General features: G+C 41.1%; 97 protein-coding genes and 3 tRNA genes (2 of these 100 cut by a window edge). 51 read left to right on the top strand and 49 right to left on the bottom strand.

Translation table 11 applies throughout. From position 1 onward, the window contains the following. Window positions 1–3,906, bottom strand: partial view of a T9SS type B sorting domain-containing protein gene (locus Q0058_RS09405; protein ID WP_298223226.1) — the 5' portion only. The gene continues 1,218 nt to the left of window position 1, outside the view; only the first 3,906 of its 5,124 coding nucleotides appear in the window; the start codon lies at window positions 3,904–3,906; its stop codon lies off the left edge, out of view. Between the two features lie 150 nt (window positions 3,907–4,056). Further along, a complete protein-coding gene (locus Q0058_RS09400; protein WP_298223224.1) occupies window positions 4,057–6,033 on the bottom strand; it encodes a dehydrogenase E1 component subunit alpha/beta in 1,977 nt (658 codons plus the stop codon). Between the two features lie 178 nt (window positions 6,034–6,211). Between Q0058_RS09400 and Q0058_RS09395 the strand changes: the two genes are divergently transcribed. The 9 genes from Q0058_RS09395 to Q0058_RS09355 all read left to right on the top strand — a co-directional run bounded on the left by Q0058_RS09395 (window position 6,212) and on the right by Q0058_RS09355 (window position 12,694). Continuing rightward, window positions 6,212–7,162: a 2-oxoglutarate and iron-dependent oxygenase domain-containing protein gene (locus Q0058_RS09395; RefSeq protein WP_298223222.1), complete on the top strand. Its 951-nt coding sequence runs from the start codon at window positions 6,212–6,214 to the stop codon at window positions 7,160–7,162. Window positions 7,163–7,288: 126 nt separating this feature from the next. Beyond that, on the top strand, window positions 7,289–7,678 hold the full coding sequence (locus Q0058_RS09390; RefSeq protein ID WP_298223221.1) for a GxxExxY protein: 390 nt from the start codon (window positions 7,289–7,291) through the stop codon (window positions 7,676–7,678). Window positions 7,679–7,725: 47 nt separating this feature from the next. Further along, the gene (locus Q0058_RS09385; protein ID WP_298223219.1) at window positions 7,726–8,055 is read left to right on the top strand and encodes a translation initiation factor; all 330 of its coding nucleotides are present in this window, start codon (window positions 7,726–7,728) and stop codon (window positions 8,053–8,055) included. Between the two features lie 91 nt (window positions 8,056–8,146). Then, the gene (locus Q0058_RS09380) at window positions 8,147–9,016 is read left to right on the top strand and encodes a nucleoside phosphorylase (protein ID WP_298223217.1); all 870 of its coding nucleotides are present in this window, start codon (window positions 8,147–8,149) and stop codon (window positions 9,014–9,016) included. 112 nt (window positions 9,017–9,128) lie between these two features. Next, the gene (locus Q0058_RS09375; protein ID WP_298223215.1) at window positions 9,129–9,647 is read left to right on the top strand and encodes a GNAT family N-acetyltransferase; all 519 of its coding nucleotides are present in this window, start codon (window positions 9,129–9,131) and stop codon (window positions 9,645–9,647) included. A 3-nt stretch (window positions 9,648–9,650) separates the two neighbouring features. Further along, window positions 9,651–10,502, top strand: a complete 852-nt coding sequence (locus tag Q0058_RS09370) for a substrate-binding domain-containing protein (RefSeq protein WP_298223213.1) — start codon at window positions 9,651–9,653, stop codon at window positions 10,500–10,502. 19 nt (window positions 10,503–10,521) lie between these two features. Beyond that, on the top strand, window positions 10,522–11,454 hold the full coding sequence (locus Q0058_RS09365) for a transglutaminase (protein ID WP_298223211.1): 933 nt from the start codon (window positions 10,522–10,524) through the stop codon (window positions 11,452–11,454). 64 nt (window positions 11,455–11,518) lie between these two features. Continuing rightward, a complete protein-coding gene (locus tag Q0058_RS09360) occupies window positions 11,519–12,094 on the top strand; it encodes a DUF3575 domain-containing protein (RefSeq protein WP_298223210.1) in 576 nt (191 codons plus the stop codon). A 9-nt stretch (window positions 12,095–12,103) separates the two neighbouring features. Then, window positions 12,104–12,694: a hypothetical protein gene (locus tag Q0058_RS09355; RefSeq protein ID WP_298223208.1), complete on the top strand. Its 591-nt coding sequence runs from the start codon at window positions 12,104–12,106 to the stop codon at window positions 12,692–12,694. Here the strand turns inward: Q0058_RS09355 and Q0058_RS09350 are convergent. Beyond that, complete coding sequence (locus tag Q0058_RS09350) at window positions 12,689–13,357, bottom strand: uracil-DNA glycosylase (protein WP_298223206.1); 669 nt, start codon at window positions 13,355–13,357, stop codon at window positions 12,689–12,691. The two genes, Q0058_RS09355 and Q0058_RS09350, sit on opposite strands and share 6 nt — an antisense overlap. Window positions 13,358–13,466: 109 nt before the next feature. On the opposite strand from Q0058_RS09350, the gene Q0058_RS09345 reads away from it, so the two are divergent. The 3 genes from Q0058_RS09345 (at window position 13,467) to Q0058_RS09335 (ending at window position 16,258) form a co-directional block, all read left to right on the top strand. Beyond that, a complete protein-coding gene (locus Q0058_RS09345; RefSeq protein ID WP_298223204.1) occupies window positions 13,467–15,638 on the top strand; it encodes a DNA mismatch repair protein MutS in 2,172 nt (723 codons plus the stop codon). A 1-nt stretch (window position 15,639) separates the two neighbouring features. Then, entirely contained in the window at window positions 15,640–16,056 is a 417-nt protein-coding gene (locus Q0058_RS09340; RefSeq protein ID WP_298223202.1) for a thiol-disulfide oxidoreductase DCC family protein, read from the top strand. A gap of 76 nt (window positions 16,057–16,132) precedes the next feature. Then, complete coding sequence (locus Q0058_RS09335; RefSeq protein WP_298223200.1) at window positions 16,133–16,258, top strand: hypothetical protein; 126 nt, start codon at window positions 16,133–16,135, stop codon at window positions 16,256–16,258. Window positions 16,259–16,306: 48 nt separating this feature from the next. Here Q0058_RS09335 and Q0058_RS09330 read toward each other — a convergent pair whose 3' ends face one another. The 4 genes from Q0058_RS09330 to aroC form a co-directional block, all read right to left on the bottom strand. Further along, window positions 16,307–17,401: a T9SS type A sorting domain-containing protein gene (locus Q0058_RS09330; RefSeq protein ID WP_298223198.1), complete on the bottom strand. Its 1,095-nt coding sequence runs from the start codon at window positions 17,399–17,401 to the stop codon at window positions 16,307–16,309. A gap of 31 nt (window positions 17,402–17,432) precedes the next feature. Beyond that, complete coding sequence (locus tag Q0058_RS09325) at window positions 17,433–17,849, bottom strand: DUF1801 domain-containing protein (RefSeq protein WP_298223196.1); 417 nt, start codon at window positions 17,847–17,849, stop codon at window positions 17,433–17,435. An 18-nt stretch (window positions 17,850–17,867) separates the two neighbouring features. Next, on the bottom strand, window positions 17,868–19,115 hold the full coding sequence (locus Q0058_RS09320) for a cation:dicarboxylase symporter family transporter (RefSeq protein WP_298223194.1): 1,248 nt from the start codon (window positions 19,113–19,115) through the stop codon (window positions 17,868–17,870). A 138-nt stretch (window positions 19,116–19,253) separates the two neighbouring features. Further along, window positions 19,254–20,324, bottom strand: a complete 1,071-nt coding sequence (gene aroC / locus Q0058_RS09315; RefSeq protein WP_298223192.1) for a chorismate synthase — start codon at window positions 20,322–20,324, stop codon at window positions 19,254–19,256. 192 nt (window positions 20,325–20,516) lie between these two features. On the opposite strand from aroC, the gene Q0058_RS09310 reads away from it, so the two are divergent. Both Q0058_RS09310 and Q0058_RS09305 read left to right on the top strand, forming a co-directional pair. Next, a complete protein-coding gene (locus Q0058_RS09310; RefSeq protein WP_298223190.1) occupies window positions 20,517–21,359 on the top strand; it encodes a UDP-2,3-diacylglucosamine diphosphatase in 843 nt (280 codons plus the stop codon). A gap of 87 nt (window positions 21,360–21,446) precedes the next feature. Further along, on the top strand, window positions 21,447–21,929 hold the full coding sequence (locus tag Q0058_RS09305; protein WP_298223188.1) for a hypothetical protein: 483 nt from the start codon (window positions 21,447–21,449) through the stop codon (window positions 21,927–21,929). 85 nt (window positions 21,930–22,014) lie between these two features. Here the strand turns inward: Q0058_RS09305 and Q0058_RS09300 are convergent, their stop codons facing one another. The 12 genes from Q0058_RS09300 to Q0058_RS09245 form a co-directional block, all read right to left on the bottom strand. Further along, a complete protein-coding gene (locus Q0058_RS09300) occupies window positions 22,015–22,446 on the bottom strand; it encodes a protease complex subunit PrcB family protein (RefSeq protein WP_298223186.1) in 432 nt (143 codons plus the stop codon). A gap of 26 nt (window positions 22,447–22,472) precedes the next feature. Beyond that, window positions 22,473–23,606, bottom strand: coding sequence for an N-acetyl-alpha-D-glucosaminyl L-malate synthase BshA (bshA, locus tag Q0058_RS09295; RefSeq protein WP_298223184.1), 1,134 nt, complete (start codon window positions 23,604–23,606; stop codon window positions 22,473–22,475). Window positions 23,607–23,682: 76 nt separating this feature from the next. After that, the gene (locus Q0058_RS09290; RefSeq protein ID WP_298223182.1) at window positions 23,683–24,105 is read right to left on the bottom strand and encodes an EamA family transporter; all 423 of its coding nucleotides are present in this window, start codon (window positions 24,103–24,105) and stop codon (window positions 23,683–23,685) included. A 77-nt stretch (window positions 24,106–24,182) separates the two neighbouring features. Further along, window positions 24,183–25,505, bottom strand: a complete 1,323-nt coding sequence (locus Q0058_RS09285) for a thioredoxin family protein (RefSeq protein ID WP_298223180.1) — start codon at window positions 25,503–25,505, stop codon at window positions 24,183–24,185. A gap of 83 nt (window positions 25,506–25,588) precedes the next feature. Next, complete coding sequence (locus Q0058_RS09280; protein WP_298223178.1) at window positions 25,589–27,283, bottom strand: FISUMP domain-containing protein; 1,695 nt, start codon at window positions 27,281–27,283, stop codon at window positions 25,589–25,591. A gap of 79 nt (window positions 27,284–27,362) precedes the next feature. Then, on the bottom strand, window positions 27,363–30,341 hold the full coding sequence (locus Q0058_RS09275; protein WP_298223176.1) for a glycoside hydrolase family 3 N-terminal domain-containing protein: 2,979 nt from the start codon (window positions 30,339–30,341) through the stop codon (window positions 27,363–27,365). 14 nt (window positions 30,342–30,355) lie between these two features. Continuing rightward, complete coding sequence (locus Q0058_RS09270; protein ID WP_298223174.1) at window positions 30,356–30,838, bottom strand: ABC transporter ATPase; 483 nt, start codon at window positions 30,836–30,838, stop codon at window positions 30,356–30,358. A gap of 73 nt (window positions 30,839–30,911) precedes the next feature. After that, window positions 30,912–31,700 carry a (Fe-S)-binding protein gene (locus tag Q0058_RS09265; protein ID WP_298223171.1) on the bottom strand — a complete coding sequence of 263 codons (789 nt, stop codon included), beginning with the start codon at window positions 31,698–31,700 and terminating at the stop codon, window positions 30,912–30,914. An 87-nt stretch (window positions 31,701–31,787) separates the two neighbouring features. After that, window positions 31,788–32,234 (bottom strand): phosphoheptose isomerase, encoded by a 447-nt coding sequence (locus Q0058_RS09260; protein ID WP_298223169.1) that lies wholly within the window; start codon window positions 32,232–32,234, stop codon window positions 31,788–31,790. Between the two features lie 90 nt (window positions 32,235–32,324). Next, the gene (locus Q0058_RS09255; RefSeq protein WP_298223601.1) at window positions 32,325–33,659 is read right to left on the bottom strand and encodes a (Fe-S)-binding protein; all 1,335 of its coding nucleotides are present in this window, start codon (window positions 33,657–33,659) and stop codon (window positions 32,325–32,327) included. Window positions 33,660–33,671: 12 nt separating this feature from the next. Then, the gene (locus Q0058_RS09250; RefSeq protein WP_298223167.1) at window positions 33,672–34,628 is read right to left on the bottom strand and encodes an MlaD family protein; all 957 of its coding nucleotides are present in this window, start codon (window positions 34,626–34,628) and stop codon (window positions 33,672–33,674) included. Window positions 34,629–34,677: 49 nt separating this feature from the next. Next, window positions 34,678–35,835, bottom strand: coding sequence for an N-acetylmuramoyl-L-alanine amidase (locus Q0058_RS09245; protein WP_298223145.1), 1,158 nt, complete (start codon window positions 35,833–35,835; stop codon window positions 34,678–34,680). 86 nt (window positions 35,836–35,921) lie between these two features. Here Q0058_RS09245 and Q0058_RS09240 point away from each other — a divergent pair, with 86 nt between their 5' ends. Genes Q0058_RS09240 through Q0058_RS09230 form a run of 3 tightly spaced genes read left to right on the top strand, consistent with a single transcriptional unit; the run spans window position 35,922 to window position 39,770 of the window. Then, the gene (locus tag Q0058_RS09240) at window positions 35,922–38,648 is read left to right on the top strand and encodes a putative LPS assembly protein LptD (RefSeq protein WP_298223143.1); all 2,727 of its coding nucleotides are present in this window, start codon (window positions 35,922–35,924) and stop codon (window positions 38,646–38,648) included. Between the two features lie 49 nt (window positions 38,649–38,697). Beyond that, window positions 38,698–39,381, top strand: a complete 684-nt coding sequence (locus tag Q0058_RS09235) for a T9SS type A sorting domain-containing protein (RefSeq protein ID WP_298223141.1) — start codon at window positions 38,698–38,700, stop codon at window positions 39,379–39,381. Window positions 39,382–39,389: 8 nt separating this feature from the next. Further along, window positions 39,390–39,770 (top strand): RidA family protein, encoded by a 381-nt coding sequence (locus Q0058_RS09230; RefSeq protein ID WP_298223140.1) that lies wholly within the window; start codon window positions 39,390–39,392, stop codon window positions 39,768–39,770. Here Q0058_RS09230 and Q0058_RS09225 read toward each other — a convergent pair. The 5 genes from Q0058_RS09225 to Q0058_RS09205 all read right to left on the bottom strand — a co-directional run bounded on the left by Q0058_RS09225 (window position 39,751) and on the right by Q0058_RS09205 (window position 47,919). Further along, window positions 39,751–40,125 (bottom strand): methylglyoxal synthase, encoded by a 375-nt coding sequence (locus tag Q0058_RS09225; protein ID WP_298223138.1) that lies wholly within the window; start codon window positions 40,123–40,125, stop codon window positions 39,751–39,753. The genes Q0058_RS09230 and Q0058_RS09225 overlap by 20 nt on opposite strands. 2 nt (window positions 40,126–40,127) lie before the next feature. Then, window positions 40,128–40,979 (bottom strand): BadF/BadG/BcrA/BcrD ATPase family protein, encoded by an 852-nt coding sequence (locus tag Q0058_RS09220; RefSeq protein ID WP_298223136.1) that lies wholly within the window; start codon window positions 40,977–40,979, stop codon window positions 40,128–40,130. Window positions 40,980–41,202: 223 nt separating this feature from the next. Then, on the bottom strand, window positions 41,203–42,213 hold the full coding sequence (gene gap / locus Q0058_RS09215; protein ID WP_298223134.1) for a type I glyceraldehyde-3-phosphate dehydrogenase: 1,011 nt from the start codon (window positions 42,211–42,213) through the stop codon (window positions 41,203–41,205). Window positions 42,214–42,333: 120 nt separating this feature from the next. After that, window positions 42,334–43,320 carry a 6-phosphofructokinase gene (pfkA, locus tag Q0058_RS09210; RefSeq protein WP_298223132.1) on the bottom strand — a complete coding sequence of 329 codons (987 nt, stop codon included), beginning with the start codon at window positions 43,318–43,320 and terminating at the stop codon, window positions 42,334–42,336. Between the two features lie 156 nt (window positions 43,321–43,476). Next, the gene (locus Q0058_RS09205; RefSeq protein WP_366869728.1) at window positions 43,477–47,919 is read right to left on the bottom strand and encodes a translocation/assembly module TamB domain-containing protein; all 4,443 of its coding nucleotides are present in this window, start codon (window positions 47,917–47,919) and stop codon (window positions 43,477–43,479) included. Between the two features lie 212 nt (window positions 47,920–48,131). Between Q0058_RS09205 and tsaD the strand changes: the two genes are divergently transcribed. Genes tsaD through Q0058_RS09170 form a run of 7 tightly spaced genes read left to right on the top strand, consistent with a single transcriptional unit; the run spans window position 48,132 to window position 55,194 of the window. Continuing rightward, window positions 48,132–49,154 carry a tRNA (adenosine(37)-N6)-threonylcarbamoyltransferase complex transferase subunit TsaD gene (tsaD, locus tag Q0058_RS09200; RefSeq protein ID WP_298223131.1) on the top strand — a complete coding sequence of 341 codons (1,023 nt, stop codon included), beginning with the start codon at window positions 48,132–48,134 and terminating at the stop codon, window positions 49,152–49,154. Between the two features lie 2 nt (window positions 49,155–49,156). Further along, window positions 49,157–49,867 (top strand): 16S rRNA (uracil(1498)-N(3))-methyltransferase, encoded by a 711-nt coding sequence (locus tag Q0058_RS09195; protein WP_298223129.1) that lies wholly within the window; start codon window positions 49,157–49,159, stop codon window positions 49,865–49,867. A gap of 44 nt (window positions 49,868–49,911) precedes the next feature. Next, window positions 49,912–51,678 (top strand): T9SS type A sorting domain-containing protein, encoded by a 1,767-nt coding sequence (locus tag Q0058_RS09190; protein WP_298223127.1) that lies wholly within the window; start codon window positions 49,912–49,914, stop codon window positions 51,676–51,678. Window positions 51,679–51,692: 14 nt separating this feature from the next. Further along, window positions 51,693–52,331: a DUF4159 domain-containing protein gene (locus Q0058_RS09185; protein ID WP_298223125.1), complete on the top strand. Its 639-nt coding sequence runs from the start codon at window positions 51,693–51,695 to the stop codon at window positions 52,329–52,331. Between the two features lie 10 nt (window positions 52,332–52,341). Further along, window positions 52,342–53,430 (top strand): AI-2E family transporter, encoded by a 1,089-nt coding sequence (locus tag Q0058_RS09180; protein ID WP_298223123.1) that lies wholly within the window; start codon window positions 52,342–52,344, stop codon window positions 53,428–53,430. Between the two features lie 2 nt (window positions 53,431–53,432). Further along, window positions 53,433–54,617, top strand: coding sequence for an RsmD family RNA methyltransferase (locus Q0058_RS09175; protein ID WP_298223121.1), 1,185 nt, complete (start codon window positions 53,433–53,435; stop codon window positions 54,615–54,617). Window position 54,618: 1 nt separating this feature from the next. Next, window positions 54,619–55,194 (top strand): hypothetical protein, encoded by a 576-nt coding sequence (locus Q0058_RS09170; protein ID WP_298223119.1) that lies wholly within the window; start codon window positions 54,619–54,621, stop codon window positions 55,192–55,194. Here the strand turns inward: Q0058_RS09170 and Q0058_RS09165 are convergent. Further along, window positions 55,191–55,895, bottom strand: a complete 705-nt coding sequence (locus Q0058_RS09165) for a M15 family metallopeptidase (protein WP_298223117.1) — start codon at window positions 55,893–55,895, stop codon at window positions 55,191–55,193. The genes Q0058_RS09170 and Q0058_RS09165 overlap by 4 nt on opposite strands. Before the next feature lie 298 nt (window positions 55,896–56,193). On the opposite strand from Q0058_RS09165, the gene Q0058_RS09160 reads away from it, so the two are divergent. Beyond that, entirely contained in the window at window positions 56,194–58,599 is a 2,406-nt protein-coding gene (locus tag Q0058_RS09160; protein ID WP_298223116.1) for a DUF4397 domain-containing protein, read from the top strand. A gap of 313 nt (window positions 58,600–58,912) precedes the next feature. Here Q0058_RS09160 and Q0058_RS09155 read toward each other — a convergent pair. From Q0058_RS09155 to Q0058_RS09145, 3 genes are all read right to left on the bottom strand, one after another. After that, a tRNA-Arg gene (locus Q0058_RS09155) sits at window positions 58,913–58,986 on the bottom strand. 197 nt (window positions 58,987–59,183) lie between these two features. Further along, window positions 59,184–59,258: transfer RNA gene (locus Q0058_RS09150), tRNA-Pro, on the bottom strand. A gap of 10 nt (window positions 59,259–59,268) precedes the next feature. Next, window positions 59,269–59,355 (bottom strand) — tRNA-Ser (locus tag Q0058_RS09145). A gap of 300 nt (window positions 59,356–59,655) precedes the next feature. Between Q0058_RS09145 and Q0058_RS09140 the strand changes: the two genes are divergently transcribed. Continuing rightward, window positions 59,656–60,834, top strand: a complete 1,179-nt coding sequence (locus Q0058_RS09140) for an acetyl-CoA C-acyltransferase (protein ID WP_298223114.1) — start codon at window positions 59,656–59,658, stop codon at window positions 60,832–60,834. A gap of 171 nt (window positions 60,835–61,005) precedes the next feature. Beyond that, window positions 61,006–61,767, top strand: a complete 762-nt coding sequence (locus tag Q0058_RS09135; protein ID WP_298223112.1) for a C40 family peptidase — start codon at window positions 61,006–61,008, stop codon at window positions 61,765–61,767. Between the two features lie 54 nt (window positions 61,768–61,821). Here the strand turns inward: Q0058_RS09135 and Q0058_RS09130 are convergent, their stop codons facing one another. Then, window positions 61,822–63,105 (bottom strand): tetratricopeptide repeat protein, encoded by a 1,284-nt coding sequence (locus Q0058_RS09130; RefSeq protein ID WP_298223110.1) that lies wholly within the window; start codon window positions 63,103–63,105, stop codon window positions 61,822–61,824. 19 nt (window positions 63,106–63,124) lie between these two features. Beyond that, a complete protein-coding gene (gene gyrA, locus Q0058_RS09125; protein WP_298223108.1) occupies window positions 63,125–65,749 on the bottom strand; it encodes a DNA gyrase subunit A in 2,625 nt (874 codons plus the stop codon). Window positions 65,750–66,010: 261 nt separating this feature from the next. Between gyrA and Q0058_RS09120 the strand changes: the two genes are divergently transcribed. The 4 genes from Q0058_RS09120 (at window position 66,011) to Q0058_RS09105 (ending at window position 71,400) form a co-directional block, all read left to right on the top strand. After that, entirely contained in the window at window positions 66,011–68,554 is a 2,544-nt protein-coding gene (locus tag Q0058_RS09120; protein WP_298223106.1) for an ATP-dependent Clp protease ATP-binding subunit, read from the top strand. A gap of 77 nt (window positions 68,555–68,631) precedes the next feature. After that, window positions 68,632–70,008, top strand: coding sequence for a 30S ribosomal protein S6--L-glutamate ligase (gene rimK / locus Q0058_RS09115; protein ID WP_298223105.1), 1,377 nt, complete (start codon window positions 68,632–68,634; stop codon window positions 70,006–70,008). Window positions 70,009–70,048: 40 nt separating this feature from the next. Then, window positions 70,049–70,864 carry a class I SAM-dependent methyltransferase gene (locus tag Q0058_RS09110; protein WP_298223103.1) on the top strand — a complete coding sequence of 272 codons (816 nt, stop codon included), beginning with the start codon at window positions 70,049–70,051 and terminating at the stop codon, window positions 70,862–70,864. Continuing rightward, the gene (locus Q0058_RS09105; protein ID WP_298223101.1) at window positions 70,864–71,400 is read left to right on the top strand and encodes a YetF domain-containing protein; all 537 of its coding nucleotides are present in this window, start codon (window positions 70,864–70,866) and stop codon (window positions 71,398–71,400) included. The genes Q0058_RS09110 and Q0058_RS09105 overlap by 1 nt, the downstream gene beginning before the upstream one ends. On the opposite strand, the gene hutH is transcribed toward Q0058_RS09105, so the two are convergent. After that, window positions 71,401–72,909 carry a histidine ammonia-lyase gene (hutH, locus tag Q0058_RS09100; protein ID WP_298223099.1) on the bottom strand — a complete coding sequence of 503 codons (1,509 nt, stop codon included), beginning with the start codon at window positions 72,907–72,909 and terminating at the stop codon, window positions 71,401–71,403. A gap of 414 nt (window positions 72,910–73,323) precedes the next feature. On the opposite strand from hutH, the gene thrA reads away from it, so the two are divergent. The 3 genes from thrA to thrC all read left to right on the top strand — a co-directional run bounded on the left by thrA (window position 73,324) and on the right by thrC (window position 78,205). After that, the gene (gene thrA, locus Q0058_RS09095; RefSeq protein WP_298223097.1) at window positions 73,324–75,771 is read left to right on the top strand and encodes a bifunctional aspartate kinase/homoserine dehydrogenase I; all 2,448 of its coding nucleotides are present in this window, start codon (window positions 73,324–73,326) and stop codon (window positions 75,769–75,771) included. 158 nt (window positions 75,772–75,929) lie between these two features. Beyond that, entirely contained in the window at window positions 75,930–76,847 is a 918-nt protein-coding gene (locus Q0058_RS09090; protein ID WP_298223095.1) for a homoserine kinase, read from the top strand. A 62-nt stretch (window positions 76,848–76,909) separates the two neighbouring features. After that, on the top strand, window positions 76,910–78,205 hold the full coding sequence (gene thrC, locus Q0058_RS09085) for a threonine synthase (RefSeq protein WP_298223597.1): 1,296 nt from the start codon (window positions 76,910–76,912) through the stop codon (window positions 78,203–78,205). On the opposite strand, the gene Q0058_RS09080 is transcribed toward thrC, so the two are convergent. Beyond that, window positions 78,191–79,042 carry an NAD(P)H-hydrate dehydratase gene (locus Q0058_RS09080; RefSeq protein WP_298223093.1) on the bottom strand — a complete coding sequence of 284 codons (852 nt, stop codon included), beginning with the start codon at window positions 79,040–79,042 and terminating at the stop codon, window positions 78,191–78,193. The two genes, thrC and Q0058_RS09080, sit on opposite strands and share 15 nt — an antisense overlap. Window positions 79,043–79,271: 229 nt before the next feature. Here Q0058_RS09080 and gcvT point away from each other — a divergent pair, with 229 nt between their 5' ends. Both gcvT and Q0058_RS09070 read left to right on the top strand, forming a co-directional pair. Next, complete coding sequence (gcvT, locus tag Q0058_RS09075) at window positions 79,272–80,354, top strand: glycine cleavage system aminomethyltransferase GcvT (RefSeq protein WP_298223091.1); 1,083 nt, start codon at window positions 79,272–79,274, stop codon at window positions 80,352–80,354. Window positions 80,355–80,519: 165 nt separating this feature from the next. Next, window positions 80,520–81,230 carry a YebC/PmpR family DNA-binding transcriptional regulator gene (locus Q0058_RS09070; protein ID WP_298223087.1) on the top strand — a complete coding sequence of 237 codons (711 nt, stop codon included), beginning with the start codon at window positions 80,520–80,522 and terminating at the stop codon, window positions 81,228–81,230. Between the two features lie 175 nt (window positions 81,231–81,405). Here Q0058_RS09070 and Q0058_RS09065 read toward each other — a convergent pair whose 3' ends face one another. Next, window positions 81,406–82,446, bottom strand: coding sequence for a cysteine synthase family protein (locus tag Q0058_RS09065; RefSeq protein ID WP_298223085.1), 1,041 nt, complete (start codon window positions 82,444–82,446; stop codon window positions 81,406–81,408). Window positions 82,447–82,523: 77 nt separating this feature from the next. After that, complete coding sequence (locus tag Q0058_RS09060; protein ID WP_298223083.1) at window positions 82,524–84,659, bottom strand: S9 family peptidase; 2,136 nt, start codon at window positions 84,657–84,659, stop codon at window positions 82,524–82,526. A gap of 69 nt (window positions 84,660–84,728) precedes the next feature. Here Q0058_RS09060 and Q0058_RS09055 point away from each other — a divergent pair, with 69 nt between their 5' ends. Then, on the top strand, window positions 84,729–85,055 hold the full coding sequence (locus Q0058_RS09055) for a YbaB/EbfC family nucleoid-associated protein (protein ID WP_298223081.1): 327 nt from the start codon (window positions 84,729–84,731) through the stop codon (window positions 85,053–85,055). Here the strand turns inward: Q0058_RS09055 and Q0058_RS09050 are convergent, their stop codons facing one another. Next, on the bottom strand, window positions 85,056–86,081 hold the full coding sequence (locus Q0058_RS09050; protein ID WP_298223079.1) for a GntG family PLP-dependent aldolase: 1,026 nt from the start codon (window positions 86,079–86,081) through the stop codon (window positions 85,056–85,058). Window positions 86,082–86,244: 163 nt separating this feature from the next. Here Q0058_RS09050 and prfB point away from each other — a divergent pair. The 3 genes from prfB to lpxD all read left to right on the top strand — a co-directional run bounded on the left by prfB (window position 86,245) and on the right by lpxD (window position 89,016). After that, window positions 86,245–87,343 (top strand): peptide chain release factor 2 gene (gene prfB / locus Q0058_RS09045; protein ID WP_298223077.1). Its coding sequence is split into 2 segments (ribosomal slippage): window positions 86,245–86,307 and window positions 86,309–87,343, totalling 1,098 coding nucleotides; the frame shifts between segments, so codons are not numbered across the junction. Between the two features lie 23 nt (window positions 87,344–87,366). Continuing rightward, complete coding sequence (locus tag Q0058_RS09040; RefSeq protein ID WP_298223075.1) at window positions 87,367–87,909, top strand: DUF1697 domain-containing protein; 543 nt, start codon at window positions 87,367–87,369, stop codon at window positions 87,907–87,909. 120 nt (window positions 87,910–88,029) lie between these two features. Beyond that, the gene (gene lpxD, locus Q0058_RS09035; RefSeq protein ID WP_298223073.1) at window positions 88,030–89,016 is read left to right on the top strand and encodes a UDP-3-O-(3-hydroxymyristoyl)glucosamine N-acyltransferase; all 987 of its coding nucleotides are present in this window, start codon (window positions 88,030–88,032) and stop codon (window positions 89,014–89,016) included. A gap of 153 nt (window positions 89,017–89,169) precedes the next feature. Here the strand turns inward: lpxD and Q0058_RS09030 are convergent, their stop codons facing one another. Then, window positions 89,170–90,501 carry an inorganic phosphate transporter gene (locus Q0058_RS09030; protein ID WP_298223071.1) on the bottom strand — a complete coding sequence of 444 codons (1,332 nt, stop codon included), beginning with the start codon at window positions 90,499–90,501 and terminating at the stop codon, window positions 89,170–89,172. A gap of 24 nt (window positions 90,502–90,525) precedes the next feature. After that, complete coding sequence (locus tag Q0058_RS09025) at window positions 90,526–91,167, bottom strand: DUF47 family protein (protein ID WP_298223070.1); 642 nt, start codon at window positions 91,165–91,167, stop codon at window positions 90,526–90,528. Window positions 91,168–91,351: 184 nt separating this feature from the next. On the opposite strand from Q0058_RS09025, the gene Q0058_RS09020 reads away from it, so the two are divergent. From Q0058_RS09020 to Q0058_RS08995, 6 genes are all read left to right on the top strand, one after another. Beyond that, on the top strand, window positions 91,352–92,980 hold the full coding sequence (locus Q0058_RS09020) for a carboxyl transferase domain-containing protein (protein WP_298223069.1): 1,629 nt from the start codon (window positions 91,352–91,354) through the stop codon (window positions 92,978–92,980). A 23-nt stretch (window positions 92,981–93,003) separates the two neighbouring features. Further along, the gene (locus Q0058_RS09015; protein ID WP_298223068.1) at window positions 93,004–93,783 is read left to right on the top strand and encodes an AraC family transcriptional regulator; all 780 of its coding nucleotides are present in this window, start codon (window positions 93,004–93,006) and stop codon (window positions 93,781–93,783) included. Between the two features lie 68 nt (window positions 93,784–93,851). Further along, the gene (locus Q0058_RS09010; protein WP_298223067.1) at window positions 93,852–94,172 is read left to right on the top strand and encodes a cytochrome c; all 321 of its coding nucleotides are present in this window, start codon (window positions 93,852–93,854) and stop codon (window positions 94,170–94,172) included. Between the two features lie 12 nt (window positions 94,173–94,184). Beyond that, window positions 94,185–94,679, top strand: coding sequence for an anthrone oxygenase family protein (locus tag Q0058_RS09005; RefSeq protein WP_298223066.1), 495 nt, complete (start codon window positions 94,185–94,187; stop codon window positions 94,677–94,679). Between the two features lie 93 nt (window positions 94,680–94,772). Next, window positions 94,773–96,404, top strand: coding sequence for a M1 family metallopeptidase (locus tag Q0058_RS09000; RefSeq protein WP_298223065.1), 1,632 nt, complete (start codon window positions 94,773–94,775; stop codon window positions 96,402–96,404). Window positions 96,405–96,483: 79 nt separating this feature from the next. Next, window positions 96,484–96,909: a DoxX family protein gene (locus Q0058_RS08995; RefSeq protein WP_298223064.1), complete on the top strand. Its 426-nt coding sequence runs from the start codon at window positions 96,484–96,486 to the stop codon at window positions 96,907–96,909. A gap of 72 nt (window positions 96,910–96,981) precedes the next feature. Here the strand turns inward: Q0058_RS08995 and Q0058_RS08990 are convergent, their stop codons facing one another. The 6 genes from Q0058_RS08990 to Q0058_RS08965 form a co-directional block, all read right to left on the bottom strand. Further along, window positions 96,982–98,175 carry a DUF3570 domain-containing protein gene (locus Q0058_RS08990; RefSeq protein WP_298223063.1) on the bottom strand — a complete coding sequence of 398 codons (1,194 nt, stop codon included), beginning with the start codon at window positions 98,173–98,175 and terminating at the stop codon, window positions 96,982–96,984. Window positions 98,176–98,196: 21 nt separating this feature from the next. Beyond that, window positions 98,197–98,418 (bottom strand): DUF4266 domain-containing protein, encoded by a 222-nt coding sequence (locus Q0058_RS08985; protein ID WP_298223062.1) that lies wholly within the window; start codon window positions 98,416–98,418, stop codon window positions 98,197–98,199. Next, entirely contained in the window at window positions 98,415–99,362 is a 948-nt protein-coding gene (locus Q0058_RS08980; RefSeq protein ID WP_298223061.1) for an FAD:protein FMN transferase, read from the bottom strand. Before Q0058_RS08980 ends, Q0058_RS08985 begins: the two co-directional genes overlap by 4 nt. Further along, window positions 99,349–99,780: a thioredoxin family protein gene (locus tag Q0058_RS08975; protein WP_298223060.1), complete on the bottom strand. Its 432-nt coding sequence runs from the start codon at window positions 99,778–99,780 to the stop codon at window positions 99,349–99,351. Before Q0058_RS08975 ends, Q0058_RS08980 begins: the two co-directional genes overlap by 14 nt. Before the next feature lie 88 nt (window positions 99,781–99,868). Next, the gene (locus Q0058_RS08970; protein ID WP_298223058.1) at window positions 99,869–100,915 is read right to left on the bottom strand and encodes an AMP-binding protein; all 1,047 of its coding nucleotides are present in this window, start codon (window positions 100,913–100,915) and stop codon (window positions 99,869–99,871) included. After that, window positions 100,908–101,846 (bottom strand): CPBP family intramembrane glutamic endopeptidase, encoded by a 939-nt coding sequence (locus Q0058_RS08965; protein ID WP_298223056.1) that lies wholly within the window; start codon window positions 101,844–101,846, stop codon window positions 100,908–100,910. The genes Q0058_RS08970 and Q0058_RS08965 overlap by 8 nt, the downstream gene beginning before the upstream one ends. A 72-nt stretch (window positions 101,847–101,918) precedes the next feature. Between Q0058_RS08965 and arsC the strand changes: the two genes are divergently transcribed. Continuing rightward, window positions 101,919–102,260: an arsenate reductase (glutaredoxin) gene (gene arsC / locus Q0058_RS08960; protein WP_298223054.1), complete on the top strand. Its 342-nt coding sequence runs from the start codon at window positions 101,919–101,921 to the stop codon at window positions 102,258–102,260. Window positions 102,261–102,329: 69 nt separating this feature from the next. Beyond that, complete coding sequence (locus Q0058_RS08955) at window positions 102,330–104,792, top strand: outer membrane beta-barrel family protein (protein ID WP_298223053.1); 2,463 nt, start codon at window positions 102,330–102,332, stop codon at window positions 104,790–104,792. 50 nt (window positions 104,793–104,842) lie between these two features. On the opposite strand, the gene Q0058_RS08950 is transcribed toward Q0058_RS08955, so the two are convergent. Then, window positions 104,843–105,007, bottom strand: coding sequence for a hypothetical protein (locus Q0058_RS08950; protein WP_298223051.1), 165 nt, complete (start codon window positions 105,005–105,007; stop codon window positions 104,843–104,845). Between the two features lie 319 nt (window positions 105,008–105,326). Between Q0058_RS08950 and fumC the strand changes: the two genes are divergently transcribed. Further along, the gene (gene fumC, locus Q0058_RS08945; RefSeq protein WP_298223049.1) at window positions 105,327–106,724 is read left to right on the top strand and encodes a class II fumarate hydratase; all 1,398 of its coding nucleotides are present in this window, start codon (window positions 105,327–105,329) and stop codon (window positions 106,722–106,724) included. Window positions 106,725–106,900: 176 nt separating this feature from the next. After that, window positions 106,901–107,617: a hypothetical protein gene (locus Q0058_RS08940; RefSeq protein WP_298223048.1), complete on the top strand. Its 717-nt coding sequence runs from the start codon at window positions 106,901–106,903 to the stop codon at window positions 107,615–107,617. 53 nt (window positions 107,618–107,670) lie between these two features. Here Q0058_RS08940 and Q0058_RS08935 read toward each other — a convergent pair whose 3' ends face one another. Beyond that, window positions 107,671–111,096, bottom strand: a complete 3,426-nt coding sequence (locus Q0058_RS08935; RefSeq protein WP_298223046.1) for a methylmalonyl-CoA mutase family protein — start codon at window positions 111,094–111,096, stop codon at window positions 107,671–107,673. A gap of 239 nt (window positions 111,097–111,335) precedes the next feature. On the opposite strand from Q0058_RS08935, the gene Q0058_RS08930 reads away from it, so the two are divergent. Beyond that, the gene (locus Q0058_RS08930) at window positions 111,336–112,058 is read left to right on the top strand and encodes a DUF4197 domain-containing protein (protein ID WP_298223044.1); all 723 of its coding nucleotides are present in this window, start codon (window positions 111,336–111,338) and stop codon (window positions 112,056–112,058) included. A 221-nt stretch (window positions 112,059–112,279) separates the two neighbouring features. On the opposite strand, the gene Q0058_RS08925 is transcribed toward Q0058_RS08930, so the two are convergent. The 4 genes from Q0058_RS08925 to prfA all read right to left on the bottom strand — a co-directional run. After that, the gene (locus tag Q0058_RS08925) at window positions 112,280–113,065 is read right to left on the bottom strand and encodes an alpha/beta hydrolase (protein ID WP_298223042.1); all 786 of its coding nucleotides are present in this window, start codon (window positions 113,063–113,065) and stop codon (window positions 112,280–112,282) included. Window positions 113,066–113,102: 37 nt separating this feature from the next. Beyond that, window positions 113,103–113,897 carry an ABC transporter substrate-binding protein gene (locus Q0058_RS08920; protein WP_298223040.1) on the bottom strand — a complete coding sequence of 265 codons (795 nt, stop codon included), beginning with the start codon at window positions 113,895–113,897 and terminating at the stop codon, window positions 113,103–113,105. A 40-nt stretch (window positions 113,898–113,937) separates the two neighbouring features. Continuing rightward, complete coding sequence (gene pyrF, locus Q0058_RS08915) at window positions 113,938–114,756, bottom strand: orotidine-5'-phosphate decarboxylase (protein ID WP_298223038.1); 819 nt, start codon at window positions 114,754–114,756, stop codon at window positions 113,938–113,940. Between the two features lie 204 nt (window positions 114,757–114,960). After that, window positions 114,961–115,343: the 3' end of a peptide chain release factor 1 gene (prfA, locus tag Q0058_RS08910; protein ID WP_298223036.1), read on the bottom strand. Its footprint extends 691 nt past the window's final position; the window shows 383 of its 1,074 coding nt (coding positions 692–1,074); its start codon lies off the right edge, out of view; it ends in the stop codon at window positions 114,961–114,963.

Genomic DNA, 115,343 nt, shown 5'->3' with positions numbered 1-115,343 from the left:
TCCGGTAATTGCATTATCAGAACTTGCAGGCAAAGTTGGCGGTATAGATCCCTGACACAAATTTCCTAATCCGGCAGCAAATAAAGGAACGATTCTCTGTTTGATGTTGATGGTTAACTTCGCAATGGTAGCACATGAACTGCCCGTGGGTGTAAATGTGTATTCCGTATCGGAGGTATTGTTTAAAGCAGGACTCCAGGTTCCGGTAATTCCGTTATTTGATGTCAGCGGTAATGCAGGGATAGTATTTCCTTCACAAACTGCTGGTACGGGATTGAAAGTCGGAACGATATTAGGATTGACATTCACACTTCTTGTGACGCTAGTACTTGCGCAACCTCCCGCTCCGGGTAAAGTATATTCCATGTTTGCCGAACCACCTGAGACGCCAGTAATGACTCCTGTAGATGAGATTACAGTCGCAACAGCCGGATTTTGTGAGGTCCAAGAGCCACCTGAAACACTCGATCCAAAGGTAGTTGTACCACCGACACAAATTGTCTGTCCTCCGTTTAAGATTCCCGGACTTAATGGCGCCGAAACAGTGACATTTATGGTAGCCGCCGGACTTGCAGGACAGCCACCGGTTCCGTTGACAATGTAACTTATGACAGCAGCTCCTGCAGTAACTCCTGTAATGACACCAGCATTTGAAACTGTGGCTATTCCTGGCGCATTACTAGTCCAAGTACCTCCGGGTATTGTCGAAACGTAAGTTGTTGTTGAACTAATACAGATATTTGTGGTGCCACCACTCAGAACGCCAGGGCTGGGAATCGCTGATACCGTAACAGTTCTATCCACAAACACTGCAGCACAACCACCTGTTCCGGATATGGTATATCTTATGGTAGCTATACCTGCTGCCACGCCAGTTATAACTCCCGACGCGTTTACAGTCGCAAAAGCAGGTTGTTGCGATGTCCAAGTTCCGCCTGAAACCGTTGGTATAAACGTAACGGTATCGCCTACACAAATCGCTTGATTGCCACTTAAAGTCCCGGCAATTGGAGGATTACTAACCGTTACTGTAAATGGAGAACTACTCACAGCACTGCAGCCACCGGTTCCCGCCACGTTATAAGTGATATCAACTGCACCACTGACAACGCCGGTTACTGCACCAGAAGTATTTACGGTAGCTGTGGATGAATTTGAAGAACTCCACGTACCTCCTGCAGAACCCGTTGTCGCAAGTGTTGCTGTTCCTCCGACACAAATAGCAGAAGTTCCGCTGATGGTTCCCGCAACGGGTGGATTCGCTACTGCTATGGCTTTCGTAACTGGATCAGCGCAAGGAAATAAAACCGGATCAGGAGTAAACACATAATTATTACCTGCTGTATTACTGACAATAGCGGGCGACCAAGTTCCGCTGATTCCGTTGTTAGAAGTCGTAGGCAAAGTTGGAACCGACGAACCAGTACATATCGATGTTGGAAGCGTAAATGTTGGTGTGGTTCTGCTGATGCAATTATTACAAGTAAAACTTATAGGAAATTGCGATGCAATACATGGATATCCCAGAGCGTTGGTAAGTGTTATCGTAGCACTTTGGCCTGGCAATACACCAAATACTTCGAGCGATGAATTTCGGGTTGTACCACTGACCGGCGCACCTCCATTAATACTGTAAGTATAATAATAATTTTCAGGAGGATTCGGAGGTATGTTGTCCCAATTAAAAAGAACTGAAGTAGCAGGATTAGTAGTGATATTCGAACCATCACAATTGATGACAAGCGGCGCATTGTAGGAATTAATCCAGACATTAATTCGCGCACGTGGACTTTCACAAGTACCTACCGTTTGGCTTACCCACCACGAAAGCAACATATCTACTGCAGTTGATGGCGTAGGCGGACCTGGCAGTGCTGTTGTCGTCGTAGCTGAAGCATACCAATTCAGCGTTGCACCTGCTAATGGTGTAGCTGTAAGCGGTACTGCCGGACTTCCATTACAATAATACACAGGCTGAACTACAGTTGGTACCGGCGTTCCTCCACTTGTAGTAATCGTAACCGTTACAGGTTTTACAACTGTGCAAGTTCCAAGAGTACTTCTGATATAATAGATGCCACTCGTTGAAATAGTGGCCGCGGCAAGCGCTGTTATTTGATTGGTCGTAGCGGCAGCATCTGTCCAATAGGTTATGGTTGCGGCAGCTGTACTTCCAGCCGCTATAGCTGAAGTCAGATTCACTGTAGTCGGAGCACAAACTGTTGCAGGTTGCGTGATGTTTAATACTAAAGTGTTATTGATTGTAACCGTAACTGATTTTGGAGGAAGCACACAAGTGTTGATTCTGGAAAAAACAATATCATCTAAAGCAAAATCATTCCCGTTGGGTTGTACTTCTCGGTCGTAAAAACAAATCTGCGCGGTAGTAACGCCTGCGCCTGCTGTCCATGAATAAGAATGTTGGTCCCAGGATAATGGTGCGTTGGGTGCCATTATTGATGGTCCTTGTGAAACGCCGTTGATCGTCACTTCAATCTTAGCCGGAAAAGGATTAACTAAAGCTAAAGATTGAATCCAATATTTTAACGAGTAGGTTTGTCCGGGAACAACTGGAACTGTCTGACACCAAACTTTATCATTCCCTCCGTTTGATGTGGAACCATCCACCACCATCATCTTTCCGGTTCCGGGAGCAGTAAGATTCGTATGGTCAGTAGCAGCTGCGAAACCAACTTCCCAAGTATTGGCTACATTCACAACGCCATATGCTTTTTGCGCATTGGTTGGGTTATTAGGATTGTAATAAGTATAATCACTTGTAAAACCGACATTCCCTAAGGGAAAATCTCCGTTATAAATTAAATTATCTGGCGTTACTGTAGTCGAATTAACGGTATAAGTAGCCGTTCCAGTCGGAGTAACTGTAGGGTTTGAACCTGTAGGAACCGTTTCTGTATTGGGTGAAACACTCCAAGTATAAGTACTACCGCCACTAACAGTCAATGCTACAGATTCTCCAATGCAAATGGTTGGATTGGCCGGCGTTAGTGTAAGCCCTGTAGGTGTAGGAAAATTGATTCCTGTTTTGGTAACGGTCGTACCGGCTCCGGCATTGTCAGTTACTGCTAAAGTATATGATCCAGGGGTTACTAGTGGTGCTAATCCTGTAAAAAATCCATTGGTATTCGTAGTTGCGGGAAATGAAGGGCCTGATAAGGTGTAACTGTAAGGCGGGGTGCCTCCTATTCCATAGGCAAAGATGGTTCCGTCGTTGGCGTTGATACAAGTCAGGTTGGTCAGTGAATAGGTTGATGACAATGGTGCCGGAGCAGCAGTGAGTGAAATATCATCCAAAGCGAAATCATTTCCGGTGCTAGAAGTCTGGCGGTCATAAATCCAAATCTGGGCATATCCTGAAGTCGCTACCCAAGTATAGGTAACCGGTGTCCATGTGCAAATTGCCGTCGGACATGTAGCACTTCCTGTTGTTGGAAGAATATCAACATTATTGATTTTTACTTGAATAATCGCTGAATTAGAGGGCGCATTGGTTGTTGAAATCGATTGAATCCAATAACTAAATGTATAAGTAACCCCTGGAGTCACTGGAATACCACCACCACCACCGGTAGAAGTCAAAGCTTCCCATACCTTATCGTTGTTGGGACCGGAAGTCGCTCCATCTACAACCATCATCTTGTTTCCGGTAGCACTATGATCTACGCAGGCATTGCTAAAATTCATATTGATAGGCCCCGGATTGCTAACTATAGCATAATCCCTCGCTCCGCTGTTGGAAGACACTAAGTTGTAATTGGTCTGAAAACCGTTACCTGCACCACCGCTTTCAAAATCGCCATTGGTGATCAGATTTTGTGAATAACCCGCGACAGCCGTCAATGCTGCAACAAATAAAAAAAGAGACTTTGTAATCTTATGAATCATCGGTAGGTTTTTATATAAAAAAATCGTGGTACAAGATAGTAATTATCAGGAAAACGGTAAAAATATCAAGGCTTAAAAATACAAAAATATAGCATAAAAAAAAAGAGCATCCTGTTGAGATACTCTTTTGAATTCTTTTTATTTTTTGACTTAATACTTTAGCAATTTCAACAAGGCAATTTCAAAGCGCTCTTTCGGTAAATATTGATCTTCCAGTGCTTTGGTAAACGGAATCGGACTGTCTAAACTCGCGACTCTTTTGACCGGGCCATCAAGATATTCAAAACAATCTTCCATGATCATTGCTGAAATGTCGCTGGCAATTCCGCCAAACATACTGTCTTCCTGCAAAATAATCGCTTTGTTGGTCTTTTTGACCGAAGCATAAACGGTTTCCTTGTCTAAAGGTTGTAAAGTTCTGAGGTCAATCAGATCGGCAGAAATTTCAGGATTTTTCTCCAATACTTCCAAAGCCCAATGCACAGCTGCTCCAAAAGCAATGATCGTGATGTCATTACCTTCTTTTAGTAAAGAAGCTTTTCCGAAAGGCAAAGTGTAATAATCTTTAGGAACATCTTGATAAACGCTGCGATACAATTGCTTGTGTTCAAAAAACAAAACCGGATTCGGATCATTTATCGCTGTAGCCAAAAGTCCTTTGGCATCATACGGAAATGCTGGGTAAACCACTTTCAATCCTGGAGTTTTGGTAAACCAAGCTTCATTGGTCTGCGAATGAAACGGTCCCGCCTGAGTGCCACCACCACAAGGCATCCGTACTACTACATCGGCATTTTCTTGCCAGCGGTAATGGACTTTCGCGAGATAATTCACAATCGGATTGAATCCTGTAGAAACAAAATCAGCAAATTGCATTTCTACAATCGCTTTATAGCCGTTGATGGACAATCCCATTCCTGCAGAAACTACTGCACTTTCGCAAATTGGCGTATTAATCACACGTGACTTGCCGAATTGTTCTACAAAACCATCGGTGATTTTAAAAGCACCGCCATATTCTGCTATGTCTTGTCCCATGATTACTAAATTGTCGTGACGTTCGAAAGACTGTTTCAATCCTTGCGAAATCGCATCTACAAATCTAATGTTCTCTATTTCATGAGACGGAGTAACTTCTTCAAAATCATAAGGTTTGTATACATCGTTCAATTCTTCATCGTAGTCAGCCTCAATCTCTGCTTCCGCGTTGGCAATGACCAGATTGTCATCGATTTCTTTTTTGATGTCGTTGCGCCATTCTTCATCTTGAGTCGGCGTCATGATGTTCTGTTTGATCAGGTATCTTCTGTAAGTTTCAACAGGATCTTTCTCTGCCCACAGATCCATGAGTTCTTGCGGAACATATTTGGTGCCACTCGCTTCTTCGTGTCCACGCATTCTGAAGGTTTTGAATTCCAATAGAACCGGACGTGGATTGACTTTCATCGAATCTACAATTTCAGAAAGTTCAATATAGACTTCAAGAATATTATTCCCATCAATAATGTGGCTTTCCATTCCGTAACCAATGCCTTTGTCAGCAAGGTTTTCACAACGATATTGTTCATTGGTCGGCGTGGATAATCCGTAGCCATTGTTTTCTATTACAAACAAAACCGGTAAATCCCAAACCGATGCTATATTCAAAGCTTCGTGGAAATCACCTTCACTGGTAGCTCCTTCGCCAGTAAAAACCGCAGTGACTTTACCGTTTTTTTTGAGTTTGTTCGCTAAGGCAATCCCATCGGCAACGCCTAATTGCGGGCCCAAATGCGAGATCATCCCGATAATCTTATATTCCTGCGTTCCGAAATGGAAACTGCGATCACGGCCTTTGGTAAAGCCACTCGCCTTGCCTTGCCATTGTGAAAATAATCGGTATAACGGAATGTCTCTGCCTGTAAAAACACCTAAGTTGCGGTGCATCGGCAAAATGTATTCGTCTTGGTCTAACACTGCGGTAACGCCAACCGAAATCGCCTCCTGTCCGATGCCTGAAAACCATTTGGATACTTTTCCCTGACGGATCAGGATCAGCATTTTTTCCTCGATGAGGCGTGGCTTGAGCAATCTTTTATATAAATCGAGTAATGTTTCGTCGCTTAAATGTCTTCTTTCAAAATTCATTATCAAGTATCGGTTGTATTAAAACTGCTCAAAAGTATAAAAAAATAACAGGATGACCGTGAAATGTATTTTTTTTTTGGAATGTTGATAACTTTTAAAATTTGTTTTTAAAATTATTATTTACATTTGTTGTTATAAGGGTTCGCAACCTTTTAGTTATTAACAAAAACTTTTTAGTATGCAAAACATTCCAAGTGTGGACTTGCGTGATTTCCTTTCGGGTGACCCGGAACGTAAACAAAAATTTGTAAATGAAATCGGTAGTGCTTTTGAAGATATTGGCTTTGTGGCACTCAAAGGTCATTTTTTAGATGACCAGTTGGTAGAGGAATTGTACGGCGAAATCAGAAATTTCTTCGCTTTGCCTTTAGAAACCAAATATAGTTATGAAATCCCCGGCATCGGCGGACAAAGAGGTTATGTCTCTTTTGGTAAAGAACACGCCAAAGGCAGAAAAGAAGGCGATTTGAAAGAATTTTGGCATTTCGGTCAATACGTTGACAAAAATTCCAAATACGCTTCCGAATACCCCGATAATGTGGAAGTGAAAGAATTGCCACGTTTCAATGCCGCCGGAAAAGAAGCCTATAAAATGCTTGAGAAAACCGGTATTTATGTATTACGCGCTTTGGCTTTGCATTTGGGTCTTGATGAATTTTATTTCGACCAATACGGTTATGAAGGAAATTCAATCCTGAGACCAATCCATTATCCTCCGATTACTTCCGAGCCCGAAAACGCGATTCGCGCCGCAGCTCACGGAGACATCAATTTGATTACCTTACTAATGGGTGCTCAAGGAAAAGGATTGCAGGTTCAAAACCACAATGGCGACTGGATTGATGCTGTTGCAGAACCCGATCAATTGGTGATCAATGTAGGCGATATGTTATCGCGTCACACGAACAACAAACTCAAGTCAACGATTCACCAGGTAGTCAATCCGCCGAGGGAATTGTGGGGCACTTCAAGATATTCGATTCCGTTTTTCATGCACCCGGTCAGCGACATGCGTCTGGATTGCCTTGAAAGCTGTATCGATGCCGAGAATCCAAAATTATACGATGATATTTCCGCAGGGGAATTCCTCAACGAACGCCTCGTAGATTTAGGACTAATTAAGAAATAAAACCCAATTTTTATATGCAACAAAGACATTGAGTTCGCTTGATGTCTTTGTTTTTTTAATGGAACGCGGATGACTCCGATCAAACGGATTTTCGCGAATTTATACACGCCAATTAAATTTTATACAATGGAAACTTTTGAATTGCTTCATAAGGATTTGACAAGCGATGTTTTGAAATTGTTTTATGAAGTTTATAATGAATTAGGTTATGGTTTTCTTGAAAGGGTTTATCAGAATGCTTTATGCCATGAACTTAAATCCAATCATTTTGAAGTTGAAGTTCAAAAAAGAATTAAAGTCGGTTACAAAGGAATTGAAGTTGGGGAATACTTTGCCGATATCGTTGTCAATGACACTTTAATTTTAGAACTAAAATCAATAGAATCCATCTCAAAAGAACATCATGCCCAACTCATTAACTATCTAAAAGCAACAGATTATGAAGTCGGACTACTTCTAAATTTTGGAAAGAAGCCCGAATTCATTAGAAAAGTATTCGAAAACCATAAAAAATAAATCAGCGAAAATCAGCGCGATCAGCGTATTCCGCGTCCCATAAAACCATGGATTTACAAGACCAACTCAAAAACCTTTTCCCCGATCACGTTCCCGCCAACGAACCCGAACTTCCAACCGAAGACAAAACACTCTGGATTCAAGCCGAACCCATGATCTGCAAATTCGAGAAACGAAAAGGAAAACCCACTACCATCATCGAAGGCTACACTGGAACTGACGAAGATTTTAAACTATTAGCCAAAGAACTCAAAACCAAACTCAGCGTGGGCGGCACCTTCAAAGACGATTCCATCATTATTCAAGGTGATTACCGTGATAAGATTATGGAAATGCTTAAGAACAAAGGCTTCAAAGTCAAACGTGTCGGTGGATAATTAACAATTGATAATTGATAATTAAATTCGTCGTACTTTTATCGCCTTAAATTAAAATAACATTGCGCTCTTTGCTGTAAAAAAAATAAAAATGATACAATCCTCAGAATTAATACTCAACCCCGACGGCAGCGTCTACCATTTAAACCTTAAACCGGAACACATCGCACACGACATTATTTTCGTAGGCGACCAAAACCGCGTGGAGAAAATCACACAATTCTTTGACAACGTAGAATTCTCGACCCAAAAAAGAGAATTCAAAACGCAAACCGGAACCTACAAAGGCAAACGTTTGACCGTCATGTCCACCGGAATCGGACCGGACAACATTGACATCGTGATGAACGAACTCGACGCTTTAGTCAATATAGATATAAACACCAGAAAACCAAAAGAAAACTTGACTTCGTTAAACATCATCCGCATCGGAACTTCAGGTTCTTTGCAAGCCGACATTCCCGTCGATAGTTTCGTGATGTCCACGTTCGGGCTCGGCTTAGACAATATGCTCCGCTCCTACCTGATTGACGAAATCTCCGATAAAAATATAGAAGACGCTTTCATCGCACACACGAATTGGGATGCCAAAAAAGGAAGACCTTACGTAATCGCGTGCAGTGAGAAACTCGAAAAAATCATCGAAAGTCCGCAAATGCACAAAGGAATCACCGCCACCGCCGGAGGATTTTACGGACCACAAGGCCGCGTGTTGCGCCTCAACATCCAGGACGAAAACCTTAATGGAAAGATGGACAATTTCAAAACCAATGGCACCAGAATCACGAACCTCGAAATGGAAACCGGCGCCATCTACGGCTTAGGAAAACTGCTCGGGCACCAGTGTCTGTCGCTCAATGCCATCATTGCGAACCGCGCTACCGGAACGTTCAGCGAAGATCCATACAAGGCTGTCGATGCGTTGATTGCTTACACTTTAGATAAGTTAGCGAGTAATTAGTAGCTAATTCCCGCTATTCACTAAATCTTTTATGCCGAACGCCGGCACAAAAGGATATCGTTACTATCGGGGCTAGGGCAATTCGTAAATCACAAACCTTAATTTCAGCATCATGTCTTTTGTACTCGAAACCGAACGACTTCTCATGCGGGAATTCCGCGCTTCAGACAACGAAGCGTTGTTCGCCATGGATACTAATCCGAACGTGCACCGTTACTTAGGAAACCAACCGCTCATCAAAATCGAAGAATGCGATGCCTATATCAAAAGCATCCAAAAGCAATATCTCGAAAACGGCATCGGACGTTATGTAGTGATCTTAAAAGAAACCCAGGAAATCATCGGTTGGGCCGGACTGAAACTGATCACCGAACCCGAAAACAACCACGTCAATTTCTATGACATCGGTTACCGTTTCGCTGAAGCGTATTGGGGAAAAGGTTACGGTTATGAAGCCGCTAAAGCTTGGCTGGACTACGGTTTCAACGAAATGAAAATTCCAGCCGTGTATGCGTCCGCTCATATTGATAATGTCGGTTCCAACAAAATCCTCCAGAAAATCGGCTTAAAACAAAACGGCCAATACCTGCATTACAATATGTTGTGCAACTGGTACGAACTCAAACCTTAAGAAATGACAACACTAAAGATAGCCGGCGTTCCCGAACATTTCAATTTGCCTTGGCACTTGTGTATCGAGAATAACGAATTCGAAAACGAAAACATCAACCTCGAATGGACCGACGTTCCTGAAGGAACCGGAAAGCTCTGCCAAATGCTGCGCTCCGGGGAAACGGATATCGCCGTGATCTTAACCGAAGGCATCGTTAAGGATATCGTCGCGGGAAATCCATCTAAGATCGTTCAGGTTTATGTCGAATCGCCTTTATTGTGGGGCATTCACGTTGCGGCAAAATCAAAATTCCAAACCATTGCTGATTTAGAAAATACCAAAGTTGCTATTTCCAGATTGGGTTCGGGTTCGCAACTCATGGCTTATGTCAACGCGCACCAACAAGGCTGGAACACCGAAAACCTCCAGTTTGAAATCGTCAATACCATCGATGGCGCCGTCGAAGCTTTGACCAACGGAACTGCCGATTATTTCATGTGGGAACATTTCATGACCAAACCGCTCGTCGACAAAGGAATCTTCAGAAACCTCGGAGATTGCCCGACGCCTTGGCCCTGTTTCGTGATTGCAGTACGTGATGTGATTCTCGAAAAGCATCCCCAAGCGATTCAGAAAATCCTCGAAATCATCAACCAAACCACCTCCGAATTTAAAGACATTCCGAGCATCGACAATACTTTAGCTTCGCGTTACCATCAAAAAAAAGAAGACATTCGTGAATGGTTATCGCTTACGGAATGGTCGCAAAAAACGTTGCAAGCCGATGTGTTAAACAACGTACAAAATCAACTTTCGCAGCTCGCTCTTATCGATAAAAAAGGTACTTTTGCTGAAATTGTTAAAACCTTCTAGTTTTACGTTTTAGGTGGTCATGATAAGAAAATCGATTTATGCTATTCAGAAAATAAAACAGAAACTTCAGGTCAAAAAACCTTGGGACAATGTCATTATTTTTGCGTTGAACGTGCTGGTTGCGATTCCTGTTTTCATCATCATTCACCAAAATCTAATCGATCCTAATTGGTATTTTCAACTCGACAGGATTCTTTTATTCCTACTTATTTTAGCGGTCATTCAACTCGTTTTGCGGTTGATGCGCACCATTATTATTGTCTGTATTGCGTTGTATTTGGTCGCCCTGTTAGTGGGTAGTATTTCCGGAAGATACGGATTCAGCAGCGTTGCCGATGATTATCAGTATATGGTTTATTCGATGAGCGACAGCCCGAATCCGCAGGATATTATTATTTCCAAATTGCTGCCTTTTCCGAATAAGACCAAAATCCTCAATGCGATTGAATTTGAAAATCCGAGAGTGCGTGATTTTGCCCTCATGGCGACCACCAAAGATTTTAAGGATATTCGAGGTTATTCAAATTACAGAACGATTATTCAATGTTTTGCCGTATTCAAGGAAATTAACTCGCGCTGGAATTATGTCAGCGATCCCAAAGGGAAAGATTACATCGCCAAAGCCACAGAATCCTTGCGCTATTTTTCTGGCGATTGCGACGATCATTCCGTGCTCATGGCGGCCTGCATCAAATCCATCGGCGGAACACCAAGGCTTATTCACACCGGCGGTCATATCTATCCTGAAATCCTGATCGGTAACAAAACCGATTTGGAAACGGTCAATTATCTGATTAAAAAAGTCCTTTTTGTAAAGGAAAGCAAAGGCAATAAAATCCATTATCATATTGACGAGCGCGGTCAGATTTGGCTCAACCTCGATTATACGGCGACTTATCCGGGCGGGCCGTTCATGTCAGAGGAAATATTAGGAGCGCTGACACTTTATTAATTTATCGCAGTCCTGAAATCCGATTCTTTTTATATCTTAGCTCAATCATTACAAATTCTTTTTTATGAAGAAACTCATCCTGCTTTTATGGCTCGGTTCCCAATGGATTCATGCGCAAGATACTATTCCAAAATCTCCTTTATTAAGCAAGCGAAATGAAGTGCGCGTTGATGTGCTGGCCTTGGCAACTTCAAGGCTGAATATCACTTACGAACGTTTTCTGAACAAGAATTTCTCCGTCGGTGTGAGCGGTATTTACTCAAACAACAAAAAAAATAAGGACGATTTTGACGAAGGCAATGTGGATTTTTTCTCCAAATATGAACTGATTCCTTTTGTGCGCTACAATTTGTCGCAAGGGGCACGCAGTTTCTATTTTGCAGAAATTTTTGCAGATGCCAATGGCGGTGATTTTAGAGAAATCGTGCTCTTGAGTGATGCTACCAATAATAATTATTACGCCATCGAGAAAAGCAAATACAACGATTTGGGTTTAGGTGCCGCTGTCGGTTATAAATATTACATCAAAGACCAATTCGGGATTGAGTTCCTCGTGGGTTTCGGATCGAATCTGTTCAATAAAGACAAAAGCCCGGACATCTTATCGCGCGTGGGTTTAGGGGTTAGTTATCGATTTTAAATTTTGACTATGAAAACTATACAATATTTCTTTTTCGTCAGTTTGGCAACGATTTTAATGGCTGCTGATTGTTCTAATAAAGACAACGAATTTTATAACGACGTTTTTGTGACGTCCGATAATTTGGTGGTTGTGGCAAGTTCCGATGTTCCTGGTGATCAAACCATTTTTGTGCAAGCGAATATTCCCCGTTTGTTAACGGTTCCTAATATGGCACATCCGTTGGATATCTACAAAACTACTGGCGGAGCTGCAAAACTCAATTTTTCGTACGAATTGGAGCGAGAAATAGATGGAGGCTTTGTTTACATTGACATTGAAAACAATCAAGTTCAGAATATAAAAGGACAATCTGAAACAGGTTCTTTCGTTTTGGCGAAGTCAGTCTACAATACGGTGACGGAATCTTATGAATATCTTGCCGGCATCAAGAATTTACCTGCTGGCAACTACCGCTTGAGTTTCGGCTACAACAGCAACGCCAACAACATTGTGGAAATGCGCTCTGAAAGTGTCGGCAACAACCTCTTTTTGAATTTGAATTCCCCAAACACTACGGATTTGGACGGAACAGGTTATTTCCATTTTACGGTGTTATAGAAACCATTCTATTGGTTTTTTATCAATTGATTCCAGATAAGCATTGGTCTGGCTGAAGTGTTTATTACCGAACCATTTGCCTTGATTGGCGCTCATCGGCGACGGATGTCCTGAAGTCAGCACCAGATGTTTGGTTCTGTCAATTTTCAAACCTTTTTTTTGAGCAAAACTTCCCCATAACAGGAACACGACTTGCTGCTTTTCTTCCGATATTTTCTGGATGACGGCATCAGTAAAAGTCTGCCATGACAAATGCTTATGGCTGTTCGGTTGGTCTTTTCTGACCGTCAACGAGGCATTCAGAAGTAATACGCCTTGCCTTGCCCAATGTTCGAGATTGCCGGAATTCGGGATGAATATCGTATCAAAGTCAGCATTGATTTCCCGAAAAATATTGCGCAACGAAGGTGGAATCGCCACGCCATCATTCACTGAAAAACACAAGCCGTTCGCCTCACCAGTTCCATGATACGGATCTTGTCCGATAATAACAACTTTGAGGTTTTCAAAAGAACACTTTTCAAAAGCGGCAAAAATTAAATCTTTTGGTGGATAGCAAATCGTATTTTGATACTCATTTTCAACCGCTTGCATCAATTCGTGATAATAAGTTTTTTTAATTTCATCCACTAAAACCGTTTGCCAATCTGAAGGAAGTTCCATAGCCGTATTTTCGCGTAAAGTTCGCAAAGTTTTTCGCAAACAGCGCTAAGAAATAATGGTTTTTAACTTTCTGCTTTGTAACTTTGAATCCTTGCAACCGAAAGAGAAAATGATCAGCATTACCGAAAAAACTTTACAGGATTTACAATTCCCGACCGTCTTAGAAACCATTTCTTCGATCTGTAATACGGAAATCGGGAAACAGAAAGCCTTACAAATCATACCGTTTAAAGAAGAAACGATTTTGATGGATGCCTTGCTGCAAACTTCAGAATATTTGGCTTCGTTCCAAAATAACAACGCGATTCCAAACCATGGTTTTGATGCGATCACGAATGAAATCAAATTCCTTGGCATTGAAGACAGTTTTCTCGAAGTCGGCAGTTTCAGGAAAATAGCCACGATGTCGGAAACGACCAATGTATTGTTGCAATTTCTAAAGAAATTTGAAGAATATTACCCAAAGCTGCATGCCAAATCTTCGTCGATTGAACTGACTAAAGCCATTATTAACAGCATTGATAATGTCGTCGATAAGTATGGCGAAATCAAAGACAACGCTTCGCCCGATTTGTTGAATATCCGTCGCAGTATGAATACGGTTCGAGGTAAAGTGAATCAAAGTTTCGGTGCGTCGCTCACGCATTACAATAGTTTGGGTTATCTCGATGAAATCAGGGAAAGCTTTGTGCAGAACCGCCGTGTTTTGGCAGTTTTAGCGATGTACCGACGCAAAGTGAAAGGCTCGATTTTAGGCAGTTCCAAAACGGGAAGCATTGCGTACATCGAACCTGAAACAACCTTGCAATATTCTCGTGAACTCGCCAATCTCGAATACGAAGAAAAGGAAGAAATCACCAGAATATTAAAGCAGTTGACCAATGATATCCGACCTTATTTGCCTTTGCTGATTCAGTATCAGGAGTTTTTAAGCGATATCGATGTGATTGCCGCCAAAGCCAAATACGCACAACGCATCAACGGGATTTTGCCTAAAATCAATGACAAACGAAAGTTGTATTTCCGAGATGCCTTCCATCCTATCCTGCTTTTGAACAACAACCAGAAGAACGAAATCACTTATCCGCAGACTTTTGAACTGCAACAGGAACGTCGCATTATTGTAATTTCCGGACCAAATGCTGGCGGAAAAACCATTTCGTTGAAAACCGTCGGCTTGTTGCAATTGATGCTGCAATCGGGTATGCTGATTCCGGTACACGAACGCAGTGAAACCTTCTTATTCGACAGGATTCTGACTGACATCGGAGATAATCAATCCATTGAAAATCATCTGAGTACTTACAGCTACCGTTTAAAGAACATGAATTATTTCCTCAAGAAATGCAATAAGAAAACGATGTTCCTGATTGATGAATTTGGAACCGGTTCCGATCCTGAACTCGGCGGTGCTTTGGCAGAGATTTTTCTCGAGGAATTCTACCATCGTGAAGCTTTCGGAATCATCACCACGCATTACTCCAACTTAAAAATACTCGCGAATGAATTGCCTTTTGCAACGAATGCGAACATGCTTTTCGATGAGAAATCGCTCGAACCGATTTATAAATTGGTCGTCGGTCAGGCCGGAAGTTCGTTCACGTTTGAAGTCGCGCAGAAGAACGGCATCCCATTCGGGTTGATCAATCGTGCGAAGAAGAAGATTGAAGTGGGCAAAGTCCGTTTTGACAAAACCATTGCGAACCTTCAAAAAGAGCGTTCCAAAATGGAGAAAACCTCGCAAACGCTCAAAGAAGAAGAAACCAAAGCGCGTGAGGAAAGCAAAAAAATGGAATCGATCAATGTCAAGATCAAACAGAAACTCGAAAGCTATCAGGAACTCTACGACAGCAACCAGCGTCTGATTTACATGGGACAAAAGATTGATGATATTGCCGATAAATATTTCAACAACAAGAACAAAAAGGAACTCATCGGCGAATTTTTGAAGATCGTGGAAATCGAAAATTCCAAAAGAAAGAAAGCGACTGTCAAAGAAACCAAAGCCAAAGAAGTCCAGAAAAAGGAAATTATCAAGGAAGTAACCGTTCAGGTCGAGAAAATCAGGACCGAGAAAAAGGAAAAGAAACTCAAAGCCAGTATCATTGTCGAAAAACCAAAACCAGTACTCAAAGTAGGCGATCGCGTGCGCATGTTTGACGGAAAAGCCATCGGAAGCATCGATAAGATTGAGAAAAATAAAGCCGTGGTCAATTACGGCGTCTTTACCTCGACAGTCAGTTTAGAGGTTCTGGAATATGTTGAAACCCCAAAAAAATAATATGTTGGAACTTCCCACAGGCAAGAAAATAATCCTTTTTGATGGCGTTTGCAATTTGTGCGAAGCTTCAGTGCAGTTTGTCATCAAGCATGATACGAAAGACCAGTTCCGCTTTGTTTCATTGCAGTCGGAATTGGGCCAGAAGATTTTAGCGCACATCGGCATCAATGCTAAAAATATAGATTCTGTGGTTTTGTACGAACCCGGAGTAGCCTATTATTACAAATCGAATGCGGCCTTACAGATTGCGAGACATTTGGGCGGCTTTTTTCATTTCGGGACGCTCTTCAAAATCATTCCAACCGGTTTGCGCAATGTTTTATATGATTATGTAGCGGCTAATCGGTATCAATGGTATGGCAAAAAAGAAAGTTGCCTGTTGCCGACGCCGGAATTGAAAGCTAAATTTTTGGAATAAATTGGCGTTATGATATTTATCATGGTTTGTTGCCTGAAGGTATGCTACTTTTAAACATCCTTTTAAACTAAACACTATGAAAACGCTGCCACTCTATTCCTGGGAAAATGGTTCCTTTATTATGATTGTAGTTTTCGGACTCGTGATTGTAGCCATTGTTGGTGCTGTACTCCTGATGATGAATTCCGGAAACAAAAAGTAAAAAAAAAACTCCTCATTACCGAGGAGTTTTTTTGTGATTCAATTTTATCTAGTTTTTGATAAATTTCTGAGCGGTGTTTCCATCTTTTGAAGTGATGTTCATGAGGTATAAGCCTTGAGCCAAATCAGAAACATTCATCTCTGCTTCCGAAACGTTTTCAAAACTTTGATTTTTGACGATTCGTCCGTTGATATCGGTTACTGAAATTGAAGTAATAGCAACAGTTTCATTACCTGAAATCGTTATGAAGTTGTTTGCTGGATTTGGAGCTACTACGAAATCAGTATTTTGAACCAATGTAACTTCATCAACCGCTAACAAAGAATCCGTTGCGCTTGCACGAACAACCAAATTGTCAAACAAACCAACTGCTGCTGCAGTATTCGTGACTGCCGGAGCCGTTGCAGTCGCAGCTGTAGAACCGCTTCTGGAAACAATGGCCACTCTGTTGGGTTCTGTTCCGATCGCAGCGCCTGTAACCTGACCGTTGATGTTAGGTCCTTTCCATTTAACGGCTCCTGTAGTTTTATTAAAACTTACTCCTAAACGAACCCAAGAATCCGCTGGCAAAACTACATTGGTGGCGCCAGTGGCCAAATAAAACAAATAATTTCCAACGGGAGCGGTGGCATTGGTAAAATAAGCAATTCCTGAAATCACTAATGTTTTAGTGTTGAACACAAATCCTCCGAGTACTTTACCTGCCGTTTGGTCATAAATATAAACGCCTTTGGTATTCACACTTGTTCCTGAAGTATTGCCGGTATACAAATCAAATTCTACTTCAACAATATCGCTGCCTGTGTCGCGGAATGACCATTGGTCAGGAAAACCGTCGAGCCAGAAATTCCTTCTGCCTTTATCGCCATTGGTGCCTTCAATCTGGAATACATTACCGTGATCTGCCGTACTGGCAACGATTTGAAAGTTAGCATTCGAGGCATTGGTTCCAGTGGTTGTAGCCAGCGGATCCAAATCATAGTTTGTAGATAAGGTGTAAAAATTATTGGTAGGTGTGGTTCCTGTAATATCAGTACCGATATTTCCCACCGGAAGCCCATCAAAATTTTCTGAAATAATAGTCTGCGATACCATATTTTGGGCGGTAGCGAGCACTATAAAGCTGAGTAAAAGTTTTTTCATATTTTTAGTTTTAAAGATTAATCAATGCAATTTAAGCATATTTTGTTTTAATATGTATCATGGAAGCCGCAATCATTGCTTTTAAAACCTCAGTATCGATGTCTGAAAGTTTTTTGATGTATACGCAGCTTTTTGCAGTGGTATGCTTGCCTAACTTTCCGAGTAGTTCTTCCCTATTTTCAAAGGCTGAAGCAAAATAAAAAGCGATGTTGTTTTTTCTGGGTGAAAATCCGGTCAGTGGCGCATCGCCTTCGCGGCCGCTTTCGTATTTGTAATGATAACTGCCAAAACCTATGATGGCCGGGCCCCACATTTTAGGTTCCAAACCGGTTTGACTTCTGAACAATTCGATGATTTGAAAACAGTCCGAACGTTTGGTCACATCTTCAACAGTATTGATAAAATCCGGAACGCTGTCTTGGGTTTCTTTGGTTTTGTTTTCTGCCATGATTCATGAATTTAAACATTAGTCTTCCTTTTCCCATTTTCCTACTACGGAAGTTGCCAGCGCATTGCCTAAAACATTCGTGGCGCTTCTGAACATATCGCAAAAATGATCGATTGGTAAAATTAAAGCGATGCCTTCAATCGGAATTTTAAACATCCCGCAAGTAGCGGCGACAACAACTAAACTGGCTCTTGGAACGCCTGCAATTCCTTTACTGGTCAACATTAAAACCAAAAGCATCGTCATTTGAGTTCCGAGACTTAAATCGATTCCGTAAGCTTGTGCGATGAAAATGCTCGCGAATGTCATATACATCATACTGCCATCGAGGTTGAACGAATAGCCCAAAGGCAACATAAACGAAACGATTTTATCCTTGATGCCGAAACGTTCGAGTTCTTCGGTGAGTTTAGGAAAAACGGCTTCGCTGCTCGTTGTTCCGAAAGCTATAATTAACGGGCTTACGATATGCTTGAGCAACTTCGACATTCTGGATTTGAGGAAAATGTAACCTATAAGTAAAAGTATAGCCCACAATGAAGTGATGCCCACCAAAAACGACCCGAAGAATTTGGCGTAAGTTAATGCGAGATCACCGAAATCACGAACGGCAAATACACCTGCAATGGCTCCGAAGACACCGACTGGAGCGAACTTCATGACATAGTTGACCATTTTCAAAACGATGTGTGAAGTTTTATCCAAAGCATTCACGACGGGTTTTGCGTTGTCGCCAATGGAAGCTGCAGCCAAGCCGAAGAATATGGAGAAGATTACGATTTGTAAAATCTCGTTGGTGGCCATTGCTTCAACGATACTTTTCGGGATGATATGTTCGACGAAATTCTGCGCAGAGAAACTTTGTGTTTTTTCAGTGACTTCTGAGGCAGTTGCCAAATCGATGTCAGACAGGTTCAAACCTACGCCTGGTTGCAGAATATTGACCCAGAACATTCCAATAAGTAACGAGATGAATGAAGCCGTGAAAAACCAACCCAATGCTTTGCCTCCGATTCTGCCGACGGCTTTGATGTCGCCGAGTTTTGCAATTCCGACCACGAGTGTGGTAAAAACCAATGGCGAAATGATCATCTGCACCAATCGGATGAATACCGTTGCGAGCATTTTAATGTAACCGCTGAATTCCTTGGCGCTGTCTTCTGAACAATTGTTATGGATGATGATGCCAAGAAAGATTCCGACCAACATCGCGATGAGGATTTGAGCCGTAAGGTTTGAAAGGATCGAAGGTTTGTTTTTGGTCATAAGCTTTAGTTTTACCGCGAATGATTAATGTTTACGGGGATTTGTTAGATAATCGATTGCCCTAGCCCTGATGGCAGCGAGCATCCTTTTGTTCTGGGGTTCAGAACAAAAGATAAAGCGGACAGCAGGATCAAGCTTCTAAACATGAGTTTGATAAATCTTATTTAATAAATAAAAATCGGCCAACACCATCGCGGCCATGGCTTCCACAATCGGCACTGCGCGCGGAACGACACACGGATCGTGACGGCCTTTGCCTTGCGTTTCGGAAATATTACCTTGATTATCGAGTGTTTCCTGTTTCTGCATCAACGTGGCGACTGGCTTGAAAGCGACGCGGAAATAAATGTCCATGCCATTGGAAATGCCGCCCTGAATGCCGCCGGACAAATTGGTTTTGGTCGTTCCGTCGGGCCAATATAAATCGTTGTGTTCGCTGCCTTTCATTTTCGAGCCGCAGAATCCGCTGCCGTATTCGAATCCTTTGACCGCGTTGATCGACAACATCGCTTTGCCCAATTCGGCGTGGAGTTTGTCGAAAACGGGTTCGCCCAAACCCAGCGGCACATTTTGGATTACACAAGTAATCGTGCCACCAACGGTATCGCCTTGTTTGCGAATTTCTTTGATGTACTCTTCCATTTTTGTGGCTGTAGCTTCGTCCGGACATCGCACAGCATTGGTTTCGGTTTTGGTGAAATCTAAAGTTTGGTATGGTTTGTCAATGAAAATGTCACCAACCGACGAAACGAAAGCGTTGATTTTGATATCGGGCAACATTTGTTTGGCAATCGCGCCAGCCACTACCCGACTCGCGGTTTCCCTTGCGGAACTTCTGCCGCCGCCACGATAATCACGGATGCCGTATTTCTTTTCGTAAACATAATCGGCGTGGCTCGGACGGTACGAATCTTTGATATGCGAATAATCGTCTGATTTCTGGTTTTGGTTCGGAATGATGAATCCTATTGGGGTTCCGGTGGTTTTGCCTTCGAAGATGCCTGAGAGGAATTGGACTTCGTCGGCTTCCTTACGCTGGGTAACGATGGCGGATTGTCCGGGTTTTCTGCGCGCCATTTCGTTTTGGATGGCTTCAAAATCCAGGTTAATGTTCGGCGGGCAACCGTCAATGATGCCGCCTAAAGCTTCGCCATGCGATTCTCCGAATGTGGTGATTCTGAAAAGTGTTCCGTAGCTATTTCCGGCCATAGATGTTGTTTTAAACAAATGTAAGATTTTAGATGAAAGTTTGGAAACCTTCGAGGCAATTCTTCTCAGGAAATCGACACAAGGTTTAAGTTAATTTAATTTTAAGCCTTAAATGAATGCAGTTTCTTAATATTTTAAAAGTGTTCAATTAATATGCCCTCCTTTCATTTGTAAAACTTCAAATCAAATACTTTGAAAAAGCGAAAAGTAGAACTGGTCGTCATTTCAGACGTGCATTTAGGAACTTTTGGATGTCACGCGAAAGAATTATTGAATTATTTATCGAGCATCAAACCCAAAATTTTAGTGCTCAATGGCGACATCATCGACATCTGGCAATTCAGAAAATCATACTTTCCTAAAATCCATTTGAAAGTCATTCAAAAGATTCTTTCGATGGCGAGTAAAGGAACGAAAGTATACTATATTACGGGAAACCATGACGAACTGTTACGGAAATTCAGCGATACAAAGATGGGAAATTTCTCCATCATTGATAAGTTGGTGCTCGATATCGATGATAAGAAAGCCTGGATTTTTCATGGCGATGTCTTCGATCTTTCGGTTCAGCATTCAAAATGGATTGCAAAATTAGGCGGATTGGGGTATGACTACCTGATTCTTTTGAACCGATTTGTGAATTGGTGCCTCCATAAAATGGGCAAAGAACCTTATTCTTTTTCCAAAAAAATAAAAGGCAGCGTTAAAAAAGCCGTAAAGTATATCTCTGATTTTGAAACTACCGCAACCGATTTGGCTATTGAAAAACAATATGATTATGTGATCTGTGGTCATATTCATGAACCCAGAATTATTGAAAAATCAAATAAGAATGGAACAACGGTTTATTTGAATTCGGGCGATTGGGTAGAAAACCTGACCGCCTTAGAATACAACAGAAAACGCTGGAAACTCTTCAGATATGCGGATTGCAATTATACTGAAGACGAAGAAGATATGTTCGAAATGGAACATTTAATGGGCGAACAATTGATTGCTTCCATAGTATTTTCAAAACAGATTAACTCCTTTTAAGCCCATAATAGTAAGGTATTTTATAACTTTTTTGCAATATTTTACAAGTAATAAAGTTTAAGTTTGCATCAAACAAAATCTACTATTATGAAAAAATTAATTTTTGCAGCAGTCTTGGCCTTAGGTTTCGCATGGAACGGTCAGGCACAGAAAATTTCGGAGAACGCTTTAGGATTGCGATTGGGCGACAATGACGGTTTCGGAGCTGAGGTTTCTTATCAAAGGGCTTTAGGAGGTTCGAACCGATTGGAAGCTGATTTGGGCTGGAGAAACAGTAAGCATGTCGATGCCGTCAAATTGGCTGGTTTATACCAATGGGTATGGAACATTGACGGCGGTTTCAACTGGTATGCAGGCGTCGGTGGCGGTTTGGGATCTTGGCGTTATGATTATAAAGGTGAGAATGACAATGGAACCTTTGCCTTTATAGCCGGTGATATCGGTATTGAATACGATTTTGATATTCCTTTGTTGATTTCGTTGGATTTCCGTCCAGAATTTGGTGGACACGGTTATTATGAAAACAATTACGGTTCTGATATTGCGTTAGGTTTGCGTTATCAGTTCTAAATAAGAATCAATATTTAAAAGAAAAATCCATTAGTTGTTAATGGATTTTTTTTATGGAATAATGTTTTCAAATATTAAATCTGTATTACTGTATGATGATTTCCTTTTTCGAATTGACTTTGAGAATCGAATACGGATAATAGAATACTTCATTTTCGGCAACTCCGGCAATTTTAGGTTCTACATCGCGGACTTTGATGATGATTTTATCAGCGGTTTCTTCTACACTTTTTATGTCAATGGTATAGCCCGGCGTGGTTTTTTCGCCCATGTTTAGAATCACAAAATTGGAAGTTTTGATATCTTCGGCGGTGATTTTGTTTTTTAAAAGCGCATCGTTCTGAAGCATCTTAATTTCCTTGTCTTCCGTCAGAATTTCAAAAAAACGTATGGTAGCGCCCCCGTCTTCCTGTTGCGTCAAAATCTCGTATAATGGTTTAAATTCTGTTGAATAACGCTTTGTTGCACAACCGATTAAACATAAAATTAAAAATATTGAAAATCCTTTTTTAATCATAATAATGATATTTTTCAGCAAGCAAATTAAGCATAAATACTTAAAGCGCGCAGATACAATTCTTCATAAAGTGGCAGGATATTCTGAATATCAAACTGCTTGGCGGTTGTCAATGCTTTGTCTTTGAATTGTTTCAAAGTGGCATCGTCGCGGATTATCTTTAAAGCGTTTTCTGCCATCGCATCAATATCGCCAACATTGCTTAGGTAACCCGAAATCCCATCAAAATTCACTTCAGGCAAACCACCGGAATTGCTCGAAATTACAGGAACGCTTAACGCCATGGCTTCTAAAGCAGCGAGTCCGAAGCTTTCTGTTTCAGAAGGCAACAGGAACAGATCAGAATAACTTAAGATGCGGTCAATCTCATTGCTGTTTCCAAAGAAAATGACTTTGTCCTGAATGCCCAGTTCGTAACACAATCTTTCTGCTTTTTCTTTTTCCGGCCCATCGCCTACCATCATAAGCTTCGCAGGAATTTGTTGTTGAATTTTATTAAATATTTTAATGACATCAGGAATGCGCTTCACTTTGCGGAAATTACTAATGTGCGTAATCACACGTTCGTGTTCTTTTGCGATCACCGAACGATAACATGGGATGCTTTTATCATCAATATTTTTATTAAGTTCAATGAAATTCGGAATCACTTCAATCTCGTTGCTGATCTTGAATAACTTCAAGGTTTCGTCTTTAAGGCTTTGCGATACTGAAGTCACGATGTCCGATTTGTTGATGCTGAAGGTTACGGCCGGTTTATAAAACGGATGATTTCCCACCAAAGTGATATCAGTCCCGTGAAGTGTCGTCACCATTGGGATATCGATACCTTCTTCCTTGAGCATTTGTTTCGCCATGTAACCTGCATAAGCGTGTGGAATCGCATAATGAACATGAAGCAATTCGATTTTATAAAGCTTGACCATATCGACGAGTTTGCTCGACAGTGCCAATTCATAGGGTTGATAATGGAACAACGGATATTCAGGAACGTTGACTTCGTGGTAATGCACATTGGCATTCAACAGCGCCAAACGCACAGGCTGGCTGTAAGTGATGAAATGGATTTCGTGTCCGCGGCGTGCTAATTCGAGACCCAATTCTGTAGCCACTACGCCACTTCCGCCAAAAGTTGGATAACATACAATAGCAATTTTCATAAGCAATAATTAGAGCCACGAATTTAGTGAATAGCGCTACTGTTTTTTGAAAAAATTAAGTTAAATAAATCAGCTTTTATTTCATCGTCAAAATCAAAAGACCGCCTATAATCATCAAACCTCCGAGGGCTATTTTCCAGGTAAAGGTTTCATTCAGGAAAAGAAAAGAAAGTACCAAAGTAACGATGATGCTGCCTTTATCAATCAACGCCACTTCAGAAACGTTTCCCATTTTCATGGCCTTGTAATAAAATATCCATGAAACACTTGTTGTAAAAGCTGATATTCCGAGCATTGCAATATCTTTTTTGGTAAGGTTGGAAAAATCCTTGAGGCTACTGAAGGCAAAAATATTGATCCAAATCAGTATAAAAACAAACGATGTTCTTACGGCATTTCCGGTATCGGCAGCAACATTCTTTAGTCCGGCTTTGGCTACTACTGCGGTCAGTCCTGCAAAGAGCATCGAAATCAGTGCGAAGATTTGGTATTGTTTCATAGCATTCGTTTTTTTTGAATACTATAAATGTAGTAAGGAATATTTAATTATCGATGGCTGATTTGCAAGGGAGGATTTTATGGGTGAATTTCGAACCAAGCATTTATTTGGGCTGCTGAAATCGGTTTCAGTTTAATGACATTATTAGCATCAAGCAGGTACATCGTCGGGCTACCAAAAATGCAATAATCTACGACTGGCTTAGATTCCCATCCTTTAAAATCGCAACTGGAAATCCACGGAAAATCCTTTACGAAATTTTCATAATCAATTTTTTGAGTATCCAGGGAGATGAATACGATTTCAAGGCCATGATCCTTTTTCCACGAATCATAAAATGTCTTGAGCTTGGGCATTTCGTCCACACATTTCGGACACCAGCTGGCGCCAAATACGACCAATTTGTATTGATTCTTGAGATCGTACAACTTTGATTTCTGCCCATTTGAGCATTCAATATTGGGTGCGAGATTGCCATTGGCCATTTTTCTGTATTGTTCGAAAAGCGCTTTATGCTTGTCATCGAGCTGACAGGTTCCGTCGTTAAGCATTCCCAAGGCGAGGTGTTCGGATGCATCGAACAGACTTTTCTTTTCAAAAAGGTTAAACAAATATTCCGCGACTGACTGTTTGACCTCAGGTTTTGATTGGAGGCTTTTGAGAATAAGGTCAGTGCTATGGTTGAGTTGTTCGTATTTTTTTTCACGATTCATGATGACCGTCACGTTGGTTTGCAGCAGTTCGTCATACAAACCGGAATGCATCAACCGTACATCACTAAAATCTAAAGCATTCCATTCTTTTTGAAGTGCAGCGGTGCGTTCGGGATAACGTTTCAGACTCAACTGTAAATCGGCAATCAGCATTTTGACTTTCAGATAATAACTGGCATAGGTTTGATCAGATATTTTTTTCAAATAATCCGGCATGACAAGATTGAGTTGGTCAAGTTCGTTTTTAAAAAAACTCTTTTGAGGCTCAGTAGCATAAAGCGGCACCAAATAAGAAATCCCGTTTTTTTTCTCCTGCGTGTTCTGGTACAACGACAAACCACTATCAAATGTGGCATTTTCGGTGGAGTTGATGAATTTTAAACTTTTGGTGGTACTCAAATCATCCCATTGGATTTCAAAATTCTCGTGGTTCAGAAGCACGATAACCTTTTTTCCTTTGTTGATTTCGACTACCGCCGCACCAACATAATCTGCCGGATAGGTCAATGTGAAATTCCCATTAGCATCGGTGGTGCTTTTATCCAAGGGCAGTTCTTCTAGTGCCGAAAATCCTTTGAGCGTAATGGCTTTATTGGTTGCAGCATTGAAATGACCTTTTAGGGTATATTTCGCCTGAGCCATGGTGACCGAGGTTAAAAAGAGTAAAATGTATTTTAAAGAATTCATCGCTGCAATATGTTTTAAAAAAAATCATAAAAAAACTTCCCGTGATGGAGCGAGAAGTTTCTTTATAAAAATGTTATTGAAATTTAGTTTTTAATGCAGCGAACAGAATAGCCGCCTGCTCTGCCATTTCCTACGTCAGAATACACTCCGTTTGATGTTATCGACACATCAATAGAATCATTCCCATCAATGGTTGATGTCCAGAAGAAAGCGTCAACACCCTGACCTCTGACCATACCCGAATCAAAAGCGCGGTCTCCGGCTAATGGGAGTTTCAAAGCAGAAAGGTAAGCTGAATTGGGTCCTGTTATTGAATAGGCATCGAGTTCCGCTTCGAATTCAGCCTGTGTTGGAAGCCTGTATCCTGCTGGACAAGGGTTATTGATTCCATTGACACCTTGCCATAAATTATCATTTTTGGGGCTTCTCCAATCATAAACACCTACTTCATCTCTTATGAATAGAGCATTACCTGGAGTGTCACTTGAGGAATGTACATCGGTAACGCCATTCACAGCAGTTCCCGCCGGAACACCTTGATTTTCCTCACCGCCAATCCATGTGATACTAGCATGGTCGTCATTACCTCTTCCCCATTGGTATAAACATCCGTAAGCATTAAAATCTTTCGCAGATGTGGCTGCGCGGCTGGCTCCAAGATTCCTGTCCATCCAGATTTTTCCTGTTAATGACGTAACAGTTACCACGGCTGTTGGTTGCGATCCATTGCATATAGCATTTCCACCTGTTGGCCCTGAAGAAGATCCGCCGCCCGTAGTAGTAAATGAGATTTGTGCACCATAAGCAGTTCCTGAATTGTTCGTTGCATAAGCCCTCACAAAATAGGTTGTTCCTGGCGTAAGTCCCGAAAGTGTACTTCCAAAAGAACCAGTTGTTCCCGAAACCGGTAATAAGTTGTCAGTCGTTGTTGGCATATCATGTGTTGCCCAGCATAATCCTCTTGTAGTAATCGCTGAAGAACCTGCAGAAGTTACATTTCCTCCGCTTAGTGCAGAAGTATTTGTTATAGAAGTTACATCGGTTGTCGTGACAACGGGTAAAGTTCCGCTACTATTTCCGGTAGTGGTAAAAGTAATCTGCGCACCATAGCCTGTTCCTCCGCTGTTGGTGGCAAAAGCTCTTACGTAATAGTTTGTATTCGGAGTCAAACCAACAAGCGAACTTGTATAAGTTCCTAAGGTAGCAGCCGTATCTGTAATGACGTTATCGGTTGTTGACGGATTCGGTGTTGTTGCCCAACAGATTCCTCTGGCGGTGAGTGCAGTACCTCCCGCTGCAGTAACCGTTCCACCACTTAACGCACTTGTTTCTGCAATAGCGGCAGCATCTGTAGTAGTGACCGTAGGAAAAGCAACGGGCGTTGTGGTTGTGGTGAAATTAATCTCTTCCCCATAAGCGGTTCCGGCACTATTTGAAGCATAAGCCCTTACATAATATGTTGTTGCTGCGGTGAGTCCTGTGAATGAGCAGGTGAATGTACCCAATGTTCCAGGCTTTGGTATTTTACTATCCGCTGTCGTTGGATTCGGTAATGTAGAATAACAAAGCCCACGAGAAAGAATCGTTCCGTTACCACTTGAAAGCAGATTGCCTCCACAGGTTGCAGTAGTCTGATTGATGATGGTAGCCGGAGTTGTCTGAATACTTGGCAAAACCACGACGTTCGAATCCGGTGAGCTATCATTAGTGGTACACGACAAGACAATAAAATTGGCCAAGGCTAAAAAACAAATACAGGATACAAAATACTTTTTCATAAAAGGGATTTAAATTTTCACAAATGTAATTGATTTTGTGTAAATTAAAATCGTCTTATACCGTAAAATATCTTTCGGTTTATTTAACAATCGATTCGTAAATGACTTTCTGAATGTCTTCGCGGATGTTTTCCTTTGATAAAGTATTAACCGTCGAATCCGGGAATGTCCTGTTCGATAAAAAGATGTATACCAAATCCGTTTCTGGATCGGCCCATGCCATTGTGCCGGTAAATCCGGTATGCCCAAAACTCGTCAGCGAAACACACCCACAAGTTGGGCCGCTGGTTCCGGGAAGTTGCGGTTTGTCGAAACCTATACCGCGTCGGTTGCCTTCGGCGCAGAAATAACAAGTGTTGAAATCCGTGAATGTCTTTTCTGAGAAATACTGACGTGCGCCATAATTCCCTTTTTGAAGATACAATTGCATCATCTTGCCGACATCCATCGCATTCGAGAAAATTCCTGCATGGCCTCCGACACCGCCTTCCATTGCGGCTTCCATATCATGCACGTAACCCTGAATCTGTTGGTGGCGGAAATAAGTGTCGTTTTCAGTCGGCGGAATGCTGTCTTTAGGAAATTTCTGCAAAGGATTGAAAAGCGTGTTGTTCATCCCAAGCGATTTGTAGAATTGTTCCTGCACTAAAACATCGAGCTTTTTCCCGGTCACTTTTTCAAGGTAATCCTTAAGGATGATGAACGTAAAATCGCTGTATTTGTATTCTTTTTTAGGCAGCAATTTACTATCGACGATCATCTTCATAATCGAATCATGATAATCATTGCGCATAAACAAACTATCGGCAACTTGCTTTGAAAACTGTGCATTGGCCACTTTACTGTAATATTTCGGAAGTGGCATTTTCGCGCTGTCTAAAGTGGCTTTGTAAAACGGAATCCACGCCTGAAGTCTTGCATAATGCGACAACAAATCCTTGAACGGAATATCCTGTTTGTCGGAATTGGTGAACATCGGCAGCAATTCCTTCAACGGCGTTTCCATAGTAATTTTTTGCTGGTCGTATTGCTGCATCACATTGGGCAAAGTCGCCACGATTTTCGTAAGTGAAGCGATATCATAAACCGTCGCATTGTTGACTTTGGTTTTATTTTCATAAGTATGGTAACCGAATGATTTCTGATATACGACTTTGCCTTTGCGCGCCACCAAAACTTCAATGCCCGGTGTCATTTTTTTGGTAATAGCGTAATTGGCGAAGTTTTCAATTTTAGTCAAGGTCGCGGAATTCATACCTACGTTTTCAGGAATGGTAAAGCCCAAACGGTTGAGCTTTGCAGTCGATAAACCATCATTGACCCTAAACTGTTCATTGATTGAAACCGGCAATTTCCCTTTGGCATCAATCGCTCCGAAAAGCAATTCCGCCGAAACAATTTGTGCGATATCGCTGTTTTGGTATGAAACTACGACGCCTTCTATTTCATCGAAAGCGGTTACTGGAATTAATGCGTAAGGTTTGGTAAACGCATCCAGAATCACAATATTATTTTTGGAAATTTCGGTGAGCCAGGTCAAATCTTTTTCGCTCATCGCGTGGCTTTTCCAGGCTTTATCCGATTTGTGGAAACCCAGAATGACTTTGGTGAAATGCTGTAGCGTATCTTTGACGCATTCTAAGTCTTCATCCGTAATCTCAGTGACTTCAGTATATTTTTTTAAAGTCGATACGAAAGTGGTGTTGGCATCATCGCCCAATTTGACGTAAGCGATTTTTTCATTTTCAAGATTCGATAAGGGTAAGATTTCATTTTTATTTTTGAGAACCGTCACCGCATTTTCATAAAGTTCGTATTGCAGCGCATCATTTTTAATAGGATTGATGTCGGTGTAAATGTCAGGAATGGCAACTGGTTTAAAGGCATTCAATCCTGTTTTGTATTTGAATTTTAGAATTTTCTTTACCGAATAAGCCAGTCTTTCTTCACTGATCAACGAATCCTGATAAGCCATACAGATTTTTTCTGCAGCCACAGGAACATTTTCAGCACAAAGCAAAATATCGTTTCCGGCTTGGAAGGCTTCAAGGTCGATTTCGCCTGGTTCACGGAAATTCTTTGCGGCTTTCATATTCAACGCATCGGTAAAAATCAAACCTTTGAAACCGAGTTGATTTTTCAAAACATCGGTAATGATATTGTGAGAAACTGACGAAGGAATATTCGGGCGTGGCTCTAAACTCGGCACATTGAGATGCGCGACCATGACCGAAGCCAGACCTTCAGCAAATAGTTTTTTGTAAGGATAGAATTCGATATCATCGAGGCGTTCTTTCGAAAAAGTGATCGTAGGCAAAGCATTATGTGAATCGATTTCAGTATCGCCATGACCGGGAAAATGTTTTCCTGTCGCCAGTAAGCCTTGACTTTGATAGCCTTTCATCAGTGCCAAAGCACTTTCAGCCACGTTTTCTTTGTTCTCGCCAAACGAACGGAAGCCGATAATAGGATTTTTGGGATTGGTGTTGATGTCTAAAACCGGCGCAAAATTGAAGTGAACCCCAATTCTTTTGTTCTGCTCGCCCATTTGGATGCCGATTCGCTCAATCAGTTTTTTGTCCTGAATGGCGCCCAAAGTCATGTTGAACGGGTAACGGTAAGTCGAATCAAGTCGCATGCTTAAACCCCATTCTGCATCAATTCCGATGAGTAATGGTATTCTTGATTTTGATTGGAAACGATTCGTAAGTTTGGCTTGACGCACCGGTCCGCCTTGGAAAAAAATCAATCCGCCGACTTTGTTTTCCTGAATCAGTTTGTCAATGGCTTTGACATGTACGGAATCTTTGTTCGAGTACGCGGAAACCATAAACAACTGGCCAACACGTTCGTCAAAACTCAAAGTATTGTAGATACTATCAACCCATTTTTTTTGGATTTCAGAATCAAAATTATCATCAAAATCATTAACAACAACTTTGGGTTCAGGAATTTTAACTTCAGGTTTCACAACAAGCGGTGCTTTTTTTGTCGCACAACTGACTCCAAATAATAGGAGACTACTCCAGAAGCATATTTTCAAACGGGATTTTTTCATCAATGGATTTCAGGTTAAAAGAAACGGCTGTGCCAGCTTTCTCCGGCGGGAACTTCCCAGCTGTCGTTCCATTCTTCGATGGTGTTCACAAGATTATTGAAAACAATCGTATTTTCGGAAACGGCTTTGTCTTTGGCCATTTTTTTAAATTCGATTAAAGGTTTGTGGGCGATGTGTTCTCCTAATTTGAAAGTCACATTCATCTTATCCAACAAATCGACGGCGTATTTTTGCTCTAAACTTTGGATGAATTCGACAGATTTATCAATCGAGCAACCCGTGGCCATCTGCACTTCCTGATTCACAGCCAGTATGATGAAACGATTGTATTTCAACAAATACGAAGCTTCAAGGCTTGTTCCATGCGCGACCCACGAATCGACAAAGGTTCTCAAGTCGGTTTCGATGGCGGTCCATTCTTCTTCCGTAAATTTTCGGTTCGACTGGTAAATCCAGACTTTGGATTCGGGCGGTAAATTTTCAAAAGGAACGTACATGTAAATTTGGGATTATGAATTTAAAATTTGAATGTCAATCAATAATTATCAATTGTTAATTATCAATTATCAATTAAAGATCATGGGCATTGGCAATCAATTCGGCGATGTCTAATACCTTAACGTCAGCTTCGCGTTCTTTATTTTTGACACCGTCCGTTAACATCGTATTGCAAAACGGACAACCTGCGGCAATAATCTGTGGTTGTGTCTCTAAGGCGTCTTCTGTGCGTTCGATATTGACTTCTTTATTTCCGGGTTCGGCATCTTTAAACATTTGCGCTCCGCCGGCACCACAGCACAAACCGTTGGCTTTGGACCGTTTCATTTCTACGAGTTCGGCATCGAGTTTTTGTATCAGATCTCGTGGCGCTTCATAGATGTTGTTCGCACGACCCAAATAACACGGATCGTGGAATGTTATTTTTTTTCCTTTGAATTGTCCGCCTTCAATAGTCAAACGACCAGAATCCAATAATGATTTCAAGAATTCGGTGTGATGAATCACTTCATATTTCCCACCCAATTCCGGATATTCATTTTTCAAAGTATTGAAGCAATGCGGGCAAGCCGTCACAATTTTTTTAGCTTCATAAGCATTGAGCACTTCAATATTCATCATGGCCTGCATCTGAAACAGGAACTCATTCCCTGCCCTTTTTGCGGGATCGCCGGTACAACTTTCTTCGGTTCCCAATACCGCAAATTCGACGTTAGCGCGATTTAGGATGCGAACAAACGCTTTGGTGATTTTTTTAGCCCTGTCGTCAAAACTTCCGGCACAACCGACCCAAAATAAAACTTCAGGTTGCTTGCCTTGGGCTAACATTTCGGCCATGGTTGGTACGATTAATTGCTCCATAAATTGTTGTTTATGCGGTTATTTGGTTATTCGGTTATTCGAAGAGTCGGTTTACATATAACCAAATCAACAAATAACCAAATCCACCTACTCATGTTTTCCGTCATCGAATACCTGAATCGTGACTTCTTTTTCGATCAGGTCTGTAAATTTTCCTCTGTATCGTGTAGCTTTCACCAAGTGATTGTCAATCCAGTGGTAGTTTCCGCCTCTTGGTTTTCCGAACAATATTCCGTGGTATTTGAAGCCGTGTTTCTTCAACCAGATTTCAGTATATTCACGGTGCGCTTCGGTTCTTGACGTGAAGAAGAAAATCACATGGCCTTCGTCGTACCATTTGTTCAAGGTGACTAATGCATCAGGATAAACATCCGCAGTCAACATTCTTTCAGGCTCTTCGTTGGGAATGTCATCGCAAATCGTTCCGTCAATGTCAATCAAATAATTCTTAATTCCCTCTGGCAAAATCGGACTGATGTGGTGCCCGTTCTCTGAAGCAGCAATCAACTGCTTGTCAATGTCTTCTTTTTTCATTTTCGTTTTGTTTCTAATTTAATTTTTTCAATTTGATTAAAAACACCCTTAAACTCACCTATAAGAGAATTTTTATTTTAAAGCTAATTATTAATTTTCGTTTTTCCAGTTCAAACGGTCTTGCTGGTTGTATTGCCAAGGCGCTCCGTTGTTTTCGATATTGGTCATCATCGCATTCAACGACATCGGCGCGGCACTTTGTTCCATCACTAAATAACGGCGCATGTCCATGATGATTGACAGCGGGCTGATATTGACCGGACATTCTTCGACACAGGCATTACACGAAGTACAGGCCCACAACTCTTCAGGCGTAATGTAATCGTTAAGCAATGCTTTGTTGTCAGGTATAAAAACGCCTTTGTTGGCGTCGATATTTTTTCCTACTTCCTGCAAACGGTCGCGTGTATCCATCATGATTTTACGAGGCGACAGTTTCTTTCCGGTTTGGTTCGCCGGACATGATGAAGTACAACGTCCGCATTCGGTGCAGGTATAAGCGTTGAGCAATTGCACCCAATTCAAATCCTGAACATCGCTCGCTCCGAATTTGCTTGGAACTGCATTTTCATCTACAGCTGGCACAGCGTAAGGATCGGCGTTCGGATCCATCATCAGTTTTACTTCGGCGGTTACCGAGGCAAGATTATCAAATTGGCCTTTTGGGTTCAAATCCGCGTAATAAGTATTCGGGAAAGCCAATAAAATGTGTAAGTGTTTCGAGAAATACAAATAATTCAGGAATACCAAAATTCCGGTGACGTGAATCCACCAGAAAGCGCGTTCCAATAAAGCTACGAGAGCATTGTTCATGCCATCAAATAATGGCGCAAGATATTGCGAAACGGGAAACGATCCGGCTTGAATGTAATGCCCAAAACCACCCGAAACATTCTGTAAGTGATAATCGGCCGCATTCATCAAAAGAAATAAAGACATCAATACGACTTCAAAATATAGGATGTAATTCGCATCGCTTTTCGGCCAGCCTTTAAGATCGGAACTTACGAAACGTTTGAGCTTGATGACGTTTCTTCTCGCAAGAAAAATAATAACTGCGATCAAAACCAACAAAGCCAGGATTTCAAACGAACCAATCAATGCATCGTAGAACATTCCCAGAAATGAAAATACGCGGTGCGTTCCAATCAATCCGTCAATAATGATTTCAAGCACTTCAAGATTGATGATGATAAAACCAGCATAAACAATGATATGTAATACTCCGGCAATCGGGCGCTTCACCATTTTAGATTGCCCTAACGCGATTAAAGCCATATTCGCCCAACGTTCTGAAGAGCGATCTGAACGATTGATGTCTCGGCCTAAATTGATGTTGCGAATGATTTTTTTGACATTCGTTACAAAATATCCGACACCTGCAGCCAGAAGAATCGCGAAGAGTATATTGTCTAAATAGTTCATCATCGAAGAAATTTATTTTTTATCAGCCGTTTCCGCGGGCGCCACGTACGGTTTGTTTTTCTTTCCAAACAGCGAAACATTGACATATCGCGTCGGATTGAGTCGTAAATCTTGAAGCAACAATTCCAATTCTTTTGAAGTTTGAGTAAGGTTGCTGTATAACGCATCATCTTTAAGCAGTTTTCCGGCGGTGCCTTTTCCTGAATTCAGACCAGCCATAATTTCATCGACTCTTTTCAATGTTACTTGTAAATCTTTAGCAGTTTTGCCCAGATTGGCTTGTTTTAACGAATCTGAAACCGAAGCAAAATTCGACGAAACTTTATGAAAATCAGTAACGATGCCCTTGATGTTCGTTTTGTTATCTGCGAGCATTCCGTTGACGCTTTCCGAAGCTTTGTGAAATTGTGCGATGGTTTGCGTGAGTTCCGACAAAGCATCTTTTAAATCCTGTTGCCCTTTTTTATCGAGCACATTGTTGATTCCAGTGATCATTTGGTCAGCACCAATTAAAATCTTATCAAGTTTTACCTGCAAAGGTGCGAGTTTTTCAGCGGCTAAATCGGTAAGCCCTAATTTGATACTGCTTTGCAAATGATCACCAGTGACGGTCATTTCCTGATCTTTAAGATTGGGAATGATCATGATTTGTTTTCCTCCGATAAGTCCGGATTCGTAGATGGTTGCGACACTTGATTTTGAAATCGGGAAATCGGATTTGATTTGCATCTCGACGATTAGTTTTCCAGAACGATCCGAAAATTTGATTTCAGTGACTTTACCGATGACGAGCCCGTTTAGGGTAATCGGAGCCGAAGCACCAAGGCCTTCCACGTTATCGTATTCAGCATAAAGGATTTTATAAGAAGTCAGCAAATCGCGTCCTTTTAAAAAGCTATAGCCCCAAATGAATAACAGAATGGACGCAATAACCAATATGGCAGTTTTAATTTCTCTGGTAATTTTCAAAATCTTGATATTTAGGCAAATTTAAAATAAAATATTTACTTCTTCAGCTTTATTTGAGGGCTTCCTGCACGCTAATTTTTTTTCCGTCCTTGAATGCTATGAGGTATGCTGAAGTATAGCCTCTGGCTTTGGCCTCTTCCAAATATTTCTTTGCAGCTTGGTAATCAGAAGTTTCTCCATAAGTGTATTTGTATAATTGCCCGTCATCAGTAGTAGATTTTACGTTGCTCAATCCTTTAAAGTTTGACGGAATAAGATCGAGTTTTTTATTGGCGGCAGCAATCTGAACTTTAAAAACGACCATCGGAATTTCCGGGTTTGGATTGGGTTGCTCTTTTTCAACAACGGATTCGTTTTTCACGACAGCTGGTGTTTCTTTGACAACAGGTTCCTGAGCCATTTTTTTGGATGGTTTTTCGATGACATCATTGCCGTTGCTTCCGAAATATTCCTTTTTGTAGCTCACGATCGCATTGGCAATAGCTTGCGCTAATTCCTGTTGGCCTTCCTCGGAATCCAGCATGGCGCCTTCTTCAGGGTTTGAGATAAAACCGGTTTCAATCAGTACTCTTGGCATATAAGCTTTGTGTAAAACCATAAATGGCGCTTGTTTCACACCACGGGTTTTTCTGTTGATGCCGCTAAACTGATCCTGAATTTTACTGGCCAGTGAAATACTGTTCTCAAGATATTCTTCTTGCATCAAAGTCAGACCAATCATGGAACTCGGATTGTTGGGGTCAAAACCTTCATATTTTTGTTTGTAATCTTTCTCCAGCGTGATTACGGCATTCTCACTTTTAGCAACGGCCAGATTCGAAGCGTTTTTATTCAAACCCATTACGTAAGTCTCACTTCCGCAGGCCGAAGTATTTTTATTGGCATTACAATGGATCGAAACAAAAATGTGCGCATCTGCTCGGTTGGCGATGCTAGAACGTTCCACCAATTCGATAAAAGTGTCGTTTTTACGTGTATAATTGACATCGATGTTTGGGTTGGCTTCGAGGATTTTCCCTACTTTTAAAACGATGGCTAATGTGATGTTTTTCTCAATATGACCGTGATAAACGGCACCAAAATCATGAGCGCCATGACCGGCATCGAGGGTAACTTTGAATTTTGAATTGGATTGGCTTAAAGCCGAAAAAGAAGAAATAAACGTCAAAAAAAGTAATAAATGTTTGATTTTATGCAATTTACTCATGGTAAGAAATAAAGTTAATTTTTATGAAAACCCTGAGGGTTTAATTTTGATATTTACCTATTTTTGACGAAAAATAATCATTAAGTTTGGCACGTCAAAAATTAAGCCATATTTTTACAAAAATAGCATTAAAACCTTTGCATACAAACTTATTTCATATCGTTTTTTCAGCATTTTTCCTAACAATGGGAATCTCCAAAAATTATGCACAGGAATTAAATAATAAGTCGATAGCCGTACCTGCAAAAAAGAGCATCGACAGCACCACAATCAACATCAATGACCTCTCGAAAATTGGCGATACCATCAAGAATGACAGCGTCAAACCTAAAAAGCCGATCCTTGAAAGCAAGATAAAGTATAAAGCCGAAAAATACGCGAAGATCGACAACAAGAAAAAGCTGATTACACTTTACGATAAAGCCGAATTGTATTATCAGGATATCGAACTCAAAGCCGGCATCATTGTCTTCAATTACGATAAAAGTGAAGTTTATGCGGGAAGGATCAAAGATTCGACAGGCGCTTACATCCAGTATCCCAATTTCAAGCAAGGTTCGAATGTTGTTGAACCCGATTCGATTCGATTCAATTATAAAACGAAAAAGGCATTAATCTGGAATTCAAGAACTGAGCAAGGAGAATTTAAAGTCAAAGCAGAAGTTTCAAAACGCGTCAACGATTCGGTTTACTTTCTCAAAAACGCGCGTTTCACTACTGCCATAGACATTGAAGATCCCGAATATTATTTCAGAACCAGCAGGTTGAAATTCGTACCAGGCAAAAAAGTCGTGACCGGCCTGACCAATATGGTAATCGCCAATGTTCCGACGCCTCTCGCCTTACCGTTCGCCTTTTTTCCCATGACAGAAACGAGTCAATCCGGGCTGATCATACCTACTTTTAATGACAATAATGAACGTGGTTATTCTTTACAAAATGGCGGTTATTATCTCGCGTTGAGTGATTATTATGACTTGGCCATATTAGGTGATTATTACACCAACGGAAGTTATGCCACCCGTTTCGAATCAAGCTACGCACAGCGTTATAAATTCAAAGGTAATTTTAATGTTCGTTTTGAAAACCTAATCAACAGCGAACGGGGTTTTCCGGATTATTCTAAAACGAATATTTATAACATCCAGTGGTCTCATGGACAAGATGGAAAATCGAATCCAAACTCACGTTTTTCGGCATCCGTCAATTTTGGAAGCAGTAAATATTTCAGACAATCCGCAAGCCAAATCAATGTAGGCTCAAACCTGAACAATACTTTGAGTTCGTCGGTTTCCTATTCCAGAACATTCAATACCGTTCCGCAGGTGAACCTTTCGCTGACGGCAACCCATTCGCAAAATACGAATACCGAACAAATCAATATGACTTTGCCGACGCTACAACTAAGTGTTGACCGCGTTTTTCCTTTCGCTCCTAAAGAAGGAATCAAAAAGGGTTTCTTTAAGAACATCAACCTGCAATATAACCTGAGAGGCGAAAACAGGATAGCTACTACCGATTCTCTGTTTTTTAAATCTGAGATGTTTAAGGATGCCAAAGTAGGTTTCCAGCACAGTATTCCATTAAGCACTAACTTCAAAGTCTTCAAATATTTCAGCGCCACCACTTCGATGAATTATGAAGAAGTCTGGTATCTTAAAACCATTCGTAAAAGCTTTGACGCCTTAACCAATCAGGATGTAGTAACTGAAGTTAACAAATTTGACGCTTTCCGCACCTATTCTTTTTCGTCCAGTTTGGGAACTACAATTTATGGTACGTTCAAATTCGGCGACACCAAAAAAATACAAGCTATCCGACATGTGATGCGTCCGTCGGTCTCTTATAGCTACACGCCCAGCTTCAAACAATATTATGATACTTATGCGGCTGACGGGAGCGGGACGATGGTTAAAGAATATACGCGTTTTGAGCAAGGGATTTTTGGTGCACCGGGAAAACAATTATCGAGCAGTGTCGGTTTTAGCCTAAGCAATACTTTTGAAGCCAAAGTGACTGATAAAGACAGTACAAAAACGGAACCTAAAAAAATCATGTTACTCAATAATTTGAATTTCTCGACCAGTTACGATATCACCGCAGACTCTTTGCGTTGGGCGCCTTTGCGTGTCAGCGGCGGTACCGCCTTATTTAATAATAAGATGAATGTCAATTTTGGAATGACACTGAATCCGTATGCGATTGATAATTCCGGGCGTATGTATGAAAAATACAATATCGATAACGGCGGCAGTTTATTCAGAATGACCAGCGCCAACATGACCTTGAATTATTCTTTGTCAAGCCGTGACGGAGAAGAAAATAAGAACAAAAACAAGAACCAACAAGGACTCCGAAATGGTGGACGTGAAGACGATCTTTTCGGAACCAATACCGATTTCAGCGATCGCCGACAGAGCCAGTTTGGGGATGAGGACGCTGAAGATGATGATGGTTTTAAAGGATTCTTCAAAGCTGACCTGCCTTGGGATGTGAATTTTGCCTACCAGCTTACCTATTCTAACATCAAAAGGGAAAAAGAAATTTCGGGCAACTCGCTGATGATGTCGCTCAACACCGAATTGTCAAAAAACTGGAAAGTCGGCGTTTCGTCAGGATATGATTTTGTTCAGGACGGAGTGACTTTTACACAGTTTCGTTTTGAACGCGACCTGATGAGCTGGCGCATGGATTTCAGCTGGACGCCTTTCGGCACAAATGCGTTTTGGAGTTTCTTTATCGGAATCAAATCAAGTGTACTCAGCGATATCAAATGGGAAAAACGAACAGTACCAGACAGGGTTTTACGATAGCTTTCATGTTAAAATATTGCGTAACTTTAGATTCTTAAAATCCAAAGACATGAAGATCATTACAAAAACAATCATAATCTGTAGCCTCATTTTAGGAATAAAAGCCAACGCACAGATGTCGCTCAACACCGTGCTGAGCTGTAATTTTACCTATCAGCCGGTCAGTTCGAATGAAACCAATTTCCTTTTTCAGACTAATTTTTCGTTTGGTTCAGGTAATTGCGACAATACTTTCACCAGCAGTGAAATCACGATTGATGGCGATACGATGCATGTTAAGGGTTTCTATGATATCACCGGAGTATGGCAGGCTTTTTTTTGTTCGGCTAGTAATACAGTTGTCTATAATGCTCCCATTCCCGAAACCGTACGTTATATAAAAATGTCGACAAATGTCATTACTTATAACGATAATCCACCCTATAATTTAATTACAGTGCCAGACGTGTATTACCGGATTATTGATCTCAATAATTTGTCGACCAATGAAGTACTAACTGATGTTAAGATTTCTTTAGCGCCAAATCCTACTGCGGAAGTTTTCCATATTTCGGGCAGTATCAATTTTGAGAAAGCTTTTATTACCAATACGCTTGGACAAATCGTTGCTGGTTTAAATAAGTCGCCAGACAATAACTATTCGATAGGGCAACTTCAAAATGGTTTGTACTATATTGAATTTTACGACCATAACAATCAAAAAACCGGTAGCTCGAAAATCATCAAAAAATAATTTACAAAATGAAAAAAATAATCTATACCGAAAAAGCACCGGCACCTATCGGACCTTATAGCCAGGCAGTTTTTGCCGGAAATATGTTGTATACTTCAGGGCAAGTCGCTTTGAATCCCGTAACGATGGAACTGGTAATCGATAACATCGAAGTCGAAACCAAGCAAGTCATGGAAAACCTCAAAGCTGTTTTGGAAGCCGCAGGATTGACTTTTGAGAACGTCATCAAAACCACCATTTTCCTAACTGACATGGGCGATTTCGCTGAAGTGAATGCGGTGTACGGAAGTTACTTCAACGAAAAAACCGCTCCTGCTAGAGAAACGGTTGAAGTGGCTGGTTTGCCTAAAAACGTCAATATTGAAATTTCTATGGTTGCAATGCTATAGCATTCAATAACAATTGCGCGGTGGCTTCATTAGTCGCCAAAGGAATGTTGTGTACATCGCAAATCCTGATGAGCATATTGATATCAGGTTCGTGCGGATGGCTCGAATTCGGGTCTTTAAAAAATAAGACCATTTTCGTTTTCCCTTCCGCTACTCTTGCCGCAATCTGCGCATCGCCACCCATCGGGCCCGAAAGCATCTTTTTTACTTTAATGCCCACAGCTTCTACTTTGCTTCCCGTAGTTCCGGTTGCGATGAGTTTGATATTCTCGAGTTCCAGCAAGTGTTTGTTCTTGTTGATGAACTGAACCATATCGGCTTTCTTTCCGTCGTGGGCTATGATGGCAATTTCCATGATTATTTGTTCAAAATATGATAAGCGATCAAACCATCAATCGGACGGCGCAATACGTTTCCGATTTTGATGTGGTGTTTGGTCAGTACTTCCTCGAGTTCCTCTTTGAGATAAAAAGCAATCGAGCCTACAAAATGTACCGGAATTTCAGTGCAATTGTCAAACTGTTTGATGTAGTTCTCTACGAAATCTTCCATTTCTGATAAGATGTATTTTCTGCAGAAAGCGCTGTCTTTATGTTTGATCAGAAACTTCGCGAACGTCGCCAAATAAGCATTCGGGTTCGGTTCTTTATATAAATTATTTTTGACGTAATCGGGTTCGATGTTGTATTCTTCCTCGAATTCCTTCGCCAAATCGGAAGGCATTTTATTGAAATAATAACCTCTCAACAAATGACGACCGAAACGGTTTCCTGAACAATCGTCCATCGCGATGTAGCCTAAGGATTGTACTTTCTGGTGCAACACTTTACCATCGAAATAGCTGCAATTGGAACCGGTTCCGAGGATGCACACTATGGCTTCTTCGTCTTTTGGTGTTGTCGCATAAACCGCGGCATAAGTATCTTCATGTACGGTGACGGCGGCTTTGGTGAAATAGTCCTCGAACACTTTGGTCAGGAAATTTTTCATACGATCCGTACCGCAACCCGCGCCGTAGAAAAACAGATGGCTCGCCTTGTCTTTGTTGTGTGAGATGTCGAATTTGTCATCGAGTCGGCTGATGATTTCTTCTTTGGAAAGGACTTCAGGATTGAGCCCGAGGGTTTGTGTGGTGAACAACACTTTGCCGTTGTCGTCAATGGCAATCCAATCGGCTTTGGTGGAACCGCTGTCTACGAGTAATTTCATTTTTTAGAGTTGCTGAGTGCCTGAGTTGCTGAGTGCCTGAGTGCCTGAGTAACTGAGTAACTTGTTTTTAATCTATTCGTTCTGGTTGGTTTAGTGCCCTAGCCCCGATAGCAGTGGAAATCCTTTTGTGACGGTGTTCGGCACAAAAGATTGAACGGATAGCGGGAAGTAGCTCCTAAAAATAAAAGTCCCGCTACGAATAACGGGACTTAAAGATATCATTTTATTTTAATCCCGCAATATGCACGGACAAATCGATGAGTTTGCTGGAATAACCATATTCGTTATCATACCATGAAACGATTTTGAAGAACGTGGAGTTCAGACCGATTCCGGCTTTAGCATCGATGATGGAGGTTCTTGAATCGGATACGAAATCTTGCGAAACGACGTCGTCTTCGGTGTATCCTAAAATGCCTTTCATGCTGGTTTCTGAAGCGTTTTTCAATACTTTCATGATTTCTTCGTAAGTAGTTTCTTTTGCTACTTTTACGGTCATATCGACTACGGAAACGTCAACGGTTGGCACGCGGAAAGACATTCCTGTTAGTTTTCCGTTCAATGAAGGAATTACTTTTCCTACTGCTTTTGCCGCTCCGGTTGAAGATGGAATAATGTTGACGCTTGCAGCACGTCCGCCACGCCAGTCTTTTTTAGAAGGTCCGTCAGCGGTCATTTGTGTAGATGTTGTAGCGTGAACGGTGGTCATTAAAGCTTCTACAATTCCGAAGTTGTCATTGATTACTTTGGCCAAAGGCGCTAAACAGTTCGTAGTACAAGAAGCGTTTGAAACCACTAAATCAGTAGCTTTGGCTTCAGTATGGTTGACACCCATTACAAACATTGGAGCGTCTGCTGATGGTGCTGAAATAACAACTTTTTTCGCTCCGCCATCGATGTGCGCGTGGGCAGTTTCGATAGTGGTGAAAATTCCGGTACATTCTGCTACGACATCAACATCGACTTCTTTGTCATCCCATTTGATGAGTTTTGGATCTCTTTCCGCAGTAACTCTGATGTATTTATCGTTGACGTATAATTTGCCTTCTTTGACTTCCACTTTTCCGTTGAAACGGCCGTGTACTGAATCGTATTTTAATAAGTAAGCCAGGTGATCTACTTCTAATAAATCGTTGATGGCTACTACTTCTACGTTATCTCTGTTGAATGTTTCCCTGAAAACAATTCTACCTATTCTTCCAAAACCGTTGATTCCTAATTTTACTTTTGACATTTTTTTTTTTGCTTTAGGCAATAAGCAGTAAGCAGTATGCTACGTGCAGTATGCCGATTAAATATTTGTTAATTTCTAGTTCTTTTTTTTGCTTAAAGCTTATAGCCTATTGCCTACAGCTTAAGTAGACATGATATCGGAAACACGCAGCAATTCGCGATCGATTTCCGTGTGACCTTTGATGGCTTGTTCTAAAGGCGTTAATATGACTTTGTCGCTGTTGAGCCCGACCATGTAGTTTGATTTTCCTTCGAGCAACGATTCGACGGCTTTCACACCCAATCGGCTAGCCAAAACCCTGTCGAAACAAGAAGGTGCACCACCGCGTTGCATGTGTCCTAAAACGGAAACACGCACGTCGTATTCTGGTAAATTGGCATCGACGTAGTCTTTGAGTTCGAATACGTTTTTCCCAATTTTATCACCTTCGGCAATGACAACAATACTTGAGGATTTTCCGGATGCCTTACTTTTCTTTAAGGAATCGAGTAATCGATCTAATCCGAGATCTTCTTCTGGAATCAGGATTTCTTCAGCTCCTGCTCCAATTCCGGCATTTAATGCAATATGACCCGCATCACGTCCCATAACCTCTACGAAAAACAAACGGTTGTGCGAACTGGCGGTATCCCTGATTTTATCGATGACTTCCACGACGGTGTTGAGCGCGGTATCGTAACCTAAAGTATGGCTGGTTCCGAAAATGTCGTTGTCAATGGTTCCGGGAATTCCCATCACTGGAAAATTGTATTCATTGTTGAAGATTTCCGCACCGGTGAAACTTCCGTCTCCACCAATGACTACTAGAGCATCAACGCCCGCAGCTACTAAATGATCATAGGCTTTTTTGCGGCCTTCCACGGTCATGAATTCTTTCGAGCGCGCTGATTTTAAAATTGTCCCGCCTTTATTGACGATGTTGTTGACACTACGCGGGCCCATTTCTTTGAAGTCGCCTTCAATCATGCCTTGGTAACCTCTGTAGATTCCGATACATTCCACATTATGGTAAGCGCAGGTTCTGACAACCGAACGAATCGCGGCATTCATTCCCGGAGAATCTCCACCTGAAGTCAGCACGCCAATCTTTTTTATGGTTTTAATCATTTTTTTACATTTAAAATGTAAAATTAGCAAACATCTGCTATAAAATGATGAAGCTTTTTATTAGTTTAATGGATTTCGTAAATTTCAAACGATTTCGTTAATAAGTTTTTACCGTTTGAATAATTTTGAAGTGATTTACGGAAAGAAATTCAAAAATTAATCATCATTAGGAACCGCTTCCTGATTGTGTTTTTCAGGTTGCGCTTTCTTTTCCTTTTTGTCCTCTTTCTTATCCACAAATTGGATGTAATCGGGAACCATCTGAGAATCCGGGACTTCCTTCACAGGCTTTGGAACGATTTCTATTTTCTGATTCTTGAAAATCTTTCCGAGCAATTGCTTGAATGTCGTGAAATCGACCTGATACGTCAAACCGATTCCTTGCGTGTAACCAATGCCCTGCCCGATATAATTAATATCATTTTCCTTGTTGAACATGCGAAGGTTCAGCGTTCCATCTTCGTTAACGCGGTATTGCACTTCGACATCACCTACAATCGTTGATTCGCTGACGCCACCGACCGGAACTCCAAATTTCCCGTTGATGCTGATGCGGTCGCTGATTTTGGTGGAAACCGTCAATCCTACACGACCATCGGTTTCACGACCCGGATTTCTGTCAGCCGAAACCAAATCGACACCGACTTGAATCTTGTCTTCATTGTCGTTCAATATCGACCCAAAGATATCGCCTACTTTTTCGTAAAGATTATTTGTAATTGAAGTCTGGTTCAATCCGTCAACACTAAGGAAACTACCTGTGGAAAGCAAAACTAATGCTTGCTTCTGGCGCACATCTTTATCATCAAGTTTGGTCTGGATTTCGGATTTCAGTACGGAACTTACTGTCGGAAAATTGATGTTGAAATCAGGTTGTGGATTGCTCAAATTTCCTTTTAATCCAATGACGACTTCTACATCGACTTTCTTATTGAACGATGGATTTTCTATCAGAACGGCCGGATTTGCAGAAGTTTTATAAACGGCTTCAAGATTCAGATTCGCGCGCATCGGATCGCCTTCCCAAGTCACGGAACCTCCTTTTTTAATGGTAAACAACTTGTTGATGATACCGCCATATTTGAAGTTGTAGGTTCCTTCATAAGCTTGAAAATCGCCCCACATATTAAACTTACCAAGCGTATTGATTTTGAACAGCAACGAACCGAAACCTTTACCTTTCATGCCGTGACCGGAATTCCTGTCGAGAATAATCTCCACTTCGGCGTCGGGCGTAATGTCAAAATTGAATTCGAGTTCCACTCCGTTGTCATTCTTCACTGTTTGTGCAATACCTTTCTTGATGTTGAATTTCTCGTTAGGCGTCGTGAAATGAATGTAATTGCTGTCGCCGGTACTTTCCGCATCGTTGATTGGAATTTTGATGCTTGTGCCCTGCTCCGATTTTCCATCGACTTTAATGAATAGGTTGCTGATTGGTCCGGTGATTGTCGCTTCGCCATCCATGAATGCCGTGCCGAAATAAGCCGCATCTTCGCTGTCTTTGGTGTCGAGCGCGAGCAGTCTTTTAGATTCAAGCCCTAAATCGAGGCGCCATTCTGAGAAATTGTTGTGGCCGATGCTTCCGTAAAGCTTGGCTTTGGTGTTGTATTTCGTATCGATCATGTTGGCGTTCCGGATGATGAATTTCTTTTCCGTGACATCCACAACCGTTTGGTCTTCAACTTTATAATCTACATTTAAGTAAGGAATTCCCAAACCAGCCTGATCTACAAAAAGCCGCCCGTTGATATCCAAATCGTCCACGTCGCCACCAACATTGGCGCGTCCTGAAGCAAATCCACGAATGTTAGAAATGACACCGGCGCCCAACGATCCCAAAACACCCAAATTGAACTTTTCAAAACTAAGATCTAAATCTAAGTTTGTTTTCTTATCTACCACTTCAATGGTTCCCTCGGCTTCAAAAGCAGCCACATTTTCATTCTCTATCGTTGAATTCAGATAGAACTTCTCGAAAGCGGCGTCACCAGTGATATTCAGATTCATCACGCCCAAAGCAATATCGTTGAGCTTAAGATTGTCGATCCTGAGTGATGAAGTCGGTTGGTAGATCGAATTGTTCTGTTTGAGATTGATTTCACCATTAAGACTTCCGGTAGTTTTGAATCGATGGTCCATCCGTGGCAATAATCGTTCTAGCTGCACCTGATTGAAACTCAGATTCAAATCCTTAAACGTTTTGTCTTTAATCACGCCATACAATCGCGCTTGTTGGTTGTCGTGCGAAAGAATAATATCTTCAATGTTGAAGTTCTTGAATTTCTTGTCGAACACGATTTTATTATCATTCGCATCTTTTTCATTCAGATACCAAAGAAAATCGTTGAACTTCAATTCAGATTTCTGAATGCCGACTACGTTTTGCCTTTGCGCGTCGATAGTATGATAAAGATTCAGGCTGTACGCATCTTGCCCGGCATCGCCACCTTTGAATTCGGTGCGCAAAAACAAAGTATCTTGCGTAGTGATGTTGATTAAGCTAAAATCTCGGATTTTATAATGTTTCGTCTTGATGCTGTCCAAAGAAATGTAAGCATTGTAAAGCGGATTCTTATTGTCGATATCCACTTTGATGTTGTCAAAGCCATAATCATAAGCCGAAATATTGGGCGACGAAAAATTGAACTTGAAATCATCGGTATCCGAATCAATGTTGCCTCGGAAGCGCGTGTTAGAGCCGATTTCGATTCCGGGATAAAAGACTTCAACGATTTTGTTGTAGATCGTAAAATCAAACTTGAGGTATTGCCCCTTTTTGACAGGATTCCGGGAATAGTTGGCGTACAAACTTCCCGCGGAATTCTCTAGCATTTTCTTGAGTGAATTGATTTCAAATTTACCAACCACTTTCCCTTGGATGATATCAGGCGATTCGATGGCGATGGTTCTTTCATTATCCGCGTCGAAGCTCGAATGCAGCGTGAAATCCTCAAAATAATAATTGTCTTTGTTGTTGTGGTAGGAAGTTGCCGCGAAATGCACGTCGCCTTTGAGATCATCAAGCGTATTGCCAGAAACGTTGACTTTGATGTCGCCTTTAAAAACTGAAATCGAATCCTTCTTCACGAAATTGAGCTTGTGTAAATTGGCGTAATCGATCTTGGTCTCGAAATTATAAGCGATTTCCTTTTTGCCCAAATTGATCAATCCGTTGAAATCGAGGAATAAATTTGGATCGTTGATGAATACTTTGCCTTCAAAAACGGGATTCTTGAATTTCCCGTCGACGATTACTTTGGTGTATGTATAACCGTTGTATTTCAATTTATAAACATCGCCCGAAAATATCGTATTGAGGTTTTTCTGTTTGAATCCTTTACCATCGACGTCAATGTTCATCGTGACTTTCTCGACATCTTTGCGACCTAGAAAAGCACCGACATTGAATTCCTCAAGAATGATGTTGCCTTTATATTGCGCGTCATCGATATGGTCGATATTGCTCATATCGAGTTTCGACTGGATGTTGCCCAGCGCGGTGGTCATATAAAAATCCGCAACGATTGACTTGACAGTAATTTCTGCTTTACCGCGGATATCAAACTGTCCGATTTTCTTGAGCGAAGTCGGTAATTTCGTGCCCAGCACATTCGGAAGCAGTTTCACCAGATTGTCATAATTCGACGATACTTTCTTAAAAGTTCCGTTCATGTAAAAAAACTGCTGACTGTCGCCGAAAAGGTTTTTAAAATTGACATCGCCCACAATCTGCGTATTCTTGCTGTCGATGAGGCTCATCTTGCGCGCCGTCAAATCGTTGAGCGTTCCGGTGACATGCGCCCGCAAAGTGAAATTCTGGTCCTTCCCCATTTCCTTGTAGAAATAGCGGACATCATTCGATGACAAACTGGCCTTATCGACCTGAATATCAAAATGCACTTTGTTGTTGAAATCGTGAAAATCTTCGCGTTTGTAATGCAGCGCTGCCTTGCCTTTAAACTTTGAGTGACTTGTAATGAAATCAAGATCATCGAGCAGAATGTGCTTTTTAGTGTAGGCGAATTTCGCCATGAGATTCTTGATGTAAAGTCCGCGATGGTCCTGAAATGACATTTTTTCAATGACAGTCGTCACATCCGGACCGTGAATTTTGAAATTGCTGACCATGGCATTTAGCCTTGTGAAATCAACATCTTTAGGCACTTCACGGTTTTCATCGGTCAGAATGAAATGACTTTTTTCAAGATATACTTTTTGGGCTGTAAGCAGGAATTTGTGTGTCGAAGGTTTTCCGTTATCAAACGCAGCTATAAACTTATCAATGTTGGTGTCGCTTTCGCCTTTGTAGGTTTTCATGTTGACAAGCATCTCATTGACGCGGATGTTTCCGAAAATCAAATCACCGGCGGTCATTTTCTTTAAATCCAGAATGTTGGTGTTGATGCGGTTGGCGTAAATCAGGGTGTCTTTATGATGATCGCGAATTAATACTTTTTTGAGCTTCACGACACCAAACGAAGTAATGGCAATCTGGCCAATCTGGATGTCGGTTTTGTATTCCTTGTTAAGCCTTTCGGTAACGTATTGCGCAATCTTGGTTTGCACGACCGGCAACGTTAAAGCAATACCAAGCACTAGTATCAATAGTATTAGTAGCAGTAATAAGCGAAGTATTATTTTCCGAGCTCGTTTTATGAGAATGGGCTTTTATTAAATTTTAAAATCGATTTATTTAACTTATGGAAATCAATTCCATTGCTAAAAAAAGGCTAATTTTGGCAGCGCTGTAAAAATAGAATATTTTTAGGGCATTTGTTCAAATATAAATCAAAAATTTGCTTGTGTTTATGCATCGAAACGATGTTTTTATTTTAGCGATTGAAAGCTCCTGTGACGATACTGCAGCGGCTGTACTCCAAAACGACAAAGTGCTGTCGAATGTTGTGGCAAACCAGCTGATTCACAACGAATATGGCGGCGTAGTTCCGGAATTGGCCTCGCGGGCGCACCAACTGAACATCGTTCCTGTGATTGATGCTGCGCTCAAAAAAGCCAATATCACCAAAGAACACCTGTCGGCCATAGCTTTTACGCAAGGTCCGGGTTTGATGGGTTCGTTGTTGGTAGGAAGTTCGTTTGCCAAATCAATGGCTATTGCGCTGGAGATTCCGCTAATTGCCGTGAATCACATGCAGGCGCACATCCTGGCACATTTCATCGACGAACCGGATTTTGACAAACCAACGTTTCCGTTTCTGGCTTTGACCATTTCCGGCGGGCATACACAAATCGTGAAAGTCAAGGATTATTTCGATATGGAAATCATTGGAGAAACCACTGATGATGCAGTCGGTGAAGCTTTTGACAAAAGCGCTAAAATACTAGGATTACCCTATCCCGGCGGGCCTTTGGTCGACAAATATGCACAACAAGGAAATCCAAAAGCTTTTGCCTTCACGAAACCTAAAGCACCTAATCTTGACTTCAGTTTTTCAGGTTTAAAGACGGCGATTTTGTATTTCATCCAGAAACAAATGGCTGAAAATCCTAAATTTATTGAGGAAAATACTGCTGATATCTGCGCTTCAATCCAGCATACGATCATCGAGATTTTGATGGATAAATTGAAACTTGCTGTTAAGCAAACTGGCATCACGCAAATTGCGATTGGTGGCGGCGTTTCTGCGAATTCAGGAATCAGGACTACATTGAAAGAAGCCGAAACAAAATACGGCTGGAAAACCTACATCCCAAAATTTGAATACACGACTGATAACGCAGCCATGATCGGCATTGTGGGTTATCAGAAATACCTAATCGAGAATTTTGAGACTTCAGCTGTTGTTTCGAAAGCAAGAACCACTTTTTAACCATGCAATTATTCTACAATCCGCAGATCAACGAAACTTCAACTGACTTCACTTTTGACCGTGAAGAAAGCAAACACATCGTTAAAGTACTCAGAAAAAAAGACGGCGATATATTGTTTGTTACTAATGGTTTAGGTTTTTTATTTAAAACTGAAATTGTATTAGCGATTGATACGAAATGTACCGTAAAAATCGTAGGGTTTGAAAAAGCTGATACGCCAAAATTTCGTTTGCACCTTGTTGTGGCTCCGACCAAAATGAACGACCGTTTTGAGTGGTTTTTAGAGAAAGCGACCGAAATCGGGATTTCCGAAATCACGCCAATCATCTGCGATCATTCGGAACGCAAACAAATCAAGATTGACCGTTTTGATAAAATTGTGGCTTCTGCGATGAAACAATCGAATCAGTATTATTTGCCAAAACTCAACGAACCGATTACTTTTAAAGATTTCATCAAAAAACAACACGATGGCACTTTATTCATCGCCCATTGTGAGGAAACCAACAAGAAACTGCTAAAAGATTTGTTGCAACCCAAACAGGATATCACCGTCCTGATTGGCCCGGAAGGTGATTTTTCGAATAAGGAAATCGAACTGGCAATCGACCATAAATTCGTTCCGGTTTCTTTGGGAAATACAAGACTAAGAACAGAAACCGCTGCCATCGTTGCGTGTCACAGCGTTGTTTTTATTAATGAGAATTCGTAAAATAATTGTAATATTACTTTTTCAAACAAGCCATAAAAAAATATATGAAAAAATTATACTTCACCCTTCAGTTATTAGGAATCAGTTTGCTCACTACTGCCCAAACGCCTTTAGCTCAAATTAATATTGAATCACCATCTTTAGCCTGTGGACCGGGCCAATGTATAACTTTGGCAACCAATCACACTACAATCAAAGGTACTTCAGATTATGCGATTGCAGCAGTTCCGTTTAATCCGACATTTCCTTTTTTTGGAGGCACTGTGATTCCGCCTTCAGGTGACGACTATTGGTCTCCAGAATTTGTCTTGCCGTTTTCATTCAATTTTTATGGCAATTGTTACAATTCTGTTTTAATAGGAACAAACGGCTTGATTACTTTTGATTTAACCAATAACCAACCGTTTGGAACTTGCCAATGGGCCTTTACTCAACCAATTCCAAATAGTAATTTTCCGATCCGAAATGCCGTTTATGGCGTCTACCAGGATTCCGATATCAGAACGCCTCCAGTGACCAATCCTGCGTTGCAAAACGTAAATTATTACGTATTGGATACTGGTGTAAATGCTGCACCAAACAGGGTTTTTGTGATCAATTTTAATGAATTGCCACAATACCAATGCAACAATAATGTCGGATATCAAACTTCTCAAATCGTGCTTCATGAAACGACCAATATCATAGATATTCTAGTCAAAAACAGAAGTGTGTGTAGTACATGGAACTCCGGTTCAGGCCTTATTGGAATACAAAATCAAGCAGGAACGCAAGCTTTAACACCTCCGGGAAGAAATACAGGAATCTGGACTGCAACTAATGAACAATGGCGCATTACTCCAAATGGTGCTGATGTGCCTGTTGCTTTTGCATGGTCTGTGAATGGTGTGCCGCTTCCGAGCGAAACTTCAGACACTCTAATAGCTTGTCCGATTGGCAACGAATCATACAGTGTCAGCATGTCCGTCGCCAACTGTAACCCTCCTACAGTGCTACAATCGAACTCCGTTTCTGATTTATTGTTGCCTGATCCGGGATTGGGATTACCTGCCAATTTGAGTGTTTGTACGCAATCTCCATTTGTATATACCGTTAATTTGGAATCCAATACTGTTCTGGTTTTATCAGCAATCCCTAATCCTGAGTATTATGAAATACTTTACTACGAAAACTTGGCTGATGCGGAGAATGGTATGCCAAACTTTATTGCAAATCCGATCATTTACACCTTTACTGAAAATAAAACGATTTACATGAGGATTGAAAGTCTTCTCTATGGTTGCGTTTATATCAAATCCTTTGATATCAGTATCATTCCTGTCGTGACACCACCAACAGGTGCGCCTACCCAAAATTTCACCGCCGGACAGACTTTAGCCGATCTGATTGTCAGCGGCGACAACCTGACTTGGTATGATGCTCCAACAGGAGGTAATATGCTTCCGAGCAACACCTTATTGCAGGACAACACCACTTATTACGCCACTCAAACCGTCAGCGGATGCGAAAGCAACAGAAGCGCTAATTCCAACCGTTTTGCTGTTACTACAAATTTAGTGTTGAGCAACGAATCATTTGATATTAATGCGTTTTCAGTTTATCCTAATCCTGTAGGCGAAAAACTTACCGTGGCAGCGAAAGAGAATATTAAATCTGCCATCGTGTATAATGCAATTGGTCAGGAAATAATTCATTTGAATCCTGCCCAAAAAGAAATACAGATCCTTACAGCTTCATTCAACAATGGCGTTTACTTCTTAAAACTCCATACTGAAAAAGAAAGCCGCACGATAAAAATCATTAAAAACTAAGGAACAAAAACGCTATGAAAAAAAGTTGGATGCTCCTATTATTGATCTACAGTTTTTGCCCTGCACAGGAAATAGCCTTGCTCAAATACAGCGGTGGCGGTGACTGGTATGCGAATCCGACTTCTTTGCCCAACCTGATTAAGTTCAGCAACCAGAACATCAACACCAGAATCAAAATGAAACCCGGTGTTGTAGAACCCAGCAGTCCGGATTTGTTGTCGTATCCGTTTGTGCATATGACCGGACACGGCAATGTGGTTTTCAGCGATTCGGATGTAATTAATCTGCGGAACTACCTCACTTCAGGTGGTTTCCTGCACATTGATGACAATTACGGTATGGACGAATTCATTCGTAAAGAAATCAAAAAAATCATGCCCAATGCAGATTTGGTCGAGCTTCCGGCAAGCCATCCGATATTCCAGAAACCGTATCCGTTTCCGGGCGGGATTCCTAAAATCCACGAGCACGACGGCAAACGGCCTCAGGCTTTCGGGATTTTTGTAGAACAGCGTTTGGTCCTTTTATACACTTACGAAACCGATTTGGGCGATGGTTGGGAAGACGCCGAAGTGCATCACGATCCTGCTGAAGTCCGTTTGAAAGCCTTAAAAATGGGTGCTAATATTTTGAATTATATTTTCAACAATTAATTTAAAACAGATGACCTCAAAAATCATAGCGCACGGAATACTCAGAGCCCTAGGAATTACTGTGGCTATTGCAGTGGCGCTTTACTTGCTGTATGAAGTGCAAACCGTGATTCTTTATTTGATCGTCGCGCTGATATTGACTTTGATTGGAAATCCGATTTTAGACTTTTTAAAGAACCGATTGCGATTCAAGCATACTTTGGCAACAGTATTTACGGTGCTTTTCTTCGTATTGATTATCGTAGGATTCATGTTGTTGTTCATTCCTTTGCTGATCAATCAAGGGCAGAATTTATCGCTTTTGAATACAAGGCAAATAGAGAGCAACATCTTGGCCTTGATGGATCAGGTGACCAAATTTTTGGAAAGCCATCACATTGATGCCAAAGCGATCATCAAAGACCAGAAAACAATTTCAGGCTTCAATATCGATTTTATCCCAGACTTTTTGAACACTTTAGTATCCACCATCAGCAGTTTCGGCATTGGACTCGCTTCGGTTTTGTTCATTACTTTCTTTTTCCTGAAAGACCGCAGGCTGTTTATCAATGGCGCAAAAAAACTGATTCCGGACAGTCACGAAGACCAGATTTTAAATTCTCTTGATAAAATCAATCATTTATTGTCACGCTATTTCATTGGTTTGCTGATCCAATTATTTATCGTATTTGTTTTATACTTAATCGTCTTGCTGATTTTTGGTGTCGATAACGCCATCGTGATCGCATTCCTTTGCGGCGTTCTCAATATTGTGCCTTACATCGGACCTATCATCGCGACAGTTTTAGCGGCGATACTCACGATGATTAATCATTTAGGAAGCGATTTTCAAACCGAAACCTTACCAACTACTATTTATGTCCTGATTGGATTTTGTCTTGTTCAGATCATTGACAATAATCTTTCGCAGCCGCTGATTTTTTCCAAAAGTGTGAGTTCCCATCCGCTCGAAATTTTCCTTGTGATACTCATCGCCGGTTTCCTTTTTGGTATTTTGGGCATGATCATCGCGGTTCCGTTTTATACTATTCTCAAAGTGATTGGCAAAGAGTTTTTCCCTGAAAACATCGTCATTCAATTGCTCACCAAAAACATCTAGTGTTGGATTCTAGATTACTTCAACTGCCTGTTCAAAAATTTATAAAAGACCATGTTGATGCGGTTGTCGTACAATTGGCGTTGCAAAAGAATCCGTTTCCTGAAATCAGCTGGAATCTTCTTCTCGAACAAATTGCCTGCAGACAAAAAGCAAAAGACAAATTGCCAACATGGTTTGCTACAGACGATATTATCTATCCGGCTAAGGTTTCCATGGAACAAACTTCTTCTGAAAAAACAGCAGCTTATAAAGCGTCTTTAATTTCAGGAAATTCTATTATTGATCTGACTGGTGGTTTTGGCGTTGATGATTATTACTTTTCAAAAACTTTCAAAAGTGTCGTTCATTGTGAGATGAATGCAACGTTATCGGAAATCGTAGCGCACAACTATCGAAAACTTAAGGTTGAAAATTGCTCGTTTTTTGTAGGCGACAGTTACGATGTTTTAGAAAAAATCAATGAAAATTTTGACTGGATTTATATCGATCCTTCGCGGAGAAATGACAGCAAAGGTAAAGTATTTATGCTCAAAGATTGTCTGCCGAATGTGGTGGAATTGATGGATTTTTATTTCCAATATTCCAACAACATTTTAATCAAGACCGCTCCTATTCTTGACATTACTGCAGGTTTGAGTGAATTGAACAACGTCAAGAAAATCCATATTGTTGCGATTGAAAATGAAGTCAAGGAATTGCTTTGGGAAATCGTTAAAGGTTACGATGGAACTGTTGAAATCAGTACTGTTAACCTGAAGAAAAACAGTGCTGAATATTTTCTGTTTAGCGTATCCGAAAGTACCGAAAACATCAACTATAGTTTGCCGAAAACCTATTTATACGAACCGAATGCAGCTATCATGAAATCGGGCGGTTTCAATGAAGTTGGTTTTCAATTCAATCTCGAAAAACTGCACCAGCATTCACAACTTTACACTTCCGATATGATTATTGATTTTCCTGGAAGGATTTTTAAAATCGAACAATGTATTCCGTATCAAAAAAGCGAAATGAAAACGTGGCTTGAAAATACCAAATCCAATATCACGACTAGGAATTTCCCAGATACAGTTGAAGAAATTCGTAAAAAATGGAAAATCAAAGAAGGCGGAAACCGCTATTGTTTTTTCACAACCGATATGAATAACCGCAAAATAGTTTTACTTTGCGCCAAAATTGAAAACTAGCATGAAATACCTTTTTTTTAGCATCGTCTTTTTATTTTCGAACCTTATTTTTGCTCAGAAACCGTGTGAATTTACTACAAATGTCACGGATTCTATCGGAAGTTATAAAGCCACGAAAGAATATTTGATGTATGAGAAAAACTTTGCAGGGAATTCGAGTTACGTCTTTTATTCGATGGCTATAGCTGACGGAATGCCCATTTTGAATGTTCAGTTTCTCGAGAAAAGCAATGATTTCATCAAAGCGAAATGCCTCGACAAAACTTCGAGGTTATACATTCAGCTCGATAATAATAAGATTGTGACTTTGGTGCATATTGACCAGGAAAGTTGTGGTTCGATGGTGCGTGATGATCAAGGTAAGAACAACCGCATACTGACCGGATATTTTATGTTCCGCAAAGATGATTATGAAGATCTGAGGATGTCGCCAGTATCATTTGTCCGTGTCAAATATGCCACCGATACGACTGATTTTATCATCCGTAAAGCTTTGAAATCAGAATTGGACGGATCATTGTATGAACCCGACACTTATTTTATGAACTTTCTTCATTGCTACGAAGACAAGAACTAATCACATGTCCATTTGAAATTGGAGAGATTCTCTTTTCTGGCATTTTTTAGGTTGTAATGCCACCATTCGCTATCAAAAATCCTGAAACCGGAACGTGTCATGATTTTACGCAACGTCTTGCGGTTTTCTTTGACTTCTTCCGATAGGTTTTCAAAATCATGGCTTGCTTCAGGGCCAAAAAAATCAAAAGGCGTTCCCATGTCGAGTTCTTTTCCGTTGGCATCAACCAATGACATATCAACCGCTCCGCCTCTATTGTGAATCGAACCTTTCTTAGGATCGGCCACGTAATTAGGATTGGATACGATTTCCCACATCTTCTTCTGAACATCAAGCGGGCGATAGCAATCAAAAAGCATGATTTTATAACCTTTCTTCATGAATTTCTCATTGGCTTTAAGCAGCGCTTTGACCGTTTTATAGCGCAAGTAACAGGCTTCACAATCGTACACTTTGGTTTTTAGGAAATTATCGGCTGTGGCGTATTTCATATTGAATACGAAATCCGCGCTATAATCTTTAAGATTTACGAAGGTTGTATCACTGACAAATTCATCTTTTTGATTGGTGATTGCTTTTTCATTGATTAACGTTTCGCTGACTTCCTGTTTGGTTTCTTTTTGGGATAATGATATTTGACTTATGCATGAAGAACATAAAAAGAAACTGAAGGTGTATGTTATAAAAAATTTGAAATTCATTTTTATGAAGATTAGAAAACAAAGTAACAGAATATTATTGATTAAATAAACTTTGCCTTGCTAAGGTTGGCTTCAGCTCTTCTTTAATAATTGTTTAATAGCAAACCACCCAATTTATTAATAGTAATACTTTCATTTATAATAGAATAGCTTTAAAAATTAGAATTCTGAATATTGCTGCATAGCGTCATTTCATTTGATCATATGACAGTAGTTAAAAAAATATAAAATTTATTATTGTTTAATCTTTTGCTGAAAAGTTTAAACTAATTTTAGACTTCAACTAAAAAACACTATCATGAAAAAAATTACAAACTATCTTAGATTTGGGCTTTTATTACTCTTTAGTAACATTGCTTTTTCGCAGACTGCCCGTGTTCAGGTCATTCACAACTCAGCCGATGCCGCTGCAGAATTTGTTGATGTGTACTTAAATGGTGCGCTGTTGCTTGACAATTTCAAATTCAGAACCGCAACGCCATTTATCGATGCGCCTGCAGGAGATCCTATTCAAATTGACATTGCGCCTAGTAACAGTACTTCGGTGGCTCAAAGTATTTACAACATCGCACCGACGCTCACAGAAGGAGAAACTTATGTAGTCATTGCCAACGGAATTGTAAGTTCAACAGGTTATTCACCTAGTCAGCCTTTTGGATTGTCTGTTTTTGCTCAAGGAAGAGAAAGCGCTTCGAATGTTGCGAACACCGATGTCTTGGTAAATCATGGCTCTACAGATGCGCCAACGGTCGATGTTGTTGAAACCAGTGTTCCGGCAGGAACCATCGTTGATGATATTTCGTTTCCGAACTTCTCTTCAAATTATTTGGAGTTGCCACCAGCCAATTATACCTTGGAAGTTAGAGATGCAACCGGAACGGTAGTCGTAGCAACTTATGCTGCTCCAATAGCGACTTTATCTTTGCAAGGAAAAGCCTTGACAATAGTTGCCAGTGGATTCTTGAATCCAGCAAACAATAGCAACGGGCCAGCCTTTGGATTGTGGGTTGCTTCGGCTTCCGGTGGTGATTTGCTTCCGCTGCCTTTGGTAACTCCAGCTCCAACCGCTCGAGTTCAGGTCATTCACAATTCAGCCGATGCCGCTGCAGCATTTGTTGATGTCTATTTAAATGGTACACTATTGCTTGACAATTTCAAATTCAGAACCGCCACGCCATTTATTGATGCGCCTGCAGGAATTCCTATTCAGATTGACATTGCGCCCAGCACTAGTACTTCGGTGGCTCAAAGTATTTACAACATCGCCCCTACGCTTACCGCTGGAGAAACTTATGTAGTTATTGCCAACGGAATTGTAAGTCCGACAGGTTATACACCAAGCCAACCTTTTGGATTGTCTGTTTTTGCTCAAGGAAGAGAAACTGCTTCGAATGTTGCGAACACCGATGTGTTGGTAAATCATGGCTCTACAGATGCGCCAACGGTTGATGTTGTTGAAACCAGCGTTCCGGCAGGAACTATCGTTGATGATATTTCGTTTCCGGATTTCGCTTCCAACTATTTAGAGCTGCCAACAGCCAATTACACTTTAGATGTCAGAGATGCAACTGGAACGGTAGTCGTAGCAACTTATGCTGCTCCGTTAGCTACTTTATCATTACAAGGCCAAGCTTTGACAGTAGTCGCTAGTGGATTCTTGAATCCAGCAAACAATAGCAACGGGCCAGCCTTTGGATTGTGGGTAGCTTTGGCTTCCGGTGGCGATTTGATTCCGTTGCCTTTGATAACCCCAGCTCCAACCGCTCGAGTTCAGGTCATTCACAACTCAGCCGATGCCGCTGCAGAATTTGTTGATGTGTATTTAAATGGTACGCTGTTGCTTGACGATTTCAAATTCAGAACCGCTACGCCATTTATCGATGCACCGGCGGGAGTTCCTATTCAGATTGACATTGCGCCTAGTGCCAGTACTTCGGTGGCTCAAAGTATTTATAACATCGCACCGACGCTCACAGAAGGAGAAACTTATGTAGTGATTGCAAACGGAATTGTAAGTCCGACAGGTTATTCACCTAGTCAGCCTTTTGGATTGTCTGTTTTTGCTCAAGGAAGAGAAACTGCTTCAAATCCTGCAAACACTGATGTATTGGTAAATCACGGATCCACTGATGCGCCAACGGTTGATGTTGTTGAGACCAACGTTCCGGCGGGAACTATTATTGACGATATTTCGTTTCCTAACTTCTCTTCGAATTATTTAGAGTTGCCAACAGCCGATTACACTTTAGATGTTAGAGATGCTACCGGAACTGTAGTCGTAGCAACTTATGGCGCTCCATTAGCTACTTTGTCCTTACAAGGACAAGCTCTGACAGTGGTGGCCAGTGGTTTTTTAAATCCCGCAAACAATAGCAACGGGCCGGCTTTCGGATTATGGGTGGCTTTGGCTACAGGCGGCGAATTGATTCCGTTGCCTTTGTTACCTTTGGCTATTGAAAACTTTGCTACTTCTAATATTTCCGTTTATCCTAATCCCGCTTCTGAAGAACTTAATATTGCTATTCCATTTTCTTTCAATGCTACTTCAGGAAGAATTACAGATGTTAGCGGAAGAGAAATTTTAAATTTATCAAAGATGACAAACAAAATAGATATTTCTAATCTATCCAATGGGATGTATATTTTAGACATTCTTGTCGACGGCAAACCTTTCCAAAATAAGTTTATTGTCAGCAAAAAATAAATTTAAATAAGACTTGATTGAAAAGGCTGTGATACAAAATCACAGCCTTTTTATTTTAAAGCCAAGTCTAAACAAAAAGCCTTCCCAAAGGGAGGCTTTTTGTAAGCGCAGAAGGATTTACTAAGTACATCAATCATAGTACTAATTTGAAAACCCATAGATAAATTGAAATGAATTTCATCTTATCATAATGTAACGAGAAGGATTCACTGCGTGCATCCATCAAAGCTCCGCTTTGAAAATCAAAACCCGGATAAAAATAAATTGAAAGCTCGCTTTCAATTTATTTTTATCCGGGTTTTCGATTCATTCGTGAGCGCAGAAGGATTCGAACCTTCGACCGCCTGCTTAGAAGGCAGGTGCTCTATCCAGCTGAGCTATGCACCCATTTTTCTTTTAAAACTTAATGGAAAAGTTTATTTTTTATGACAAGATTACTCGCGTGATCCTGTAGTAGGGTCGGTGCTAAACAAATCCCAAAGCCTTGCAGGCTTAGCGGTCTTTTTAAGATTTTTGAAAGCTAGAATGAATCGGCTTTCAAAAATCTTAAAACCCCCTTCCACTGCGCAGAAGGAATTTGTTTGTCGGGGTGGCAGGATTCGAACCTGCGGCCTCCTGCTCCCAAAGCAGGCGCGATAACCGGGCTACGCTACACCCCGAGGCATTGTGCGGAGAGTAAGGGATTCGAACCCTTGGTACAGTTTCCCATACGCATGTTTAGCAAACATGTCCTTTCGGCCACTCAGGCAACTCTCCAAACTTAAAGAACGTGTGATCATTTAAGCGGTTGCAAATGTAACTTTCTATTCTATATTTTACAAATTATTCCGCACGTTTTTTTTGAGGTAAAATTAAAATCGTTAACAATCAAATGTATAGCCTTTTCAAATGATTCATGAAAGGTTAATTTTTTAAAATAAAGAATCTAAATCTATTTTAAAAACGAAATTTTTTAGGGCTTTTCACCACGTTTCGGCATAATAATATCAAAAATGTAATTTACTATTTCTTGAAAATGATTAAATTCGCAACCAAATAAATAAACCATACCTCGTCATGAATAAAAAAGTAGTTATCGTTTCAGCAGCAAGAACTCCGATTGGAAGTTTTATGGGTTCCTTATCAACAGTATCAGCGCCGCATTTGGGTGCCGCTGCCATTAAAGGCGCATTGGCAAAAATCAATCTGGATCCGAATCTGGTCGATGAAGTGATTATGGGTAATGTAGTGCAAGCGGGTGTCGGACAAGCACCAGCGCGTCAAGCTGCTTTATATGCAGGATTGCCTAATACTGTGATTGCTACTACCGTAAACAAAGTTTGTGCTTCAGGAATGAAAGCGGTGATGCAAGGCGCTCAAGCGATTATGTCCGGTGATGCTGAAATCGTAGTGGCTGGCGGTATGGAAAATATGAGCATGATCCCACATTATACGCAATTGAGAAACGGCGTGAAATTCGGACCGACCACTATGGTTGACGGAATGCAACGCGATGGCTTGCAAGACGCTTATGACAATAATGCTATGGGCGTTTCTGCGGACTTATGTGCTGCGGAATATAAAATCACAAGAGAACAACAGGATGCGTTCGCGATTCAATCGTATGAACGTTCAGCAAAAGCCTGGGAAGCCGGAAAATTTGACAACGAAGTCGTTCCTGTTGCCGTGCCTCAACGTCGTGGTGAACCGATTATGATTACTAAAGATGAAGAATACACGAATGTAAAACTCGATAAAATTCCAGCTTTGAGTGCTGTGTTTACGAAAGAAGGAACCGTTACCGCGGCGAATGCTTCAACTATTAATGATGGTGCGGGCGCGGTGATTTTGATGAGTGAAGAAAAAGCCCAAGCTATGGGATTAAAACCATTAGCGACTATAGTAAGTTATGCTGATGCTGCTCAGGAACCTAAATGGTTTACGACAGCTCCGGCAAAAGCTTTACCAAAAGCTTTAGACAAAGCAGGATTGAAATTGAGCGATGTTGATTTCTTTGAATTCAATGAAGCGTTTGCAGTAGTTGGTTTGGCGAATGCACAAATCTTAGGATTGGACAATGATAAGGTGAATGTAAATGGTGGCGCAGTTTCTTTAGGGCATCCACTGGGTTGTTCGGGTGTGAGAATCATCATTACTTTGATTAATGTATTGGAACAAAACAATGCAAAAATTGGTGCGGCGGCGATTTGTAATGGTGGCGGCGGTGCTTCGGCGATTGTGATTGAAAGAAATTAAAAAGTTATTTTGAGTTATAAATTTTGAATTTTAAATGGGTATTTGTGTAAAACGTTATGCCCTAGCCCTGATAGCAGCGACAGCCCGGAACGTAGTGAGGACTATAGCGGATAGCAGGTTCCCGGCTCCTAAAGAATCAAAATTCATCATTCAAAATTTAAAATAGTATAGATGTTTGGAATCTGTAATTTAGCCATTATTCCTTTGCGCGCCGAGTCTAATGACCGGAGTGAGATTGTTTCCCAAGTTTTATTTGGGGAGCATTTCGAGGTGCTGGAAGCTTTCAAACAATGGGCTAAAATACGGTTGCAGTATGATGGTTATGAAGGCTGGATTGACTCCAAACAGTTTCAACCGATTACCAAAGACCAATACGATCAACTTAGTGCCGATGCGATTATCTTGAATTCTGATTTGGTTGAATACATTACTTCTCCTAACAATTTGTTGATGCCGATTCCGCTCGGCGCATCTTTGTCATTCTTGAATCATTCGGATATTAATGTGTCGGGATTTGATTTTGAAGGCATGCGCATCAGTGGTGTGAAACCTAAATCAAACCTGATCAATACGTCGTTTATGTATTTAAACGCGCCGTATTTGTGGGGAGGAAAAACGCCTTTTGGGATTGACTGTTCTGGTTTTACACAGATGGTTTATAAACTCAATGGTTATCATTTGTTGCGCGATGCTTCTCAACAGGCTACGGAAGGCGAAGCTTTAAGTTTTATTGAAGAAAGCGAACCCGGTGATTTGGCGTTTTTTGACAATGAAGAAGGGAAAATCATTCATGTTGGAATCATCATGGACGACAATTACATCATCCATTCGAGTGGCAAAGTGAGGATTGACCGTTTGGATCATTTGGGAATTTACAACGCCGAGACCAACAGGCATACGCACAAACTTCGAGTAATTAAGAAGATGATTTAAATAAAAAAGCCTGTCATGATGGACAGGCTTTTTCTTTATAAGCTATTGGGGAATTTATTTTCCCATTTTGGCTTTTAGTGCTTTTTTCTTGTCAGTCATTTCTAACGCACCGTATACGTTGAGTAGCGTGGTGGCTACGTCTTCATTCTTAGAATCAAGTTCGTAAGCTTTTTCTAAATAAGGAAGCGCACCATTGAACATATCGGTTCTTTGTTTTTTCAATACTTCATAGCGCTTGTTATCTTTTTCAGAAGTGCCCAATTTGTTCATCTCCTCGATGATTTTTTTGTCTGCATCGAGTTTTAATATGGCTAAATTGAGATACGCACTCGTGTAATCAGGTTTGATTTCAATGGCTCTTTTATAATATTTTTCGGCTTCTACAGCATCTGTCTTTCCTGCAATTACCCCAAGATTGTAGACCAAATCCGCATCATTAGGATTTTTTGCCAACACATCAGTGATTAATTTTTTGTAGGTCGCATAATCATTCAGCTCCAAATAGACATTGGCTTCCGTTAAGGTAATGGAAGTATCGTCTGGATTGGCTTCTCTGGCTTCCGCTAACGCTTTTTTAGCTTCTTCAATTTTGCCTTGTTGCACTAAAATCAAAGCGACGTTTTTATAGATTTCACCTCTTTTGGAAGGAACTTTCTCATCTCTTGGATTGGTGTACAATTTCAAACGGACTTTAGTGTCACGGTCTGTTTTGGCCGATGCATTCGAACCAAAAAACTCTTCCTGATCATTTATGGCATTTTTAGCATAATAACTTGTACCTTCTCCTGAATAATTCTGTTTCTTCAAGTCATCATATAATGCTAATGCTCTATCAAAATCCTGAGCATTTACTGAATAATTGGCTGCATAATACAGTTTTTCAACATCGGTTTTGTCAAGTTCGTAAGCCTGGTAAAGCAAATCGGAAGCTACCTTATAATTTTTGGCAGTTCCTGCATCGACCGCAGCATTAATTAGCTTATTTTTCATATCGACTAAGGCCGTTTTGGCATCAGCAGTATATTTAGATTTGCCCGAAGCTTTCTCAACATTCAAAACTTCCTGATAAGCTTTTGCAGCGGCAGAAAGGTTTTTGGATTCATCCACTTTTTTGTTGGCCAAATCAGCCAAAGCATTCCCTTTTACAAAATAGTATTGGGCTTTTTCGGCATCTGTAGCGCTTCCAATCGTAGATTCCGCTTGATTTAAAGTTGCGACAGCTTCAGCGGAATTTCCGTTTTTCATGGATTTTTCAGCAGCCTTAATCTGATCTTTTTGAGCAAAATTGCTAACTGATATCAGTAAGGCTGATGCGAGTATTACATATTTACTTTTCATTGAAATTATTTTTAATGGTTTATTCTTCGTTATCGTCGTCGGAATCTTCATCGATTTCCTCATCTTCTATTTCCAGGTCATCCTCATCGTCCTCGTCATCTGCGCCATCATCTTCAAGCACTTCGAGTACTGGTTTTACCCTTTCGATATTTGCAGCCGGGATGATTTCACCATTTTCGTCTAACATTGGTTCTTCTTCAGTAACATCGTCCTTCATTACTTTGGCAACCGCAGCAATCGAATCATTTCCTTTGATGTTGATCAGTTTTACGCCTTGAGTCGCTCTACCCATAACACGTAAATCTTCCACCGCCATTCTGATCGTTAATCCGGATTTGTTGATGATCATCAAATCATCATTGTCTGTAACAGCATTGATTGAAATAAGCTTACCGGTTTTCTCAGTGATGTTAAGGGTTTTGACTCCTTTTCCGCCACGATTCGTAATTCTGTATTCATCAAGGCTCGAACGTTTTCCATAACCGTTTTCAGCAACAACCAGGATTTCGCTGCTCATGTCGTTGACGGTCACCATTCCGATAACTTCATCGGTTTCGTCTTTTAAAGTGATGCCTCGAACACCTGAAGCAGTTCTTCCCATTGGACGGGTTTTGGTTTCTTCAAAACGTACTAACTTACCTGACTTCACGGCCATGATGATTTGGCTTTCACCGTTGGTTAATTGTGCGCCTAACAATTCGTCATCTTCTCTGATGGTAATAGCGGCGACACCGTTGACACGAGGTTTGGAATATTTCGCTAACGAAGTTTTCTTCACCTGTCCTTTTTTAGTCACCATGACCAAATTATGAGAATTGATGTATTCCTGATCTTTGAGGTCTTGGGTGCAGATGAAAGCTTTGACTTTATCGTCACTTTCGATATTGATTAAGTTCTGCAACGCTCTTCCTTTGGCGGTTTTGCTGCCTTCCGGGATTTCGTAGACGCGCATCCAGAAACATTTTCCTTTTTGCGTGAAGAACATCATATATTGGTGATTCGTCGCTACGAACATGTGTTCAAGGAAATCCTGATCGCGCGTTCCGGCGCTCTTCTGTCCTACTCCGCCTCTGTTTTGAGTTTTGTATTCCGTAAGATTGGTACGTTTGATGTAACCTGCGTGGGAAACTGTAATGACTACATTCTCATCGGCAATCAAATCTTCGATGCTGACGTCGCCGCCTGAATATTCAATCGTAGAACGACGCTCATCGCCGTATTTGTCTTTGATTTCAATCAATTCAGTTTTGATGAGTTCCATACGAAGTTCTTTGCTGGCCAACAAGGCTTTCAATTCTTCAATCAATTTCATGATCTCTTCATACTCGGCTCTTAACTTGTCTTGCTCCAGACCGGTCAATTGACGCAGACGCATTTCAACAATCGCTCTTGACTGGATGTCAGAAAGTTTGAAGCGCTCCATCAATTTTTCACGGGCTTCTTCTGTATTTTTCGAGCCACGAATCAAAGCAATCACTTCATCGATATTATCAGAAGCGATGATCAGACCTTCTAAGATGTGCGCTCTTTCTTCTGCTTTACGTAAATCAAATTGCGTTCTGCGAACCACAACATCATGACGGTGCTCTACAAAATAGTGAATCAAATCTTTCAAATTCAACATTTGCGGACGGCCTTTAACCAGTGCAATGTTGTTGACACTGAAAGACGATTGCAATTGTGTGAATTTGTATAACGTATTTAAAACGACATTCGCAACCGCGTCACGTTTTAGGATGTAAACGATACGCATACCGTTTCTGTCTGATTCGTCACGGATGTTCGCGATACCGTCTATTTTTTTGTCATTGACCAAATCAGCGGTTTTCTTAATCATTTCCGCTTTATTGACTTGGTATGGAATTTCAGTCACGATGATCGATTCTCTGCCATCAACTTCTTCGAAGCTAATTTTAGCACGCATCACGATTCTTCCACGACCGGTTTTGAAAGCTTCTTTGACGCCTTCGTAACCATAGATCACACCTCCTGTTGGGAAATCCGGTGCTTTGATATGGTTGATTAATTCATCAATTTCAATGTCATTATTATCTATGTAAGCTAAAGTTCCGTTGATGACTTCCGTCAGGTTGTGCGGCGCCATATTGGTCGCCATACCTACTGCAATTCCGGAAGCCCCGTTGATCAGCAAGTTAGGCACACGCGTCGGCATTACTTTAGGCTCGTATAAAGTATCGTCAAAATTCAATTGGAAATCGACGGTTTCTTTGTCTATGTCTGCCATTATGTCTTCCGACATCTTTTTCATTCTCGCTTCGGTGTAACGCATTGCAGCCGGGCTGTCGCCATCGACCGAACCGAAGTTTCCTTGTCCGTCAATCAATAAATAACGTAAACTCCACTCCTGCGCCATACGGACCATGGCATCATACACAGACGTATCGCCGTGTGGGTGGTATTTACCTAAAACTTCTCCGACAATTCTCGCGGATTTTTTGTGAGCTCTATTTGAAAAAACTCCTAAATCATACATTCCATAAAGTACTCTACGATGTACAGGTTTCAAGCCGTCTCTAACATCGGGAAGTGCTCTTGATACGATTACCGACATCGAATAGTCGATGTACGCTGATTTCATTTCATCTTCGATGTTAATAGGGATTAACTTTTCTCCGTCAGACATATACTAGTTATTTTAAAAATTATTTTGTTTAAAAAAATCCTGCTAATATAACCTTTCTCGGATATTTTTCGTACATAAATAAGCGGAAATTTCCCCGATTTATTAACAAAATGAGCGCGATTTTCAGTTGATAAGTTAATTTCAGGAGCCTGTTTTTTTTTAAATATTTTTTGTCTATTAGCTGACAGTAGATTGACGAGGAATAGTTTTTGAAATAGCGACGGAGATTCATTAAATTTACACTACCAAACCTTAATAAATATGGATGATAATTTTTCACCAAGAGTCAAAGATGTAATTACCTATAGTAAAGAAGAAGCCTTGCGTTTAGGCCACGACTTTATTGGTACAGAACATCTTATGCTGGGGATTTTAAGAGATGGGAACGGCAAAGCGATTACGATTTTAAACAATCTGTCGATAGATTTAGACCATTTGCGCAGAAAAGTAGAGATACTAAGCCCCGCCAATCCAAACGTTGTCGTGAGCAACGAAAAGAAGAACCTGCACCTTACAAGACAGGCTGAACGCGCTTTAAAAACTACATTTCTGGAAGCGAAAGTATTCCAAAGCACTTCAATCAGTACTGCACACTTGCTGCTTTGCATTTTAAGAAACGAAAACGACCCAACAACCAAGCTATTGAATAAGCTCAAAATTGATTATGATGTAGCTAAAGAACAGTACCTCAATATGACACCAAACGAAGATAATTTTTTAGAAAACTTGCCTAAAAACGAGTCGTTCAATGACGATTCAGGACAAGATGACAGTTTAAAGGAAAGCAACTTTAACAATCCTGCCAACAAATCGAATAAGAAATCTAAAACTCCGGTTTTGGATAATTTCGGCAGGGATTTGACCGAAATGGCCGAAGAAGGAAAATTAGACCCTGTCGTAGGTCGTGAAAAAGAAATCGAAAGGGTTTCCCAAATCTTAAGCCGACGTAAAAAAAACAATCCTTTATTGATTGGAGAACCTGGTGTTGGTAAATCTGCCATCGCTGAAGGTTTGGCTTTGCGTATTACGCAGAAAAAAGTTTCAAGAATCCTATTCAACAAAAGAGTGGTGACGCTTGATTTGGCTAGCCTTGTTGCCGGAACCAAATACAGAGGACAGTTTGAAGAACGTATGAAAGCGGTCATGAACGAACTCGAGAAAAACGACGACATCATCCTTTTCATTGACGAGATTCATACGATTGTGGGTGCTGGTGGCGCAACAGGTTCACTAGATGCATCAAATATGTTTAAACCGGCGTTAGCGCGTGGTGAAATACAATGTATCGGAGCAACGACTTTGGATGAATACCGTCAATACATTGAAAAAGATGGTGCGCTAGAAAGACGTTTCCAAAAAATCATCGTGGAGCCTACTTCCGTTGAAGAAACCATTACGATTCTGAACAACATCAAAAACAAATACGAAGACCATCATAATGTCACTTATACACAGGAAGCAATTGAAGCTTGCGTGAAATTGACGAACCGTTATATGTCGGAACGATTCCTTCCGGACAAAGCGATTGATGCTTTAGACGAAGCCGGATCACGTGTTCACATCACCAACATTGAAGTTCCGAAACAGATTTTAGAATTGGAACGTCAGTTGGAAGAAGTGCGTGAATCTAAAAATTCAGTCGTCAAAAAACAGAAATACGAGGAAGCCGCCAAACTTCGCGATGATGAAAAACGCATCGAAAAAGATTTGGCCATCGCTCAGGAACAATGGGAAGAAGATTCCAAAAGCAACCGTATTGTGGTAACAGAAGACAATGTTGCTGACGTGGTTTCAATGATGACCGGAATTCCTGTAAATCGTATTGCGCAAACGGAAAGCAATAAATTAGCTAAACTTCCGGAACTTATTGAAGGTAAAGTTATTGGGCAAAAAGATGCCGTGTTAAAAATCGCACGTTCCATCCAAAGAAACCGCGCCGGATTGAAAGATCCGAACAAGCCGATTGGTTCGTTTATATTCTTAGGTCAAACCGGAGTTGGTAAAACACAATTGGCGAAAGTTTTAGCCAAAGAACTATTCGATTCTGAAGATGCTTTAATCCGTATCGACATGAGCGAATACATGGAGAAATTCTCAATTTCAAGATTAGTCGGCGCACCTCCAGGATACGTAGGTTATGAAGAAGGCGGACAACTTACTGAAAAAGTCAGAAGAAAACCTTACTGTGTCGTATTATTAGATGAGATCGAAAAAGCGCATCCTGATGTTTTCAATATGTTATTGCAGGTCTTGGATGACGGTTATTTAACCGATAGTTTAGGCCGTAAAATCGATTTCAAGAATACGATTGTGATTATGACTTCGAATGTCGGAGCCCGTCAACTCAAAGATTTCGGTCAGGGTGTTGGTTTCGGAACCGCTGCGAAAACTGCTCAGGCGGATGAAAATTCAAAAAGCATCATTGAAAACGCCTTGAAGAAAACCTTCGCGCCAGAATTCTTAAACAGAATTGACGACGTCATCGTGTTCAACGCACTTGAAAAAGAACACATCGATTTAATCATCGAAATCGAACTGAAAAAACTATATGCCCGAGTAGCTGAATTAGGCTATCAATTGAACCTTTCCGACAAAGCCAAAGCGTTTATCGCAGAGAAAGGTTTCGACCGTCAATTCGGCGCAAGACCTCTGAAAAGAGCGATCCAGAAATATGTTGAAGATACTCTAGCCGAAGAAATCATCACTTCAAAAATTGGTGCTGGCGACGAGATTTTCATGGATATCGAAGAAGGCGCGCAAGAACTTACCGTGAAAGTCCAAAAAGCAGAGAAACCTGCTAAGTAATATTTTTTATTAGCCACGACATTTCGAATTTCATTGCAAAATAAGATTCGAATTCTCGTGGCTAAAATTTTTAATTCATGTCACAAAACAAATTCATCTTCGGAAGTGAAGAATGGTTTTCTTTCCCGGATTTAGGCATCCCAACCATCAAAGCGCGTGTTGATTCCGGAGCCAAAACATCAGCATTGCATGCGATCAACATCACTCCTTTCCTCAAAGATGGCGCGAATTGGGTGAAGTTTGACATCAATCCGATTCAGAACAATTTAAAAACCGTATTGCATTGCGAAGCACCACTTGTTGACAAACGCATAGTCAAAAGCTCGAGTGGTTTCAGAGAACAGCGTTATGTAATACAAACCACTTTAGATATCGGCACGGACAGCTGGCCTATTGAAATGACCTTAACCAACCGCGATTCGATGGGTTTCAGAATGCTGTTGGGCCGTGAAGCCATGAGTGGCCGTGTGTTGGTCGATCCGGAGCAGATTTATATGTTAGGCCAATCCACTACTGACAATCTCAAAGAAATATATAAGGATGCTGAAAAAGCGGATTCAGGATTAAGGATCGGAGTTTTAGCCAGTAACCCTGAACTATACAGCAACAAACGCATTATGGAAGCCGGTGAAATGCGCGGCCATGAAATGCATTTTTTGAGCATCAAGGAATGCTACATGAAACTAGATGCGACGAAACCGCAGATTCACTATCGCGGCGGAAAAATCCTCAACGAATTTGATGCTATAATTCCTAGAATCAGGCCGAGTATCACTTTTTATGGCTGTGCTTTGACGCGCCAGTTTGAAGCATTAAAGGTGTATTGTTTGAATTCGTCTACAGCCATTACCCAATCGAGAGACAAACTATTTTCTTTACAATTGCTATTAAATCACGGCATAGAAATCCCTACAACCGGTTTCGCCAATTCCCCATTGGATACCGATGATCTGATTAAAATGGTTGGCGGTCCGCCGCTGATTGTAAAATTACTCGAAGGAACGCAAGGTAAAGGCGTGGTTATCGCCGAAACCAAAAAAGCGGCAGAAAGCGTCATCAATGCTTTTAAAAGCCTCAATGCTAATATTCTCGTACAAGAATTTATCAAAGAAGCCAACGGAAAAGACATCCGTTGTTTTGTGATTGATGGTAAAGTCGTTGCTGCGATTCAGCGTGAAGCTTTGCCTGGTGAGTTTAGAGCCAACATTCATTTGGGTGGAACGGCCTCAATCATCAAACCTACAGCTGAAGAGAAAAGGATTGCCATCAAAGCCGCCAAAGCAATGGATTTAAAAGTGGCCGGCGTCGATATCATACGATCTTCGAAAGGGCCATTATTGCTCGAAGTGAATTCTTCACCCGGTTTGGAAGGAATCGAAAATGCCACCAACAAAGACATTGCCGGGGAAATGATTAAAGCCATTGAGAAAAATTTTAAACTCAATAAAAACTGAAACTCACTATATTTGCAATCAATATCAGCATACAAACTCCATGAAAAGCACCGAGGAAATATTAGAAATCAATAAGAAACAAAAGGAATTCTACAATTCCAATGAAGCTGGCAAAACCAATTTTATTTCTACGCTTTGGTCTAAATTCCGCAACGGCGCCTTGAGTGATTTCAGAAAAAAATTCGACATCAAAGACCGCGTTTATGACGAGCATAAAATATGGCTCGGCGACATGAGCGATAAGAAAATACTTGATTTGGGTTGCCTACGTGGCAATGCTTTATCACTGTATATGGCTGAAAACGCCAAAGAATACATAGGAATTGATTTGAGCGATGTGGCGATTGCAAGCCTTCAACAACGCATCGAAAAGCAAAACTGCAAAAACGCTCAAGCCATAGCCGTCGACTTCTTTTCTCCGGAATTCCACCACACCAACTTCGATATCATATACGCTTACGGGGTGTTGCATCATTTTGAAAATTTCGATTTGTTGGTTTCCAGACTACAAGAAAAATTAAGTCCGAACGGAATCATCATTGCTTACGATCCGCTCGAGACGAGTTTTCCGATTAAAGTGCTACGCGCGATTTATCGCCCATTCCAAACCGATAAAGACTGGGAATGGCCGTTTACAAAATCGGTGCTGACTAAAATCGACAACAACTTTAAGATCGAACAGATCCGCGGCGTTTTGGGCCAAAGCAAATACGGCGTGCTGCTCAATTTATTGCCTTTGAACGACGCTTACAAATCGAGAGTGATTGCCAAAATGGTTGAAAAAGATTGGGGCATCACACAACTCAAGGAAATCTATTCCTGCATGCACGTGACGATGTTACTCCGCAAAATATAATGGACTTCTTCCCTGTCATAGAAAATCCTTACTTTGACGTGATGTTGCGGAGCGTCGCGGTTTACTTCTTTATGATTATTGCGCTACGGATTTTTGGCAAAAAAGAACTTTCGCAACTCAACACTGCTGACATTATTTTGATTTTACTGATCAGTAATTCCGTTCAGAATGCGATGGTCGGCAGCAATACTTCATTAACCAGCGGCATTATAGCGGCTTCTGCCCTTTTTGTGATCAATTTGATTTTTAAAAGGGTGATGCTCAAATCAAATTTTATCAAAAGCCTGGTTCAGGACAAACCTGAAATCCTCATCCACGATGGCATTATTGATTTTAAGACTTTGGCGAGGTTGGGTATTTCTTCTGAAGAACTCGAAGAAGCGGTGCGCGAACACGGCGTGGACCATTATCGCGACGTAAGATTGGCGATGTTTGAAATTGATGGCAACATCAGTGTGATTTCAGGAAATGACAATCTAAAACAATCCCATCATAAAAGGAAAGTTCACAAAACATTGGGAAATTTGAATAATTAATTATTCGAAGATACTTTCGTCGAGGATAAAACTGTTCAAAAACGCTACGGAGTTTTCAATATCATAATGTAAAATTCTGTCTTCTTTGACCAACGGTACTTCGCTTCGATACGATTTCAAAAACAACTCTATAAACTCACTTGATTTTAGTGGATTTCTGAACGCAATCGCTTGTGAGGCATTCATGAGTTCTATCGCTAAGACACGTTCAAGATTGTTCATGATGCGCAAACATTTCGTAGCGGCATTGGCGCCCATGCTTACGTGATCTTCTTGTCCATTGGAAGAAACAATACTATCGACACTCGCCGGCGTAGCCAATTGTTTGTTTTGACTGACGATGCTCGCGGCCGTATATTGTGGAATCATAAACCCTGAATTCAATCCAGGATTATCGACCAAAAATGCTGGCAATCCGCGCAATCCAGAAATCAACTGGTAAGTTCTTCTTTCTGAAATGCTTCCCAATTCGGCTAAAGCGATTCCAAGGAAATCCAACGCCAAAGCTAAAGGTTGTCCGTGAAAATTACCACCCGAAATGATCACATCGCTTTCAATGAAAACATTTGGGTTGTCGGTTACTGAATTGACTTCGGTCTTGAATACTTTCTTAGCATAATCCAATGCGTCTTTTGAAGCGCCGTGCACTTGCGGAATACAACGGAACGAATAAGGATCTTGCACTTGTACTTTGTCCTGCGCAATGATTTGGCTGCCTTCTAGAAATTCCAGAATACGTTTTGCTGTTACAATTTGCCCTTTGTGCGGACGGATATAATGAATCAGTTCGTTGAACGGTTCTTTTCTGCCATCGAAACCTTCGAGTGAAATCGTCGCAATCAAATCGGCAAGCCAAGAGAATTTCAATGCTTTTATTAAAATATGAACGCCGTAAGCACTCATGAATTGCGTGCCGTTGAGCAACGCCAAACCTTCTTTGGATTGTAACGTGATGGCTTCCCAGCCGAATTGTTTCAACACTTTACTCGCATGAACTTTTTCGCCCTGAAACCAAACTTCGCCTTCGCCCAAAAGCGGCAGACACAAATGCGCCAACGGAGCCAAATCGCCCGAAGCGCCCAATGAACCTTGCTCATATACCACCGGCAAAACATCGTGGTTGTAAAAATCAACCAAACGCTCGACAGTTACTAATTGAACACCGGAATAACCATAAGCCAACGACTGGATTTTCAACAACAGCATCAGTTTGACAATTTCCTGGGGCACATAATCACCAGTACCACAAGCATGTGATTTCACAAGATTCTCCTGAAGCTGTGACAAATTTTCGTTAGAAATCTTCACATTGCACAACGAGCCAAAACCCGTGTTGATGCCATAAATCGGTTCTTCATGCGATTGCATTTTCTGGTCGAGATATTCGCGGCATTTCTGGATGTTGATTTTCGCTTCCTCAGAAAGTGACAAAGTGAAATTCTGACTGATAATCTGCTGAATGTTTTCTAGTGAAAGTACATCGGAAGTGATGTAATGTATGTTGTCCATGTGGCTGTCTGATTGAGTTTTCAAAATTCCATAAACGGTTGTTAAAAAACAAGGGTTGTTGATAATATTCTCGAAATAATTAAAGATTTGCCATTTTTCCGGACTTCTTTTCAGCAAATGTCAATCTTATGAATATGTAAACAACTCAAAATGAAAAATTCGCAAAAATGTTTTTTGATTTTTTATACTCAACCAAATTACATTACATTTGGATTTTTGAATACTAAAACGATGGCTTATAACAGTTCTAACACAGGCTTCAACACAACAACCAAAACTTTGGTTGTGACTACTGTTACATCAACCACTATGACCCCTTGGGGTTAAACTAATCACATATCATCCTTTGTTTTTTTTCTTCATTAGAAAAAGTTAAACTTGTCTTGTAAATACCTTACCTAAATTAAATTGAAAATGAACGTATTAAAATTTGGCGGAACTTCAGTAGCCAATGCACAGAATATAAATCTTGTCCTTGATATCGTCAACGAATATTCAAAAAAAGACCAACTTGTTGTGGTGGTTTCAGCCTTCAGCGGCGTCACCGATATGCTGGTTTTAGCGGCCGCCAATGCAGCAGCGAAAGACAAAAACTATAAGGAAATCGTCAGCCAGATCGAAAAGAAACACAAAGACGCGATTGAGGAGCTGATTCCGTTGTCCGAGCAAAGCGAATTGATCGACGCCATCAACAGCAACATCAACCATCTCAAAACCTTACTCGACGGTTGTTACCTTTTGGGCGAATTGTCAAACCGTACTTCCGATACCATATTAAGTTTCGGCGAATTACTGTCGTCGCAGATCATCGCTAAAGCCTTGCAACAAAAGATCAAAAATGCGGATTATAAAGACAGCCGTGAAGTCATCAAAACCAACAGCCACTTCGGAAAAGCCGTGGTTAATTTTGAGGTAACCAACAAATTGATTGCCGATTTCTTCAAAACAACTTCCAATACGGTGACGGTCATGCCTGGTTTTATTGCTTCTTCAGAAGATGGTAACACAACTACATTAGGCCGTGGCGGTTCCGATTATACCGCAGCAATTGTAGCAGGCGCGTTGAATTCTTCCCAATTGGAAATCTGGACGGATGTCAATGGTATGTTTACGGCCAATCCAAAAATCGTAAAACAAGCGCAACCGATTGAAACCATTTCGTATCAGGAAGCGATGGAATTGTCGCATTTCGGAGCGAAGGTTTTGTATCCGCCGACGATCCAGCCGGTTCTGAAGAAAAATATTCCAATCTTAATCAAAAATACTTTCGAACCCGAAGCCGCCGGAACTTTAATTACATCAACCGTAAGCGGAAAAGAAAATCCGATCAAAGGAATTTCGCACATTGATAAAATTGCCTTGCTCACACTCGAAGGCTCTGGAATGATTGGTGTTTCCGGTTCGTCGAAGCGTTTGTTTGAAGTGTTGTCGCACGAAAGCATCAACGTGATTTTCATTACGCAGGCTTCTTCAGAACATTCCATTTGTATTGGAATTTTGAATGCCGATGCCGATAAAGCGGAAGTTTCGATCAATAAAGCATTTGAACTAGAAATCGCGCAGAATAAAATCGATCCATGTATCGTAGAAAAAGATTTGTGTATCGTTGCTCTTGTTGGCGAAAGTATGAAAAACCACCAAGGTCTGAGCGGCAAAATGTTCAGCACCTTAGGGAAAAATAACGTCAATATCCGCGCGATTGCACAAGGCGCTTCCGAAAGGAATATTTCTGTCGTCATCAATGAGCGTGACGTCAAAAAAGCTTTGAATACTTTACACGAACGTTTCTTTGAAGACAACACCAAACAGTTGAATCTGTTCGTGATGGGCGTTGGAAATGTCGGCGAGAAATTCATCGACCAAATCCATCAACAGAAGAAATTTTTGAAAGACAACCTCAAAATCAACGTGCGTGTGATTGCGATTTCGAATTCGAGAAAAATGCATTTCGATGAAGAAGGCATCGCTTTGAAAGACTGGGCCACCTTAATTGAAAACGGCGAAACAGCCAACAAAGACGAATTCATCACCAAAGTGAAAGCACTCAATTTGCGCAACAGCATTTTCGTCGATATTACGGCCAACGAAACGATTGCGAATACTTACGATCAATACTTAGAAAAGAATATCGCAGTAGTGACTTGTAATAAAATCGCGTGTTCGTCAGCTTATGACAATTACAGCCATTTGAAACAATTATCTCGAAAATACAATGCGCCGTTTTTATTCGAAACCAATGTCGGCGCCGGTTTGCCGATCATCGATACGTTGAAACATCTAATCGCTTCAGGTGATAAGATCAATAGAATTAATGCGGTTTTATCGGGCAGTTTGAATTTCATTTTCAACAATTTCAGCGAAACGTATAGCTTTCACGATGTTGTTAAGGAAGCAGGTGTTCAGGGTTTTACAGAACCTGACCCGAAAATCGATTTAAGTGGCGTTGATGTGGCGCGCAAGATTTTAATTCTGATTCGTGAGAGCGGTTACGAAATGGAAATGGAAGATATCCAAAACAATTCGTTCCTTCCGGCAGAATGTATGAACACGACCAACAATGAGGATTTCTTCAAATCGTTAATCAAGCACTCAAGCCATTTTAAAAACTTATTAGCGGAAGCCAAACAAAAGAACAGCCGACTCAAATTCGTAGCTTCTTTCGAGAACGGAAAAGCCAGCGTAGGATTGCAATTCATTCCATCCGACAGCCCGTTTTATAATCTTGAAGGAAAAGATAATATCGTTCAGTTCTACACCGACCGTTATGTTGACCAACCTTTATTGATTAAAGGTGCCGGTGCGGGAGCTGCGGTTACGGCTTCGGGAATTTTTGCGGATGTCGTGCGCATCGGAAATGTTTAAAAAGTTACTAAGTCATTAAGTGACTGAGTGACTGAGTTAATATTCGTTAAATTGAAAATACTGTAACACACTAAAATATTAATTATAATGAACGCTAAGTTCCTTGTTTCCCTGTCCAAAACTCAGCAACTTAGGCACTCAGCAACTCAGCCACTAACATGGAAATAAAACTCTTCTGCCCAGCCACAATAGCCAACCTGTCCTGCGGTTTCGACGTCATGGGTTTGTGCCTTGATGGCGTCGGCGACGAAATGATTATTAGAAAATCAGATTTGAAAGGCATCCGCATTACCAAAATCGAAGGCGCGGATTTGCCTTTGGAAACGGAAAAGAATGTAGCAGGCGTCGCCGGTTTGGCTTTATTGAATGAACTCGATTTAGACTTCGGTTTTGAAATTGAAATCTACAAAAAAATTAAAGCCGGAAGCGGCATCGGAAGTAGTTCCGCAAGTGCAGCCGGAGCCGTTTTCGGAATCAACGAACTAGCAGGCAAACCTTTCACAAGAAAAGAACTCGTCCAATTTGCGATGCAAGGCGAAGTATTGGCCAGCGGAAGCGCTCATGCGGACAACGTGGCTCCTGCCCTTTGCGGCGGATTTACGATTGTGAGAAGTTCAAACTCATTGGATATCATCAGGATTGAAAGTCCTAACGAATTATACGCAACGGTCATTCATCCGCAAATCGAATTGAAGACATCAGAAATGCGTGCGGTTTTGCAGCCAATGGTTTCGCTAAAAAGCGCCATTACACAATGGGGCAATGTCGGCGGATTGGTTGCCGGTTTGTATACGAGCGATTATGATTTGATTGGCCGTTCTTTGCATGATGACATTGTAGAGCCTTTGCGTGGAAAATTCATTCCCCATTTTGACCAGGTAAAACAAGCGGCTTTAAACAGCGGTGCGTTAGGTTCAGGAATTTCCGGTTCAGGCCCATCGATATTTGCCTTGAGCAGAGGCATTGAAAATGCGAATAAAGTAGCAGAAGCGATGCGTAACATATTTAACGGAACTGAAATTCCTTATGAAATTCATGTTTCTAAAATCAATGCGGAAGGCGTAAAAATAATTTAAAAGCTGTAAGCAGTAGGCTTTAAGCTTATTGCCGATAGCGTAAAGCATAAAGCATGAAAAAAATGGAATACTACAGTTTAAATCATAATGCTCCCAAAGTTTCGTTTCAGGAAGCCGTAATTCAAGGTTTAGCGCCTGATAGAGGTTTGTATTTTCCCGAAAACATTACGCCACTTTCAGCAGATTTCTTCAAGAATATTGAAAATTTAAGTAACGAGGAAATCGCTTTTGAAGCCATCAGACAATTTGTCGGCGACGAAATTCCCGAAACCAATCTCAAGCAAATCATAGCAGAAACTTTGTGTTTTGATTTTCCGACAATTCAAGTTGAAGATGGGATATATTCTTTAGAATTATATCACGGCCCAACCATGGCGTTTAAAGACGTCGGCGCTAGATTCATGTCGCGTTGCCTGGCTTATTTCAATAAAGATAAAAAAGACAATAAAAATACCGTTTTGGTCGCTACTTCAGGCGATACCGGCGGCGCCGTGGCCAGCGGATTTCTTGGTGTTGCTGGTGTCGATGTCGTTATTTTATATCCGTCAGGAAAAGTCAGCGATATTCAGGAGCGTCAACTGACCACTTTAGGCCAAAACATCAAAGCACTTGAAGTTGATGGCGTTTTCGACGATTGCCAGGATATGGTTAAGAAAGCTTTTTTGGATGAAAACCTTGAATATAAGAACCTCACATCTGCAAACTCCATTAACATTGCACGCTGGTTGCCGCAGATGTTTTACTTTTTCTTTGCGTACAAGCAATTGAAATCGCAGAACAAACCAATGGTGTTTTCATGCCCAAGTGGTAATTTCGGGAACATTTGTGCTGGAATTATGGCTAAGAAATTAGGTTTACCAATTGAACATTTTGTAGCTGCCACCAATGTGAATGATACGGTTCCTCAATTTTTGGCAACCGGAAAATACGAACCGAAACCTTCCAAAGCAACAATTTCTAATGCTATGGACGTTGGGAATCCGAGTAATTTCATCCGCATCCAGGAATTGTACAACAACGATCTGAAAAAATTTGAAAAAGATTTCACTTCGTTTTCCTATGACGATGAAACTACAAGGCAAGTTTTAAAAGACATTTATAAAAATTCCGGATACATTGCCGAACCTCATGGTGCGGTTGGTTATTTGGGATTGAAAAAGGAAATGCAAAAACACAGCGGTGCTATTGGAATTTTTCTTGAAACGGCGCATCCGATCAAATTTCTTGATGTCGTTGAACCTGTTTTGGGAATAAAACTTCCGATTCCGGCACAGATTGAAAGTGTTTTGAATCAAGAGAAAATTAGCGTGAAGATTAAAACTTACGACGAGCTCAAAGCGTTTCTACAAAGTTCCTAAAGTCAGGTAAGCTTTTCCTATATTCTCAATAATATCCGAAGCGATGAACGATTGGTAACCGGTTTCCGGCAACGCAATATCGGCAGTTTTGCCATGAAGGTAAACGCCCAGAATCGCCGCATCAATCGGAGCATAAGATTGCGCCAATAAACTTGTAATCATTCCGGTCAACACGTCGCCGCTTCCTGCTGTAGCCAAAGCTGCATTTCCCGAAATATTGTCATAAATCGATTCGCGGTCTACGATGCGAGTCGGAGCGCCTTTGACCACGATAATAATGTTGTATTTGACGGCAAAATCTACGGTTTTCTGCATTTTCTGGTTTTCGGTTTCCCAAGTTCCTACAAGTCGCTCGAGTTCTTTGGGATGCGGTGTCAGTATCGTTCCGGGTTGGAGCAACGAAAACCAATCGGGGTTTAGCGCCAAACAATTCAAAGCGTCGGCATCGATTACTAAAGGAATTTCGTTCGTGTTAAGAAATTCGTGCAGCGCCTTTTGGGTTTTGGGTTCCTGCCCCATGCCTATTCCAATTCCTATCGCTTGTGGCTTGATTTCGAAATCAATTTTGGAAATGTTTATTTCGTCAGCATCTGTAAGCACCATCACTTCTGGAATCGAAGTCTGGATGATTTCATAACCGCATTTGGGTATGAAAGCCGTGACCAATCCGCAACCGGTTTTGAGTGCTGCTTTTGAAGCAAGGCTTACGGCTCCGATTTTCCCATAACTTCCGCCAATAATCAGCGCGTGCCCTTGAATGCCTTTGTGCGTTTTGGGTTGGATCGGTTGGTATCGTTTGACGACTTCTTTGAGGTTGATGGGAAACGGAAGGTTCATGTCGTTGTGTTTGAATGGTATTGGTAAAAATACATTATTTTTTGTTGGGAACGTACTGCCCTAGCCCCGATCGTAATGGAAATCCTTTGACGACGGTGTTCGGCGGCAAAGATTGTATTGTAGAGCGGGAAAAAGCTCCTAAAAAATATTAGACATTTTACAATTATCGCTCCTAAAAATTGGGAATTTTTGAATAAATTAGCGGCTTTAAATTTAATTCCACATCCTGATGAAAAACACAGCGCTTACGCATCTTCACGAAAGTCTCGGAGCCAAAATGCTTCCTTTTGCCGGTTATAATATGCCTATTTTGTATGAAGGCGTCAATGCGGAACACGAAACCGTACGCAATGGCGTGGGCGTTTTCGACGTGTCTCATATGGGCGAATTTTTGTTGACGGGCGATAATGCTTTGGCGTTGATTCAGAAAGTGACTTCGAACGATGCCTCAACTTTGACGATTGGGCGTGCACAATATTCGTGTTTGCCGAATAAAGATGGCGGGATTGTAGACGATTTGATTGTGTACAGAATGAAGGAAGATCAGTATTTGCTTGTGGTGAATGCTTCAAATATTGAGAAAGATTGGGAATGGATTTCCAGTTTCAATGATATGAACGTCGAAATGCGCAACCTTTCGGATGAGTATTCTTTGCTTGCGATTCAGGGGCCGAAAGCAGTGGAAGCGATGCAATCGTTGACTTCGGTTGATTTGAGTTCGATTGCTTATTATCATTTTGAAGTCGGTGATTTTGCCGGTTTTCCGCATGTCATCATTTCGGCAACTGGTTATACAGGTTCTGGCGGATTTGAAATCTATTGCAAAAATTCAGAAGTGGAAACCATCTGGAACAAAGCTTTTGAAGCCGGTGCCGCTTTTGGAATCAAGCCGATCGGTTTGGCGGCGCGCGATACGTTGCGTTTGGAAATGGGATTTTGTTTGTACGGGAATGACATCAATGATACGACTTCGCCTTTGGAAGCCGGTTTGGGATGGATTACGAAATTCAACAAGGATTTTGTGAATTCCGAGAATTTGAAAAAACAGAAAGAAGCCGGTGTGAAACGCAAACTCGTGGGTTTTGAAATGCAGGAACGTTCGGTGCCGCGCCATGACTACGAAATTGTGGATGCTAGTGAAAATGTGATTGGTGTTGTGACTTCGGGAACAATGTCGCCTACTTTAGGAATCGGAATCGGTTTGGGTTATGTAACTACGGAACACAGCGCTGTGGGTAGCGATATTTATATTAGGATTCGTAAGAATGACGTTCCTGCTAAAGTCGTGAAGTTGCCTTTTTATAAAAAGTAAATGGAACGCGGATAACAAGGATTTGGCGGATTGGCGCAGATTTTAATTGATTTTTTATCCGAGAAAATCCGCGTCATTAGCTTCATCGGCGTGCCATAAAAACATTTGAAAAAACAAAGAATAATTATATTTTTGCCGAACAATAGGCAGTAAAAAACATTAGAAATGGGAAGAGCGTTTGAATTCCGCAAAGGAAGAAAAATGAAGCGTTGGTCAGCAATGGCTAAGGCATTTACAAGAATCGGAAAAGACATCGTCATGGCGGTGAAAGAAGGCGGACCGAATCCGGATGCGAATTCGAGATTGCGTGCCGTGATTCAGAATGCGAAGGCGGCAAACATGCCGAAAGAGAATGTAGAAAGAGCCATAAAAAAAGCTACCGATAAAGACACCGCGAATTATAAGGAAGTATTGTTTGAAGGTTACGCACCGCACGGAATCGCAATCCTGATTGAAACTGCTACTGACAACAACAACAGAACCGTGGCGAACATCAGAAGCTATTTCAACAAATGCAACGGAACGATGGGAACGCAAGGTTCTGTGGAATTTATGTTCGATCATACTTGCAATTTCCGCATTCCTTCAGCTGGTTTAGATCCTGAAGAACTCGAGTTGGAATTGATTGATTTCGGTGCTGAAGAAGTGTTTGAAGACGAAGACGGTATTTTGATTTATGCGCCTTTCGAAAGCTTTGGTGCGATCCAGAAAGAACTTGAAAACCGTAAACTTGAAATCTTATCTTCAGGTTTTGAGAGAATCCCGCAAGTGACTAAAGCGCTTACTGAAGCTCAAGTCGCTGATGTAGAAAAATTATTGGAAAAGATTGAGGAAGATGATGATGTGCAGAATGTATATCATACGATGGAGGAATAGACACGCTGCGCTCAGGACACGCCCTGCGGGCTTAAGACACGCTACGCTTTAGACGCGCCTTCGGCTTTGAGACAGAAAGAATTGTATAAAAAAACTCCGAAATATCATTCGGAGTTTTTTTATGTCTTAAGCGCAGCGAGTCTGGAGCGAAGCGTGTCCAAAGGCGCAGCCGTGTCTATTTTATAAATTCAATCTTCTGCACTTCCTCTGCATTCACGCTATCGAAGAAACCCTGATCATTCATCCATTCGTCACTGAAAACTTTGCTCATGTAACGCGAACCATGATCTGGGAAAATAGCAATCACATTGCTGTCAGCTGTAAATTCTCCTTCTTCGGCGTATTGTCTTATAGCTTGCATTACCGCTCCGGAAGTATAGCCTACGAACAATCCTTCTTTTTTGGCGATTTCACGTGTGACGTGTGCGCTTTCCTCATCGGTTACTTTCATGAATTTATCAATCATATCAAAATCAGTAGCCGTTGGAATCAGATTTTTTCCTAAGCCTTCAATTCTGTAGGGATAAATTTCGCTATTGTCAAACTCTTTAGTTTCGTGGTATTTCTTCAAAACAGAACCAAAAGCATCAACGCCTAAAATACGGATGTCCGGATTTTGCTCTTTTAGATATTTAGCAGTTCCTGAAATGGTTCCGCCGGTTCCGCTGCAAGCTACCAAATGCGTGATTTTTCCTTGTGTCTGTTCCCAGATCTCAGGACCAGTTGTTTGGTAATGCGCGTCGATGTTGAGTTGGTTGAAATATTGGTTGATGTATACCGAGCCTTTGGTTTCTTCATGCAAACGCTTGGCTACACTATAGTAAGAACGCTCGTCATCTGCTGAAACGTGCGCTGGGCAGACATATACTTTGGCTCCTAAACTGCGGAGCATATCAATTTTATCTTTAGAAGATTTTGAACTCACGGCCAAAATACAACTGTAACCTTTGATGATGCTGACCATCGCCAGACTGAAACCAGTATTGCCTGATGTAGTTTCTATAATGGTATCACCCGGAGAAAGAATGCCTCGCTTTTCAGCTTCTTCAATAATGTATAAAGCGATTCTGTCTTTAGTGGAATGACCGGGATTAAAAGCTTCTACCTTAGCATAAAAATTACCTTCTAAATTCTCGGTAAGCTTGTTGAGCTTAATAAGAGGTGTGTTTCCTATTAATTCCAAGACATTATTGTAGGCTTTTATTTTTTCTTTCATAAAAAAATGGTTAATCGAGATTTTGTATCAATAACGGGCAACCTCAAATCCTTGCAAATCTAACAAAAAAAATCGAATTACTTTTGAATTTTTTCCAAATCTAATAAAAATGTAAATTCTTTAGCGAGCTCTTTCAAGGCTTCAAATCTTCCTGAAGCCCCGCCATGACCGGCATCCATATTAGTATCGAGAAACAATTGTTTGTTGTTGGTTTTAGTTACTCGCAATTTAGCGACCCATTTGGCCGGTTCCCAATACTGCACCTGAGAATCGTGTAAACCGGTAGAAACATACATGTTAGGATATGCCTGAGCGACCACATTATCATAAGGCGAATACGAACGCATATAATCGTAATATTTTTTATCATTCGGATTACCCCATTCGTCATATTCTCCTGTAGTCAATGGAATTGAATCATCAAGCATCGTCGTCATAACATCCACGAAAGGAACTTGTGCAATCATCCCGTTATAAAGTTGTGGCGCCATATTGGCCACGGCACCCATCAATAATCCGCCAGCAGAACCACCTTCGGCATACAAATGTTCCGGGGAAGTCCATTTTTCGGCAATAAGATATTTCGAACAATCGATGAAATCCGTAAAAGTGTTTTTCTTTTTCAACAATTTGCCATCTTCATACCATTGACGCCCCAAATCTTCACCACCTCGAATGTGCGCAATCGCATAAACAAATCCGCGGTCTAAAAGTGACAGACGTGTTGACGAAAAATAAGGATCCATTGAAATCCCGTAAGAGCCGTAAGCATATTGCAATACAGGATTTTTGCCATCTTTCTTCAAACCTTTGCGATAAACGATTGACATCGGTACTTTTGTTCCGTCGGTCGCAGTCGCCCAAATGCGTTCTTCGATGTAATTGTTCTTGTCGAATTTTCCTCCGAGCACCTGCTGTTCTTTCTTGATTTCCTTAGTTTTCGTTTTCATATTGAAATCAATCACCGAAGAAGGCGTCGCCATCGATTGGTAACCATAACGCAAAACATCGGTATCGAAATCGACATTGGTGGTCGTGTAAGCGGTGTATGTTTCTATATCGAAAGGCAAATAATATTCCCCTTTCCCACTCCACGGCATGATGCGGATTTTGTTGAGCCCATTGCTTCTTTCTGAAACCACGAGATAATCCTTGAAAATATCAATACCTTCAATCAAAACATCGTCGCGATGCGGAATCAAATCTTTCCAGTTTTCTTTTGATGTGGTATTTTCAGGCGTTTTCATCAATTTGAAATTGGTCGCCTTGTCTTTATTGGTTACGATGTAAAAGCTGTCGCCGTAATGTGAAATGCTGTATTCCAAGCCGCGAACCCTTTCCTGAAACACTTTGAATTCGCTGTCGGGCTCATCCGCTAAAATCGTTCTGTATTCATCCGTCAAAGTACTTGACGAACTAATTGAAATGTATTTTTTCGATTTCCCTTTAGCCACAGAAACGTTGAACGTATCGTCTTTTTCGAAATAAACCAACACATCTTTTGCAGTCTCATCTCCTAATTTGTGTTTGAAAACCTTATCCGAACGCAACGTTTTCTCGTCCTGGCGTGTATAGAAAATGGTTTTGTTGTCATTGGCCCAAGCGACATTTCCGGTGCAATTCTCCATTTTATCGGTCAGGATTTCGCCGGTCATTAAGTTCTTGATTTGCAAAGTGTAAATCCTGCGACCGACAACATCCAAAGCAAAAACCGCAAACTGGTTGTCATTGCTGATGCTGATGCCGCTCAACTGGAAGAATTTATGCCCTTTCGCCATTTCATTGCCATTGAACATGATTTCCTCAGGCGCACTCAAACTGCCTTTTTTTCTGGAATAGATCGGATAATCCTGCCCTTTTTCAAAACGTGTGATGTAATAATAACCATTATATAAATAAGGAACTGACTCGTCATCTTCCTTGATGCGGCCTTTCATTTCGGCAAACAAGGCGGTCTGGAAATCCTTAGTATGCGCTGTGGCTTTGTTGTAGTAATCGTTTTCTTTGTTGAGATAGTCAATGACTTCGGGGTTTTCGCGGTCATTGAGCCAGAAATAGTTGTCGGTTCTGACGTCTCCGTGCTTTTCTAATGTTTTGGGTTTTATTGTTGCAACAGGTGGTTGGTTTTGATCTGACATTGATTTCGTTTTGTTTTGAGAATATGAAGCTGCAAAAATAAGACAAAGACAATTCAAAATAAGGCGTTTTTTCATCTTTTGTGTATTGATTGTGAAAGGGCAATTTAGTAATTTTAACGCTTCAAAACCGTAAAAATTATCAACATGTTTGGAGATATCATGGGCATGATGGGCAAATTAAAGGAAGCCCAGCAAAAAGTGGAAGCCACTAAAAAAAGATTGGACACCGTTTTAATAGACGAACAAAGCAACGATGGCTTGCTTAAAGTCACTTTGACGGCCAACCGTAAAATAAAATCCATAACAATTGACGATACTTTACTTGAGGACAAAGAACAACTCGAAGACTATCTTGTCCTCGTTATGAACAAAGCCATCGAATGCGCGACAACCATCAACGAAAACGAACTCGCCATCGCAGCCAAAGACGGTATGCCGAATATTCCCGGAATGGACGGCTTGTTTAAATAATTAAAAAGTCATTTTCTCCAAAGCTTCCAAGACATACGTGTGCATCACTTCTTTATAATCGAGATGTGTGACCATTCTTAAAGTGCCTTTAGCCATCAGACTGATCGCAATGCCTTTTTGCGCGAGTTTGTCGATGATTTCTTTGTCGGCAATATGAGATTGTACGGAAAATATGATAATGTTCGTTTCAACAGGTTCTACTTTGGCGACCCAAGACAATTGTTGCAACTTCGATCCTAATTCTTTGGCGCGTCGATGGTCGTCTTCCAATCTGTTGATGTTGTTCTGCAATGCATAAATCCCTGCAGCGGCTAAATAACCAGACTGACGCAAATTACCACCAAATATTTTTCGGATGCGCAAGGCTCTTTTCATGGTGGCTGCATCGGAAAGCAACACAGAGCCAATAGGAGCTCCCAAACCTTTAGAAAAGCAAACCGAAATCGTATCGAACAAGGCGCCGAACTGTTTCGGATGTTGTTTTTTGGCGATCATCGCGTTCCACAAACGCGCGCCATCGAGATGGTATTTGAGGTTGTTATCTACACAAACCTGTTTGATTTCTTGTAAAGTCTCGATGTCATAACAAGCACCGCCACCTTTATTGGTCGTGTTTTCGATGCCGACCATTTTCGATAAAGGCGCATGATAAAACTCCGGATCGTTGATGCCATTCTTCACTTGTTCCGCCGTAATCATCCCGCGATGCCCGTCGAGTAAGTTGAAATTGACGCCGCTGTTGAACGAAGCGCCACCCGCTTCATATAAATGAATGTGCGACCATTTATCGCAAATGATCTGATCTCCGGGATTGGTGTTAAGCTTGATTGCGGTTTGGTTGGCCATCGTTCCCGAAGGAAAAAAGAGCGCCGCTTCCATGCCGAACAGTTCCGCCACTTTACTTTCAAAGTCGTTGACGGTCGGGTCTTGCTTGAACACATCATCGCCTACTTTGGCGTTGAACATCGCCTGCAGCATTTCTGGTGACGGTTTGGTGACGGTATCGCTGATTAAATTTATTTCCATATCTGTGGCAGAAAGTTTACTTTTGTTTTCGATTTTGTTCAGGAGCATATTCCCGCTGTCCGTTACTATCTTTTGCGCCGAACCCCGGCACAAAAGGATAACCACTTCCATCGGGGCTAGAAATCAGCATCCAAATAACGATCGCCAAAATTAAATATAATTTATGACAACTACCGAACAAATAAAAGGTATTGTAGAACGCCTTGGTGCGTTGAGGAGGTATCTTTGACATCGATGCCAAGCTTGTAGAAATTGCCAACGAAGAGGAAAAGACTTTCGCCCCGAATTTTTGGGATAACGCCAAGGAAGCCGAGATCCTCGTAAAGAACCTGCGCTCTAAGAAAAAGTGGGTTGAAGATTACGAAAAAGCCATCATTCTCACCGATGAGTTACAGCTTGCTTTTGAGTTTTATAAAGAAGGTGAACTCACTGTAGATGAACTCGATGCGCAGTTTGATGTAGCCAATACGTTTATAGAAGATATCGAGTTTAAAAATATGCTTTCCGACGAAGGCGATTCGCTTAGTGCCGTACTGCAGATTACAGCCGGAGCTGGCGGAACCGAAAGCTGCGATTGGGCCGAAATGCTCATGCGCATGTATATGATGTGGGCCGAAAAATCAGGTTATAAGATCAAGGAACTCAACTTCCAGAAAGGTGATGCCGCAGGAATAAAAACCGTGACTTTGGAAATTGAAGGCGATTTTGCGTTCGGTTATCTCAAAGGTGAAAACGGTGTGCATCGTTTGGTGCGGATTTCCCCGTTCGACAGCAATGCGAAACGGCATACTTCTTTTGTTTCGGTTTATGTTTATCCGTTGGTGGATGATACGATTGAAATCGACATCAACCCTGCCGATATTGACATCATCACCTCGCGTTCGAGTGGTGCCGGTGGTCAGAATGTCAATAAAGTGGAGACTAAAGTGCAGTTGTTTCACAAGCCTACGGGAATCCAGATTCAGTGTTCGGAAACGCGTTCGCAGCAGGACAACCGACAACGCGCGATGCAGATGCTGAAATCGCAGTTGTACGAAATTGAACTCAAGAAACAACAGGAACAGCGCAACGATATCGAGGCCGAAAAGATGAAAATCGAATGGGGTTCGCAAATCCGGAATTATGTGATGCATCCCTACAAATTGGTGAAAGATGTCCGCACGGGTTACGAAACCAGCGATGTCGACGGCGTAATGAATGGCGAGATTGATGCGTTTCTAAAAGCGTTTCTGATGATGATGGGACAAAAAGAAGAACACTAAATTGAGATTTTAGAACATAAGGTATGGCGACTTATATTGCTTTATTGCGCGGCATCAATGTTAGCGGTCATAAGATCATTAAGATGGAAACATTGCGTCAGGTTTTGAGTGAACTCGATTTTGAGAACATTACCACTTACATCCAAAGCGGCAATATTATTTTTGACAGTGCGATTTCGGACGTTGCCATTTTGGAAGAAATGATTGCTCAGAAAATTGAAGAACATTTTGGTTTTCTGGTTCCGGTGCGCGTTACGACTTTAGAAGAATTAAAAACCATCGTTTCCGAAAATCCTTTTGTTGCCGAAAATCTTTTGGATCCCACACAACCTTATGTGGCATTTCTCTCTGATATTCCGCTTGCTGATAATTTCAATCAATTACAAGCGATAGATTTCGCCAACGACCGCTTCATAAATAAAAACCGTGCGCTTTATTTATGGTATGCCGATTCTGCCGCAAACACCAAACTCAATAATGTAGTCATCGAAAAAAAGCTCCGATTGCAAGCCACTTCGCGCAATTGGAAAACGATTTTGAAACTCATTGCGCTGGCCGAAAAATAATAAAGTCATTAGTGCGTTATTAATGTCATTGCGTTTCCGGAATTTCTTTAAGAATTAGGTATTTTCATTCTTATTGTTTTTATTTGGGAAATTATAACCAACAAAAACCCAAGTCTAAACATGAAATCGTATTCTTTGCTCGAAATCAACGAAGTCCTTAAAGGCGTTATATCCGGATCAACCACTAAAAAAATTACGGCTCCAGAACAATTAAGCCTCGCCAGCGATTCTGAGATTTCATTCATTGGGAACAAGAAATATGAGAAGTTTTGGGAAACCTCTAAAGCTTGTGTTGCGGTAGTTAACGAAGACATTTCTATAGAACCGGGTGAAAATCGCGCGTTCATCAAAGTTAAGAATGCCGATTTAGCAATGTCGCAGGTATTGGAAATGTTCGCTCCTGCTCCACCGGTATTTGACACTGACATTCACCCAACAGCCGTGATCGATGCTTCAGCCGTGATTGGACAAGGTTCGAAAATCGGTGCCAATTGTTATATAGGACCGAAAGTAACGCTTGGCGAAAACACCATAATCTATCCTAATGTTACCATATTTGATGAATGTACGATTGGCAAAAACACCGTAATCTGGTCTGGAGCCGTTGTTCGCGAGCGTTGTCATATTGGAAATTATTGCATCATACACCCGAACGCTACCATTGGTGCAGACGGATTTGGATTCAGGCCTTGTGCTGAAAGAGGTTTGGTGAAGATTCCGCAAATCGGCAATGTAGTCATTGGCAACAATGTTGAAATCGGCGCAAACTCAAGTGTAGATCGCGGAAAATTCAGTTCTACCGTTTTGGGTGACGGCTGCAAAATCGATAATCTGGTTCAAATTGGTCACAACAGCCAACTTGGAAAATTCTGCATTATGGCCGGAAACAGCGGTTTGGCCGGATCAGTGACACTCGGAAACGGTGTAATCATCGGAGGTAGTGCATCAATTAAAGACCACCTTACGCTTGGCGATGGCGTTATCGTAGGCGCCGGTTCCGGAGTAGCAGCCGATGTTGAAGCCGGAAAAACGGTTTTGGGTTATCCTGCCGTTGAAGCTCGTGATGCCTTAAAACAATGGGCAGCGATAAAACGACTGATTAAATAAAAATCCTATCCAAAATCCAACAATAATCTGAGTGAACTTAAACTAAAGAATCATGCTGAACAAATTGAGGTTTGCGTCTTAGAGTAAAAATTCTTGTACTACTGAACAAAAAAACTGCCTTAAAAAAGGCAGTTTTTTTTATGTTATATCTTCTTATAAAAATAAATTGAGCAGCAAATAAACCAAAGCAGCCAGAACAGCAGAAACCGGAATCGTCAATAACCACGCCCATAATAGTTTTACAGTGATGCCCCAACGCACGGCAGAAACCCTTTTGGTGATTCCTACCCCGATGATGGAACCTGCAATAGTATGTGTAGTCGATACCGGAATTTTGAAATGCTCTGTAGAGAACAATGTCAATGCTCCTGCAGATTCCGCCACCACGCCTTCAAATGCGGTTACTTTTGTGATTTTGGAGCCCATCGTTTTTACGATTTTCCAACCACCACTGAGTGTTCCTAAAGCGATTACGGTATAACAGGTCAGTGGAATCCATTCAGGCATCACGCCATCGATCTTGACGCCGTCTTTTTCAGATGGCAGCACAACATTCAAATCTAACCAACCTACAGACATATCCACATGCGGATTGGATTTGATATACACCGCAACTGCTGCAGCGATGATTCCCATTACTTTTTGTGAATCGTTTCCACCGTGTCCTAAACTGAATGCCGCAGAAGACAACAACTGCATTTTCTTCAAGACAGCTTCCGCTTTTGCGGTTGAAAATGAACTGAAGAACAAATTGAAAATCGCCAGACTATAAAACACTACGCCCACCAAAAACCATTTGATATTCGCAGGTTCACAAAAGAAACTAAGCGTATGGCTTTCAAATCTTGGCTTTTTAATATCGGAATAGGATTCCAATACGCTACTTAAAAACCAAGCTACCAATACCATTAAAACGACCGTGAGAATTTTTGGGTAAATATTTTTTTTAGAGGAATACATCAGCCATAACGACATGAAATAGGCGATAATCATTCCGAGTAAAGGTGCAAATACGATAAACAAAATAACAATCAATACCCCTGAAGGCAATAATTCACCCGCTTTGGCCTGATTAATCCAGTTTACGATTTTAAATCCCGCATGTTCAGGATCGGTCACGCCTGTGAAACCATGAGCAATGGCTGCGCCCGCAAATCCACCAATCAAAGTATGTGAGGACGAAGACGGAATTCCTTTCCACCATGTGATTAAATTCCAGATAATTGCCGCGATGACACCCGATAAAATCACGATCAAATTGATATTGCTAGTATTTGCCGTTTTAGCAACCGTATCAGCAACACCAAATCCGAAAACCCAATACGCTAAAAAGTTGAAAAAAGCAGCCCACAAAACGGCCTGAAAAGGCGTCAATACTTTTGTGGCTACAATCGTGGCAATCGAGTTCGCCGCATCGTGAAAACCATTAATATAGTCAAAGATTAAAGAAAGGACTATAATGATAATGAGAAGTGTAAAATCCATAAAATGAAATTTTAGTTGGCGATTTTATGAATGTTTCACCGAAATTTGTTCCATCACGTTCGATACGCTTTTACATTTATCTGATGCTGATTCTAATGCCGACAAAACTTCTTTATATTTAATGATATTTTTAGCATCGGTTTCATTTTCAAAGATATCCGCGACGGCCTTGTCGAAAACATCATCCGCTTTACTTTCCAATTTATTGATTCTTTTGCAGGTTTCTTTGATGGCTTTGTTGTTCATGACTTTCAATTCTCTAATTCCAACACCAATGAGCTGACAAGCTTCAAGGTTGATTTCAGTTAGTTTCCTGATCGATTTTGTGATTTTCTCTACCTGATACAAACGCATTCTGCTCGCGGCACCGTGCATAAAATCCGCCACGTTGTCGATGGATTTTATCAACATATGAATATCTTCGCGGTCAAAAGGTGTAATGAAATTTCTGCTGAGCTCCAAGTGTGTCATGTGCGTAATTTCTTCAATCGTGATTTCCAGATCCGCTATTTTCTTAAAATATTCTTCTCTTTCTTCTTTAGGCGCATTGACAGCTTCATGCAAAGTTTCTGCTAAAATAATTAAGTTCGCAGAAGCCTGTTCAAATAAAGGGAAGAACTTTTTATCTTTCGGAACTAAAAACTGAAAAATATTATTTAATGTCATGACTGTTGGTTTAAAATTTTGAAGCAAAAGTAACCTGTTAATGTTAATTTAATATTAAGTTAGCAACAAGAAGTTGTTATCGAGTTAACCTTTTCTTAAAGATAAATTTACATTAGTTTTGAATAAGCCGCAGCATAATTCAAACGATTTCGTATTTTAGCGCATCAATAAACCAGAAGCTTTTATGGACATCAACTTCAATAAAAACGAAGATCACAACAAACTTTTACTTTCCGATTTAAAACAACGATTTGCCAAAGTCCGTTTGGGCGGCGGTGAAAAAAGAATCGAAAAACTGCATGCTGAAGGAAAAATGACGGCGCGCGAACGCATCGATTATTTGCTCGACCCAAAAGCCAAAAGCATCGAGATTGGCGCTTTTGTTGGCGATGGCATGTATGCGGAACACGGCGGTTGTCCTTCGGGCGGTGTCGTGGTCAAAATCGGATACATCAAAGGAAAGCAATGTATTGTGGTCGCTAATGATGCTACTGTAAAAGCCGGCGCTTGGTTTCCAATTACCGGAAAAAAGAATTTAAGAGCACAGGAAATCGCGATGGAAAACCGTTTGCCGATTATCTATCTAGTCGATTCAGCCGGTGTTTATTTACCTATGCAAGATGAAATTTTCCCAGATAAAGAACACTTCGGAAGAATTTTTCGAAACAATGCCGTGATGTCGAGTATGGGAATCACCCAAATCGCCGCCGTCATGGGAAGCTGTGTAGCCGGTGGCGCTTACCTTCCGATTATGAGCGATGAAGCGATGATCGTGGATAAAACCGGAAGCATCTTTTTAGCCGGAAGTTATCTCGTGAAAGCCGCAATCGGAGAAACCATAGACAACGAAACCCTCGGAGGCGCCACAACACATTGCTCGATTTCAGGCGTAACGGATTACAAAGCAAAAGACGATAAAGACGCTTTAGACCGAATCAAAAGTATCGTCGGGAAAATTGGAGATTACGATAAAGCAGGTTTTAACAGAGAAAAAGCTGAAAAACCGGCTGCTGACGAAAAAGAAATATACGGCATCATTCCAAAATCGCGGGCCGATCAGTACGATATGTATGACATCATCAAACGATTGGTCGATAATTCCGAGTGGGACGAATACAAACCCGATTACGGAAAAACTTTAATCACAGCTTACACCAGAATTGACGGTTGGGCCGTAGGCATTGTTGCGAACCAACGAAAAGTAGTCAAAACTGCCAAAGGCGAAATGCAATTTGGTGGTGCGATTTATTCGGATTCTGCCGATAAAGCCACGCGTTTTATAGCGAATTGCAACCAAAAGAAAATCCCGTTGGTGTTTGTGCAGGACGTTACCGGTTTTATGGTCGGTTCTAAAAGTGAACATGGTGGAATCATTAAAGATGGCGCTAAAATGGTCAACGCCGTTTCCAATTCTGTGGTGCCGAAGTTTACGGTGATTGTCGGCAATTCTTACGGAGCCGGAAATTACGCGATGTGCGGAAAAGCATACGATCCGAGATTGATTTTCGCCTGGCCAAGTGCAGAACTCGCTGTGATGGGCGGAACACAAGCCGCGAAAGTGTTGGCACAAATCGAAGCTTCTTCGTTAAAAGCCAAAGGAGAAGTCGTCGATGAAGTCAAAGAAAAAGAACTGTTCGACAAAATAAAAGCACGTTACGATGCGCAGGTTTCTCCCTATTATGCGGCCTCAAGATTGTGGACAGATGCGATCATCGATCCGATAGATACCAGAACCTGGATTTCAATGGGTATTGAAGCGGCGAACCACGCTCCTATTGAGAAAAAATTCAATCTTGGAGTGATTCAGGTTTAACTACAAATCAACGTTTAAAAGCGATGGAATTTTATTCTTGCATTCCAGAAGCAAAAATTGCATTGTTTGTCAAGAACATTTTGGTTTTTGAGGAAAGCGAAAAAGTTCCAAAAACAATACTGCCTTTCTTTGCCGACGGCTATCCGGGCTTGATGTTTCAACAAACCAGCAACGGGCTCCACGTCAATCCGCATGAAAAAGAAATGCCCGCTCTTTTTCTTTACGGTCAAACCATCAAACCGATTGAGCTTGTCATGGAAGGGAAATACAAACTAATGGTGTTTCAACTTTATCCGTTTGTCCTCAGGAGTTTTTTTAATATCAATCCTAAAGACATCAATGACAATTGCTTTAATCTTCAGGAATTGAACCAATCGGAAATAACGACTGCCATTGAGCAATTACAAAATTCAGATGATTTTAAAAGTAACATCGAAATCATCACTTCGTTGCTTTATCGCTATTTTGAAATCAAAAAAAACGAACTCGATTTGACCATAAGACAAGCCATTCAATGCATCGATGAGCATCAAGGCCAATTAAGCATTACTGATTTGTGTCATCAATTGGATTTGAACGAAAGAACACTCGAAAGAAAATTCATCAGTCAGGTGGGCATTTCGGCGAAACAATTTTCAAAAATCATTCAGTTCCAACAATCCTTAGAACAGTTGACGATTAGAGATTACACCAAATTGACCGACATCGTTTACGCCAATGGGTTTTCGGATCAATCGCATTTTATAAAAGTGTTCAAAGCCTTTACAGGAAAAACACCCAAAACTTTTCAAAAAAACAACTGACACTGTCGGTTTCTTTCTATTTTTTGAATATTCTACGCTACAACTTTGCAGTATTAAATTTTAATATTATGAAGTCATCATCCATCCTAAAAAGAAAATCAACATCCCTAATCATTTTGCTTTTCATAGCATCAACTGGGTTTTCGCAACAAAAAGACAAAAACAGCAATAGCAAAAGCATCTTTGAAAACAAGTGCGCCAAATGCCACGGAAAAGATGGAACCAAAGGATTATTCGGTGCCAAAAACCTGCAAAAAAGCAAGCTTTCCGATCATGACTATTTTTCGATTATCTCCAATGGAAAAAACATTATGCCGAATTGGGGTAAGAGATTGACTCAAAATCAAATTGATCTGGTCATCCAATACATCAAACTATTGCGTCATTAAAACCATTACCTCATGAAAACATCAGACGGAATCCTCATAATTACAACTACCTTTTCGGCACTTATGGCCGGGCTTTTTTACGCTTATTCCTGTTCAGTGTCTTTAGGTTTGGGAAAACTGAGCGATACTGATTATATCAAAGCGATGCAATCGATTAATAGGGAAATTCAAAACCCTGTTTTTTTCAGTTGCTTTTTTGGGTTGCTGATTTTACTTCCGTTAACGGTATATTTGAATTACGAATCGTCCTTAACCTTTAAATTCAAACTATTAATTACCGCTACATTTTGCTATTATCTTGGTGTTTTTTTCGTGACCGTTTTCGGCAATGTTTCTTTGAATGACACTTTGGAAAATTTTGATGCAGTACATCAAACCAAACAAGCCATAAAAATGCAAAGAGCTCTTTTCGAAAATCGCTGGAATACTTTCAATAACATCAGAACCGTCTTTTCTATTATTACTGTTGTGCTACTAATCATCGTTTGTGTTGGCGGGGAAAAATGAAGAATTATCCCTTATAGTTTAAAAAATGCAGTTATTCTTTTGAGGTAACAAAATCAGGAGTAACTTTACAAGCAGTGCTTTACTATTTAAACTATGAAAAGAATCTGCTTTGTATTGTTGTTTTTAATAGGATTCCAGCAAGGGTTTTCACAAGAAACCTTCTCCCGAAAAGATTCCCTTCGCGGTGGCTTGCGCTTGGAACGAACTTGTTTCGATGTATTGCGTTATGATCTTAATATCAAAATCGATCCGCAGCAAAAATCGATTGTTGGTTTTAACGATATTACTTTCAAAGTCATCGAAAACACGACTAAAATCCAACTTGATTTATTCGAAAACATGCGCATCGACAGTATTGTTCTCGATGCCAAAAAATTAAACTACAAAAGAGAATTCGACGCCGTTTTCATTGATTTTCAAAAACCATTAAACAAAGATTCCCTGCAAAAAATCCGGTTTTATTATTCCGGAAATCCACTGATTGCAAAGCATGCGCCTTGGGATGGCGGGTTTGTTTTCGATAAAGATTCCTATGGAAAAGACTGGATTGGCGTGGCGGTGCAAGGCACCGGAGCAAGTTTGTGGTTTCCGTGCAAAGATTCCCAAACCGACGAACCTGACCACGGAAGTACTATAAAAGTAGCTGTTCCGAATGGTTTGATGAATGTTTCGAACGGCCAATTGATTGGTCAGCAAGATTTAAAAAATGGCTATACACGTTGGGATTGGGAAGTTAAAAACCCGATCAACAATTACGATATTACGGTGAATATTGGCGATTATATTCATTTCGGCGAAAAATACAAAGGCCTTGATTTGGATTACTATGTTTTGCGTGAAAATGAATCCAAAGCGCGCAAACAATTCGAGCAAGTCAAACCCATGATGGATTGTTTCCAAAGCAAGTTCGGCCCTTATCCGTTTCCAGAAGACGGTTACAAATTAGTGGAAACCCATTATTTAGGTATGGAACACCAAAGCGCTGTGGCATACGGAAATAAATACCAATCCGGTTATCTCGGCGGCGATTTGTCGGGCACTGGAATTGGCTTATTATTTGACTTCATCATCATTCACGAAAGTGGCCATGAATGGTTCGGCAACAGCATCACTTCTAAAGACGTTGCCGATATGTGGATTCACGAAGGATTTACTTGTTACACCGAAAGTGTGTATCTCGAATGCCTATATGGTTATGAAAAAGCACAGCTGTACATCAACGGACTCAAGCGCAACATTCAGAACGACAAACCGATTATCGGGCAATACGGCGTTGCCAATGAAGGTTCGGGCGATATGTATTACAAAGGCGCTTTAATGCTCAACACAATCCGGCATATCGTCAATAACGACCAAAAATGGTGGGACATACTTTTGAAATATTCGCAAACCTTCCGCCATCAAATCATTGATACGCCAACGGTAGTTGCTTTTTTCAATCAGGAAAGCGGTTCGGACCTTACCCCTGTTTTCAATCAATATTTGAAACACAAAGAAATTCCCGTGCTGAAGATGAGAATCGATAGCAAAAAACGCCTCTCACTACAATGGTCTGCGCAGGAAAACAACTTCGAAATGCCTGTAGAAATTGACATCAACGGAAAAAAAGTTAGAATTCTTGTAACCACTCAATGGGCTAAAACCAAATATAAAGTCAAAAAAGGCTTTGGCGTCAAAAATTTCAACACCAAAAAATTCCTTTATCAGGTAGAACCTGTGGATTAAATTGTTCAAATGTTTTATTAAAACAAAACGTATGTCATTAATAAATAGTAACTTAGATTAAATTCTAAACTTATTTATTATGAATACTTCAGTAAAAGGTTTGAACAAATGGGCCAACGCCCACACGAATTACGGATTGGACACGCTAAGAATCGCTTTGGGTGTTTTCCTGATTTACAAAGGCGCTTCCTTCATCACACACAACCGCGAATTTGAAGACTTGATTGCACCACTGAGCAACTTCATGGGCGGCATGCTTACTTTTCATTACATCGCTGCGGCGCATATCATGGGCGGCATTATGATTGTGTTCGGATTGCTGACGCGTTGGGCGATTATTGCGCAGCTTCCAATTCTATTAGGTGCAATTCTGATTAACTTTATGGGCGAAATGCGTCCGAACAACCTCATTTTAGCGACTGCCATTTTTGGAATCAGCGTGTTCTTCCTCTTCTACGGTGGCGGAAAACACTCCGCGGATTATTATTTCAAAATGGAAAAGTAAAAAGTTTATCCAAAGAAAAAGCGCACTATGATATGATCGTAGTGTGCTTTTTTTATTCAATGATATCAAACATTATTTGTATTTAAGGTTGATGCTGACAATGTTCGAGACCATATTCGTGGTTTTCGTATAATGCCCGTAGCGCATCTCAAGCGTGTGAAAATGCTTGATTCCAAAAACACCTTTTGGTGGAGAGAACTTCATTCCCATTCCCAAAAAACTACTGTTGAATTGCGATAAATCGTAATTGCTCGTGTAGAATTCCTCAGCAGCTGTGTGTTCTTTATATCCTTTAAAATATTTGATACTGCTTTGCGTGTAATATCGGTAAAACGGGCTCAAAGAGAAAAACGGAGTCAATTTTACCGGAACTTCAAGGTTGGCAGTGTGCGAAGTGAGTTTCCAATCATCCGAGTAATAACGATAATAAGCTCGGATAATCACATTGTCGCCCAAGAAATAACTCGCGCGCACGGCCAGCGGAATCTTGAGTCGCGTATCCGGAAGCTTTTCTTGATGTGAATCATACACATCTATCGCATCATTAAAATAAACCCTATGAAACGGAAGACTCAAATAACCTTGCTGGGTGATTACATCAGCCAAAAACATAATCTGGAAATTCTGATTCACGATTTGTGAATAACTCAAGGATGCTGCAAAAGTATTTCTGCCTTCAGTGCCATAACCTTCTCCCGGAAGTCGCAATTCTGTAGGCTTTATAATTTTAACCTGGTCAAGAAATGCCTGAAATTTGGCTGTAAATTCACCGTTTCTGTCTTTAGTTTTTTTGGAATAACTGACATTCCCACCAAAAGACTGGTAGTCGAATTCGGTTGACGATGACAAACCGACACCTATAGTATTCCCTTTTTCTTCGTTCTCGACGGTGTAACTAAGCGACGGATAAAAACGGACATCTTCCGATGAAGCTGAGGAATTGGCTTTTAAATCAATTCTGTCCGATGAAGCCGAAGTATAACGGTCGATGCCGACTTCAACATCCAAAGTCTGTTTTTTTCCTGATTTGCTGTATTTGAGCAATTTGACGTCAATCGTGTTGGCGATATCAGTCAGTTCTTCAGAGCCAATTCCACCCGTAACAGCGGAATTGTCTCCATCCTGCTTGTAATAACTCGATACCAAATTGATTTCATCCACTTTAAGTTTGCGGCTTTTATAGCCCGTAGAATCCGTAGGTTTTGATTGCGAATAAGCCTGAAACAAGCCAAGCAACGCCAATCCTGTGATCAATATTCTTTTCATTACTGTTTCTTGATTTGGAGATTAATTACAGCCGCAGCCACCGCCTACTTTTCCGGCATTGGCGCCCGAAGCACCTTCGCGATAGGTTTGGAAGCTCATTTCTGTTTTTTCAATTTTTCGGTTCGAAAGCACCATTTCGGAATCGTTGAGTTTTCCTTTCTGATATTCCTTGACTGTAGTGCATGAAACAGCTGAGATGACAATACCCAAAAGCAACAGCAATTTAGATGTTCGTTTTTTCATTTGAGGTGGATGTTTTTAGAAGTGTAAATTTTATTATGGTCATCGATGATGATACAGTGCAAATCCGGCAGCTGGTTGATCAGAAATAATCCGGCGTTAATGCCCATTACGGCAATCGGTGTGGCCATCGCATCAGCCAATTCAGCGTTATTGCTAATGACCGTGACACTTTTGATGCCTGAAATCGGTAAGCCTGTTTTAGGGTCAATCGTGTGCGAATATTTTTTCCCGTCAATCAGAATGTATTTCTCATAGTTTCCTGAAGTAGCAACTGCTTTGTTCGATATTTCGATGTACGAAAAAGCCGCTTGAGGCCGGTCTGGATCTGCAATTCCAATCGTCCAGGGTTTTCCATCAGGTTGGTTTCCCCAAGTCGTCAAATCGCCGCTGGCATTGATGATGCCGCTTTGCACGCCATTTTTAATCAATAGCTTTTTGGCCATTTCTGCTGCGTATCCTTTTCCGATACCGCCAAAACCGATGCGCATGCCTTTCTCTTTCAAAAAGACGGAACGATTCGCCGCATCGAGAACGATGTTTTGATAATTAATCAGATGCACCATTTTTCTGGCGGCTTCGGCGCTTGGCAATTTGGTCATGGTTTTGTCAAAATTCCAAAGGCTTTTGTCGATGCTTCCGTACGAAATATCAAAAGCACCTTGCGTGATTTTCGAGATAGCGATACTTCTTTCAATCAACTCAAAAACTTCCTGATCGACAATTATGGGTTGAATTCCCGCATGATCATTGATGAGATTGGTTTGGCTGTCGGGTTTAAAAGTGGTAAACAGTTGCTCAATTCTTCTGATTTCATCAATCGCGGTATGGATGTGTTTCTTAGCGACCGCTTCTTCTTCATCGACGACACTGATGGTAAAATTATTACCCATCAACTTTAGCGACTCGGAAAAAATCTTCATGGTGGCAATACTATTGGTTGGCATCACATACGGCTTTGATTTCGGCAGTCCATTGCTCGGGACTTACTTCGGGTTTGCCTACCCATGTTTTGAGTACTTTACCGTCGGCATTAAGAATCAAAGTGAAGGGGAAATTACCTTGTTTATTGTATTGTTCCGCTAATGCTTCATTTCTTTTGATTTGTTCCGGTGTACCCTGATTTTTTTTCTTTCGCGGAAAATCAGCATTCACCAAAACAAGATGGTCATTCGCGAAGTCCGTAAACACTTGGCTTTCGATATAGTCTTTTCTGAGCAGAATGCAAGGCGCACACCAATCCGAACCTGAAAAGTTCAACAGGATAAGCTGATGCTTTTCTTTGGCGGTTTTCTTTGCGGTTTCGAAATTCGACTCCCATTGGATCGGAAGTAAAAACAATAAGGACAACAGCAGGCTTTTCATAATATTTCTGAATTTGGTAGGTGACTATAAAACGGATTTGACTTTTATATATTACTGACCTTTCCTTAGGATTTACTTAATTAATTTATTAGACCAAATCCAGCGTTTCTTTCCTGATGATTTTTCCGTTTTCGGTTTCCTTGAATTTGGGTACAAACAAAATCTCTTTCGGTTTTTCATATTTGTCCAGTACATCAAAAACAGCCTCATCAATGGTTTGCTTTTCCCCTTCAACGATCAGCACCAGTTTTTCTCCTAGTTTCTGGTCGGGTTTTCCGGCAACGAAATACCTAGCTTCTATTTTACTGCCAAGTTTTTCTTCAATCTGCTCGGGCATCAGCTTGATACCGCCACTGTTCACTACATTATCATAACGTCCAAGGAACACGAACTGGTTTTCATTGACGAGTTCCACAATATCATTGGTTACGATGACTTCATCTGAAATTCTCGGCGCATGAATCACCAGACAGTTGTTGTCGTTGTAAGAGATCGTCACATTAGGTAACACGGTAAATGCCTTTTCCCCTACCTTTTTCGCGGCAATATGTGTAATGGTTTCGGTCATGCCGTAAGTTTCATAGGCAATCGTGGATAATTTTGTGAGCTGTTTTTCCAGCGTGGTGCTGATTTTGGCGCCACCGATAATCACTTTCTTCACGCGTTTGAGTTCCTTTAACGAATGTTGCGCCTGCAAAGGAACCATCGCTACGAAATCATAATCCGTGTCGTTTTTATATAGAGGCGCGGAATTGGGTGCGACCAAATCCATGTCGAGACCCAGTATGAAAGCGCGCACAAGCATCATTTTACCGGCGATATACTGAACAGGAAGACATTGCAAGGCTTTATTTCCGGGATGAATATCGAAAAAGTCTCCCGTCGCCAAAGCAGAATTCACCATCGCCTGTTTATCGATTCGGATGGTTTTTGATTTTCCTGTCGTGCCTGAGGTATTCATTTCAAGATACGGACGGTCATCAAACCAATCTAAGATAAAACTACCTACCGGTTTTTCGAAATCTTCACCTTCCTTGATGAAACTATAGGCCACACGGCACAAATCCTCGCGATTCATATGAAACCCATAGAGTTTGAAACTGTTGTGTACGTTGTGATAAGTCAATTCATTCATGATTTTCTATGGTTTCTGGGTTAATTTTTCCTGTTAGTTTTTCCTGCCAATCAGACCAATTGTATTTTTTACTAAAGATAAATAAAAGCACGGGATATATGATGAAGACAGGCAAGATAGTATCAACAACCACCGAAGGTTGAGAGATGTCTTTCCATATCGAATCGGTTTGGAAAACGGACCAATCAGTAGTCACCAATAAAGCGCCGATAAGGTTATTTGCAGCGTGGAAGCCGAGAGAAAGTTCCATGCCATCGTCCATTAAGGTGATGACGCCCATAAACAATCCCGTACCGATATAATACACCAAAATGATGTAACCCATTTTGCTCACTTCAGGATTAAAAATATGCATGGTCCCAAAAATTACCGAAGTCATCAACAATGGAAACCATTTCGTCATGCCAAGATTGGCAAAACCTTGCATCAGATAACCGCGGAACACCAATTCTTCACAAGTTGTCTGTATCGGAATCATAATGGTGGCGATAATCAATAAATACAGAAATGGCATTGGTTTAAAATTGACTACAAAATCTTCCGGGCTCATATAATAAGCCATTACCGTTGAAGCTATAGTGATCATGGCCCAAATCATGAACGAAAATCCAATTCGGTTCCAGTCTATTTTTGGGCGTGCTGTGATGATTTCCTTCAACGTTTGTTGGTGCAGGAACCGCAGCACAAAGTAAATGCCGCCAATGGCAAAGACAAACGAAGCCATAATCAGAAAAAGGGTCAGATTCGAATCGAGCGTTTTCATCATCACTTCCTGATCGCCAGAGAAAACTTTTCCGGAAGCCATCGATTTTGCCATAACGGCGACCAATAAAGGAATTTGACCGATGGTTGAAGCCAATATAATCAACAATGAACCTACAATATACTTCCAAAATTTATTTTCCTTGCGAATGCCTTGTTCTATAAACATGCCTTTGATTTTCGACTAATTTAGTTCATTTTTTAAAAAATAAATCAATTCCTTTGTAAAAAAACAACAGCGATGATTACGATATACCACAATACGAGATGCACAAAATCTAGAGAATGTTTGGCTTTTTTGGAAGATTCACACCACAAGTTTCATATCGTCAAATATTTAGAGCAGCCACCGACCTTTGAAGAACTTTCTGAAATCATCCGCAAACTCAATATCAAACCCATTGAACTTGTCCGGCAAAAAGAATCCGTCTGGATCGAACAATATAAAGACAAAAAAATGACCGACAAAAAAATCATCGAGGCTATGGTTTCGCATCCAATTTTAATAGAAAGACCTATTGTCATCAATGGTGAAAAAGCCGTCATTGCACGTCCTTTCGAAAAAGCCAAATCCATCATTTAACAAAGCTTTGTGAAAGGCGCTCTAAACCAAAACTTATTTTTGTGTTCTATAAGTACTAACTTATTCGCTATGACCTCAATCAAATCCAAACTTTTCCTATTCTTACTTCCTGTTATCATCATCGCCCAGAACAGACCCGAATCCAAAAAAATTAAAATTACCGGTAAGATTGTAGAAAAAGTGAGCCAGCAACCGCTTGAATACGCGACGATCACTTTCATCAATACCAAAAACCCGAAAATCATAGGCGGTGGAATTACCAATGCCAAAGGCGAATTCGACGTTTCAATTACTGCAGGAAATTATACTGTCAAAGCCGAATTCATTTCGTTCAAAGCTTTCGAAATCCCAGCCAAAGACTATCAGCAAGACACTTCACTCGGAACGATTTCTCTCGATGAAGACGCCACACAACTCAAAGCCGTCGAAGTACGCGCACAAACTACAAGCATAGAAATCAAACTTGACAAAAAAGTCTACAGCGTCGGACAGGATTTGATGGTCAAAGGCGGAACCGTCAGCGATGTGCTTGATAACATTCCTTCGGTAACCGTTGATGTGGATGGCGCGGTTAGTCTACGAGGCAACAGCAATGTGCGCATTCTGATTGATGGGAAACCGTCGAATTCGGTGAATATTGCCGATGCTTTGCGCCAGATTCCGGCCGATGCGATTGACAAAGTCGAAGTGATTACCAACCCTTCTGCGCGTTATGATGCTGAAGGTGGTGGCGGCATCCTGAACATCATTCTCAAAAGAGGCAAAAACCAAGGCATCAACGGCAGCGTGATTGTTTCAGCGGGTTCGCCTGAAAATACGGGCGTTTCGGGAAATTTCAATGCTAAAAATAAAGGATCCAATTTCTTTACTTCGCTTGGTTACAGCAAAAGTAACGGTCCGGGCAATACCAAAATCAATCAGGAAAATTATGATGACGCGGGCAATTTGGTTTCCTATATCGAGGAACGCAGGAATAATAAAAGATCGCGCGAAGGTTTCAACGGCAGTTTTGGAATGGAACTTTATTTAGACGCGACTTCCTCTTGGACGAATACACTTTCATTGCGAAAAAACAAAGGCGGTAATCCTGAAGATGTCATCTATTCAATTTATTCGAACAATCCTTTCGAGCGACGCCAGCGTTACAATGATTTATTTCGCTCGAGTCAAGATGTGGAATACACTACGAACTACATCAAAAGGTTCAAACGCGACGGGCATAAATTCACCATCGATGGCGCCTTTTCCGTGAATAAAGACAAAGAAAATTCCAATATTTATGGCAACGGAATCTTGCCAACACCGATTTTCATTACATCGGAAAGAACCATCAACAACCAAACCCAAAGCAGAAATCTGATCCAATCCGATTACGTTTTGCCTTTCAAGAAAAACAGCCAATTGGAGCTTGGCGTCAAAGGAAGTTATCTGACCTTACTTTCTGATTATAAAGTAGAAGAAGATCTTTTAGGAAACAATAACTTCACCAAAAATCCGAGATTCACAAACACTTTCGAGTATAAAGAAAACATCAATTCCGCTTACGCACAACTCGGTACCAAAATTAAAAAGTTCTCAGTTTTAACTGGATTGCGCTACGAGAATTCCAACATCGAAATCAACCAGCTTGCCACGCAGGATTTTAATACCAAAAATTACGACAACTTTTTTCCGAGTGCTTTCCTAACCTACGAAATCAACGACAAAACGAACATCTCGCTCAATTATAGCAAACGTATCAATCGTCCGCGCGATCGTTTCATCAACCCGTTTTCGTCGTATTCGAGCAACGTCAACTTATTCGTAGGAAATCCAGATTTAGATCCTGCGCTCAGCGATGCGTACGATTTAGGCTTCTTAAAAAAATGGACTAAAGTCACGTTAAGCACTTCGTTATACATCAACAACACGAAGAATTCATTTCAAGTCATTCGAAAAGAACGTGGCGATAAAATCAATGACATTCCAGTGATTGTCAACACGCCTTTCAACCTCGCGACCGACAACAAACTCGGGTTTGAATTCACGCTCAATTTCACACCTTACAAATGGTGGAAACTCAACGGAAATTTCAATTACTTCAGCAACAAAACCGACGGAAGTTACACTTACCTCAAAACAGACAACACGGCCACAACCATCGATCTTTACAACACTTCATCCACATGGTTTACGCGTCTTACTTCTAAAATCACCTTACCTTACAAAGTTGATTTCCAAACCAACGGAACTTATAACGCCGCACAGAAAACCGCGCAAGGCACCAATAAAGCCAATGCGAGCATGAACTTAGCGTTAAGTAAAGACGTTTTGAAAGACAAAGGAACGATTGCGTTCAACGTGAGTGACGTCTTCAATTCCAGAAAAAGAATCAACGATTTGAGTACGGCGAACGTCAATTCCTACAGCGAGATGCAATGGCGCGAACGTCAGATTACACTGTCATTTACGTACCGATTCAACAAGCAGAAAACAGACCGCGACAAACAGCCGAAAAAAGGAGATTCCGACAACGGCGGCGAAGATTATTAGCATAAAAAAAAAGGGAACCGATTTGGCTCCCTTTTTTTTTGAATCTGAAATTAATTAGATTCTGCTTTTTTCGCTTTTCTTTCTTTATACATTTCCCAAAGCGCGCCTCCCACCCAATACTGGACGAAAGCCACCAAGAAAAACATCAACCAGAAACCTATAGTAAGCACGGTCAAGAAAAGTAAAAAGCCTAAGTACTGTGAAAATTCAAACATGTTTTCCGGAATTTTTTTGAATTATACGCAAATGTAAGCGTATTATTTTTTGTGACCAATTAAATCCAAATCAATTTTTATAAAATAGTATTTATGCCTAAATTTGTACTGCTTTTTAGGAGCTGTTTCCCGCTTTCCACTAAATCTTTTCCTTGCTAAAGAAGCAAGAAAAAGGATACCGTTGCAATCGGGGCTAAGGCTTCTCGTTAACCCAGAACCGCGTTAGGGATTGGAAGCAGTACCGTGTACTGCGGAAAGCCCGACCCGCAGGGGAACGCCCAAAAATCAAATACACAATAACCACATACACAAATAAACAATGGAATACAGAATTGAGAAAGACACCATGGGCGAAGTAAAAGTCCCGGCCGATAAATATTGGGGTGCACAAACAGAACGATCCAGAAACAACTTCAAAATCGGGCCATCGGCTTCTATGCCCAAAGAAATCATTGAAGGTTTTGCCTATTTAAAGAAAGCGGCCGCTTATGCCAACTGCGACTTAGGCGTATTATCAACCGAAAAGCGCGACGCCATTGCAGCCGTTTGTGACGAAATCCTAGCCGGAAAACTCGAAGGTGAATTTCCTTTAGTGATTTGGCAAACAGGTTCCGGAACGCAAAGCAATATGAACGTCAATGAAGTCATTGCGAACCGCGCACAAGTGCTTGCAGGCTTCAAAATCGGCGAAGGCGAACCAGTCGTTAAAGCCAACGACGACGTCAACAAATCGCAATCTTCGAACGATACGTTCCCCACCGGAATGCACATCGCAGCCTACAAAGCCGCAGTTGAAGTCACCATTCCAGGCGTTGAAAAATTGCGCGATACCTTACAAGCCAAAGCCACTGAATTCAAACAGGTCGTAAAAATCGGCCGCACCCACTTGATGGACGCGACGCCTTTAACTTTAGGACAGGAAATCTCTGGTTATGTAGCCCAATTAAATTACGGCATCAAAGCACTTAAAAATACTTTATCGCATTTATCCGAATTGGCTTTAGGTGGAACCGCAGTCGGAACCGGATTGAACACACCTGAGGGTTATGACGTAAAAGTTGCGGAATACATTGCTAAATTTACAGGTCATCCTTTCGTAACTGCGCCGAATAAATTCGAAGCTTTAGCCTCACATGACGCGATTGTCGAAAGCCATGGCGCTTTGAAACAATTGGCGGTTTCTCTAAATAAAATTGCCAACGATATCAGAATGTTAGCTTCAGGCCCACGTTCTGGAATTGGCGAAATTTTAATTCCGGAAAACGAACCAGGATCTTCGATCATGCCCGGAAAAGTAAACCCGACGCAATGTGAAGCATTGACTATGGTTTGTGCTCAAGTGATTGGAAACGATGTAGCGATTTCAGTTGGCGGCATGCAAGGCCACTACGAACTCAATGTTTTCAAACCTGTGATGGCTGCGAACTTTTTGCAATCGGCAAGACTGATCGGCGATGCTTGTCTTTCTTTTGAAGAACATTGCGCGATCGGTATCGAACCGAATTACAAACGCATCAAAGAATTGGTTGATAATTCATTGATGTTGGTAACGGCTTTAAACACGAAAATCGGTTACTACAAATCGGCTGAAATCGCACAAACGGCACACAAAAACGGAACGACTTTAAAAGAAGAAGCGGTTCGTTTGGGTTATGTAACTGCTGAAGATTTCGATGCTTGGGTGAAACCTGAGGAAATGGTGGGAAGCCTTAAATAAATTAAGAACATACAACTGTTAAAAACCGGTAAATCCATTGCCGGTTTTTTTATACCCAAAATTTAACAATAGTTATACTGCTAATTTTCAGTAAAATAGTTTTTATGAAACGCTTTTTTTCTTACTTTCATGGAGTATGTTAATCAAATGTTTAATGGCCGCTAATCACTATTAAGATGTTACAAAATAAGGGTTTATTGGAAAAGGAATTATTAGTCGAACGCAATAAATTTAAATCTGAATCTGAATTATTAGAAGAAATTTCGTCGCTTCTGCAAGCAAACGAAGTGGCGAGGCAAACCATCAAAAACGCTATTCGGGAAAAAAGTTCAACAGATTTTAATGATTTTAACTTTGATCTTTTAGAATCCGATAAGATTTTTCATTTGACGCAAATACGTTCGGTTTGCGTTTCCTATAGATTACGTTTTTTAGACAGTTCTTTTTTTAAAGAAGCTATTCCTGAAGAAGCCGTATCAAAAATACATGCTTTAGAGAAAAAACATCAAACGACCTTACAAGGATTCAAAATTATGGCGCCCACCAAGGCTTTTGATTTGTTAAGTTATGACGATCCGTTGCTTTTTGCACCCATTGGAAATGATTATTACTATCTGATTCATCAATGGGGCAATGACATCAATCCTATTCGAAAATGGAAAGTAAAGCCGTTTAAAAACTTATTCAATTTTGTTGTTTTTTGCTTGGTAATCAGTTTGGCAATCACTTTTTTGACTCCAGAGAATAATTTGAGTAAATCGGTACCTATGGCGAGTATCATTATCTTCTTATTTGCTTTCAAATCGATCGTAGCGGTTTTGATGTATGCCTTTTTTATGATGGGCAAAAATTTTAATACTGCGATTTGGGATCGGAAGTATTTCAATAACTAAAAAAACCGATAATGATTAGATTACCGGTTTTCTATTTGACTACAGCAAAATTGCTACATATTTCTTCTGTACTGCCCGCCGACTTCAAACAAAGCGCTGGTGATTTGCCCTAACGAACAAACTTTCGTCGCTTCCATCAAACGTTCGAAGATATTCTGGTTGTTGATTGCGGCTTCCTGAATGATGTTGAGCTGTTCTTCCACTTGGTGCTGATTTGATTGGTGCAATTCGTTGAGCATTTCTATTTGATACTGTTTTTCTTCTTCGGTCGCACGAATCACTTCCATCGGAATCACTGTTGGCGAACCTTTCGAACTTAAGAATGTGTTCACACCGATAATCGGGAATTCTCCGGTATGCTTCAACGTTTCATAATACAAACTTTCCTCTTGAATTTTAGAACGTTGGTACATCGTTTCCATCGCGCCCAATACGCCGCCTCTTTCGGTAATGCGGTCGAATTCCTGCAACACGGCATCTTCAACCAAATCCGTCAATTCTTCTATGATGAACGAACCTTGGATCGGATTTTCGTTTTTCGCCAATCCCAATTCTTTGTTGATGATTAACTGGATGGCCATCGCTCGACGGACAGATTCTTCCGTTGGTGTCGTAATCGCTTCATCGTAAGCATTCGTGTGCAACGAATTACAGTTGTCATAAATCGCATACAAAGCCTGCAAAGTCGTACGGATATCATTAAAATCGATTTCCTGCGCATGCAACGAACGACCAGAAGTTTGAATATGGTATTTGAGCATTTGCGCTCTTTCGTTTGCTCCGTATTTGTTTTTCAAAGCTTTCGCCCAGATTTTACGCGCTACACGTCCAATTACGGCATATTCTGGATCGATTCCGTTCGAGAAGAAAAACGATAAGTTCGGCCCGAAATCATTGATGTTCATGCCACGGCTTAAATAATATTCCACGTAAGTGAATCCGTTAGCCAACGTAAACGCCAATTGTGTGATTGGGTTCGCTCCTGCTTCGGCAATGTGATAACCCGAAATTGAAACTGAATAGAAGTTGCGCACGTTTTTTTCGATGAAATATTCCTGCACATCGCCCATCAATCTTAACGCAAATTCTGTGGAGAAAATACAAGTATTCTGAGCCTGGTCTTCTTTCAAAATATCAGCCTGAACGGTTCCTCGAACCTGAGAAAGTGTTTTGGCTTTGATGTCATTGTAAACCGCGGCTGGCAAGACCAAATCGCCGGTAACGCCGAGTAACATCAAGCCTAATCCGTTGTTTCCTTGCGGCAATTCGCCTTGGTATTGCGGACGTTTGGTGCCTTTCTTTTTATAAATCTCATTGATTTTTTCTTCAACTTCTGCTTCTAAATTGTTGGCTTTGATGTAATGTTCGCATTGTTGATCGATCGCGGCATTCATAAAAAAACCAAGCAACATCGGCGCCGGACCGTTGATGGTCATACTTACAGAAGTCATCGCATGCACCAGATCGAAACCGGAATACAATTTTTTAGCATCGTCAAGACAACAGATCGAAACACCGGCATTACCGATTTTTCCATAAATATCAGGGCGGATGTGCGGATCATTTCCATATAAAGTAACACTGTCGAAAGCGGTCGAAAGTCTTTTTGCGGGCAATCCGGCGCTTACGTAATGAAAACGTTTGTTCGTCCTTTCTGGTCCGCCTTCTCCGGCAAACATTCTCGACGGATCTTCGCCTTCTCGCTTGAACGGATACAATCCCGATGTAAAAGGAAATTCGCCCGGAACGTTTTCCTGCAGACACCAACGCAAAATATCGCCCCAAGCCTGATACTTCGGCAAAGCGACTTTTGGAATCTGTGAATGCGAAAGCGATTCAGTATGCGTGGCAATCCTGATTTCTTTGTCACGTACTTTAAACGAATAAACAGGATTTTTATATTTATTGACTTTTTCGTCCCAGGTTAGGATGATTTCCCAGTTGTACGGATCGAGATCCATTTTGACGCGGTCGAATTCTTTGGTCAGTAACGAAAGAAAATCTTTGTTCTGTTCGTTGATGTTTAAAGATTCTTCCACGATTCCGGCTTTGTTCAGAAGCGGTAATTTTCTCGAAACGGTTTCTGTGGTTTTGAAAATTCCGTATAATTTCTGAGCCACTTGTTCCTGACTTAAAGCGATTTCGTCATACTTGCGGTTGTTTTCGGCAATCTCAGAAAGGTAACGCGTTCTGTGGGGCGGAATCACGAAGATTTTCTCGCTCATTTCGCGCGTAATCTGGAACGTCGATTTTAGGTCGGATTGTGTTTTCTCATGGATTTTGTCCATGATCGCTTTGTAAAGCGTGTTCATTCCCGGATCGTTGAACTGCGAGGCAATCGTGCCGAAAACCGGTAAAGTATCTAAATCCGCATCCCACAACTGGTGGTTTCTTTGGTATTGTTTTTTCACATCGCGCAAGGCGTCAAGCGAACCGCGTTTGTCGAATTTGTTGATTGCGACTAAATCTGCGAAATCCAACATATCGATTTTTTCGAGTTGGGTTGCCGCTCCGAATTCTGGTGTCATCACGTAAAGCGAAACATCCGAATGGTCCATGATTTCAGTGTCAGATTGTCCGATTCCTGAAGTTTCTAAAATGATGATATCATATCTGGCAGCTTTCAAAACCTGAATGGCTTCAGCTACATATTTTGATAAGGCTAAGTTAGATTGACGGGTAGCGAGCGAACGCATATAAACCCTGGGATTGTTGATCGCATTCATCCGGATTCTGTCGCCTAACAAAGCGCCGCCGGTTTTTCTTTTTGACGGATCGACAGAAATCAAACCGATTGTTTTTTCTGGAAAATCGATTAGGAAACGACGAACGAGTTCATCGACCAAGGATGATTTTCCTGCGCCGCCAGTTCCTGTTATTCCTAACACAGGCGTTTTACAATCTTTATTTTTAGTGTGGATGATGTCTAACGTTCCTTTGGCGACTTCAGGAAAATTTTCCGCTGATGAAATCACGCGTGCAATCGCCGTTGGGTTTTTCTCTTCAAGATGGTTGACTTCGCCGTTGAGCACATCGCCGACTGCAAAATCGGATCGCTTCACCAAATCGTTGATCATGCCTTGCAAACCCATGGCGCGACCATCATCTGGCGAATAGATTCTCGTGATGCCGTATTCGTGGAGCTCCGCAATTTCAGACGGTAAAATCACACCACCGCCACCGCCGAATATCTTGATATGCCCTGCTCCTTTTTCTTTAAGCAGGTCGTACATGTATTTGAAATATTCGTTGTGTCCGCCTTGGTAGGATGTCATTGCAATCGCGTTCGCGTCTTCCTGGATTGCAGTATTGACAACTTCTTCGACACTTCTGTCGTGCCCGAGATGAATGACTTCAACACCGGTGGATTGGATGATGCGGCGCATGATATTGATCGCGGCATCGTGGCCGTCGAAAAGTGAGGCTGCGGTTACGATTCGGACTTTGTGTACGGGAATATACGGTAGGGCTTGTTCCATGTTTAAAAGATTCGCTTTTTAGAGCGTGCAATTTACAGAATTTTCAAAAATTTGCCTATTAAATAAGCTAAAACATAAAATTATAATAAAGTCTGTTTTTTCGGGGAAATTAATTTTAGATTTGGGCGTTAATGTAAACGAAAACCCTAGCCCTGATGTTGCGGTTATCCTTTTGTGGCGGCGTTCGACACAAAAGATATGAGCGTACAGCAGGTTCCCGGCTCCTAAAAAATATAACTATGAAAAAAATCGTATTCCTCTTTCTTCTGATTCCGTGTGTTGGTATGGCGCAGGATTGGCAGGATATTCTGAACCAAGTGAAAGACAAACTCAACGGAGTGAATGCTTCGGGAACGGTTGATATTGCTGGTGGTTTGAAAGAAGCTTTGAACAACGGAATCACGAAACAAGTGACGAAACTGACCGCGACCGATGGTTTTTATAAGAACGAGATGGTCAAGATTCTGTTGCCAGCCGAATTGCAGAAAGTCGATAAAACTTTGCGTAAAATGGGCATGAGCAAACTCGCCGACAGCGGCATCAAATCGTTGAACCGTGCCGCTGAAGATGCCGTGAAGGAAGCGACTCCGATTTTTGTGGACGCGATTAAGAATATGTCGTTCACCGACGCGAAATCGATTCTTTTAGGCAAGGAAACTGCGGCGACGGATTATCTGAAAGGCACGACTTCGAGCGCTTTGTATGCGAAGTTCAGTCCGGTGGTGCAGCAATCGATTGGGAAAGTCGGCGCGGATAAGATCTGGGCGTCGATCATCAAAAAATACAATACGATTCCGATGGTTTCTAAAGTCAATCCTGATATTACGGACTATGTGACGAACAAATCGATGGATGGCGTTTTCAAAATGATTTCGGTCGAAGAAAAAGATATTCGGACCAATTTGAAATCGCGAACTTCGGATCTGCTCAAAAAAGTGTTTGCGATGCAAGACAAAAAGTAGATTTGTGATTTGGTTATTCGGAGTTACAAATAACCGAATAACCAAATCCACGAATAACCTTTTTTTAAAACTTAACACAACCCAAACAAATATATAACAAAGCTTTAACTACGATAGTCCGCTAAGTGTCTGACATTTGTAATGTAATAAAAAAAAGGTTTTTATTATTTTGGTTTAGAGTTAGTTTAATAAGGAAGCCGCGTTTCACGACGCGGTTTTTTTTATGTGACGGTTTGAAGGAACGCGATTACGTTTTTATTGAAGATTGCTGGTTGCTCCACATTGACGACATGACCGCAGTGTTCGATGACAAACAACTTTGAGGATTTATAATGCTTCTCGACCACTTTCCTGACCGAAGGCAAAAACATATAATCTTCATTGCCCATCACGTAAAGCGTTGGGATGTGCAATTCTACTTGGCGGAACCATTTTAAAACAGGATTGATTTCGGCGGTAAGCTTAAACCACTTGATGAATTCTTTCTGGTATAATTTCTTGGCTTCGTTGATGAACAGCAACCTCGATTGTTTGTGGTTTTTCTTAGGCATAATCACAAAAGCAAAAAAACGATAGAGCACTAGATAAGGCAAAACGTATTTGAAGACGTTTCCAAGCTTCATCAGGATTTGTGATCGGAAATTCATTTTGAGAATGGCACCGCCCAAAATCATGCTTTGCACACGACTTGGATACATTTCCGCCAGTTGCCGGATTAAAATCGTGCCCAGCGAAATGCCTACGAAATGTGATTTTTCGATTTTCAAATGATCCAAAACGTCCAATATATCATTGGCTAAAGCAGAAAACGTATACTTTTTTTGGAATGCTTCTTTGAGCGTCGGAGCCGAATTTCCGTGGCCGCGCAAGTCTAACAACAAAACATTATAGTGCTTTTGGAAATCGCGGATCTGTTTGTACCAAATAGAAGAACTGCCACCGGCACCGTGAACAAAAGTAACCCACTGATTGCTGGCTTGGTTTGGATATAGGGTATAATGGATCAATTTATTTTTTTTGTAAATGTAGTCGTTTTGGAAGAAATTAAAGTTTGCTGTGCAACATTTTGAAGTATGGAAACGCTTTTAACAACCTGCTGCCATACCATGAGAACATTTCGCCGTCAACGAAAATGGTTTTGGCGTGGTGCGTGAAACGGCCGATTTCGAAGGCGTCTTCGTCTTTGAACGGAAAAGGTTCCGAGGATAAGAAAAGCAAATCTGGATCGCCTTCGAGACGCATTTTCCGGATTTCAACTTCGGGATAACGGCCTTTGTCAATATAGATGTTTTGGAAATGGTTGAGCTTTAAAACCTCATTGATGTAATTGTCGGAACCTGCCACCATGTAAGGATCTTTCCAAATAAAATAGGCTACTTTCTGAATTGGTTTTTCTTGAATGAACTTCTTGAAATCCGTTAAAGCAAAAGCAAGTTTGTCGTTCCATTTTTGGGCTTCAGTGCGGCAGTTGAACAATTGTCCGAAATCGATAATCATTTGGAAATTATCTTCAATAGTGCGGATATCAGTAACCCAAACCGGACAAATTTCTTTTAATTGTTCGACGATTTCTAAGGTGTTTTCTTCTTTGTTGCAGATGATGATGTCAGGGTTTAGCAATCTGATTTTCTCTACATGCACTTTCTTGGTGCCACCGACAACTTTCTTGGTGGATTTGAAATGATACGGATGCACGCAGAATTTGGTGATGCCAATGATGCGATCTTCCAGACCAAGTTCGTAAAGCAATTCGGTTTGTGATGGAACGAGCGAAACGATTTTTTTTGGCGAAGATTCTAAGTTGTGTTGCGTTCCGATTTGATCTGTGAGTGTTTTCATTTGAGGTACTAAGGAACTGAGGCACTAAGGTTCTGAGTTATTATCTGTTTTGCAAAATTCGCTGCATTTCGCTTTGGATTTTCTGCGCTTCTTCCCTAGCCTTTGCTGCAAAATTTTCTCCATCAGAAGCATAGATAATCGCTCGTGAAGAATTGATTATCAATCCTATAGAATTATTCATTCCGTGTTGAAAAACTTCGGATAAACTGCCGCCTTGAGCACCGACGCCCGGAACCAATAAGAAGCTATCGGGAACGATTTTTCGGATTTCTTTGAAGTATTCTGCTTTGGTGGCGCCTACTACATACATCAAATTTTCAGCATTTTTCCATGTTTTTGAGGTTTCTAAAACTTGCTGGTATAATGGTTTTTCGCTAGTGTTTAAGGTTTGAAAATCGAAAGCACCTTCGTTGGAAGTCAGAGCTAATAAAATGGTGTGTTTGTTTTCGAAAGCTAAAAAAGGTTCGACGGAATCTTTGCCCATGTATGGCGCGACGGTTACGGAATCAAAATTCAAATCTTCGAGAAAGGCTTTGGCGTACATTGATGAAGTGTTGCCGATATCCCCGCGTTTGGCGTCAGCGATCGTGAAGATTTCGGGATAGTTTTCGTTAAGATAATTGATGGTTTTTTGCAATGATTGCCAGCCTTTGATTCCGTAGGCTTCATAGAAAGCAGTGTTGGGTTTATAAGCTACAGCGAGATCATGTGTGGCATCGATGATGGCTTTGTTGAATTCGAAAATCGGGTCTTCGAGTTGCAATAAATGCTGTGGAATTTTTGCCAAATCGACGTCGAGGCCAATGCAGAGAAAGGATTTTTTGTGTTGGATTTGTTGTGTGAGTTCTGTTGTAGTCATGTGTTTTATTTAACCGCAAAGTTCGCAAAGTTTTTCGCAAAGTCCGCTATGTTGTTTTGAAAACTATTGCCCTAGCCCCGATGGCAGCGATATCCTTTTGTGGCGGTGTTCGACACAAAAGATTTAGCGAACAGCGGGAATCAGCTCCTAAAAAAAATGCCACACTGAATAACGTATGGCATCTTGATTCTTGCATCTTTATTTTTAGAAAACTTCACTTTCTTTTAGCTTCTCCATATTGTTGACCAATTGGAGTTCATCAACAAATTTTTGAATTTTCCCGTTCATCACCCCATCCATATCAAAAACGTCTAATCCGATTCTGTGATCGGTGACACGACCTTGCGCATAATTGTAAGTACGAATCTTCGCGGAACGGTCACCTGAACTCACTTGCGAGGTACGTTTTACCGCATCTTCGGCTTCTTTTTTCGCCAATTCTTGCTCGTAAAGACGTGAACGTAAAACTGTTAACGCCTTGTCTTTGTTCTTATGTTGTGATTTTTGATCCTGACATTGCGCCACCAATCCGGTTGGAATGTGGGTCAAACGCACCGCAGATTTTGTAGTATTTACCGATTGTCCGC

The sequence above is a fragment of the Flavobacterium sp. genome (assembly GCF_027484705.1).
In the GTDB taxonomy this organism is placed as follows: domain Bacteria; phylum Bacteroidota; class Bacteroidia; order Flavobacteriales; family Flavobacteriaceae; genus Flavobacterium.
The sequence above is the reverse complement of the archived record's forward strand: the minus strand, read 5'-3'. Positions and strand labels throughout refer to the sequence as shown.

Bases quoted from the DNA above. Each gene is read 5' to 3' on its own strand.
- Q0058_RS09400 (WP_298223224.1), bottom strand. From the start codon at position 6,033: ATGAATTTTGAAAGAAGACATTTAAGCGACGAAACATTACTCGATTTA.
- Q0058_RS09395 (WP_298223222.1), top strand. From the start codon at position 6,212: ATGCAAAACATTCCAAGTGTGGACTTGCGTGATTTCCTTTCGGGTGAC.
- Q0058_RS09390 (WP_298223221.1), top strand. From the start codon at position 7,289: ATGGAAACTTTTGAATTGCTTCATAAGGATTTGACAAGCGATGTTTTG.
- Q0058_RS09385 (WP_298223219.1), top strand. From the start codon at position 7,726: ATGGATTTACAAGACCAACTCAAAAACCTTTTCCCCGATCACGTTCCC.
- Q0058_RS09380 (WP_298223217.1), top strand. From the start codon at position 8,147: ATGATACAATCCTCAGAATTAATACTCAACCCCGACGGCAGCGTCTAC.
- Q0058_RS09375 (WP_298223215.1), top strand. From the start codon at position 9,129: ATGTCTTTTGTACTCGAAACCGAACGACTTCTCATGCGGGAATTCCGC.
- Q0058_RS09370 (WP_298223213.1), top strand. From the start codon at position 9,651: ATGACAACACTAAAGATAGCCGGCGTTCCCGAACATTTCAATTTGCCT.
- Q0058_RS09365 (WP_298223211.1), top strand. From the start codon at position 10,522: ATGATAAGAAAATCGATTTATGCTATTCAGAAAATAAAACAGAAACTT.
- Q0058_RS09360 (WP_298223210.1), top strand. From the start codon at position 11,519: ATGAAGAAACTCATCCTGCTTTTATGGCTCGGTTCCCAATGGATTCAT.
- Q0058_RS09355 (WP_298223208.1), top strand. From the start codon at position 12,104: ATGAAAACTATACAATATTTCTTTTTCGTCAGTTTGGCAACGATTTTA.
- Q0058_RS09350 (WP_298223206.1), bottom strand. From the start codon at position 13,357: ATGGAACTTCCTTCAGATTGGCAAACGGTTTTAGTGGATGAAATTAAA.
- Q0058_RS09345 (WP_298223204.1), top strand. From the start codon at position 13,467: ATGATCAGCATTACCGAAAAAACTTTACAGGATTTACAATTCCCGACC.
- Q0058_RS09340 (WP_298223202.1), top strand. From the start codon at position 15,640: ATGTTGGAACTTCCCACAGGCAAGAAAATAATCCTTTTTGATGGCGTT.
- Q0058_RS09335 (WP_298223200.1), top strand. From the start codon at position 16,133: ATGAAAACGCTGCCACTCTATTCCTGGGAAAATGGTTCCTTTATTATG.
- Q0058_RS09330 (WP_298223198.1), bottom strand. From the start codon at position 17,401: ATGAAAAAACTTTTACTCAGCTTTATAGTGCTCGCTACCGCCCAAAAT.
- Q0058_RS09325 (WP_298223196.1), bottom strand. From the start codon at position 17,849: ATGGCAGAAAACAAAACCAAAGAAACCCAAGACAGCGTTCCGGATTTT.
- Q0058_RS09320 (WP_298223194.1), bottom strand. From the start codon at position 19,115: ATGACCAAAAACAAACCTTCGATCCTTTCAAACCTTACGGCTCAAATC.
- aroC (WP_298223192.1), bottom strand. From the start codon at position 20,324: ATGGCCGGAAATAGCTACGGAACACTTTTCAGAATCACCACATTCGGA.
- Q0058_RS09305 (WP_298223188.1), top strand. From the start codon at position 21,447: ATGAAAAAATTAATTTTTGCAGCAGTCTTGGCCTTAGGTTTCGCATGG.
- Q0058_RS09300 (WP_298223186.1), bottom strand. From the start codon at position 22,446: ATGATTAAAAAAGGATTTTCAATATTTTTAATTTTATGTTTAATCGGT.
- bshA (WP_298223184.1), bottom strand. From the start codon at position 23,606: ATGAAAATTGCTATTGTATGTTATCCAACTTTTGGCGGAAGTGGCGTA.
- Q0058_RS09290 (WP_298223182.1), bottom strand. From the start codon at position 24,105: ATGAAACAATACCAAATCTTCGCACTGATTTCGATGCTCTTTGCAGGA.
- Q0058_RS09285 (WP_298223180.1), bottom strand. From the start codon at position 25,505: ATGAATTCTTTAAAATACATTTTACTCTTTTTAACCTCGGTCACCATG.
- Q0058_RS09280 (WP_298223178.1), bottom strand. From the start codon at position 27,283: ATGAAAAAGTATTTTGTATCCTGTATTTGTTTTTTAGCCTTGGCCAAT.
- Q0058_RS09275 (WP_298223176.1), bottom strand. From the start codon at position 30,341: ATGAAAAAATCCCGTTTGAAAATATGCTTCTGGAGTAGTCTCCTATTA.
- Q0058_RS09270 (WP_298223174.1), bottom strand. From the start codon at position 30,838: ATGTACGTTCCTTTTGAAAATTTACCGCCCGAATCCAAAGTCTGGATT.
- Q0058_RS09265 (WP_298223171.1), bottom strand. From the start codon at position 31,700: ATGGAGCAATTAATCGTACCAACCATGGCCGAAATGTTAGCCCAAGGC.
- Q0058_RS09260 (WP_298223169.1), bottom strand. From the start codon at position 32,234: ATGAAAAAAGAAGACATTGACAAGCAGTTGATTGCTGCTTCAGAGAAC.
- Q0058_RS09255 (WP_298223601.1), bottom strand. From the start codon at position 33,659: ATGAACTATTTAGACAATATACTCTTCGCGATTCTTCTGGCTGCAGGT.
- Q0058_RS09245 (WP_298223145.1), bottom strand. From the start codon at position 35,835: ATGAGTAAATTGCATAAAATCAAACATTTATTACTTTTTTTGACGTTT.
- Q0058_RS09235 (WP_298223141.1), top strand. From the start codon at position 38,698: ATGAAGATCATTACAAAAACAATCATAATCTGTAGCCTCATTTTAGGA.
- Q0058_RS09230 (WP_298223140.1), top strand. From the start codon at position 39,390: ATGAAAAAAATAATCTATACCGAAAAAGCACCGGCACCTATCGGACCT.
- Q0058_RS09225 (WP_298223138.1), bottom strand. From the start codon at position 40,125: ATGGAAATTGCCATCATAGCCCACGACGGAAAGAAAGCCGATATGGTT.
- Q0058_RS09220 (WP_298223136.1), bottom strand. From the start codon at position 40,979: ATGAAATTACTCGTAGACAGCGGTTCCACCAAAGCCGATTGGATTGCC.
- gap (WP_298223134.1), bottom strand. From the start codon at position 42,213: ATGTCAAAAGTAAAATTAGGAATCAACGGTTTTGGAAGAATAGGTAGA.
- pfkA (WP_298223132.1), bottom strand. From the start codon at position 43,320: ATGATTAAAACCATAAAAAAGATTGGCGTGCTGACTTCAGGTGGAGAT.
- tsaD (WP_298223131.1), top strand. From the start codon at position 48,132: ATGCATCGAAACGATGTTTTTATTTTAGCGATTGAAAGCTCCTGTGAC.
- Q0058_RS09195 (WP_298223129.1), top strand. From the start codon at position 49,157: ATGCAATTATTCTACAATCCGCAGATCAACGAAACTTCAACTGACTTC.
- Q0058_RS09190 (WP_298223127.1), top strand. From the start codon at position 49,912: ATGAAAAAATTATACTTCACCCTTCAGTTATTAGGAATCAGTTTGCTC.
- Q0058_RS09185 (WP_298223125.1), top strand. From the start codon at position 51,693: ATGAAAAAAAGTTGGATGCTCCTATTATTGATCTACAGTTTTTGCCCT.
- Q0058_RS09180 (WP_298223123.1), top strand. From the start codon at position 52,342: ATGACCTCAAAAATCATAGCGCACGGAATACTCAGAGCCCTAGGAATT.
- Q0058_RS09170 (WP_298223119.1), top strand. From the start codon at position 54,619: ATGAAATACCTTTTTTTTAGCATCGTCTTTTTATTTTCGAACCTTATT.
- Q0058_RS09165 (WP_298223117.1), bottom strand. From the start codon at position 55,895: ATGAATTTCAAATTTTTTATAACATACACCTTCAGTTTCTTTTTATGT.
- Q0058_RS09160 (WP_298223116.1), top strand. From the start codon at position 56,194: ATGAAAAAAATTACAAACTATCTTAGATTTGGGCTTTTATTACTCTTT.
- Q0058_RS09140 (WP_298223114.1), top strand. From the start codon at position 59,656: ATGAATAAAAAAGTAGTTATCGTTTCAGCAGCAAGAACTCCGATTGGA.
- Q0058_RS09135 (WP_298223112.1), top strand. From the start codon at position 61,006: ATGTTTGGAATCTGTAATTTAGCCATTATTCCTTTGCGCGCCGAGTCT.
- Q0058_RS09130 (WP_298223110.1), bottom strand. From the start codon at position 63,105: ATGAAAAGTAAATATGTAATACTCGCATCAGCCTTACTGATATCAGTT.
- gyrA (WP_298223108.1), bottom strand. From the start codon at position 65,749: ATGTCTGACGGAGAAAAGTTAATCCCTATTAACATCGAAGATGAAATG.
- Q0058_RS09120 (WP_298223106.1), top strand. From the start codon at position 66,011: ATGGATGATAATTTTTCACCAAGAGTCAAAGATGTAATTACCTATAGT.
- rimK (WP_298223105.1), top strand. From the start codon at position 68,632: ATGTCACAAAACAAATTCATCTTCGGAAGTGAAGAATGGTTTTCTTTC.
- Q0058_RS09110 (WP_298223103.1), top strand. From the start codon at position 70,049: ATGAAAAGCACCGAGGAAATATTAGAAATCAATAAGAAACAAAAGGAA.
- Q0058_RS09105 (WP_298223101.1), top strand. From the start codon at position 70,864: ATGGACTTCTTCCCTGTCATAGAAAATCCTTACTTTGACGTGATGTTG.
- hutH (WP_298223099.1), bottom strand. From the start codon at position 72,909: ATGGACAACATACATTACATCACTTCCGATGTACTTTCACTAGAAAAC.
- thrA (WP_298223097.1), top strand. From the start codon at position 73,324: ATGAACGTATTAAAATTTGGCGGAACTTCAGTAGCCAATGCACAGAAT.
- Q0058_RS09090 (WP_298223095.1), top strand. From the start codon at position 75,930: ATGGAAATAAAACTCTTCTGCCCAGCCACAATAGCCAACCTGTCCTGC.
- thrC (WP_298223597.1), top strand. From the start codon at position 76,910: ATGGAATACTACAGTTTAAATCATAATGCTCCCAAAGTTTCGTTTCAG.
- Q0058_RS09080 (WP_298223093.1), bottom strand. From the start codon at position 79,042: ATGAACCTTCCGTTTCCCATCAACCTCAAAGAAGTCGTCAAACGATAC.
- gcvT (WP_298223091.1), top strand. From the start codon at position 79,272: ATGAAAAACACAGCGCTTACGCATCTTCACGAAAGTCTCGGAGCCAAA.
- Q0058_RS09070 (WP_298223087.1), top strand. From the start codon at position 80,520: ATGGGAAGAGCGTTTGAATTCCGCAAAGGAAGAAAAATGAAGCGTTGG.
- Q0058_RS09065 (WP_298223085.1), bottom strand. From the start codon at position 82,446: ATGAAAGAAAAAATAAAAGCCTACAATAATGTCTTGGAATTAATAGGA.
- Q0058_RS09060 (WP_298223083.1), bottom strand. From the start codon at position 84,659: ATGAAAAAACGCCTTATTTTGAATTGTCTTTGTCTTATTTTTGCAGCT.
- Q0058_RS09055 (WP_298223081.1), top strand. From the start codon at position 84,729: ATGTTTGGAGATATCATGGGCATGATGGGCAAATTAAAGGAAGCCCAG.
- Q0058_RS09050 (WP_298223079.1), bottom strand. From the start codon at position 86,081: ATGGAAATAAATTTAATCAGCGATACCGTCACCAAACCGTCACCAGAA.
- Q0058_RS09040 (WP_298223075.1), top strand. From the start codon at position 87,367: ATGGCGACTTATATTGCTTTATTGCGCGGCATCAATGTTAGCGGTCAT.
- lpxD (WP_298223073.1), top strand. From the start codon at position 88,030: ATGAAATCGTATTCTTTGCTCGAAATCAACGAAGTCCTTAAAGGCGTT.
- Q0058_RS09030 (WP_298223071.1), bottom strand. From the start codon at position 90,501: ATGGATTTTACACTTCTCATTATCATTATAGTCCTTTCTTTAATCTTT.
- Q0058_RS09025 (WP_298223070.1), bottom strand. From the start codon at position 91,167: ATGACATTAAATAATATTTTTCAGTTTTTAGTTCCGAAAGATAAAAAG.
- Q0058_RS09020 (WP_298223069.1), top strand. From the start codon at position 91,352: ATGGACATCAACTTCAATAAAAACGAAGATCACAACAAACTTTTACTT.
- Q0058_RS09015 (WP_298223068.1), top strand. From the start codon at position 93,004: ATGGAATTTTATTCTTGCATTCCAGAAGCAAAAATTGCATTGTTTGTC.
- Q0058_RS09010 (WP_298223067.1), top strand. From the start codon at position 93,852: ATGAAGTCATCATCCATCCTAAAAAGAAAATCAACATCCCTAATCATT.
- Q0058_RS09005 (WP_298223066.1), top strand. From the start codon at position 94,185: ATGAAAACATCAGACGGAATCCTCATAATTACAACTACCTTTTCGGCA.
- Q0058_RS09000 (WP_298223065.1), top strand. From the start codon at position 94,773: ATGAAAAGAATCTGCTTTGTATTGTTGTTTTTAATAGGATTCCAGCAA.
- Q0058_RS08995 (WP_298223064.1), top strand. From the start codon at position 96,484: ATGAATACTTCAGTAAAAGGTTTGAACAAATGGGCCAACGCCCACACG.
- Q0058_RS08990 (WP_298223063.1), bottom strand. From the start codon at position 98,175: ATGAAAAGAATATTGATCACAGGATTGGCGTTGCTTGGCTTGTTTCAG.
- Q0058_RS08985 (WP_298223062.1), bottom strand. From the start codon at position 98,418: ATGAAAAAACGAACATCTAAATTGCTGTTGCTTTTGGGTATTGTCATC.
- Q0058_RS08980 (WP_298223061.1), bottom strand. From the start codon at position 99,362: ATGCCAACCAATAGTATTGCCACCATGAAGATTTTTTCCGAGTCGCTA.
- Q0058_RS08975 (WP_298223060.1), bottom strand. From the start codon at position 99,780: ATGAAAAGCCTGCTGTTGTCCTTATTGTTTTTACTTCCGATCCAATGG.
- Q0058_RS08970 (WP_298223058.1), bottom strand. From the start codon at position 100,915: ATGAATGAATTGACTTATCACAACGTACACAACAGTTTCAAACTCTAT.
- Q0058_RS08965 (WP_298223056.1), bottom strand. From the start codon at position 101,846: ATGTTTATAGAACAAGGCATTCGCAAGGAAAATAAATTTTGGAAGTAT.
- arsC (WP_298223054.1), top strand. From the start codon at position 101,919: ATGATTACGATATACCACAATACGAGATGCACAAAATCTAGAGAATGT.
- Q0058_RS08955 (WP_298223053.1), top strand. From the start codon at position 102,330: ATGACCTCAATCAAATCCAAACTTTTCCTATTCTTACTTCCTGTTATC.
- Q0058_RS08950 (WP_298223051.1), bottom strand. From the start codon at position 105,007: ATGTTTGAATTTTCACAGTACTTAGGCTTTTTACTTTTCTTGACCGTG.
- fumC (WP_298223049.1), top strand. From the start codon at position 105,327: ATGGAATACAGAATTGAGAAAGACACCATGGGCGAAGTAAAAGTCCCG.
- Q0058_RS08940 (WP_298223048.1), top strand. From the start codon at position 106,901: ATGTTACAAAATAAGGGTTTATTGGAAAAGGAATTATTAGTCGAACGC.
- Q0058_RS08935 (WP_298223046.1), bottom strand. From the start codon at position 111,096: ATGGAACAAGCCCTACCGTATATTCCCGTACACAAAGTCCGAATCGTA.
- Q0058_RS08930 (WP_298223044.1), top strand. From the start codon at position 111,336: ATGAAAAAAATCGTATTCCTCTTTCTTCTGATTCCGTGTGTTGGTATG.
- Q0058_RS08920 (WP_298223040.1), bottom strand. From the start codon at position 113,897: ATGAAAACACTCACAGATCAAATCGGAACGCAACACAACTTAGAATCT.
- pyrF (WP_298223038.1), bottom strand. From the start codon at position 114,756: ATGACTACAACAGAACTCACACAACAAATCCAACACAAAAAATCCTTT.